This window comes from Streptomyces sp. NPDC056580 (assembly GCF_042793175.1).
Classification (GTDB): domain Bacteria; phylum Actinomycetota; class Actinomycetes; order Streptomycetales; family Streptomycetaceae; genus Streptomyces.
Genome location: NZ_JBHTVE010000006.1, coordinates 109,497 through 224,839, shown reverse-complemented (window position 1 = coordinate 224,839; position 115,343 = coordinate 109,497). Strand labels below are relative to the sequence as shown.

Annotated in this window: 91 protein-coding genes, 9 pseudogenes and 1 riboswitch (1 of these 101 only partly in view); of the genes and pseudogenes, 38 read left to right on the top strand and 62 right to left on the bottom strand. The window is 71.4% G+C overall.

All coding sequences use genetic code 11. The features are described from left to right. A protein-coding gene (locus ACFQ9Z_RS14810) for an NACHT domain-containing protein (protein WP_383016380.1) crosses the window boundary here: on the top strand, nt 1-1,005 show its final stretch. 1,983 nt of this gene lie to the left of the window's left edge; only the last 1,005 of its 2,988 coding nucleotides appear in the window; its start codon lies beyond the left edge, outside the window; its stop codon occupies nt 1,003-1,005. Between the two features lie 104 nt (nt 1,006-1,109). After that, nucleotides 1,110-1,276 (top strand): annotated as a pseudogene (locus tag ACFQ9Z_RS14805) (DUF5925 domain-containing protein); the annotation flags it as partial. A gap of 560 nt (nt 1,277-1,836) precedes the next feature. On the opposite strand, the gene ACFQ9Z_RS14800 reads toward ACFQ9Z_RS14805, so the two are convergent. The 6 genes and pseudogenes from ACFQ9Z_RS14800 to ACFQ9Z_RS14775 all read right to left on the bottom strand — a co-directional run. Next, nucleotides 1,837-2,220, bottom strand: coding sequence for a DUF742 domain-containing protein (locus tag ACFQ9Z_RS14800; RefSeq protein ID WP_383016377.1), 384 nt, complete (start codon nt 2,218-2,220; stop codon nt 1,837-1,839). A 7-nt stretch (nt 2,221-2,227) separates the two neighbouring features. Continuing rightward, the gene (locus tag ACFQ9Z_RS14795) at nt 2,228-2,665 is read right to left on the bottom strand and encodes a roadblock/LC7 domain-containing protein (RefSeq protein ID WP_383016374.1); all 438 of its coding nucleotides are present in this window, start codon (nt 2,663-2,665) and stop codon (nt 2,228-2,230) included. Then, nucleotides 2,655-4,934 carry a nitrate- and nitrite sensing domain-containing protein gene (locus ACFQ9Z_RS14790; RefSeq protein ID WP_383016371.1) on the bottom strand — a complete coding sequence of 760 codons (2,280 nt, stop codon included), beginning with the start codon at nt 4,932-4,934 and terminating at the stop codon, nt 2,655-2,657. The genes ACFQ9Z_RS14795 and ACFQ9Z_RS14790 overlap by 11 nt, the downstream gene beginning before the upstream one ends. 821 nt (nt 4,935-5,755) lie before the next feature. Further along, nucleotides 5,756-5,944, bottom strand: a complete 189-nt coding sequence (locus tag ACFQ9Z_RS14785) for a hypothetical protein (RefSeq protein WP_383016368.1) — start codon at nt 5,942-5,944, stop codon at nt 5,756-5,758. Then, complete coding sequence (locus tag ACFQ9Z_RS14780) at nt 5,941-6,369, bottom strand: hypothetical protein (RefSeq protein ID WP_383016365.1); 429 nt, start codon at nt 6,367-6,369, stop codon at nt 5,941-5,943. The genes ACFQ9Z_RS14785 and ACFQ9Z_RS14780 overlap by 4 nt, the downstream gene beginning before the upstream one ends. A 167-nt stretch (nt 6,370-6,536) precedes the next feature. Further along, nucleotides 6,537-6,704, bottom strand: a pseudogene (locus ACFQ9Z_RS14775) (transposase); the annotation flags it as partial. Between the two features lie 234 nt (nt 6,705-6,938). Here ACFQ9Z_RS14775 and ACFQ9Z_RS14770 point away from each other — a divergent pair. Next, on the top strand, nt 6,939-7,751 hold the full coding sequence (locus ACFQ9Z_RS14770; protein WP_383016362.1) for a tetratricopeptide repeat protein: 813 nt from the start codon (nt 6,939-6,941) through the stop codon (nt 7,749-7,751). Between the two features lie 95 nt (nt 7,752-7,846). Here ACFQ9Z_RS14770 and ACFQ9Z_RS14765 read toward each other — a convergent pair whose 3' ends face one another. From ACFQ9Z_RS14765 to ACFQ9Z_RS14705, 13 genes and pseudogenes are all read right to left on the bottom strand, one after another. Further along, a complete protein-coding gene (locus tag ACFQ9Z_RS14765; protein WP_383016359.1) occupies nt 7,847-8,362 on the bottom strand; it encodes a GNAT family N-acetyltransferase in 516 nt (171 codons plus the stop codon). Nucleotides 8,363-9,170: 808 nt separating this feature from the next. After that, nucleotides 9,171-9,421, bottom strand: a pseudogene (locus tag ACFQ9Z_RS14760) (transposase); the annotation flags it as partial. 579 nt (nt 9,422-10,000) lie between these two features. Next, nucleotides 10,001-10,204, bottom strand: a complete 204-nt coding sequence (locus ACFQ9Z_RS14755; protein WP_020120296.1) for a cold-shock protein — start codon at nt 10,202-10,204, stop codon at nt 10,001-10,003. A gap of 656 nt (nt 10,205-10,860) precedes the next feature. Continuing rightward, a complete protein-coding gene (locus ACFQ9Z_RS14750; RefSeq protein WP_383016354.1) occupies nt 10,861-11,496 on the bottom strand; it encodes an ATP/GTP-binding protein in 636 nt (211 codons plus the stop codon). Beyond that, nucleotides 11,438-11,875, bottom strand: a complete 438-nt coding sequence (locus ACFQ9Z_RS14745) for a DUF742 domain-containing protein (RefSeq protein WP_366912249.1) — start codon at nt 11,873-11,875, stop codon at nt 11,438-11,440. Before ACFQ9Z_RS14745 ends, ACFQ9Z_RS14750 begins: the two co-directional genes overlap by 59 nt. Before the next feature lie 40 nt (nt 11,876-11,915). Continuing rightward, on the bottom strand, nt 11,916-12,392 hold the full coding sequence (locus ACFQ9Z_RS14740; RefSeq protein WP_055495024.1) for a roadblock/LC7 domain-containing protein: 477 nt from the start codon (nt 12,390-12,392) through the stop codon (nt 11,916-11,918). After that, nucleotides 12,389-14,869, bottom strand: coding sequence for an ATP-binding protein (locus tag ACFQ9Z_RS14735; protein WP_383016349.1), 2,481 nt, complete (start codon nt 14,867-14,869; stop codon nt 12,389-12,391). Before ACFQ9Z_RS14735 ends, ACFQ9Z_RS14740 begins: the two co-directional genes overlap by 4 nt. A gap of 312 nt (nt 14,870-15,181) precedes the next feature. Next, a complete protein-coding gene (locus tag ACFQ9Z_RS14730) occupies nt 15,182-16,759 on the bottom strand; it encodes an ABC transporter substrate-binding protein (protein WP_383016346.1) in 1,578 nt (525 codons plus the stop codon). A 306-nt stretch (nt 16,760-17,065) separates the two neighbouring features. Then, nucleotides 17,066-17,294: pseudogene (locus tag ACFQ9Z_RS14725) on the bottom strand (IS5/IS1182 family transposase); the annotation flags it as partial. Between the two features lie 214 nt (nt 17,295-17,508). Further along, nucleotides 17,509-17,649, bottom strand: a pseudogene (locus tag ACFQ9Z_RS14720) (helix-turn-helix domain-containing protein); the annotation flags it as partial. Between the two features lie 244 nt (nt 17,650-17,893). Next, entirely contained in the window at nt 17,894-19,798 is a 1,905-nt protein-coding gene (locus ACFQ9Z_RS14715; protein ID WP_383016343.1) for a hypothetical protein, read from the bottom strand. 848 nt (nt 19,799-20,646) lie between these two features. Beyond that, entirely contained in the window at nt 20,647-20,985 is a 339-nt protein-coding gene (locus tag ACFQ9Z_RS14710) for a hypothetical protein (RefSeq protein ID WP_383016340.1), read from the bottom strand. A gap of 149 nt (nt 20,986-21,134) precedes the next feature. Continuing rightward, complete coding sequence (locus tag ACFQ9Z_RS14705; protein WP_383017157.1) at nt 21,135-21,611, bottom strand: DUF3293 domain-containing protein; 477 nt, start codon at nt 21,609-21,611, stop codon at nt 21,135-21,137. A 309-nt stretch (nt 21,612-21,920) separates the two neighbouring features. Next, nucleotides 21,921-22,030: riboswitch (SAM riboswitch) on the top strand. A gap of 56 nt (nt 22,031-22,086) precedes the next feature. Here ACFQ9Z_RS14705 and ACFQ9Z_RS14700 point away from each other — a divergent pair. The 3 genes from ACFQ9Z_RS14700 (at nt 22,087) to ACFQ9Z_RS14690 (ending at nt 24,772) form a co-directional block, all read left to right on the top strand. Further along, nucleotides 22,087-23,151, top strand: a complete 1,065-nt coding sequence (locus ACFQ9Z_RS14700) for a hypothetical protein (RefSeq protein ID WP_383016337.1) — start codon at nt 22,087-22,089, stop codon at nt 23,149-23,151. A 361-nt stretch (nt 23,152-23,512) separates the two neighbouring features. Further along, a complete protein-coding gene (locus ACFQ9Z_RS14695; RefSeq protein ID WP_383016334.1) occupies nt 23,513-23,752 on the top strand; it encodes a hypothetical protein in 240 nt (79 codons plus the stop codon). A gap of 402 nt (nt 23,753-24,154) precedes the next feature. Continuing rightward, nucleotides 24,155-24,772 (top strand): TIGR03086 family metal-binding protein, encoded by a 618-nt coding sequence (locus ACFQ9Z_RS14690; RefSeq protein WP_383016331.1) that lies wholly within the window; start codon nt 24,155-24,157, stop codon nt 24,770-24,772. Between the two features lie 494 nt (nt 24,773-25,266). Here the strand turns inward: ACFQ9Z_RS14690 and ACFQ9Z_RS14685 are convergent, their stop codons facing one another. Next, nucleotides 25,267-26,496: a DUF4157 domain-containing protein gene (locus tag ACFQ9Z_RS14685; RefSeq protein WP_383016327.1), complete on the bottom strand. Its 1,230-nt coding sequence runs from the start codon at nt 26,494-26,496 to the stop codon at nt 25,267-25,269. A 224-nt stretch (nt 26,497-26,720) separates the two neighbouring features. Between ACFQ9Z_RS14685 and ACFQ9Z_RS14680 the strand changes: the two genes are divergently transcribed. Together ACFQ9Z_RS14680 and ACFQ9Z_RS14675 are read left to right on the top strand one after the other, a co-directional pair. Beyond that, the gene (locus ACFQ9Z_RS14680) at nt 26,721-26,888 is read left to right on the top strand and encodes a hypothetical protein (protein WP_383016324.1); all 168 of its coding nucleotides are present in this window, start codon (nt 26,721-26,723) and stop codon (nt 26,886-26,888) included. Between the two features lie 101 nt (nt 26,889-26,989). Then, a pseudogene (locus ACFQ9Z_RS14675) lies at nt 26,990-27,457 on the top strand (TetR/AcrR family transcriptional regulator); the annotation flags it as partial. Between the two features lie 68 nt (nt 27,458-27,525). Here ACFQ9Z_RS14675 and ACFQ9Z_RS14670 read toward each other — a convergent pair. Further along, nucleotides 27,526-27,918, bottom strand: a pseudogene (locus tag ACFQ9Z_RS14670) (L,D-transpeptidase family protein); the annotation flags it as partial. After that, entirely contained in the window at nt 27,836-28,648 is an 813-nt protein-coding gene (locus tag ACFQ9Z_RS14665; protein WP_383016321.1) for a transposase family protein, read from the bottom strand. The pseudogene ACFQ9Z_RS14670 and the gene ACFQ9Z_RS14665, both read right to left, overlap by 83 nt. 363 nt (nt 28,649-29,011) lie before the next feature. Between ACFQ9Z_RS14665 and ACFQ9Z_RS14660 the strand changes: the two genes are divergently transcribed. Next, a complete protein-coding gene (locus tag ACFQ9Z_RS14660) occupies nt 29,012-29,689 on the top strand; it encodes a hypothetical protein (protein WP_383016318.1) in 678 nt (225 codons plus the stop codon). A gap of 156 nt (nt 29,690-29,845) precedes the next feature. On the opposite strand, the gene ACFQ9Z_RS14655 is transcribed toward ACFQ9Z_RS14660, so the two are convergent. Beyond that, nucleotides 29,846-30,163, bottom strand: coding sequence for a hypothetical protein (locus ACFQ9Z_RS14655; RefSeq protein WP_383016315.1), 318 nt, complete (start codon nt 30,161-30,163; stop codon nt 29,846-29,848). Between the two features lie 352 nt (nt 30,164-30,515). Here ACFQ9Z_RS14655 and ACFQ9Z_RS14650 point away from each other — a divergent pair, with 352 nt between their 5' ends. Then, nucleotides 30,516-30,983, top strand: coding sequence for an SAM-dependent methyltransferase (locus ACFQ9Z_RS14650; protein WP_383016312.1), 468 nt, complete (start codon nt 30,516-30,518; stop codon nt 30,981-30,983). Between the two features lie 57 nt (nt 30,984-31,040). Here the strand turns inward: ACFQ9Z_RS14650 and ACFQ9Z_RS14645 are convergent, their stop codons facing one another. Further along, nucleotides 31,041-34,061, bottom strand: a complete 3,021-nt coding sequence (locus ACFQ9Z_RS14645) for a DEAD/DEAH box helicase (RefSeq protein WP_383016308.1) — start codon at nt 34,059-34,061, stop codon at nt 31,041-31,043. Between the two features lie 100 nt (nt 34,062-34,161). Between ACFQ9Z_RS14645 and ACFQ9Z_RS14640 the strand changes: the two genes are divergently transcribed. Beyond that, nucleotides 34,162-36,780, top strand: a complete 2,619-nt coding sequence (locus ACFQ9Z_RS14640) for a DEAD/DEAH box helicase (RefSeq protein ID WP_383016305.1) — start codon at nt 34,162-34,164, stop codon at nt 36,778-36,780. A 107-nt stretch (nt 36,781-36,887) separates the two neighbouring features. Here the strand turns inward: ACFQ9Z_RS14640 and ACFQ9Z_RS14635 are convergent, their stop codons facing one another. The 19 genes and pseudogenes from ACFQ9Z_RS14635 to ACFQ9Z_RS14545 all read right to left on the bottom strand — a co-directional run bounded on the left by ACFQ9Z_RS14635 (nt 36,888) and on the right by ACFQ9Z_RS14545 (nt 58,869). Beyond that, nucleotides 36,888-37,601 (bottom strand): zinc ribbon domain-containing protein, encoded by a 714-nt coding sequence (locus ACFQ9Z_RS14635; protein ID WP_383017154.1) that lies wholly within the window; start codon nt 37,599-37,601, stop codon nt 36,888-36,890. A gap of 771 nt (nt 37,602-38,372) precedes the next feature. Then, nucleotides 38,373-38,435: pseudogene (locus ACFQ9Z_RS14630) on the bottom strand (zinc ribbon domain-containing protein); the annotation flags it as partial. A gap of 4 nt (nt 38,436-38,439) precedes the next feature. Further along, the gene (locus tag ACFQ9Z_RS14625; protein WP_383016302.1) at nt 38,440-39,003 is read right to left on the bottom strand and encodes a phage tail protein; all 564 of its coding nucleotides are present in this window, start codon (nt 39,001-39,003) and stop codon (nt 38,440-38,442) included. Beyond that, complete coding sequence (locus tag ACFQ9Z_RS14620) at nt 39,000-40,964, bottom strand: putative baseplate assembly protein (RefSeq protein ID WP_383016299.1); 1,965 nt, start codon at nt 40,962-40,964, stop codon at nt 39,000-39,002. The genes ACFQ9Z_RS14625 and ACFQ9Z_RS14620 overlap by 4 nt, the downstream gene beginning before the upstream one ends. After that, complete coding sequence (locus ACFQ9Z_RS14615) at nt 40,964-41,386, bottom strand: GPW/gp25 family protein (RefSeq protein ID WP_020938511.1); 423 nt, start codon at nt 41,384-41,386, stop codon at nt 40,964-40,966. Before ACFQ9Z_RS14615 ends, ACFQ9Z_RS14620 begins: the two co-directional genes overlap by 1 nt. Then, a complete protein-coding gene (locus ACFQ9Z_RS14610; RefSeq protein ID WP_383016295.1) occupies nt 41,386-41,703 on the bottom strand; it encodes a PAAR domain-containing protein in 318 nt (105 codons plus the stop codon). The genes ACFQ9Z_RS14615 and ACFQ9Z_RS14610 overlap by 1 nt, the downstream gene beginning before the upstream one ends. 33 nt (nt 41,704-41,736) lie before the next feature. Then, nucleotides 41,737-43,590, bottom strand: a complete 1,854-nt coding sequence (locus tag ACFQ9Z_RS14605; protein ID WP_383016291.1) for a VgrG-related protein — start codon at nt 43,588-43,590, stop codon at nt 41,737-41,739. After that, nucleotides 43,587-44,309 (bottom strand): LysM peptidoglycan-binding domain-containing protein, encoded by a 723-nt coding sequence (locus ACFQ9Z_RS14600; RefSeq protein ID WP_020938514.1) that lies wholly within the window; start codon nt 44,307-44,309, stop codon nt 43,587-43,589. Before ACFQ9Z_RS14600 ends, ACFQ9Z_RS14605 begins: the two co-directional genes overlap by 4 nt. A 74-nt stretch (nt 44,310-44,383) precedes the next feature. Next, on the bottom strand, nt 44,384-44,809 hold the full coding sequence (locus tag ACFQ9Z_RS14595) for a phage tail protein (RefSeq protein WP_366913364.1): 426 nt from the start codon (nt 44,807-44,809) through the stop codon (nt 44,384-44,386). 39 nt (nt 44,810-44,848) lie between these two features. Then, a complete protein-coding gene (locus ACFQ9Z_RS14590; protein ID WP_383016287.1) occupies nt 44,849-46,933 on the bottom strand; it encodes a hypothetical protein in 2,085 nt (694 codons plus the stop codon). 916 nt (nt 46,934-47,849) lie between these two features. After that, nucleotides 47,850-48,008, bottom strand: a complete 159-nt coding sequence (locus ACFQ9Z_RS14585) for a DUF6760 family protein (RefSeq protein ID WP_358933426.1) — start codon at nt 48,006-48,008, stop codon at nt 47,850-47,852. Next, complete coding sequence (locus ACFQ9Z_RS14580; protein WP_366913367.1) at nt 48,005-48,502, bottom strand: hypothetical protein; 498 nt, start codon at nt 48,500-48,502, stop codon at nt 48,005-48,007. The genes ACFQ9Z_RS14585 and ACFQ9Z_RS14580 overlap by 4 nt, the downstream gene beginning before the upstream one ends. Further along, nucleotides 48,499-48,939 carry a phage tail protein gene (locus tag ACFQ9Z_RS14575; protein ID WP_020938519.1) on the bottom strand — a complete coding sequence of 147 codons (441 nt, stop codon included), beginning with the start codon at nt 48,937-48,939 and terminating at the stop codon, nt 48,499-48,501. Before ACFQ9Z_RS14575 ends, ACFQ9Z_RS14580 begins: the two co-directional genes overlap by 4 nt. Nucleotides 48,940-48,973: 34 nt before the next feature. After that, entirely contained in the window at nt 48,974-50,536 is a 1,563-nt protein-coding gene (locus tag ACFQ9Z_RS14570) for a phage tail sheath family protein (protein ID WP_383016282.1), read from the bottom strand. Nucleotides 50,537-50,656: 120 nt separating this feature from the next. Then, nucleotides 50,657-51,955, bottom strand: a complete 1,299-nt coding sequence (locus tag ACFQ9Z_RS14565; RefSeq protein WP_383016279.1) for a DUF4157 domain-containing protein — start codon at nt 51,953-51,955, stop codon at nt 50,657-50,659. 112 nt (nt 51,956-52,067) lie between these two features. Continuing rightward, nucleotides 52,068-54,101, bottom strand: coding sequence for an AAA family ATPase (locus ACFQ9Z_RS14560; protein WP_383017151.1), 2,034 nt, complete (start codon nt 54,099-54,101; stop codon nt 52,068-52,070). 53 nt (nt 54,102-54,154) lie between these two features. After that, nucleotides 54,155-54,859 carry a DUF4255 domain-containing protein gene (locus ACFQ9Z_RS14555; RefSeq protein ID WP_358933421.1) on the bottom strand — a complete coding sequence of 235 codons (705 nt, stop codon included), beginning with the start codon at nt 54,857-54,859 and terminating at the stop codon, nt 54,155-54,157. Beyond that, a complete protein-coding gene (locus tag ACFQ9Z_RS14550) occupies nt 54,856-58,014 on the bottom strand; it encodes a hypothetical protein (protein ID WP_383016276.1) in 3,159 nt (1,052 codons plus the stop codon). The genes ACFQ9Z_RS14555 and ACFQ9Z_RS14550 overlap by 4 nt, the downstream gene beginning before the upstream one ends. Nucleotides 58,015-58,209: 195 nt before the next feature. Beyond that, the gene (locus ACFQ9Z_RS14545; RefSeq protein ID WP_383016273.1) at nt 58,210-58,869 is read right to left on the bottom strand and encodes a LuxR C-terminal-related transcriptional regulator; all 660 of its coding nucleotides are present in this window, start codon (nt 58,867-58,869) and stop codon (nt 58,210-58,212) included. A gap of 205 nt (nt 58,870-59,074) precedes the next feature. On the opposite strand from ACFQ9Z_RS14545, the gene ACFQ9Z_RS14540 reads away from it, so the two are divergent. Continuing rightward, nucleotides 59,075-60,406 (top strand): hydrolytic protein, encoded by a 1,332-nt coding sequence (locus ACFQ9Z_RS14540; RefSeq protein ID WP_383016270.1) that lies wholly within the window; start codon nt 59,075-59,077, stop codon nt 60,404-60,406. Nucleotides 60,407-60,953: 547 nt separating this feature from the next. On the opposite strand, the pseudogene ACFQ9Z_RS14535 reads toward ACFQ9Z_RS14540, so the two are convergent. The 3 genes and pseudogenes from ACFQ9Z_RS14535 to ACFQ9Z_RS14525 all read right to left on the bottom strand — a co-directional run. After that, a pseudogene (locus ACFQ9Z_RS14535) lies at nt 60,954-61,112 on the bottom strand (pyridine nucleotide-disulfide oxidoreductase); the annotation flags it as partial. Between the two features lie 202 nt (nt 61,113-61,314). Continuing rightward, a complete protein-coding gene (locus tag ACFQ9Z_RS14530) occupies nt 61,315-61,560 on the bottom strand; it encodes a hypothetical protein (RefSeq protein WP_383016267.1) in 246 nt (81 codons plus the stop codon). 323 nt (nt 61,561-61,883) lie between these two features. Continuing rightward, entirely contained in the window at nt 61,884-62,696 is an 813-nt protein-coding gene (locus tag ACFQ9Z_RS14525) for a hypothetical protein (RefSeq protein ID WP_383016264.1), read from the bottom strand. Between the two features lie 248 nt (nt 62,697-62,944). On the opposite strand from ACFQ9Z_RS14525, the gene ACFQ9Z_RS14520 reads away from it, so the two are divergent. Continuing rightward, the gene (locus tag ACFQ9Z_RS14520; protein ID WP_383016260.1) at nt 62,945-63,817 is read left to right on the top strand and encodes a trypsin-like serine protease; all 873 of its coding nucleotides are present in this window, start codon (nt 62,945-62,947) and stop codon (nt 63,815-63,817) included. Nucleotides 63,818-63,902: 85 nt separating this feature from the next. Here ACFQ9Z_RS14520 and ACFQ9Z_RS14515 read toward each other — a convergent pair whose 3' ends face one another. The 4 genes from ACFQ9Z_RS14515 to ACFQ9Z_RS14500 are packed head-to-tail and all read right to left on the bottom strand — an operon-like array spanning nt 63,903 to nt 68,743. Further along, nucleotides 63,903-65,045 (bottom strand): XdhC family protein, encoded by a 1,143-nt coding sequence (locus tag ACFQ9Z_RS14515; protein ID WP_383016257.1) that lies wholly within the window; start codon nt 65,043-65,045, stop codon nt 63,903-63,905. Then, the gene (locus ACFQ9Z_RS14510) at nt 65,038-67,173 is read right to left on the bottom strand and encodes a xanthine dehydrogenase family protein molybdopterin-binding subunit (RefSeq protein ID WP_383016254.1); all 2,136 of its coding nucleotides are present in this window, start codon (nt 67,171-67,173) and stop codon (nt 65,038-65,040) included. The genes ACFQ9Z_RS14515 and ACFQ9Z_RS14510 overlap by 8 nt, the downstream gene beginning before the upstream one ends. Beyond that, entirely contained in the window at nt 67,170-68,162 is a 993-nt protein-coding gene (locus ACFQ9Z_RS14505) for an FAD binding domain-containing protein (protein ID WP_383016251.1), read from the bottom strand. The genes ACFQ9Z_RS14510 and ACFQ9Z_RS14505 overlap by 4 nt, the downstream gene beginning before the upstream one ends. Then, nucleotides 68,159-68,743, bottom strand: coding sequence for a 2Fe-2S iron-sulfur cluster-binding protein (locus tag ACFQ9Z_RS14500; RefSeq protein WP_383016244.1), 585 nt, complete (start codon nt 68,741-68,743; stop codon nt 68,159-68,161). Before ACFQ9Z_RS14500 ends, ACFQ9Z_RS14505 begins: the two co-directional genes overlap by 4 nt. A 269-nt stretch (nt 68,744-69,012) precedes the next feature. On the opposite strand from ACFQ9Z_RS14500, the gene ACFQ9Z_RS14495 reads away from it, so the two are divergent. Together ACFQ9Z_RS14495 and ACFQ9Z_RS14490 are read left to right on the top strand one after the other, a co-directional pair. After that, nucleotides 69,013-69,600, top strand: a complete 588-nt coding sequence (locus ACFQ9Z_RS14495) for a TetR/AcrR family transcriptional regulator (protein WP_383016241.1) — start codon at nt 69,013-69,015, stop codon at nt 69,598-69,600. A 402-nt stretch (nt 69,601-70,002) separates the two neighbouring features. After that, nucleotides 70,003-70,998 carry an asparaginase gene (locus ACFQ9Z_RS14490; RefSeq protein ID WP_383016238.1) on the top strand — a complete coding sequence of 332 codons (996 nt, stop codon included), beginning with the start codon at nt 70,003-70,005 and terminating at the stop codon, nt 70,996-70,998. Nucleotides 70,999-71,049: 51 nt separating this feature from the next. Here ACFQ9Z_RS14490 and ACFQ9Z_RS14485 read toward each other — a convergent pair whose 3' ends face one another. Continuing rightward, the gene (locus ACFQ9Z_RS14485; RefSeq protein WP_383016235.1) at nt 71,050-71,880 is read right to left on the bottom strand and encodes an alpha/beta fold hydrolase; all 831 of its coding nucleotides are present in this window, start codon (nt 71,878-71,880) and stop codon (nt 71,050-71,052) included. Nucleotides 71,881-72,390: 510 nt separating this feature from the next. Here ACFQ9Z_RS14485 and ACFQ9Z_RS14480 point away from each other — a divergent pair. After that, entirely contained in the window at nt 72,391-72,603 is a 213-nt protein-coding gene (locus ACFQ9Z_RS14480) for a hypothetical protein (protein ID WP_383016232.1), read from the top strand. Between the two features lie 310 nt (nt 72,604-72,913). Then, complete coding sequence (locus ACFQ9Z_RS14475; RefSeq protein WP_383016229.1) at nt 72,914-73,303, top strand: VOC family protein; 390 nt, start codon at nt 72,914-72,916, stop codon at nt 73,301-73,303. Nucleotides 73,304-73,474: 171 nt separating this feature from the next. Here the strand turns inward: ACFQ9Z_RS14475 and ACFQ9Z_RS14470 are convergent, their stop codons facing one another. Both ACFQ9Z_RS14470 and msrA read right to left on the bottom strand, forming a co-directional pair. Beyond that, a complete protein-coding gene (locus tag ACFQ9Z_RS14470; protein ID WP_383016226.1) occupies nt 73,475-74,644 on the bottom strand; it encodes a PP2C family protein-serine/threonine phosphatase in 1,170 nt (389 codons plus the stop codon). 532 nt (nt 74,645-75,176) lie between these two features. Further along, on the bottom strand, nt 75,177-75,698 hold the full coding sequence (gene msrA / locus ACFQ9Z_RS14465) for a peptide-methionine (S)-S-oxide reductase MsrA (RefSeq protein WP_383016223.1): 522 nt from the start codon (nt 75,696-75,698) through the stop codon (nt 75,177-75,179). A gap of 312 nt (nt 75,699-76,010) precedes the next feature. Here msrA and ACFQ9Z_RS14460 point away from each other — a divergent pair, with 312 nt between their 5' ends. Continuing rightward, complete coding sequence (locus tag ACFQ9Z_RS14460) at nt 76,011-76,829, top strand: class I SAM-dependent methyltransferase (protein ID WP_383016220.1); 819 nt, start codon at nt 76,011-76,013, stop codon at nt 76,827-76,829. 53 nt (nt 76,830-76,882) lie between these two features. On the opposite strand, the gene ACFQ9Z_RS14455 is transcribed toward ACFQ9Z_RS14460, so the two are convergent. Further along, nucleotides 76,883-77,050, bottom strand: a complete 168-nt coding sequence (locus tag ACFQ9Z_RS14455; RefSeq protein ID WP_365295397.1) for a hypothetical protein — start codon at nt 77,048-77,050, stop codon at nt 76,883-76,885. A 220-nt stretch (nt 77,051-77,270) separates the two neighbouring features. Then, nucleotides 77,271-79,874 carry a PA14 domain-containing protein gene (locus ACFQ9Z_RS14450; protein ID WP_383016216.1) on the bottom strand — a complete coding sequence of 868 codons (2,604 nt, stop codon included), beginning with the start codon at nt 79,872-79,874 and terminating at the stop codon, nt 77,271-77,273. Between the two features lie 159 nt (nt 79,875-80,033). Between ACFQ9Z_RS14450 and ACFQ9Z_RS14445 the strand changes: the two genes are divergently transcribed. The 7 genes from ACFQ9Z_RS14445 to ACFQ9Z_RS14415 all read left to right on the top strand — a co-directional run bounded on the left by ACFQ9Z_RS14445 (nt 80,034) and on the right by ACFQ9Z_RS14415 (nt 88,617). Then, entirely contained in the window at nt 80,034-81,047 is a 1,014-nt protein-coding gene (locus ACFQ9Z_RS14445; RefSeq protein ID WP_383017148.1) for a LacI family DNA-binding transcriptional regulator, read from the top strand. A gap of 170 nt (nt 81,048-81,217) precedes the next feature. Next, on the top strand, nt 81,218-82,315 hold the full coding sequence (locus ACFQ9Z_RS14440) for an ABC transporter substrate-binding protein (protein WP_383016213.1): 1,098 nt from the start codon (nt 81,218-81,220) through the stop codon (nt 82,313-82,315). A 1-nt stretch (nt 82,316) separates the two neighbouring features. Next, nucleotides 82,317-83,834 (top strand): sugar ABC transporter ATP-binding protein, encoded by a 1,518-nt coding sequence (locus ACFQ9Z_RS14435; protein WP_383016210.1) that lies wholly within the window; start codon nt 82,317-82,319, stop codon nt 83,832-83,834. Further along, nucleotides 83,827-84,789, top strand: coding sequence for an ABC transporter permease (locus ACFQ9Z_RS14430; protein WP_383016205.1), 963 nt, complete (start codon nt 83,827-83,829; stop codon nt 84,787-84,789). The genes ACFQ9Z_RS14435 and ACFQ9Z_RS14430 overlap by 8 nt, the downstream gene beginning before the upstream one ends. Before the next feature lie 23 nt (nt 84,790-84,812). Then, the gene (locus ACFQ9Z_RS14425) at nt 84,813-85,820 is read left to right on the top strand and encodes an ABC transporter permease (RefSeq protein WP_383017144.1); all 1,008 of its coding nucleotides are present in this window, start codon (nt 84,813-84,815) and stop codon (nt 85,818-85,820) included. Between the two features lie 304 nt (nt 85,821-86,124). Then, nucleotides 86,125-86,601, top strand: a complete 477-nt coding sequence (locus ACFQ9Z_RS14420) for a WhiB family transcriptional regulator (RefSeq protein ID WP_383016202.1) — start codon at nt 86,125-86,127, stop codon at nt 86,599-86,601. Between the two features lie 819 nt (nt 86,602-87,420). Then, complete coding sequence (locus ACFQ9Z_RS14415) at nt 87,421-88,617, top strand: MFS transporter (RefSeq protein ID WP_383016199.1); 1,197 nt, start codon at nt 87,421-87,423, stop codon at nt 88,615-88,617. 611 nt (nt 88,618-89,228) lie between these two features. Here ACFQ9Z_RS14415 and ACFQ9Z_RS14410 read toward each other — a convergent pair. Continuing rightward, a complete protein-coding gene (locus tag ACFQ9Z_RS14410; protein ID WP_383016196.1) occupies nt 89,229-90,251 on the bottom strand; it encodes a LacI family DNA-binding transcriptional regulator in 1,023 nt (340 codons plus the stop codon). 180 nt (nt 90,252-90,431) lie between these two features. On the opposite strand from ACFQ9Z_RS14410, the gene ACFQ9Z_RS14405 reads away from it, so the two are divergent. From ACFQ9Z_RS14405 to ACFQ9Z_RS14390, 4 genes are all read left to right on the top strand, one after another. Next, nucleotides 90,432-92,258, top strand: coding sequence for a glycoside hydrolase family 2 protein (locus tag ACFQ9Z_RS14405; RefSeq protein ID WP_383016193.1), 1,827 nt, complete (start codon nt 90,432-90,434; stop codon nt 92,256-92,258). Nucleotides 92,259-92,394: 136 nt separating this feature from the next. Next, the gene (locus tag ACFQ9Z_RS14400; protein WP_383016190.1) at nt 92,395-93,738 is read left to right on the top strand and encodes an ABC transporter substrate-binding protein; all 1,344 of its coding nucleotides are present in this window, start codon (nt 92,395-92,397) and stop codon (nt 93,736-93,738) included. A gap of 34 nt (nt 93,739-93,772) precedes the next feature. Beyond that, nucleotides 93,773-94,678: a carbohydrate ABC transporter permease gene (locus ACFQ9Z_RS14395; RefSeq protein WP_383016187.1), complete on the top strand. Its 906-nt coding sequence runs from the start codon at nt 93,773-93,775 to the stop codon at nt 94,676-94,678. A gap of 1 nt (nt 94,679) precedes the next feature. Then, nucleotides 94,680-95,621 (top strand): carbohydrate ABC transporter permease, encoded by a 942-nt coding sequence (locus ACFQ9Z_RS14390; protein WP_383016184.1) that lies wholly within the window; start codon nt 94,680-94,682, stop codon nt 95,619-95,621. A 64-nt stretch (nt 95,622-95,685) separates the two neighbouring features. Here the strand turns inward: ACFQ9Z_RS14390 and ACFQ9Z_RS14385 are convergent, their stop codons facing one another. Then, nucleotides 95,686-96,195 (bottom strand): GNAT family N-acetyltransferase, encoded by a 510-nt coding sequence (locus ACFQ9Z_RS14385; RefSeq protein ID WP_383016181.1) that lies wholly within the window; start codon nt 96,193-96,195, stop codon nt 95,686-95,688. Nucleotides 96,196-96,316: 121 nt separating this feature from the next. Beyond that, on the bottom strand, nt 96,317-97,489 hold the full coding sequence (locus ACFQ9Z_RS14380; protein WP_383016178.1) for a S1 family peptidase: 1,173 nt from the start codon (nt 97,487-97,489) through the stop codon (nt 96,317-96,319). 353 nt (nt 97,490-97,842) lie between these two features. Here ACFQ9Z_RS14380 and ACFQ9Z_RS14375 point away from each other — a divergent pair, with 353 nt between their 5' ends. Continuing rightward, complete coding sequence (locus ACFQ9Z_RS14375; protein ID WP_383016175.1) at nt 97,843-98,652, top strand: SGNH/GDSL hydrolase family protein; 810 nt, start codon at nt 97,843-97,845, stop codon at nt 98,650-98,652. A 43-nt stretch (nt 98,653-98,695) separates the two neighbouring features. Here ACFQ9Z_RS14375 and ACFQ9Z_RS14370 read toward each other — a convergent pair whose 3' ends face one another. Continuing rightward, on the bottom strand, nt 98,696-99,652 hold the full coding sequence (locus ACFQ9Z_RS14370; protein ID WP_383016172.1) for a hypothetical protein: 957 nt from the start codon (nt 99,650-99,652) through the stop codon (nt 98,696-98,698). Nucleotides 99,653-99,753: 101 nt separating this feature from the next. On the opposite strand from ACFQ9Z_RS14370, the gene ACFQ9Z_RS14365 reads away from it, so the two are divergent. The 7 genes from ACFQ9Z_RS14365 to ACFQ9Z_RS14335 all read left to right on the top strand — a co-directional run bounded on the left by ACFQ9Z_RS14365 (nt 99,754) and on the right by ACFQ9Z_RS14335 (nt 111,309). Continuing rightward, entirely contained in the window at nt 99,754-100,290 is a 537-nt protein-coding gene (locus ACFQ9Z_RS14365; protein ID WP_383016169.1) for a cysteine hydrolase family protein, read from the top strand. A gap of 646 nt (nt 100,291-100,936) precedes the next feature. After that, nucleotides 100,937-103,531 (top strand): Pls/PosA family non-ribosomal peptide synthetase, encoded by a 2,595-nt coding sequence (locus tag ACFQ9Z_RS14360; protein ID WP_383016166.1) that lies wholly within the window; start codon nt 100,937-100,939, stop codon nt 103,529-103,531. 13 nt (nt 103,532-103,544) lie between these two features. After that, on the top strand, nt 103,545-106,808 hold the full coding sequence (locus ACFQ9Z_RS14355) for an amino acid adenylation domain-containing protein (RefSeq protein ID WP_383016163.1): 3,264 nt from the start codon (nt 103,545-103,547) through the stop codon (nt 106,806-106,808). Between the two features lie 41 nt (nt 106,809-106,849). Beyond that, entirely contained in the window at nt 106,850-107,854 is a 1,005-nt protein-coding gene (locus tag ACFQ9Z_RS14350) for a TauD/TfdA family dioxygenase (RefSeq protein WP_383016160.1), read from the top strand. Next, nucleotides 107,851-108,921, top strand: coding sequence for a 2,3-diaminopropionate biosynthesis protein SbnB (sbnB, locus tag ACFQ9Z_RS14345; RefSeq protein ID WP_383016157.1), 1,071 nt, complete (start codon nt 107,851-107,853; stop codon nt 108,919-108,921). Before ACFQ9Z_RS14350 ends, sbnB begins: the two co-directional genes overlap by 4 nt. A 33-nt stretch (nt 108,922-108,954) precedes the next feature. Continuing rightward, nucleotides 108,955-109,992 (top strand): 2,3-diaminopropionate biosynthesis protein SbnA, encoded by a 1,038-nt coding sequence (sbnA, locus tag ACFQ9Z_RS14340; RefSeq protein WP_383016154.1) that lies wholly within the window; start codon nt 108,955-108,957, stop codon nt 109,990-109,992. Nucleotides 109,993-110,079: 87 nt separating this feature from the next. Further along, on the top strand, nt 110,080-111,309 hold the full coding sequence (locus tag ACFQ9Z_RS14335; RefSeq protein WP_383016151.1) for an FAD-dependent oxidoreductase: 1,230 nt from the start codon (nt 110,080-110,082) through the stop codon (nt 111,307-111,309). Between the two features lie 44 nt (nt 111,310-111,353). On the opposite strand, the gene ACFQ9Z_RS14330 is transcribed toward ACFQ9Z_RS14335, so the two are convergent. After that, on the bottom strand, nt 111,354-111,785 hold the full coding sequence (locus ACFQ9Z_RS14330; RefSeq protein WP_383016148.1) for a hypothetical protein: 432 nt from the start codon (nt 111,783-111,785) through the stop codon (nt 111,354-111,356). Between the two features lie 104 nt (nt 111,786-111,889). Here ACFQ9Z_RS14330 and ACFQ9Z_RS14325 point away from each other — a divergent pair, with 104 nt between their 5' ends. Next, nucleotides 111,890-112,786 (top strand): FAD-binding oxidoreductase, encoded by an 897-nt coding sequence (locus ACFQ9Z_RS14325; protein ID WP_383016145.1) that lies wholly within the window; start codon nt 111,890-111,892, stop codon nt 112,784-112,786. Nucleotides 112,787-112,835: 49 nt separating this feature from the next. On the opposite strand, the gene glpK is transcribed toward ACFQ9Z_RS14325, so the two are convergent. Both glpK and ACFQ9Z_RS14315 read right to left on the bottom strand, forming a co-directional pair. Then, nucleotides 112,836-114,350, bottom strand: a complete 1,515-nt coding sequence (glpK, locus tag ACFQ9Z_RS14320; protein ID WP_383016142.1) for a glycerol kinase GlpK — start codon at nt 114,348-114,350, stop codon at nt 112,836-112,838. A 45-nt stretch (nt 114,351-114,395) separates the two neighbouring features. Continuing rightward, nucleotides 114,396-115,163, bottom strand: a complete 768-nt coding sequence (locus ACFQ9Z_RS14315) for an IclR family transcriptional regulator (protein ID WP_383016139.1) — start codon at nt 115,161-115,163, stop codon at nt 114,396-114,398. Between the last annotated feature and the right edge of the window lie 180 nt (nt 115,164-115,343).

The window sequence follows — 115,343 nt, the reverse complement described above, 5'->3', positions numbered from 1 at the left end:
CTCGACCCGGCGGTCAGGGCGGAGGTGATGAGCCGCGCAGCCTTCCTCATCCCTCCGGCCACCCGCGAGGAGGCGGAAAACCTGGCGCAGGCGGGCTCGGTGGTCCTCGACGTGCTATCGGGGCCGGCCGACATGACGGAGGAGCAGGCCGTCGCGAGCGTGCGCACGATCGGGCTGATCGGGGGCCCGGCCGCCCTGCAGCGGATGCAGGCGTACAAGGACGCGCCCCAGCGCGGTGTCCGGCAGGAGGTCGTCAACGCGTGGCCGCGGTTCGACACGGTCGAGTTCACCGAGTCCATCCTGGCCAGCTGCCGCTGCGACGACATCGAGATCCCGGTGACGAACGCGGAGCAGGTGGCGTGTCTGCGCCAGCTCCCCGAGGCGCCGAACCTGTCGCTCCCCCAGCCGTCGTTGATCCACGAGCTCTCCGCCGTCCTCGACCGGGACTCCGTGGTGTCCCTCGCGCTGGGTACGGCCGACCACCGCACATCGGAGCTTCCCGCCCTCGGCGGTCTGACTGGGCTGCGGCGCCTGCACGTACGCAATCCGACGTCCACGCTGTCCCTGAAACCGCTCGCGGACAGCGGCATCCGGGAACTCGTGCTCAGCTGCGTGCCAGTCGGCCTGGACCTCTCCGCGCTCAAGGCCGTTCCGCTGCTGACCACGCTGAGCCTCGGCTTCGCCGACGGCATCGCCCTCCCGGAGATCGCCCTGCCCTCGATCACGACCCTGCGGCTCAAGGGGGTAGCGGAAACGGCAAAGTTGCCCGACTTCGCCGCCATCTTCCCCGGCCTCACCCGGCTGCACCTGAATCTTCATCGCAGGCCGCGCCGGGCGCCCCTCGACCTCTCCCGGGTGCGGGGCATCGACTCCGTCACCGTCCGCGTCCGGAACACGACGAAGGTCATCGGCCTCGACGGGCTCGACCTGGGGCGGGTGTCGGTCACCGTGGAGGGCCGCCGCACGGGCGGACTCCTCACGTCGTTCCGCGACCAGCGCCCCTGACCCGGCCGGCTGCCGGGAAAGAACGCACCGCGCGCACTACGGTCGACCCGTCCACCGGCCCGCAGGTATGAAGGGCCCGGGAGCCCTGTGCGCGCGGCGCGGTCGTGCCGGATCATGGCGGCACGTCCGCGAACCCGTACGACGCGCTGCCGATCCGGCTCAACGTCGACGACACGACTCACCCGCCAACGTCATCGACGCGCTTCTCCTCGGCCGCTTCGCGACGGGCGAGCGGCCCCACTCGCACAGTGCCAACATCGACCGGGCGCGTCACAGGCGACCACGAAGAAGCGTGCCGCGAGCTGCCACATCCCGGCCCTCGGCAGACACGGCCCGCACTAGCGACTCAGTCGCACACCTGCAAGGCGGCGTGACCTACCCAGCCGCTCAGGCGTTGAGCACGGTGCGCGTGCACCCCCGATGCACGCGTGCGCGGATGAGGGGCCCGGACCGTGCCCGCCCGGCTGACGGGCCCCTCCCTGCTCCCCGTGCAGCCGCCAAGGCTCTCGCCGGCAGGGGTCCCGAACGCCCTCTGGGAACGTGGCCGCACTCAGAACAGCCGACCGCCTTCTCCTTCAGGCCCCGCCGTTCCCTGCGGCCACCGGAGTTGGTCCCCGGTCTCAGCGGTGCGCGGTACGGACGGATGGGCGCGAAGGATGAGGGCCTGCCCCGGCTTGCTTGTGGCGGGGGCGTGGGTTTGGGGGTGTCAGGATTCCGGGAGCCGGTCGAGACCCGTCCCCGCACAGGGCTACGAAGCGGGAACCCGCCCGGAGCCGCACCCGACAGCGGTGCGGCAGACGGGAATCGCTCTCCTTTAGGTGGGCGAGGATGTCAAAGCTTCTTCAGCCGTTCCACGATCTCCCGCAGCAGCTGCGGATCGGCTGCCGGGCCGGTGGCCTGGACGCGGCGGGGCCGGTCGATGCGGACCAGTCCGGCCTCGGCCAGGTCGCCGAGCAGGACACGGACGACGGTCAGGGGCAGGTCGGCGTCCGCGGCCAGCTCGGCCACGGGGCGTGGGCCGCGGCGGATCCGGTCGAGCAGGGACGCGCGGGCATGGTCGAGCTCCGGCTGTGCCGCGCCGTCCGGCCCCACTGCGGTGACCTGGGACAACAGGTCGACGGCATGCCGGTCCGAGGGCCGGGTGCGGCCCCGGGTCACGGTGTAGGGGCGCACCATCGACCCGGTCTCGTCCTCGTACCAGTGCTCGTCGCTCACCGCGGGATCAGAGGGGCGAGCGGGTGCCGGCGTCCAGGTGGCGGCCGAGGCGGCGGACGAGCAGGGCCATCTCGTGGGCGAGCTGTCCGACGTCGGTCCGCGCCTCGCTCAGTACGGCGAGGCGGCTGCCGTGGCCGGCCGGGGTGATGAAGAGGTAGGCGTCCTCCAGCATGACCATGGTCTGCCGCACCTCTCCCGCCTCGAACCGCTCCCCCGCCGAACGGGCCAGGCCGTGGAAACCGGAGCAGACGGCGGCCAGGTGTTCGATGTCCCGCCGGCGCATGCCCTCCGAGCTGCTCAGCGGGAGGCCGTCGGCGGTGAGCAGCACGGCGTGGCGGACGTGGTCGGTGCGGGCCACGAGGTCGTCCAGCAGCCAGCCGAGGTTCGTGCCGGGCGCGCCGGCGGGTGGGGCGGGGGTCTCGGGGGTGTGTTCGTCACCGTGCATCGTCGGTGTCCGTCCCTTCGTTTGCTTGGGCGTGCGAGCCCTCCGGGGTGCCCGTCACCGGCAGGCCTCTGCGGCCGCGATCCAGGCCCCGCTGGAAGGCGCCGAAGATCGCCCGCACTTCCTCGGGGTCCATTCCTCGGTCCGGTGCCCGGTCAGCGGGCGGCGGCTCCTCCCGCAGCTCCCGCACGAGCGAGGCCTGGCGGGTGCGGGTGGGCAGGGCGGGGGTGTCGTGCGGCTCGGGGGCGGCCTCGGGCGTGCTCCGCCCCCTCGACGGCACCTCCGTCACTGGTGCGACGGTTTCCGAGCGCTGCCTCAGGCGCAGCGCCTCGGCGCCGACCCCGGGACCCGCGGCCGCCGGTTCCACGTCGGCCAGCACCTCCTCCGGGAGCAGCACCACCGCGGTCGTACCGCCGTACGGCGAATCCCGCAGGTTCACCTCGATGCCGTGCCGGGCGGCGAGGCGGCCGACGACGTACAGGCCGAGCCGGTCGTGCCGGGTGGGGTCGAAGGCGTCGGGGTCGGTGAGGGTGCGGTGGGCCTGGGCGCGCTGCTCGGCGTCGAGGCCGAGGCCACGGTCGTCGATCTCCAGTACGAAGCCGTTGCCGACCCGCCCCGGGCGCAGCGTGACCTGGGTGTGCGGCGGCGAGAACATCGTGGCGTTCTCCAGCAGTTCGGCGAGGAGATGCGCGATGTCGGCGACCGCGTCCGCCGCGACGCCGGTCTCGGGCATCGGCGGGACCACCACGCGCGTGTAGTCCTCGATCTCGCTCACCGCCGAGGCGACGACGTCCGCGACCGGCACGGGCCTGCGCCAGCGGCGGCCGGGTGCCGCGCCGGAGAGGATGATGAGGCTCTCGGCGTGCCGGCGCATACGGGTCGTCAGGTGGTCCATGCGGAACAACTGGCGCAGGGCGTCCGGGTCGTCGGTACGCCGCTCCAGGGTGTCGACCAGCTTCAACTGCCGGTGCACCAGTGCCTGGTTGCGCCGGGCGATGTTGAGCAGCACCGCGAACAGCCCCCGGCGCAGGGTGGCCTGCTTGACGGCGGCCTCCACGGCGGCGAGCCGGGCGGTGTTGAACGACCGGCCGACCTGCCCGATCTCGTCGTCCCTGACCTCGTCGGCGGCGAGCGGCGGCGCCTCGGCGAGCGCGTCCACCTCCTCGCCGGCGCTCAAGCGCCGCATGACGTCCGGAAGTTTCCGGGAGGCGAGCACGTCCGCCGCGTCCCGCAGGATCTCCAGGCGGCGTGAGATGCGCCGCGCGCCGCGCACCGCCAACCACAGCGACAGCGCCACCGCGGCCAGCCCGACCGCGCCGACGACGGCGGCCTTGGTCAGTTCGCGGTAGGCGAAGGCACGGCCGCGCACGGCGGAGTTCTCTGCGGAACGGGTGCACAGCTGCATGTAGCGCTTGACGGCCCGGTCGGTGGTGGACCGCCAGGTGTCCGCGGCGACGGCCTTCCCGGCCCGCCCGGCACCGGCCCGCAACAGCGCGTCCTCGCTCCGCGCCAGCGAGCGGTGCAGGTCACCGCGCTGGAACTGCTCGAACAACCCGCGCGAGTCGGCGGGCAGGTCCGGCACGTACGTCCGCTCGAAGACACGCCGGTCCTCGATGGTCGCGGTCAGGGCGTCGTACTGCCGGTCGGTCAGGGTTCCGGCCGCCCGCGCCCCGGCGACCAGGGCGTCCTCCCGGGACACGAACTCCCGTACCCGTACCAGCTCGATGACGACCTGTGCCTCGCGGGCGAGCTGTCCGGCCTGGAGCGCGGTGAGCGTGGACTGCACGTCGAAGCCGGGTTCGACCAGGGCGCTGTACTCGTCCACCGCCCGGTCCCAGGTGATGTCCCTGGACAACACGCGCTCGCGCAGCCCTTCCAGGTTCCCGGTGGCGGTGACCACGGCGTCCAGGGCCTGCCGCTGCCGGCCCGTCAGCCGGCTGCGGTCCCCGTCCCGGACGGCGTGCCGCATGGCGTCGACGGCACGGTCGGTACGGCGCTGCTGTCCGAGCAGGTTGCCGGCGGCGGCCGTGTCGAGGCGGGCACCCAGATAGGCGGCGGACATCCGGCGCTCGATCTGGATCTGCCCGATCGCGGTGTCCACGGGGGTGCCGAAGTCCTCGTACACCCCCTGGAGCCTGATCAGCGCGCGCAGTTCGGCCGTGACCGACACCATGGCGAAGCTCCACAGGGCCATCAGGGCGACGGCCGGGGCAAGGGCGAGCGCCACGATCCGCGCGCGGACGGTGGTGGGACGGCCGACGGGCCAGCGCATGGGATACCTGCCGGTGTTACCAGTCAGTAGAAAGTTTGGCACAACCTACGGCACAGCCACCTGGATCGCAATGGTGACCGGCCGTAACCCAAGGTCACTTCCGGGGCGTCGCTCTCCGGGGCAGGGGCAGCACGAAGGTCGTGACGACCGCCGCGTGGCGGAGGGACGGTCGTGCCCGACACGTCACGCCACGGACGCGGGGTGCCGGTGACGAGAGTCCGCGCGTCCCGCACGGTCAGGCCCGGTGCAGTACGTAGTCGATCCAGTCCTGCGGTTCGGGCCGTCGTGCACAACCTCCGCCGAAGGACCACCCCGTGGCCGAGCGTCCAAGCCATCCAGATCGAGTCTCTCTTCGAGAGTCGGACCCTCGTGATCTACGAAACGGGCGGCCACCGTACCCGCCTGCGGGCACCGATCACCGCGCTCCTCAACTGCGGCGGCAGCTTCGAGGAAAAGTTCCACACCATCGGTAAGTGGTAGCTGGATCACCGCGGGCCGGACCGGGTTCCTGTCCCGCCACCGGGGGCACCGTGGGGAGGCCCACCAGTGTCCAACGGGAACCCCTACGCCCCTCCCGCGTAGTCCGCAGTTGATCCACGCATCATCCGGGCGGCACAGACTTGAAGATCTGGCCTCATCCTTATCAGGTCGATCACCGCGGACCGTCGACGTCGGCCCACCGGTCCTACCCCTCGGCCGATCGTCCACGGAGGTCCGGCGTCGACCGCTGCTGTTCGTGCTTGTTGGTGTCAACCGCTGGTGTCAGCTGCCGCACGCAGTCTTGACAAGCGGCTTTTCTCGGAGACGGCCCCGCGCTGCCGCTACCGCTTCTGGGCTCGGTACTGCTTGAGCAGAGCCGTGATCTTTCGGCTGTCGGCCGCGCCGTTCAGCTCGACCAGTAGAAGATCGGGACACAGCTCGTAAAGATCGCCCCACCATCGGCGCCCTCGGTTGTCCCAGATCCGGTAACCGCCCGGCACGCCTCTGGCTACGTACCGACGCTTACTCATGGCTGCTCCCTAGGCCGTGACAGCCGCAAGGCTTCGTCACGGACTCCCTTCTCCTGGTCGGCGGCGAGTTTCACAAGCTGGTCCACAAACTCGTCCGTCCGGTCGTCGGCGATCATCCAACTCTGGTAGGCGAACACCTCGCTGTCGAGCTGGTCGGCGGTCCACCACTCCTCAGCCCGCGACAGCGCCGCCAGCACCGCGCGCAGACCGACCAGGTCCCTCCGTTCGAGCAAGGCCTGCGCCGTCTCCTGCGTAACTGCGGTGTCATGGGCGTCCAATAGGAGCCGCTCAATGATCGGGCCGACCTCTTCCCGCTCGGCCCACGCCGCAAGCTGTCGGCCGGCCGCGGCTCTTCGAGACCACGATTCCGATTCCGAGTCACGAAGCGCTGCCGTCAATCGGTCCGCCCCCTGGTCTTGGCTCACATAGTCATACTGCCTGGAGCGAGATCGTGCAGGAAGAGACCAAAGCACAGCTCGAGCGCCGGGAGAAGGCTTGAAAACCGTCGTGGCAGCGATGTCACCGTGGGTTCAAATCCCACCGCCTCCGCTCCGCGAGCAGTGAGAACGGCCCCTGACCTGTGTGTTTGGTCGGGGGCCGTCGGTATGTCCACGTACCGTGATTGCCCGGTGTTCAGCGCACAGATCACCGAATAGGGCCAGCCCGGGACAGGCACGTGCTGGTCCTTGCCCCGTCCGTAGGTGTGGCACAGGACCCGCTGCGGTGAGGTGTGGGCGCTGGGCCGCAGCGAGCACGTGAGGCGGCCGGCCCGCCCGGGCGGCCGACGACGAGGCCGCGACTGCCCCGTTCGCTGGAGAACAGCCGACCGTCCTCCACCGTACCGAACTCCTCCAGGTGCTCCCGGAGAAACCGCACCAGCAGAAACGGAATCGGCACGATCCCCACCTCACCGTGGGCGCGCTGCTTGAGGCCGCGCCGAAGTCGGCCCCGCCCCTTGGCCGAACCCCACGCGCAATGTCCATATCCTCGGGCCATGAGACTCTTCCGACTGCGCGCCAAGCGGACGACTGAACCCCCTGTGTCACGGGCCATGGCCCTGTACACGGCCGGGCGCTACGCAGAGGCGGTGACCGAGGCCCGTGCCGTGGCCCGGTCGCTGCCACACGATGACACGTACACACCGCTGGCACTGAGCATCGCCGCAAACGCGACGGGCGCCCAAGGCCGCCACGCCGACGCTCTCGCCATATACGACGAAGTGCTGCCGGCCGTCGGAAAATCTTTCGGAGCTGATCACTGGCAGACCCTGAAACTGCGCTCCGACCGCGCCCAGACGCTGGCCGCGCTCGGTCGGTACGCCGAGTGTGAGGCAGAGTGTGCGGCCGTCGCCCAGACCGCAAGCCGCGGTACAGGGGAGTCGCAAAACGTAGTAAGGGCCGCCAGTAATGGGCTGGTCTTCGCTCTCAGCGCGCAGGAGCGTCACCCGGAAGCCGAGGCACGCGCCCGCGAGACCCTGGCCGCCTATCCTGAACCAGACCGGTTGACTCTGGCATTGCGGCTCGGCCTGGCACGCAGCCTAAACGGCCAAGCCCGCCACGAAGAGGCCCTCGCCGAGGCGGAACGCGCCCGTGAGCTGCGCCGCAGCTTGCCCGAGGGAGAGAGCCGCTCAGAGACCGGCGCCATAGAGTTGGCCGTGGCCACTGCCCTCCTGGGACTACGCCGCGGCACCGAAGCTCGCCTTCAGGCCGTAGCTGCTCACGATGCCTGTCTGGCCTCATTCGGTCCGGACCATCGCCGCACAGTCGAGGCTAAGGCTCTGCTCGACCGAATAGACGGCGCTTCTTGAACAGCACGTCTCAGCCTTGACATCCTCGCCCACCTAAAGGAGGGCGAGGATGTCAACCCACCGTGATCCATCACCCGTGATCGTCGAAGCTGGACCTAGAGCAGGATGCGGAGGTCGAGCACGGGCCCGGTGGCGTCGAGCGGCGTCGCATCCAGTTTCCCCAGGACATGGAGCATCGGCTTGTTGCTCGCCACCACCGCGGCGGTCAGCGTGTGGTGTCCCTCGCGGCGGGCTAAGGTCGCCGCATGTTCGGCCAGCGCGGTGCCGAGCCCCCTGGCCTGCCACGCGTCCTCGACCAGGATCGCGAGTTCCCCCACCCCTTGCTGGCGTGTGCGCATGACGTTCGTCATGGCGATGATGTGGTCCGTACGCTCGGCCGGAGCGGTCACCAGCGTGGTGCCGCGCTCCGGGCTGGACAACTGACCCCATTCGGCAGGTGACAGCCCGGACTTGCCCGCGTGGTACCGCAGGGTTCGGCTGCCCGGCGAGCAGCGGCGGTGCAGTTCCTGGACTGGCACCAGGTCGACGGGGCCCGCCTCGCGGGTCCGCGTGGCGGTGCCGTCGGTCAGCGTGATCGAGTGTGCAGCGTCTCGACGGCTGGCGTCGGGCATCGGCGTTCTCCTCCATTGCGATCGTGACTGCTGTGCCGCGGCTCCCGGGATGCAGGCGCGGCCTTGCTACCGCAGCAGTCTTTTGCAGCCTGCAGGCCGTCTCAAGAGGACTTCGCGCCACGTTGACTGCTCTGCGCATATATTCAACTACGCAGCGAAGCGGAAACATTGAGGAGTCGTGGTCCTCGTCGACGCCGATGCTGGGCATTGCTCGCGTCATCGCTCAAGGATTTACACGGAGGGCCCCCCGACCCTCACCATCAGGACAGGCCGATGAACATCCACACTTCGCATAAGTGACCCACTTCCAAATGGCTGTGCACCACTCAACCCGCTGATGCAGAGAACACGGGCGCCGGCAAGCGGCCAGCACCACTACCTGGCATCCGGCCTCTCTCCAGCGGCGGCCGGCCGCGGCCGTCGGCTGGGGAGAACGGAACGTCATCGCGGAGACGAAGTGAGGCCCGCCAGCCACTTGGGCAGAGGTCGCCCACGGCTAAGCTTGTGGTTTATCCAGCTCTGCCACTTGTGGTGGTTGCCGTGAGGTCCGGTTGGCCTTGTTTTCCGACGGTGCGTTCCTGTGCGCGGTGCTTGCGCCGTCTTCGACCCGTCGGTGGCCGCAGCCATAGCGGCCCAGTTCAGAGAGGACGCCAGTCCCGCCTACCTGGCCCGCTACAGCGAACTGGGCGGCGCGGCGTCGACCGCCGGAGTGGCGGTATTCATGCAGGTCCCATCCCGCGGGCCCCGGCCCCCCGAACGGGACTGCCGGGGCCCGCGGGTTATCTGGCCAGATAGACCGTCTATGTCAGACCAGTCCGGCGGCTGAGGCGAGGTCGCCGGCGTCGGCATAGGCGGTCATGTCGCCTGCGGCGACGACGGATTCGGCTCCGAGGGTGGGTCCCATGCCGGGCAGTGACTCGATGATCTCGACCTGTGGGTGGGTGCGGAAGGCATCCGGATCTGCCGGTCGATGCTCTTGAGTCGGTCCTCCAGGGCCAGGATCTGAGTGGCCAGGTCGGCGACGATCTGTGTGGCGGTGTCCTCGCCGGGCAGTGCGACCAAACCGCCGAGATGTGCACCGGAGATGCCGGTGAAGGCAGGATGAGACGAGGCCGCATGGGCCCACTTATGGGTCACACTCGCCGCCTCACGGTCAGCGGGCGGGACGGAAATCTACCCCCGCCAGGAGGAACGCCAAAACCACCTCCGTGAACGCCTCCGGCGCTGCGTTGTGGATCAGGTGTCCGACCGGGATGGTGACCACTCGCCCGCCGGGGATGCGACGGGCCAGTTCGGACCGTGACTGAGCCGCTACTGCACGACGCGTAGAACGGGGCGCTGTTCCTGGACGTCGAGTAGTTCTCAGACGTGCTTGGGCGTCCAGGCCAACTCGTGCGCCAACGTAGCCACTGACAGATCAGCTTTCTTGCAGGCAAGCTCAAAAGCTCGGCGCAGCGGTGACGGCTGCTCGCCGGAGTAGTTCGAAACCGACTCCGGAATAAAGCCCGGTTGGCCGTCCACAGTGGCTCATGGGGACCCACCCGAGAGGCCGATCGGATCCCGCCCGCTGACCACTCCGCCGAACAGTCAGGCCCGGCGTCCCGAAACCGGGATGCCGGGCCTTACCGAGGCGCGCGATCAGACGGGGCGGATGTTCTCCGCCTGCGGGCCCTTCTGGCCCTGCGTGACGTCGAACTCGACCTTCTGGCCCTCCTGCAGCTCACGGAAACCCTGGGCGGCGATGTTGGAGTAGTGGGCGAAGACGTCGGGGCCGCCACCCTCCTGCTCGATGAAGCCGAAGCCCTTCTCGCTGTTGAACCACTTCACAGTGCCCTTGGCCATGACTGTCTCCTTCGAGGGAAACCGTGCGTGCACCCTGCACGCACGGGAGGTGATCGCCCTGGTCCGGAGAGGCGCTGAACAGCAAGAACGCCCGTGATGGCGATCACGGGCGAACGGAACTTCGGAACCACGACTGCTGATCACAACGCTATAACGGCATGGCGGAAGCCGCTAGCGATAACGCGCCAGCAACTGGCTCGGACGAGGGCAGGATCGCCCGTGAGAAGCGGCGATGGTGATCCCACATTTTTCAGCACCACCGGCACGGTGCCCGTGCCGGGGCCGCCGACGGTCACTGGCCGGCCCTGCAGGACCTGTCACCGCAGGCGCTGCCCCCGTTCCCGAAAGGCTTCTTCTGCACAGGGCGGCGAGGCGTGGCCTCCCCGCCGCGGACTGCACATGGCGGCCTGTGCCACGTGTCCCCGCCGGTTCCGGACGCGCGGTGCAGGCCCTGGCGGCGGACGATCCTGTGGCGCACCACGCCCGCTATCCGCGCCGAAGTGGTGGTCGTGGTGGTCTCCGTACGGCGGCTACGGCGCCGTACGACGCGGTCGCCGCTGGGTGCGGCGGGCGTAGCGGGCAGGCCAGCACGTGCCGCGGTGGAGACGGCCGTCACCGTCGCCGCCGCCGACCCCCTGCGGACGGGCGTGTACCGCCTACGCCTCCGCCCGCTTCAGCGCATGGTTGAGTACCACCAGCAGTGCGTCGAGCACCGAGCCCCGTTCTCGGGCGTCGAAGACGAACAGCGGGACGTGGTCGCTGACGTCCAGCGCCCAGCGCACCTCGTCAAGCTCGTGCGCGACCTCGCCGTCAAAGGCGTTGACGGCCACCGCGAACGGGATGTCCCGGTGCTCGAAGTAGTCGACCGCGGCGAAGCAGTCGTCGAGGCGGCGGGTGTCGACGATCACCAATCCGCCCAGGGCGCCCTCCACCAGGTAGTCCCACATGAAGCCGAAACGCTCCTGGCCGGGCGTCCCGAACAGGTACAGCTTCAGGGTCGGATCGAGGGTGATGCAGCCGAAGTCCATGGCGACCGTGGTGGCGGTCTTGTGAGGGGTGTGGCTGAGATCGTCCACGCCCGCCGCGACCTCGGTGATCGACGCCTCGGTGGTGAGCGGTTCGATCTCCGAGACTGACGCCACCGTCGTGGTCTTGCCGACGCCGAACCCGCCCGCGATCACCATCTTCACGGGAAGGGGCGGCCGTTCGGTCTCGTGTGGGACGCACGGTGCGTCAATCCCGTTGGCTGTCACGGTGTATCCCTTCGGATTCGGCGACGCCGCGGAGACCATCGATCACCCTTTGCAGAACGGAGACGTCGCGGGAGGCATCGGCACTGGGCACGTATACGGCGAGGAGCGCATGGGCGCGCAGGTCGGCCGCGAGCACACGGACGACGTTCAGATGCAGGTGCAGCTTCGCGGCGACCTCGGCCAGCGACTGCGGTCGCCGGCATACGGCGACGATGTCGCGGTGTTCGAAGGCCAGGGTTTCGAGGGTGGCCAAGCCCAACGAGGTGGTCACGACCTGGGTCTCGATGGGGAGCGGCGCTACCGCGTCGCTGCCCGCGACCCTTCCCGCGGTCAGCAGGAACGGCCGGATCGCCGAAGGGCGGCCGGCGGATCCCGAACCGCCGGAGCCCGGGTGGTGCTGACCACCCTCGGACGCCATTCTGGGTCTTTCCTTCCTGCTGCATGTGGTGGCGGACGGTTCACCCGGTGGCCGGGGAACCGACGCTGTTCTTGAGCTCGAGGACCAGCTCGGGGCTGAGGGCCGCGCCCACTCGGTTGGCGAACAGGGTCATCTCGTAGGCGACGTTCCCCAGCTTCGCCTCGTTCGAGGTGACGACGCCGAGCACGGATCCGCTGCCGATCGCGGAGACGAGGAGATGGCCTCCTTCCAGATCAATGATCACCTTGTTGAGAGCGCCGAGGCCGTAGTTGCCCGAAGCACCGGCGGCCAGGCTGGTGATTCCCGAGACGATCGCCGCGAGACGCTCGGAGTCCGCGTGGTCGCACAGCCGCGAGACCGCTATCAGCAGACCGTCGGAGGAGACGGCGATGGCATCCACCACGCCCGCGGTCTCCGTCGCGAATCGGTTGAGCAGCCAGGTGAAGTCCTCTGCGGCGGCACGCAGGTCAACGGGCTCCACTGGGTTGAATTGAGTTCCACCTGTCGACGTGGTCACTGCCCCACTCCTTCCGGTCCCTCCGGGGATTCTGGTGATGCCGGCATCCGAGTCGGCCGTTGTCCCGGCTGCGCGCTCTCGCGCTCGGCCCGGGCCACCGCCTCCTCGAACTCTTCGATCGAGGAGCGGACCGCCTCCGCGTCGAGCGGCCGGCGCGACGTCGGCGTCGGCCGGCGTGCCGCCGCGGCGTTCTCGAGCGTGGCGCCGCGCACGCGGCGCCGTAGCGGCGGCGCGGCCGGTGCCGGGGTAAGTGCCTCGCTATCCGGGTGTTCCTGCGCCTGCCCTGCGGCCCTTTCGGCGGTGTTCGCGGACCGGGTTTCGGGGGGCGGACCGGCCGTGTGCGCGGTCCGCGGGACACGTCGCGGCAACGGTGCGGGCTCCTTCCCGGTGCTGTCCCGCGGTGCGCCATCCGCGGGGGTTCGCCGCGAGGGCTGGGGATGCTGCTGGGGAACGGCGGATGTGACGGCAGGCCCGGTGAGCGCTGGGGGCTTGGCGGCCGTCACGGGCCGACTCCGGGTGGGGAGGACCGACGAGGAAAAGTCCTCGCCCGCGAACACCGTGGGCACGTGGCTCAACGGCATGAGCAGCGTCGAGGGGATGAAGACCCTGCTCGTGACCCCACCGCCCATCGTCGCGGTCAACGTGACCCTGATGCCCCAGCGCCGGGCGATCCGGCCGACCACGAAGAGCCCGAGGACCTTGGTGGGGACAAGGTCGAGCCGCTCGCGGCGCACCAGCCGCTCGTTCTCCTCTTTCAGACGCTCGGCGCTCATGCCGAGCCCGTGGTCGACGACCTCGACCACCGCCGCCTCGCCCTGGGAGCGCACCCGCACCTCGACGGGGCTCTCGGCAGGGGAGAACGCCACCGCGTTCTCCATCAGCTCGGCGAGCATCAGGGTCAGATCGCCGACGATGTCGGGCGCGACGGTGACCTCGTCCAGCACACGCAGGTGGATCCGCTGGTACTCCTCGATCTGGGCGAGCGCGCCCCGTACGACGTTGGTCAGCGCCGTCGGCCGGGCCTCGAGAGCGGTCTCCGCCAGCCCGGCGAGCAGCATCAGACTGTCGGCATTGCGCTGCAGGCGCACCGCCAGGTGGTCGATGTGGTAGAGCTGGTCGAGCAGCGCGGGGTCGGTCTCCTCACGCTCGACCGCATCGATCAGCGCCAGCTGGCGCGCGGTCAGGTTGCCGACGCGCCGCCCGACGTTGCCGAACATCTCCGCCACATTGCGCCGGCTGAGCACCTGGCGCTGCAGCAGGGCGGCGGCCGCCTCCTGTACCTCGTTGAACGCCTCCGCCAGCGTGCCGATCTCGTCGCGTGCCCGCACCGGGACTGCGTTCAGCCTGAGCCGGCCGTCGTCCTCGGCCTCGTCGTCCGCCACCCGCGCGAGCTCCTGCCCGGTCGCCCTGGCCACCTGCTGGGCCGCGGCGGTCAGCATCCGCACGGGCCGCACGACGGAGTGCCGGACCAGGAGGGAGAGCAGCAGCCAGAAGGCGAAGATCAGCACCACCGCGGTCAGCAGCCACCCCACTCGCCACCAGGCCTCGGAAGAGGCCCGGTCGCCGTCGTCCGCGATCTGGTGGATCAGTGACCGGGTGATCTCCAGCCGGGTGGACGCCTGCTTCTCGTACGTCGGATACGCCGCGATGGCCTTGTCGACGGCCGCCCGCACCTCGTCGAGGTCCCTGGCCTCCAGGGAGGAGGGATCGAACTGGAGGGTCGCGAACTCGGACCGGATGGCGTTCTGGTGCGCGTTGCGCTCGATCCGGGCCAGCCGGCCGCTCTGGGCCACCGAGGCGATCCGGCTGAAGCGCTGAGCGTGGTGGTTGTAGAGCTGGAGGCTGCCCACCGCGCCGGTGAATTCCGTGAGCGCGCTGGAGTCGCCGGTCTGGGCGGAGAAGACACCGGTCTCGAACGCGGCATGCGCGGCGTCCGCGCGCAGCAGCGTGTCCAGGACGTTCTCGGGCGACGACACCGCACCGCCCGCGGATCCGCCGAGGCCAAGCCCGTCGATGAGGTTGGACACCATGGAGCCATAGGCCGGGTCGATGCTGTCGGCCGGGAGGTAGGCGCCTTCGACCGTCTTGCGCAGCCCGGTCAGCCCGGCGACGCCCCGCAAAGCCCTGGTCTCCGCCGCGGGAAGGCGGGATCCGAACGCAGAGCGGACCTCGGCGACCTGGCGGTCGACGGCCCACTGGGCCCGGCGGTACTCCCGCGGCGACGGCGCGGGCCCACCGGGCTCCGCGGCCTGGTAGCGCACCGACAGCAGAATCGCCTGCTGATGCTCCCTCTGCAGGTCGTCGACGAGGGAGGCGACCTGCTCGCTGCTGCGGACGAGGGCCGCGGCCCGCGCCGCTGACTGCGCCTGTGCGACCTGGCCCGCGATGACGTAGGCGAGGATAGCGGCGACCACAGCGGCGGGGATGATCACCAGCACATTGAGCTTGCGCTGGAACGGCCAGCGGTCGAGAAACACGTCGGCCCTTCGCCGAACCCGCGCTCCCCGACGTGCCTGTTCCGCTGCTTCCACCTTGTGCGGGGACACCAAGCCTCCGGAACGATGTCGTACGGGCAAGCTGCTCTGTTGCCTGGGTGAGTTGCCGTGCTGATCTGTATCGCTTGTCCGAACGGGCGGAGACTACAGCCTTTCTGCCCGTGGGGTTCAAGCGTCGTGCAGAGAGAACGGTGACGATGGGCGTACCGGCAGGTCCGGGACCGGGCCTTCGAGCACGGCGCTCGGGCGGCAGTCTTTGCCCTGCCGAGCGGCGCCCGTGCACGGCTTCGGCCCTCAGCCGTCGACGGAGAAGTCGCGGAACCGGTAGTCGGACAAGGGGTGGCTGCGGGTCGGGACCAGTCCGCGGACCCCGGCCGCGTACGCGTCGACCTGGTTCTTGAAGCCCCAGACGATGTAGCCGCCGCGCTCGTACTCGATCTTCTGGGCCGCCTTGAGCAGTTCGTTGCGCTTGCCCTCGTCGAACTGGCCGCGGGCCTGGTTGACGAGAGAGACGAACTCCGGGTCCCTCCAGTGCGTTTCGTTGTAAGGGGCGCCCTTGATCGATCCCTGTTCCACCTGCGCCAGGTAGTTCCGCGTGAACCAGTAGTCCATGGCGAACGGCCAGCTCAGGTACTTGTCGCCGTAGAAGGTCGCGGAGTCGGTCTTGCGGACCCGCACCGTCACCCCGGCGCCCCTGGCCTGCTGGGCGAAGAGCTGCGCGGTCTCGACCGCGCCGATGCCGATGCCGTTGGAGGTGACCAGCTCCACGTTGAGCCCCTCGTGCCCGGCGGCTTTCAACAAAAATCTGGCCTTGTCGAGGTCCTGGACGCGCTGCGGCAGATCGTGGTTGTACGCCGGATCGAAGGGTGCGTAGAGGTCGTTGCCGATGCGTCCCTGTCCTCTGAGCACCTGGCGGACCATCTGCGGCCGGTCGACGATCAGCCGCATCGCCTGGCGGACCCGCTCGTCGTCGAAGGGGCCGGTATCCAGGCGCATGGTCAGCGGGGTCCAGGCCCCGGGCTCCGAGATCAGGACCTTGCAGCCCTGGGCCTCGACCAGCTCCATCTGCTCGAGCGGCAGGTTGTCCATGGCGTCGATCTCCCGGCTGAGCAGCGCGTTGACCCTGGCCGTGTCGTCGGGGAAGTCGATGATGTGCAGTTGGTCGACATGGGCCGGGCGACGCCAGTAGTTGTCGAACCTGGTGAAGACGCTCTCGTCCCCGGGAGTGAAGGACTTGTAGACGAACGGGCCGGTGCCGATGGGTTTCCTGAGGTCGAAGTCCGCCGGGACGACAGCCATGACGGTCTGCGCGAGCAGATCCTCCAGCAGGGCGTACGGAGTCTTCAGCGGGATCCGCACGGTCAGGGAGTCGATCCGCTTGAGGTCCGCGACGTCGACCACGGCGAGGCTGCTGGCCCCGGCGGCGGGCGCCTTGGGGTTCGCGATCCGGCGCAGGGAGGCGATGACGTCGTCGGCGTCCAGGGTCTTGCCGTTGTGGAACTCCACCCCGGAACGGAGCCTCAGCGTCCAGACCCTGCCATCCTTGGACGGTTCCATCGCGTCCGCGAGCAGGGGCTTGACGCGGTATCTCTCGTCATGGACGAACAGCCGCTCGAACAGGTTCACCGCCCGTGCGTGGTCGGGCCAGATGACGGGATTGTGAGGGTCGAGGGTGTCCTTGGCGCTGCCGCCGGTACAGCCGACGCGCAGGACGCCGCCCTTCTTCGGGGGCCTGGCTCCCGAGTCGTCGCCGCCGGACCCGGAGCACCCCGGGAGCAGGCCCGCCGCGGCCGTGGCGAGCAGGCCGCCACCACCACGCAGGACGGTTCTTCGCCTCATCGCTCCGCTGGGGTTGTTTCCGTGCTCGCTCATGGGCAGGTGTCGCCTTCACATCAAGGCCGTTCTCATGGCGCGCTGACTGCTCGGATGACGCACAGCACCTCTGCAACGCGGGCAAAGGCCAGTCGGCCGGGCATCGCACACGCCACAGCCGACCGCCTCGCCGACGCGGTCATCGCCCCATTACGGATCGCCAGGAGGTTAGAACACATGCCCATCGAACACCCATCGAACATCGGGAAATGGCGCAAGAGACCGGGCCGGGTCTGCCGGACGGGGGTGGACCGGACCACGGCCGGGGATCTCAGCAGTTCACCACGGCGTCGCGCCGGTCACCGAATCGGTCAGCCCCTCCACGAACCGCGGCACCGGCACCAGCGCCGGCCCGGCAGGCGACCAGGCAGGCCGACCGCGCGCGGGGAAGGGATGCGTGAACTCCTCGTCGCGGAACAGCGGCCCAACTCGCCCAGCAGCCGGAGCGCCAGGCTTCCCCTCAGGAGCGCTGCCGCGCCACCGGCACCGTCTCCGCCGGGACCTCCCCAGGCCCGTGGGCCGCAACGACATCCACTTGCACCCCACACGACGACGTCGGCCTTCAAGACCACAACCAGGTCTCGAAGGCCGAAGAGGTGGAGCTGGTCGGGCTGCTCAGGCTGGTTCGTCGGCCCGGTTCGGCCGCGGCGCGGTCCACTCCGACTCGCCGGCTGGCCTTGACGGTGCCTGCCGCGCGCCGACCGGGAAGGTCAGGTCCCGCCACCGACAAGTCCAGCGCGTATGAGTGGGAACGGCAGCCCCTCGCTGCGAGCGGTCTCCCGGGCCCTGAGAGCGTCGTTGTAGACCACCCGCGCACACCCGAACGCCCTCGGCAACGCCGTGCGCTGAGCAGTGTTCGGGTACAAGCGGAAGCTGTACCGAAGATGCACGCGGGTCACGATACGTACTGGCAGGCGCAACCCCTATGGTCCGGCTCGTACTTCACCGGGTCGGTCGGCGGTGCGCCGCTCAGCATCATGAAGCAGTGTATCGAGCAGCAGAACCGGCCACTCTGACGGCCGAGGTGACCAGTGCGGATCCGAGGTCAGAACAGGCTAAAGATTCGCTTCACCACCGGGCTGAAGCCCGGCGCACTGCGAATAGACCCGGTAGCGGGCCTCTCGGATGGCATGGTCAGCCCTTCAGACGGCCGTTGTCCGGCCGTGCGACCTCGGCGAGGTACTCGTCGATGCGCCTGCGGACCGCCGACTCGTCACCGTAGCGGTCACCAAGTGCACGGAAGAACGTCAGGCCTTCCCCGTCGTCTGGTTCGAAGCCGGCGAATACCGTGACGTGCTCGTAGTTTTCGAGATCCCTCTCGAAAGCGGTCTCGGGAGTTTCATCGAGGCCACCGATCAGTGCGTGGACGATGTTGGCTACGAACCGGGAGCTGCCCGCCTGTTCGACGGCGAAATTGACCAGGTCTCCCCTCGCCAACGTGAGATCCCTGTCCCAGTTCTCCTCGGAGAAGTCCTCCCAGTATGCGTTGAGGCCCGGTCGTACCTCTCCTATGCTCTGGTTTCCTTGGCCGCTGGAGATGCCGCCGCCCTCGAAGTCGTAGAGCACCTCGAGGAAGCTACGGTTCAGCTGGATCTCCTCGTCGTCCGCGGGGATCACCACCCAGTCACCGTCGACCGTGGCGGCAAGGTGCGGTGTGCCGTTGACGTCGAGGCGCAGCGGTATCAGGTCGTCGTGTCGGCGGATGAAGTCCTCGTTCGCGCACTCGTAGTCGTCCCAGTCCTCTCCGTACAGCTCCTCCCAAGTGTTCTTTGCGGGGCTGGCGGTGAAGCGGATGGCGTCGGCCACGGTGTGCGGGGCGGAGGTCGAGATGTCGACGGTGGCCGTGGGCGGGAAGGCAAGAAGGTCCGGGACCGCGGCGAGGGCGAGGGCCATCGGGTCGCTCCCTGGCTCGTAGGTGCCCAGCACGGTCACCGCGTCCTGAGCCGGCCCCTGGTCCTTCAGCAGTTGAAGGGCCCCGTCTCGTACGCAGAGCGCATATTCCGCCTCCTCGCCGTCTACTGGTGACACACAGACCGTCAGGAACGACTCGAGCGGCATGGTGGAGACGGCATGCCGCCAGCCCTTCCGGAAGAGGGCGGGGCCTTCGTAGATGGCCACGAGCCTGTAAGCGTCGTCACCCTCCCCCAAGGTCTGCGGCGGTTGGACGGGAAGGACCCTTGGCCGGGGACCGCCGTAGTGCCGGATGATCAGTTCGCGGGGGTCCGGGCCGGCACCCGCGTAGAAGGCGAGGGCATGTCCTCGTACGAGCAACTGGTCGTACCGACGCAGTTCCGCGGGGTCCCTGTCGTACACGGTTGCCAGGAGGAACTGCCGTGCTCTGCGGGGGTTGAGGCGCTGTACGGGTGGCCAGGAGACATCCGCGTTCGCGTTCAGCGGCAGGATGGCATCCTTGTCCCCGTTTCCATCGGCTCGCTGCGAGGCTCGTCCGTCCTCGTCTTCGAAGGCGTCGTCCGATTCATCGAAGTCGCCCTGCGGCTGATCGACGACGGCCTGCACCGGGCGGGGGTTGGGGAACACCGACACCAGCGTCGCCGATCTGAAGCGGGCGCTGAAGAGCTTGGTGCTGGGCCGCTCGAAGCGGTCGACGGGGCGTGCTAGCAGGCGGCCGTGCATGGTCCGGTAGAAGGCCACGTTGACCTCCTTCTCCAGCCATTCTTCGAGTTCGTAGGTCGAGCCGAGGTCCCCGTCGGGAGTGATTTCGGCCGTTTCGAACAGGGTTTCGACCTCGGTCCGATCGAGCGACTTCAGGCCCTCAACGGCCGCGGCCGCCGCCCTGAGTCGCTCATCCTGCTCCTCGAAGACCCGGTCGGGGATGGCGACGCCGACGAGGTAGCAGCCGTTTTCGGCTCGCCAGTTTGAGGTGAGTTCATAGGAGGCGTCCAGGAGCACCTCCTCGGCGGCGTCGCAGACAAAGTCGTCGATCTCCGGGTCTGCTCCAGGGACACTGCCGGAAGGCAGGTCCGGCAGGTTGAGCGCCTCAAGGGTGTCGGCGTTGCCGGGCTGCTCCGAGATCACCACGATCGAGTAGGTGCCAGAGCTCCCGTTGCGCTAGACACGGGCGTACGAGGAGCCGATGGTGTCTTCGAGGGGCACGGGGTTCTCTTTCTCCTTGTGGGGCGTCGTCTGGCGGGATGGACGGATGCGTACGGCGCTCCTCTTCCGCACCCGCAGATAGGGCAGGACACGCCTGCGCAGAGGATCGGCCGAGGCAGGCCTTCCACGCGGCCAGCGGCCCCCGCAGTCGGGGCAGGCGTACAGCGACGGCTCGGGGCACACCTCGTGGACGATGACGTGCAAGACCCGGCTGGTCACCGGATGCCGCCGGGACTCAGGCGAGGCCCCGACACCCGCCGGTAGTTCGGTTTCGAGTGATGCGGCGCAGTGCGGGCATCGCGAGGGCGGGACCACAGCAGCACTCCTCAAGTCTGTGTGATGGCTCCTCGGCCGATGCCGTGGAGGCGTGTGCTTGCCACTAACGTCGCCAAGCGGTCGAATTTCGTACCGCTACGGTCCGCGAGCCGCGGGCGACCAGCCAGGTTGTCGGTCGGAGGCAGACGCGAGGCCCGGTCTGGCAATAACTGGGGCCGACGAGTCGTTCAGGAGGCCCGTCGGGCGCCGCCCTAAGCGAAGGGGACGACGCCCGTGGCGTGTTTTCTCCGTACTCAGCGCGGCCGCTCTCGCGTCGGAGAAGGTGATCAAGGACGTGACACGCCAGATCTCGCCGAACAGCGGATAGAGGACGCCCTCCAGCGCGGCCTCCGCCGGGCCATCGAACAATTGATCCGACATGCGTCACAACGGGCCCCCGCGGCAAGAGCTGAGGGAGACGGGCGGCGACCTCTGCTCCCCGCCCGGGGGGATGGTCCCTACTTGTGCTCCAGATCCAGGGGGTTGTCGTCGGCGTCGATGTACTGCTCCGTATCGGTGTAGCCCATGTTGAGGCTGTTGCGGCGCCGCCTGCCGATGGAGAGCACGCGTAGTTCCAGGCGCTTCGTCCAGCCCGCCACGTCGGCCGGGGAGACTGGCCCGACCTCGCACTGGGTCAGCCAGAGCACGGGGTCGAAGCGGTCCGAGGTCCCGGTGAGGGCGGCGGCGAGGTTGAAGGCGATGTGTCGGCGGGCGTCGAAGTCCTGGTCGTCGGATTCAGCGATGGCCGCGGAGATGGTTTCGTAGTCGGCGCGGCTCATCTGTCGGTTCGTGGCCATGGGGTTCCTTCTGGCTCGAGGTGGTTGCTTCTCGGGGGTACGCCACGGGTCGCCGGACTCGGATGTCGAGTCGGACGGCCCGCACGCAGGGGGTGCGTATGCATCACGCAGCGATGGACGTGCGCTGTCCTCCGATGGCCGGCCGCTGCTCAGACGGGCGGACTGACCGGCGCTGTCTCTGGCCCGGCGGGCGGCGGTGCTGTAGGAGCTGCGGGAGCCCCTCCAGGCGCCCTTCGCTTGCTCCCCGCACCCGCGGGGATGGCCCCAATAGCGTCACGCACGAGGACGGCGCCTATGTCCGTTGCGCCGCCGTCGCAGGACAGCAGAGACCGGGCGCCGGGGGTCCAGGCGAAGACCGCGTCCTGGCCGGAGCACCGCCCCGGTTCACGCGCCGTCGAGTCGTTCAGGCCGGCGATCGCGACGCTCTGCTGGATGTGGGTGCCGTGCGCATCGCCTCCCGCAGCGGGCGCCAGCCCTCGCCGGTCGAGCTCGTCGAGGAGCCGGGCCTGGGTGCGGGCGTTGTCTTCGGCGAGGGTGGGACGGCCGTGGAGGTCGCACGACGTGACGACGTGGAGGGCGGCGGTGCCGACAGGTCCCAGGAGTTCAGGGAAAGGATCCTGGGCCATGCCCTGCGGACACGGTTCGACCCGTACCGTCCGGTCCGGGAATCGGATATCGACGACCGTCCGCCGGAAGAGTTCCCAGTTCTGGGGTGTGGTCGCAGCGTCAGTGACCTGCATGAGGGCCTCCTGTGAACGAAGGACCCCCTTACCCACCGGCAGGGAGATCGGTGCTCGGTCCCACACGGCTGTGGGAGCCAGTCTTCGGCGCGATCGGCGTCGTGACCGAGCGGAATGTTGCCACACCACCGCTCAAGGGGTAAAGCGTTGTGGATCACATTGTGCAAGATCCAGACGGGTGTTAGCTTCGCGCCCGGTCACGAGTTCCAGCGTCAAGCCCCGGCTTGCTGGACGACATCCCGTTTGCCGCGGATGCCCCGGAGGACGACCAGCCCAGCGCGCGGTGCGTTGGGAAACCGCAGATCACCGGGGTGCGGGTGTGCACTACCGGGGTCCATCGACTCCGGAGGGTTGACCGCCCGTGCCCGTTTCCGACGCGATCCCCGCAGTGCCGACGGGGCGACAGGCCCAGAAGCCTGAGCCGACGCCCGGACCCGCCATGTCCGCAGTCGCAGAGCCGGACCGCGCGGGACTGGTGACCACCGGCCTCGACGCTGCCCGGGCGCTGTTCTGCACGGCTGAGGCGAGCGGCTCCGGTCGGCCTGGAACTGACGAGATCTTCGACGAGTGGCTCGACAGCGGATTCGACATCGCCTTCTACCGCGGCGAGGACCGACCCCTTCAGGTACGTGCTGTCAGTCAGGGGGAGCATGTTCCCGGATCGCTGATCAGCAGCCGTATCGGAAAGGCCCGGTTGGAGTCGGTCTGCCTCAATCCTCACCGGCACGCACCCGTCGGGCCCCGGAACCCGGACCCGGTGTCTGCGGAAGGCGAGGAGGCCGACGGAACAGAGGCCCGAACGGGGGCCGGCATGCCCGGCATTCACCGGGGAGACGCGGACAAGCGGCGGTACGCGAAGGTGGAGTACCAGGAGGACACCGGCTGCGTTCTGACGGTCGTGGACGACTTCGCCGAAGGAACGGGGACGGAGTCGGCCCATCACCTGGGCGGCGACATCACCGCGGGCATCGAAAGAGACTGGTTCGAAACGCTCACCACCCTCACCGAACTCGCCCAGGCGAGGCTGGAAAAGGAGGGGTGGGCCCCGGACGGTCCGTGGCAGATCCAGTGGTGGTGCAGCTCCTGCGACGTCACGGACCCGCCGTACGAAACCCTTGAAGTGTTCGAAGAGTACGGCTTCGATCCAGACGAGATCACGCAGCACTATGTGTCCATCTACAGCCAGGGCAGCAACGGCTTCTACACCGTTGAGTTCAGTGCGGAGCACCGGGGAGAGGACCACGTCATGTACCTCCAGCTGGAACTGGACGCTGGCAGCCAGAAGCTGGGCAGCGGCAGTCTCGACGAACTGCGGAGCCACCTGGAACAGGCGACGGAACGGGTGCGGGAGGCCGGCTACACCCCGCTCGACGGCGACTGGAGCGTCCACTGGACACGCTGCCACGTGCCTCTGACCATGCTGTAACCCCGAGGCCCCGAAACCAGCAGCGTGGCTGAGGCCGTCAGGGCTGCAGCTAGACACACGCGCACCCGATCGGTCGGCGCGCCCGCCGTCGTGGCTGGCTTTCGTCGGCTGAGGCACAGACGACCTCCGGGACGAGGCGCCGCCCTCACGAGTGGAGGGCGGCCGCAGCCTTGACTCGGTCATTGAAACTCCCGGCCAAAGTCGCTACGCCGACCTAGGTGTGCTGTCCGGCGGGTCGCCCCACCGACCCCGCATCCGACAGCTATGTCACCCGAACGGCCCAACGTGACGTGCCACCCACATGGATGAACATCAAGCTGATTAGTGCCCCAATCAAGGCAATCCGTGAAAGGGGAACCGAATGCGCATTCGACGTATCCTCGCCGCTGGCATCGCCACGGCAGCCCTCGCCGGACTCGGCCTCACAGGTGCCGCCACCGCCACCGCCGCCAACCTCACCCCAAGCCAGGGCGCCATCAATGCCCTCACCCCGGGTGAGTGCACCGACGGCGGCGGAACGGTCGATTGGACCCCCAACCCGGCCAACCCCGGCACCGGGACCTGCAGGGGCGGCACGGGCAACGGGCAGGCAGTCGACTAAACGCCACTAGGCGCTAGGAACGCTCCGCAGCCACGCGCTGCGGGGCGTTCCCGCGTCAGCGTAGCCGTGGAGAGTCGCAGGGACCGTGCCGACCCGTCGGGCACGCTAAGTGGCCAACAGTCGTCCAGTCGTCCTTGTCTTAGCCCTCCCGCTCGGGGCCGTCTCTGGGCCGTGCGGGGGTGCTCAACGACGATCAACGCTGACAACCACCGACAGCTAAGTCGCAGGTCGCAGCATTGATCGATTGCACGGCCGCAGGTCAGAGACCCGGCTCTTCGCTTACGGCCCCGTTTCCAGGTGGCGATGCCTGGTAGGCGCTGGGGTGGCGGGTGGACCGAGAGCTCCACCTTGACGTCCGATACCCGCCGGACCCGGCTGCCCGAAGCGAGCATGCTGGGTCACATGGTCAACGTGTTTGAGGGGCTCATCGATCGGTTCCTCGGGTCCAGCGCCGAGTTCGAACAGAAGCTGCGAGCAGTGCGATCCGAGCAGTGGACCTGGCCAACTCCCTGCGCCGAGTGGAACGTGCGGGAGTTGGTCAACCACATGACTCGCGGAAACCTCAACTACGTGAGTCTGCTGCATGGCGGTGGCGCCGCCGCTTTCCTGCGGCTGCGGGACGCCGACGCGCTGGGCACGGATCCGGTTGGCGCGTACGCCCTGTCCGTACGCGAGTGTGCCCATGCGTTCGGGGAGACCGGTGCTCTTCAGCGGGTTCTGGACTATCCCTTGGGCCCGGTGTCCGGCCAGCAGGCACTTGCCCTGAGAGTCACGGACAGCGCTGTCCACACCTGGGACCTCGCACGGGCTGTCAACCTGGACGACGCCCTCGATGGCAGCCTCGTGGCGTGGATCGAAGAAAATCTTGACGCGATCTACGCAGGGTTGCCGGAAACGCCCACCGCTGCAGAAACAACTCATCGGTTCTTTGCCGCTCCCGACGGCGTGCTCGCTAACAACTCCTCCCCCCAAATGCGACTGCTGCACCGAATGGGGAGGACGCCGGCACGAGGTCACTAATCCCGTGTGGTTACGAGCCTCCTCAGGGGCGGCCGACGGTACTCGCCATGTGATCAAGATCCCTGGTAAACCTTCCCGGCCACGCGCAGAAGTGGCTCGATGCGAACTCCGTGGGCCCGACGACCGCGCTCCGCAATGAGGCGACCATCCGTAACCACATCGCTCAGTTATTAAGGGTTGGATTCGCACGCTCCAGGACGCCGAATCCGGAGCAGCCGACACACCAGCAACCTTCACAGCGGCACGCACCACGCCTGCCGTAGCCGCGACGGGTTCGGAAGCACTGGTCGAGTAATCGCGTAGGCACGCGGAGATGCTGGACGCGGAGGGATGATCACCGACTTGACGACAGCCACGGTACCGATGTTCCCCGAGGCCGTGATCCACGACGCGGCCGGAACCGGGCCCGGATGCCTCATCGCCCTCGGTGAGGTCGAGTGTTACCAGCGCGGCCGACCCCGCCCCGGTCGGCGATCGCCCAGCGCCCGCTCGGCTCAGGTCATGGTGACCACCGAGTACCTGTCGCTCGCGGAACTGTCCCACGAGACGTGGACCCGGCAGCGCACTGGCTGGCCGGTGGCGGTGAGTCCGCTGGCCGCGATGGCCCCCGACGGGTCGGACAAGGTGCTGTACAGGCCCCCGGCGGGCGCGGCCCCGCCCCGGGTGAATCCCAGAGTGTCCGGCGCCGCAGTGGTGGGGTAGAACACCGCGTCCCCCGTGATCGTGTAGGTCCCCCGCGTGGTGTCCTTGCGTTTCCTTCCCGGGATGATGGAGGGCAGGCCGAAGGTGTCCTCCGCGCCGTCGGAGACGTTGCCCTGCGCGTCGACCTCCCACAACTCCCAATAGCGGCCGACAGTGGCGTGCACGGTCGAGTTCCTCGCCGTGACGTAGGCGTCGATGTCCGTGCTCGGCAGGGCGGACCACGCCGCCCCGTCCCACTGTTCCACGGCGAAGACCCGGTTGATCTCCTGGATGATCACCCCCTGCTGAGGCGGGTTGACGCTCAACGCCCGCCTGCGTTCGAAGCCGCCGCACTCGCCTTCCAGATCGTCCCCCGCCAGGGGCGTGAAGGCGGCCTGCGTCGCGACCGGTGCAGCAACGGTGGTCGCCGTGTGAGCACGCTGAATCGGCACCCGCGAGTGGTCCTCCGTCCGGGAGCCCCCGAGCGACACCGGGCCGGACCCCGGGAAGGGCCGGGCCACCGGCGCGGGCAGCGGGCGGCGCAGGGCCTCGGTGGCGTTCGCCTCGGCCTCGCGCTCGAAGCGGTCGGAGGGGCTCGATACCCGGAGCCCCGATCCGATCTCGGTGCCGGCCACCGGGCCCCGCCGCTGCTGGATCACGTGAGTCAGTTCGTGAGCGAGGGTGTGGTCGTCCGAGCCGCCGCGGCCGAGCACAACGTGGTCGCCCGAGGTGTAGGCGCGGGCGCCGATCTCGGCCGCAGACCGGGCGGCCGGGGCGTCGTCGTGGACGCGCACGGCACGGAAGTCCTCCCCCAGGCGCGTTTCCATCTCGGTGCGCACCGGTTCGGCCAGCGGCCGGCCCGGGGAGCGCAGGACGTCGTGCACGGCGGAGCGCTGCACCGGTGCGGCCTCGGCCTCCGTGCCGGTCGCGGCATCCCGTCCGCCGCCAGGGGGGCGGTGGGCGTGCCGCTGTTGCTGGATCATCCGGGCGACCGCCGCGTTGCCGACCGTGGTCTGGAGGAACAGAGCCGTCTCCGGAGTCATCGGTGCGTTCGCCCGGAACTTCTGATCCGTGGCGGACGGCCGGGCAGCGGTCCGGCGGCCGGGCGCCGTGCGCGACGTCGTGTCGTTCCGTGGGTCCTTCGTGCGCTCGTGCACAAGCCCTTCCCTTCGCCGCGGCACCCGCGCCACGCGGATGTCCATGGCCACGCCTACCAGGCACCGTTGCGGCGGAGCAGGGCCGCGAGTGCACAACGCGGGCACTCTCCGTGCCCGGCAAGGTCGCCGACTTCCTCCGCACCACCGAGCTGGAGCCCACCGAGCGGACCGCTCTCGACCAGGGGGTGACCCGAGCCCGGCGCTGGCCGAAACACCACGCGCGCGCCGTTGCCGAGCAGCGCCGTGGGGTCGTGGGTAAGGCGTTGACCGCCGCCTGACGGACCTTACGGGCCAGGATGATGCCCAAGCGCGGCGCGTACTTCCTCGGTGATGGCGCGGGCCTCGACGGCATCGGCGGCGGGACGTTCAGGGGAAGAAGAACTACTTCCCCGCCAAGGAGGACCTGTTCTTCGACCGCCCCGCCGGCATGGTCGACCGACTCGCCCGCTGGGTGCGCGGCCGCCCGGCCGGCGAGTCGGCGGTCGCCGCGGTGCTGCGCGAACTGCGCGAGGAGGTCGAGGCCGTGTCCCCGCGGGTGGGCTTCATCCCCGGATACGCGGTGTTCATGAGGGTCATCGAGGAGGCCCCCCTGCGCTCCCGGCTGTGGGGCATCGGCCAGGAGGTCCAGTCCACCCTGGAGCGGGAGCTGCGCGAGGAGACCGGCGCCGCGGACGACGACGACCTGCCGCATCTGATGGCCGGCCAGATCGCTTGGACGCACAGTACGGTCATGGCGGTCATCGGCCGCGAGATGGTCAGGGGGCGCGATCCGCGCGACGTCTCGCGGGAGGTGCTCGCCCTCCTCGACGACATCGAGGACCTGCTGGTCGAGCAGGTCCTCACGTAAGCGGTGCGCCCCGGGGCCTGAGGGCCCTGAAGGTCCTCGGTGACCTGACTCCGGTGGCCCGGCCCGCGTCAGCCGATGGCGATGCGCGGGTGGGCGCCGGGGCGGATCCAGGACATGATGCCGTCCATCGTGGCGCGCGGCACCGACACGCAGCCGGCCGTCGCCCCCGATCCGTTGACGTGCAGGAAGATCCCCGCGCCCCGGCCCGGGGTGGCCGGCCACCGGTTGAAGTTGATGACGAGGGCCTTGGCGTACTGGGTCGGGTAGTTGACCAGGTGCTCGCTGCCCTGGTCCCCGGACTCCGTGAGCGGGAAGTCGGCGCCCGCCTCGCCGTGCATCGAGTTGTAGTACTTCGACTGCGGGTCCTCCACCCACCAGTCATCGGACCCGACCACGTGGTACGGCATGCTCGTGCCACCCGCCTGGACGCCGAACCCCTCGGTGATGGTGTAGGTCCCGGACGGCGTGGTGTACGTGCTCTGCCGCCGGGTCGCCCCGCTCGTCACGCCGTTCGACCCGACCCGCCCGGCACTGGTGCTGAACTGCGCCTTCCAGCCGGAGGCTCCCTTGGCCCTGATCGCGGTTGTGACGACGACGCCAGCCGCGCAGGTTCTTGCCCCGGAACGGGACGCGGACAGCAGGGCCTGCGCCCTGATACGCCCTGTCAGCCCAGCACTTGACGTCGTCAGCGGCGAGAGCGGCGGGTGTGCCGTGGGCCCGGGCCACGGTCAGACCGTGCACGGCTCCGGGTAGCGCGTCCGAGGCCCAGATCAGGCGGCCGGCTGGATCCGCGAGGACCTGCACGTTCATCCCGTGGTGCTTCTTCTTCCCCGAGTAGTACGGGCGGTCGGCGGCGATGCGGTCGATCGGCAGTACGGTGCCGTCGAGAATCACGTACGCCTTCTTCCGCACCGTCGTTATGACCTGTTCCAGCGTGGGCGCGAGAGCGGCCAGGAGATCCACGGCCTCGCGTATGTACCGGTGGACCGTCGCGATTCCGACGCGGAAACCTGCTGCGAGGCGGGCGTAGGTGTCGCCGCATCGCGGGTGGGCCAGGACGAGCACGGCCTGCCGGCCACAGGTCAGGCGGCGCCAGCGGGAGCCGATCCGTCGACGGTGGCCTGCGAGGAGACCGGATAGGGGCTGCAGAGAGCGGCTGGACAGGTCGATACCGGACGGGTAGACAAGCACGCGGAAGCTCCTGAGAGACTGGTGATCTTGGTTGAAAACCCACCTACCAGGGGCATCATCCTGTTGTCAGCCCAACGGCGTACTGCTGATGCAGCTTGAAAAGGCTCAATGTCAGTGCCGTGCTGTTCACTTGGCCGCGTGGACGCCTCAGCTCTGCGCGCCCGTCTGAACGACGCCTGGCGCGCGCCCGAATTGCACTGCCCGCTGCCCATTCATGGGGCAGGGCATGTCTGTGTGCTCAGTGACGCGGAGGATCTGGCCGAGCTGGAGCGCGTCGCTGCGGACGTGGTTGACGGGGCGGGTCGGCCGGTACGTGCCTGGGTCGTCGGGGGTAGGGCAGCAGGGGTGCCCGACGGTCCTCCGGTGGGCGGGGAGGGTGGGCTCCCCATCGGCGGGGAGGGTGGGCTGCTGGAGCTGCGCGGGTGGGTGCTGGCCGAGCACTGGTTCGGATACGGCGTGACGGCCACCGCCGATGGCCCGCGCCGCGTCGTGATCCTCGCCCGGCGCGCGTTCACCCGCCCGCCCGGGGTCGGGTGGGTGGCGTTGCTGCGGGAGGCCACCGGGCGGACGGAGCCCGATCGGTGCGGCGTCGACTGGGCCGCGACGGAGGCAGCGCTGGGCACCGCGCTGCCCGGTGACTACAAGGACATCGTCGACGCCTTCGGCGCGGGCAGCTTCGACGAGTACCTGGACCTGCTGGTGCCGGGTGCGCTGGGCACGGATCTAGTCTCCTGGGGCCAGGACATGGCGCGGTACGCCGACTTGTACCGGCCATACCCGGTCCACCCCGCGCCCGGCGGCGTGCTCATATGGGGGACCTCCGAGCAGGAGCTGACCTTCCACTGGCTGACCGGACCGGCCGATCCCGACGACTGGCCGGTTCTGGTGCAGTACCTGGACGGTGAGTGGCAGCGCTTCGACTGCGGCACCGGCGAGTTCGTGCTGCGCCTGCTCACCGACCGCACCCCGCCGTTCGCCTTCCCGCCCTCCGCCGGCCCGTTCCCCCACTGGTTCGCCTCATGGGAGCTGCCGGAGGGCTAAGCCCCTGCTAACCCGGCTGTCAGCGCCGCTGACCATCCTCGGCGAAGCGTCTGGGCCGCCGGGACAGACTGCGGATCTGCTGGTCACGACCCCGCTACAGATCGGTTCAGTCGTCAGCGGGCCGATGAGCAGTAGAGGGATGAGGTTGGAAAAGACTCAGTGACAAGACAAGGAGGAAGCCACGGCAGACAGCTTGTTCGGGCCGCCGGTCTGTGCGCCACCGGACACGCGCTTGTAGTACCGGTGGGCGACGACGCCGCCATCTTCGGATATCAGTCCGCGACGCCACGAGAGCGGGCACTGCTCGGCGTTGTCCATTCCCGCTGTCTCGCTGCAACTGGGCAGGACAAGAAGGCGATGAAGACGCTGCTTCAGGCCGAAGACGACCTTCGCAGTGCCCATGACGGCATCGAGGAGCCCCGCCAGAACCTTCTTCTTCGGCGAGGCGTCACTGGCCCATGAGACGGCGTGCACCTTGCGCGACCTCAATGACCATAAGGGGGCAATCAGGCAATTTGACCGCAGCGTCTGCACTCGCGGACCTGCATTCAAAAGGACGCACGCCTGACGCTCGGATACCTCGGGGCAACACAGATTGCTACGGGCAATGTGGAAGAGGCGTGTGCAACCTGGTCCAAAGCCCTCGACGCTATGGAGGAAGGCGTCTACTCCGGCCGAGCTCGGCAGCGCGTCGTGGAGATGCGCTCCTTTCTCTCGCCGTACCGGCGGCGCGGCATCCCAGCCGCTGTCGAACTGGAAACCAGGGCAGCTGACTACCCGCGCACCGTAGATTGATCACGTTCGGCAGAGGGACGAGGAGGGGACCATGACTCTGCAGATCGAGCCCATCGGCACCGTTGTCGGTGGACGAACGGAAGTCTCGGACGACAACTGGGGCGGCGTCGAGTGCATCATCCGCCTTGACCCGAAGTTCCCCCTCGAAGTCGTCAAGGGACTGGATAAGTTCTCCCACCTGATCGTCACCTGGCACTTCAGCCAGGCGTCCCCGACTGACGTTGCTCTGCACGCACGCAGCCCCCGGAACAACCCCCGCTGGGAACCATCCGGCACGTTCGCACATCGCAACCACCGACGCCCGAACCAACTCGCCACCAGCTTCCCCAGGCTCCTCAAGGTCGACGGCCTCGACCTCCATGTCACCGATTTGGACGCGGTCGACGGGACTCCCATCTACGATCTCGGCCCCTACTTCCAGGAGATGGGGCCTCAAGGCAAGGTCCGCGAACCGGCCTGGCCCGGTGAGATGCTCAGAGAGTACTGGGCCGAGTCCTAACGGTTGCGATCAAGCGGCAGCCGAGCCGCCGGTCGCCGCGGGCACGCGAGAGCGATCTCACCCGCGGGAGGGTAGATCGGAAGCGCTCAGTACAAGCGCCGCGGTGAGGATCTGTGGCGGCTTCGTCGACATCAGCTGCTGCTGGTCGAGCAGCGCGAGACGCTTTCGAAGCCGTACATCGAGCTCGACAGCCTTGCGGTGGAGGCTCTCGGAGGACTCTTTGGGCTTCTCGCCCCTCCGTTCCTTCTCCGAGGCCACCGCAGCGTCGAGGAGCAGCCGCTCACGCTCGGAGGTCAGGCGCTTGGTCACCAGTTCCCGGGTCTTGATCAACTCTGCCAGGCGTCGCGGCTGGACCTCGGCCAGATACTCGGGGAGCCGGTTGGCGATGATCCAGCTGGTTGCCTTGTCTTCGGCGTCTGCGAGCCAGGAAAGTCCGCATGTGACGTCGGTCGCCGCGCCCTCAGTCGCCGCGGTGCAGTCGAGATAGGGCGCGGGGCCCGCCGGGTGCACGGTGCCGTGGCGGTCGACGTAGGCGTAGGCGAATCGTCGGGCCACCGACTCGCCGGTGGCGTCCGCGACCTCTTCGACAACCCCGACGAGGAGGTGTGGTTCTTCGACGGTGGGCGAGACGAGGACGGTGCCCTGGTTGAGGGCGCCCCCGAGGTTCCGGATGGCTTCCTCCATGACGGCGTCGTGCAGTGGGTGGCCGGGGGCGAGCAGGTCGGCGCGGGCGCGGTCGTCAGGCTGGACGTGGCTGAGATCGAAGGTGACGCGGTCGTACTTGGTGGCAATCGGTCCGTTGCCTGCGGAGCGGACGTGCTGGGGCACGCTGGCTATCTCGTATCGCCCCTGTTCGCGCTTGACGATCCGGCCACCGAGCCGGGTGAAGGCGTCCTTGAAGGTCGATTCGATGCAGTGCGGCTGGAGACGTCGGGCGCGGGCTTCGTCCATCGCCGCGCGCAGGGCGCGAAGATCGGCATCCGAGAGGTGCTCCGAAGCGAGCGCACGCTCGTCCAGGAGGCCTTTGAGGCCGTCTCCGACGGTGCTGTCGATGACGTCGTACATCCTGTGCCTGACATCTGGCTGCTCTCCGTACTGGATGGCATCGAGCAGCAGATCTCGCAGCGGGGTCTCGGCGAACGCCTCCCCGAGAACGTCGAAGACCTTCCCGCCGTACGTCTCGCGCATCTGGTCAAGCTTCTCCAGCAGACGCGTGAAGACCTCGCCCTCGCGGGTGTTGGAGGCGACGAGGTTCCAGAGTCGGCAGACCTCCTCCTGGCCGATGCGGTGGATGCGGCCGAAGCGCTGCTCGATGCGGTTGGGGTTCCAGGGCAGGTCGTAGTTGACCATCAGGTGTGCGGCCTGCAGGTTGAGTCCTTCGCCGGCGGCGTCGGTGGCCAGCAGGATCTGAACGTCGCGGTTCTTGGTGAACTCCTCGGTGATCTGGCGCCGTTCGGGTCGGCGGACGCCGCCGTGAATGGCCTTGACAGCATGAGGCTTGCCGAGGAGCGACCCGATCTTGCCCTGCAGATAGTGGAGGGTGTCGCGATGCTCGGTGAAAATGATCAATTTTCGAGGCCGGCCATCGGCGTCTGTCACCAGTGCGTGATCCCTGAGGAGGGCGGACAGCTCGGTCCACTTGCGGTCCGTCCCTGCCTCTCGGACCCGCTGCGCCGTCTTCACCAACGTCCTCAGTTCGGTGAGTTCGGCGTTGAGCTCCTCGACCGTCTGCGCCGCCGTCGCAGCATCGAGCAGTTCCTCCTCGGCCTCCTCGATCTCTTCGGCATTGAAGGCGTCATTGTCGAAATCGGCGAGGTCGATGGTGGGCATGCTCTCGCGCCAGGAGCCGTTGAGGATCTCCTGCTTCTTGCGCTCCAGGCGCTCGGTACGCCGCACGAGGCTCTTGTAGATCGCCTCGGGGCTGGAGGCCAGGCGGCGCTGCAGAACGGTGAGCGCGAAGCCGACCGTGTTCTTGCGTTTGCCACCGATGCGGTCGGCACGGTTCATCCCCTCGCGGACATAGTGGGTGACGTCCTCGTAAAGGTCGTACTCAAGTGCCGTGAGTGTGTAGGGAACGGTCTCCGCGATGCGCTCGGGGAAGAGCTTCCTGCCCTCGAAGGTGAGCAGGTCTTCCTTGATCATGCGCCGCATGATCCCGCTGACGTCGACGCTTCTCTTCTGCCGGCCCTCGAACCGGTCACGGTCCAGCAGGGTGAGGAAGAGCTGGAAGTCCTCCTCCTTTCCCGAGTGCGGGGTCGCTGTCATCAGGAGCAGGTGGCGAGTGAGCTCGCCGAGCATCTCGCCGAGCTGGAACCGTTTGGTCTTCTCCACCTTGCCACCGAAATAGTGGGCACCCATCCGGTGCGCCTCGTCGACGACGATCAGGTCCCACTCCGTCTCCTGGAGCTGCGCCTTCAGGTGCTCGTTACGAGAGAGCTGGTCCATGCGGGCGATCAGAAGCGGGTTCGTGTCGAAGACGTTGAGGTTGAGCCGGGAGTCGACGAGCTGGTTCGTGAGCAGGTCGAAGCGGAGACCGAACTTGAAGAAGAGCTCGTCCTGCCACTGATCGACCAGGCCTCCGGGAGCCACGATGAGGCACCGCTTGACGTCATCGCGCAGCAGAAGCTCCTTGATGTAGAGCCCAGCCATGATTGTCTTTCCTGCGCCCGGATCGTCGGCGAGCAGGAAGCGCAGCGGTGTACGGGGGATGAGCTCGCCGTACACGGCACGGATCTGGTGCGGGAGCGGCTGAACGTCACTGGTCGCCACGGCGAGCATCGGGTCGAACAGACCGGCCAGTGAGATCCGCTGAGCCTCGGCGACCAGCTTGAAGTCATCCGCGTTCGCGTCGAAGGGACGGCTACCGCTGTGGGCGACGCTCAGCTTGTCCTCGTCCTTCCGGAAGACGACCCGCTGGTCGAGGCCGCCCGCGGCGGTCTTGTAGGTCAGCTCGACCGCGTTCGCACCGTGCCACTGCGCGGCGATGAGAGTGACGACCTCCGCCGGCATGAGTCCGTCGATCCGCAGACCCGGTTTGAGCTCCTCGAGCAACACGTACAGAACCTCCTGGTCGGCCACCTGCGAACGCCACTCAGACGTTCTGGCGGCTTCCGGTCCCGTCGACTTTGTCAACCGGGGTCGCTAATCTTCGCAGAAGTCACACAAGTCGGCGGGGGCAATGGAGCGAGAAGAACGTCAGCACCTGCGTGGTGTGGTGGACGAAGTCAGCGGGTGGCACAGGCTCGCGGCCGGCATCGTCAAGAAGCGTGAGCTCGTCGAGGCGGCGGCGGAAGACGCCACCAGGCAGTTCCTCGGCCGAGTGGAACCTCTCGGGACCGGGACCACCGCATGGCGCGTGCTCCAGGTCTCGCCCTCCGATGTCGGCCTGGTGACCGCCCTGGCCGCCCGTCAGGCTCTTCCGGCGCTGACCACGAATGCCCAGCAGGGCCTCCACCAGTTGACCAACGACGTCGGTCCAGCGCTGACGTCCGTCCGGACGCTGTTCGGCGCCCGCCGGATCTTCTCGGGCAAAAGCCGCAAGGACGAAGCAGGGCAGGCTGCGGCCTACCTCATATCCCTGCACGAGCGGGCTGCGAACACCCGGCTCGTCACCGAGCTGGAAAGCCTGGCAGCCCGGGACAGAAAAAGCACCCCCACAATCGGGCTCCCGGCCATCCTCGATGACACGGTCGGCTTCGCCCACCGCCTCGGCGCCCGAGCCGAGCTCGTCGCGCGGCACGAGCTGAACGCCGCCAAGACCTCGATCAGCGCGATCGACCGGGCCCTGCGGCGCGAGAACGAATTCAGAACAGCAGTCCACGCCGCCGGCAACGCCGTCCGACAGTCCGAAGTACGCAAGCTGGTCGCCGAAATGCCCGTCGAGCGGCTGAAGGACGCAACCAGCGGCCAACTGCGCATCACGGCACTGACCGCCGCTGGAATCAGGAACGTGCAACAGGTCCTCGACCAGAAGTCACGGATCCGATCGCTCCCCGGAGTCGGTCAGACGACGGGCAACCGGATGGTCGGCGCCGCGCAGACCATCTGGCAGACCACGCTGGACGAGATGCCAGTCCGAATCGACATCAAGAACCGATCCCACGCCACCACCAAGCTCCTCACCACAATGCGGGCCTGGGACGCGGCACGCTCGATCCGCAGCGCGACGGCGGACCTCGCCGCCGCCGACGCGGTACGACCACTCCTCCAGAGTCTTGATCCCAAGACCTCCCACGTAGTTCTCCTCCCCCAGGCCCGGACCGTCGCCGACTTGCGAAACGCGCTGGCGGCCGTCGAGCGCCGCGGAGCGGTGCTCAACGGTGGAGACGACGTCGCGGGCGGTGACCCTTGGGAGGATTTCAGCTCCCGACCGGCCGACTACTACGCGATGCTCGCGGAACTCGGATTCCTGGCCGACGACGCCGAGAAGAGCCAAGGCGACCTGCCGGCCGAGATCGTCAAGGCGGTCAGGGAACTCAAGCTCGACACCAGCCATCTGAAGGCGTCCCTGCGCGGATACCAGTCATTCGGTGCCCGCTTCGCGATCGTGCAACGGAAGGTCATCATCGGTGACGAGATGGGCCTGGGAAAGACGGTCGAATCACTCGCCGTGCTCGCCCACTTGCGCGCCAAGGGCTCCTCCCACTTCCTGGTCGTATGCCCAGCCTCCGTCGTGACCAACTGGGTGCGCGAAATCCAGGCCAAGTCCGATCTGCGCGCGTACCGCCTGCACGGGCCCAGTCGCGATGACGCACTGAAGTCCTGGATCCGCAACGGTGGAGTCGCAGTCACCACCTACGACATCCTCGGCTGGCTGGAAGGGCGGCTTCCCGAACGCGCCGAACCCGCATGCCTGGTGTTCGACGAAGCGCACTACATCAAGAATCCGCACGCTCAGCGAACCCGCCGCTCCACGGCCCTGATCCAACGTTCGGATCGAGCGGTCCTCCTCACCGGCACACCGCTGGAGAATCGGATCGAGGAATTCCACAATCTCGTCGGCTACCTGCGACCAGACCTGTCGATCAGCGCATCGGAGATCGCTCCTCGTCAGTTCCGCAAGCAGGTGGCACCGGCCTACCTGCGGCGCAACCAGGAAGACGTCCTCACCGAGCTCCCGGAGCGGTTCGACATCGACGAGTGGATGCCGATGTCCAGCGCCGACGAGCAGCACTACCGAGCGGCTGTCGTCGAGGGCAACTTCATGGCCATGCGCCAGGCCGCGCTACGCGCCGGTACCAAGTCCGAGAAGATGCAGCGCCTCATCGACATCGTCCAGGAGGCAGAGGACAACGAGCGCAAGGTGCTGGTCTTCTCGTACTTCCGTGACGTCCTCGATGAAGTGGCGTCGGTCCTTCCGGGGAAGGTGTTCGGGCCCCTTACGGGCGCCGTTCCCGCCGCGAAGCGACAGAGCATGGTCGACGAGTTCTCCCAGGCCCGCCACGGTGCAGTCCTCATCGCACAGATCGTGGCAGGGGGCGTCGGTCTGAATATTCAGTCGGCATCCGTCGTCGTGATCTGCGAGCCCCAGCTCAAGCCGACGACCGAATGGCAAGCCATCGGCCGGGCCCACAGGATGGGGCAGCTGGAGTCGGTACAAGTACACCGCCTGCTCTCGGAGGAAGGCGTCGACCAACGCATCATCGAGATTCTGGCACGCAAAAACCAACTCTTCGCGGAGTTCGCCCGCGTCTCCGAGACCGCCGACAGCGCCCCGGAAGCGTTCGATATCACGGACGCTGAGCTGGCACGGGAGATCGTGGCAGCCGAGCGCGAGCGTCTACTCGCGGGCGGCTGACGGTCACGAGACACGGAGCGACTGCAGTCGGCGTACCCAAGCGCACTTGTACTCCAGCACGCTTACGACCGCATGGCCGCCGCCGGCCTCACCCTGGAGAACCTCGATCAGGACCGCTGGAAGAACTCCACCTCCGCCAGAGCCAGATGGCGGCCCGGTGCCAGGCCGGTGGCCGAGCGCAGGACCAGGCGTACCGTCTTCACGTCGCTGATTCCGGTGGGGAACGGCTGCGAGCCCGGCTTGTCGCTGAGGGTCAGCTGCTTGTCGTACCGCTCGCCGTCCTGCGCCGTCACCTCAAGGTCGATCTGCAGTGCGCGTCCCTCGCGGGCGTACTCCTCCGGTGCCTTGGATGCGCCGTTGGTGATGAGCAGGTCGACCATCCGGAACGGCTTGTCGAAGGTGTACGTCACCGAGGCGCCCGGCGCGGGCGCGCCCCAGTAGCGGTTGGCCAGCCCGTCCGTGGTGTTCTTCGCCGGGTGCCCGGGGACCTCGGCGCTCGCCCTGGTGCGTGCCGGGGTCACGGGCTTGGGGTCGGACAGCTTGTCCCGGGTGTCCTCGAAGAGGGCGCGTCCGGCCGGCAGCAGCAGGACGGCGCCCGCGCACAGAGCCAGCACCACGGCGAGGATCACCAGGAGCCGCACGCCCCGGCCAGAACTCGCCCGCACCCGGCGGCGGAACGGCCACACGGTCCGCCACCACGGCAGCGGGTCGGCCTTCGCGGTGGGCTTCAGCGGGGCCGCACAGCGCCGGCAGAACCGGCGGTCCGGCTGGTTGGGCGTGCCGCAGAAGGGACAGGGCCTCCCCTCCACTTCCTCCGTCACCGCTGCGGGTCGTACTACGGGGCGTGGAGCCTGCGGCTTCGCGGGCTGTACCGCCACGATGGGCTCCGGCGCCGGTGCCTCGGGGGCGGCCGGGGGCCGGGGGCCTGTCGCTTCCCGGGTGCTCGGAGGGGGTGCGGTGGGGCGGTGCGGGGGTGCGCCCCGGGCCTGCAGGGGTCGTGGTGGTGCAACGGATACGTCGGGAGCGGGCTCATCTCCCCTACGACGTACGGCAGTTGCGGACCCGTCGGCCGTTCGTGAGCGGGCGGACACGGGTGCCGCCGTGGGCGCGGGCCTCGACGGCACGGGTGGCGTGGTGGGGGGAGCTTCTCGGGCTTCGTCGGTGCGGGGGGTCTCGGCGGTCCCGGGGGTCTCCTCGTCGCCGCTCGCCGGGCGGTGTTCGGGGATGGAGGGCTCGGTGCGGGCGTCGGCGGGTCCGGCCTGGGGCGGAGGGCTCGTCGTGTCGTCCTGGCCGGGCCGGGCATCCGGACCCTCGTCGGCGCCGGAATGTGAGGCAGGAGCCTGCGCCGCGCTCGGCCCGCTGGACTCGCTACGGGTCCGGCCGGTCAGTCGGCTGCGCAATGACGAGGTGCGGGGAGGTGCGGCGGACGTGGACGCGTCCGCCGTAGGCGATGCGGGGGCCGGGGCGGGATCCGGGGCGGCCGGGGGCTGCGAGGGTGTGCTCGGGGCCGGTTCCGACCGCTCCGGTTCCGGCGACGTGGCCGTTGGCGTCCTCGCGGCCGGCGGATCGTCCGACCAGCCCAGGTACGCGCCGCAGTTGCCGCAGAAGTCGTCCCCGGGACTGTTGGACGCCCCGCAGGCGGGACATGCGCGCATGGCGTCACCTCCCTTCGTCGGAGGGTGGGCCGGGCAGGACCTCCACCCGGCAGACGGTGTGCACCGGACACATGGCCCGGACGATCTCGCGGACGCGGTGCACGTCCACCTGCGCCTCGCGGTCCGGCCACACCCGGACCAGGGGCTCGCCGGGGGGCTCGGGCGGCAGGTCGGCTCCGGCGGTGTTCGACCACCACGCGCCGCCGTCGTCGGTAACCTCGGCGTGCACGCCGAGCGCGAGGTGCAGGGCTTCGACCAGGCCGCGCCTGGTGCCGCGCCACCGGTGCAGCTCCACCGCGCGGACGACCGCCTCGCGGCGCAGTTCCACGGGCCACTGCGGATCGTCGTCGGCGCCCACCCAGGACGCCAGCCAGGCCAGGAAGTCCGTCGGGGTGACCCGGGGATCGAGGTAGGCGGGCAGGTTGTCGAGGGTCGCGAACACCGGGGCGAGGACGGTGTCGAGGCCGGCGGTGAAGCGCTGCGCGAAGTCGTCGTCGGCGTACAGGGCGGGCAGTTGCCCGCCGATCGGGTGGCGGCTCGGCAGGTCGGGTACGGCGGCCCGGCTCATCCCCCCGCCTCCGGCTCGACGGCCGTGACGACCACCTGGTGCTGGTGGGAGAAGACCAGCGCGCCCGCGGCCACGTCGACGCGGTCCACCGAAGCGCCGCGCCGCCCGGTGATCGGGTCGGCGGGGAAAAGCCGGATCTCCTCGATCAGCGCGTTGCCGGTGGCGCGTTGCAGCACACCGAACACCTCCCCGTACTGCACCGGCCGCCCGAACGGCCATCCGGTGCCGTCCGGTCCGCCGTGCAGCGGGTTGAGATGGCGGAACAGTGCGGCGAGCGCCGCGTCGCGCACTCTGTCGGTGTCGCCCGGTGGCGCCGCGAGCCGGGCCACGACGGTGACGCCCTGGTAGACCGGCGGCTCGACGACGAGGCGGGTGCCGATCAGGCGTCGCTCGTCGAGGCTCGCGGTGATCGCCTGGAGCACCTGGTCGGAGGGGATCAGCTGCTCGAAACGGAGCCGGTCGTCGCCCTCGTCGGCGGCCGCGTCCGGCACCACCAGGACCCGTACCGCACCCGCGCCGCCCTCCGCGGCGGGCAGACAGCGGACCCGGCGCACCGAGGGCGCCGCCTGCCGGCTGATGACCTCGTAGTCCTCGGCGGTCACCGCGCGCTCCTGCATCCGCAGAGCGTCCGGAGCCCGCAGCTTGGCGTTGGCGAGGGTCTCGCCGGCGACGCCGCCGCGCGCCGCCTCCCGGTTGGTGACCTGGGCAATGTACGGAACGGAGCTGAGCAGCACGGAGATCGCGCCGCGCGCGACGTTGCCCGCCGGGCCGCCACCGGTGCGGTAGCGGGCCACCCGGATCTGGGTGCCCTTGGGCGGTACGGCGCCGCACTGCCGCAGCGTGCCGTCGGGCTCGCGCAGCACCGGCGGGAAGCCGAACTCGCCGTTGGTGGCGTCCACGCGGACGTGCCGGTCGTCGGGCCCGGAGCGGCCGAAGTGCTCGACGACCTCCCAGCGTTGCCAGCCTTCGGCCGAGGACACCTCCACCACGGGGGGCTCTCCGTCGAGGAGGACCGGCGGGCGGCCGAGCCGGAACGTCTGCCCGGCGACCCCCTCCGAGGTGCCGAGCAGTACGTCGGTCACGGTCTCGGCGTGTTCGACGGACATGGTGCCGCCCACGGTGAACACCGCCGCCTCGCGCACCGTCGGGGACTCCGAGTAGAACGGCTGGCCCGGTTCCGCCTCGGTGACGCGGCAGCGCAGCCAGCCGGCCCGGGTGCCGCCGATCACCGACGCCGTGTGCCCGGCCGGTACGTAGACGATGACCTCGCCCGGCCGGTTCAGGCCGCCGGTGGTGTCCTCGCCGGTCTCGCACACCCGCCAGCCGCCGCCGTCCCACGCCTCCCACACCAGCGGGGGCTGGCGCGGGTCCACGCCGACGCCCTCGACGCGGCTGTCCAGGTGCACCGCGACGACGCAGCGCGGCACCGCCGTCGGCAGGCCGAACAGCAGCGCGTCGCCCGGCTCCGGTGCCGCCTGGAAGCAGGGCACGTCGCTGCCCTCGTTGATCTCCCTGGTCCGGTCGGTCTGCTCGCCGGTCCGGGGCGCGGTCACCAGACGTGTCAACTCGCTGGGCACGATGTGCAGTTCGTCCGTGGTCGCGAACACCACGGGTTCGTCGCTCTCGCCGCGCACGGTCGTTACCTCGGTGCCCGCGGGCAGCACCACTGTGTCGGGCTGCGGCGCCGACAGCCAGAAGTCGACCTCGGCGCCGGCCGCGGCCGGCGGGAACAGCCGGATGTCCAGCAGGTCGAGGAACGCGGTGTAGTTCTTGTCCGGGACCCGGTTCAGCCGGTACAGCAGCTGGTCCACGAGATAGGCGAACGTCTCGATCAGGGTGACGCCCGGGTCGGAGACGTTGTGGTCGGTCCACTCCGGGGCGCGCTGCTGCACGTACCGCTTCGCCTCGTCGACGAGTTGCTGGAACCGGCGGTCGTCCAGGTTGGGGGAGGGCAGGGCCATCAGTCGGCGACCAATTCCTCGGCCCCCTCCTCGGAGGGGATCGTGTAGAAGGGAAAGACCAGGTTGCGCCGGTCGTTGGTGGAACGCAGGGTGTAGTGCACGTCGATGTAGAGGGTGCCGTCCTCGATCGCGTCGAAGGCGACCACCACGTCGTCCACCGCGATGCGCGGCTCCCACCGCTCCAGGGCCTCGCGCACCTGCTGGGCGATACGTCCGGCGGTGGCGCCGTCGCCGGGGGCGAAGACGTAGTCGTGGATGCCGCAGCCGAACTCGGGGCGCATCGGGCGTTCGCCGGGTGCCGTGCCGAGCACGAGGCGGATCGCCTCCTCGATCTCCTGTTCCCGCTCGACCATGCCGATGCCGCCGGTCGGCCCGACCCGCAGCGGGAAGCCCCAGCCCCGTCCGATGAACCGCTCGCTCATCACACGCCCCCGATCAGGACGTTCATGGCGCCGGTCACGATCTGCGCGCCGCACGACGTCTGGTCGCGTGCGCGTGCGGCCGGCAGCCCGCCGATGAGGACCACGCCCGCGGTGACAGCGGCCGGGTTGGGCATGATCACGTTGCCCGGCCCCAGGGCCAGGTGCGGGGGCATGGCGCAGGTGTGCACGCTGCCCACGACCGCGGCGGGGCGGCCGCCGATCAGCACGGTCGCCACCTTCAGGGCCGCGCCGGGCGGCGGGGTGGCGATCACACCACCGTGGTTGGTGGGGTCACCGGTACGGGCTGCGGCTGGCATGCGGTGCTCCTTGCGGCAGGTAGGGGACTGAGGTCAGTTGATCCGGATGAGCTTGGCCTTGAGGACGCCGAGCAGACCACCGTCGACGGTGACGCCGGTGCGGCCCTTGATGTTCACGTGCTGGCTGCCGTCGATGTCCACGGTGCGGCCGCCGATCTTCACTCCGACCCTGCCGTTGATGTCCACGTTCCGGCCCGACACGCTCACGTCGCCCTGCCGTGCGTCCAGGGTGATGCCGTCCTTGTCGAGCACGACGGAGGAGAGGGGTCTTGTACCGCCCTTCGCGGCGTACACCGTCAGCTCGATCCGGTCGCGCCGGTTGTCGAGGAACACTTCGAGGCGCTCGTCGGCGGACCTGAGCCGGACACCCGACCTGCCCGGAGCCCTCGCGTCCAGCAACTCGACCCGGTGCCCCGAACGCGACACAATGGAGCGGCGGTTGACCTTCCCGGTGGTCTTGTCGATCAGCGGGGTGTCGTGCGGCGACGGCTTGTCCACGCCGTTGTAGAGGCCGCCGATGACGTACGGGCTGTCCAGCAGGCCCTGTTCGAAGCCCACCAGGACCTCGTCGTTGACCTCGGGGCTCACCACTCCCCCGCCGCCCTTGCCGCCCCACTGCACGGTGCGCACCCAGTCGGTGACGTAGGTGTCGTCCAGCCAGGGGAACTTCAGCCGCACCCCGCCGTTCTGAGCGCCGCCCTGCTCGCGTACGTCCGTCACCACGCCGATCGCCAGACCCGGCATGCGCGGGCCGCGGCCCGGCGCGTTGGCACCGGTCACCAGGCCCGTCAGGGAGCGGTCCGGGCTGGCGCTGACCCACACCGTCGTCCGGTATCCGCCGTGCGGCTCCAGGACGTGCTGCACCGCCGTCGCCGTGTACTTGCCGGAGAACGCCTGCCCGACGTTGCCGAGCGCCACGGGCTTGCCCGCCCGCAGCCGGGGGTTGCCCTCGGCCAGCACCTCCAACTCGCCGAACTCCGCGCTGACCTGATCGGCCACGGCGTCGGCGACCGCGGTCGTCTCGGCCTGGGTGCGGTACGGGGTGTCCGTGACGGTCAGCTTCGACGACGTGCCGAACCGGGCGGCGAGCGCCGGGCTCAGCCCCGGCACCACCGTGTCACTGTTCACCGACGGCTTGCGGGCCACCAGCGGCTTCTTGGTGGTGACGTCCCAGCCGCGCACCTCCACCTGCGAGGCCCCGTCCGCGGCCGACAGGGAGGCCCGCAGCGCCAGCAGGTTCCGCCCGTACTCCAGCACCATCGGGTTCCGCGTTGCCGGGGTCGAGGGCGCGGGCGCGCCGGACGCCTTCTCGGGCTTGGTGAACTGCAGCACGCCCTTGTCGTCGACGCGCACCTGCGCGCCGCTCTCGCCCGCCAGGAACTGCAGGAAGTCCCAGTCGGACACGTTCGCCTGCGAGAGCTGCTTGTAGGTGACCGGCGCGGCCTCCACGGTCCCGCAGGTCAGCCCGGCCCCGGCGGCGACCTTGCGGACGATCGCCGACGCCGTCATGTTCCGGTACGCCACCACCTTCCGGCCCCGCTGCAGGCGGTGCGCCTTGGAGTAGGCGCGCACCACGGTGAACGAGCCGGTGCTGTCCCGGTCGACCTCCATGCCGGTCACCTCGCCGTTGAACAGCCGCTCGCGCGCCTGCCCGGACACGGTGACCACCGACACCTTGAGCGGGGTGCCGATGGTGATGCCGGTCGACTGCAGGAACTCGTGGTCGGGGTCGCGGAAGGTGAGCACCGCCGCGTCGGGCAGGCCCACGTTCTCGTCGACCACGCAGCTCACCAGCTGGGCGGCCCAGATCGGCGGAAGTTCGCCGGGCGTCTCCACGACGGGGTCCGCCGCGAACGACCGGCCACCCCGTGCCTCGGGTGTGGTCACCGCTCCTCCTCAGCGCCCGCGTCGCTGAGCCCCGGCACCACCAGTTCGGTGCCGGGTTCGAGCGCCATGGGGTCGTCGATGTCGTTCGCCTCCGCGATGGCCCGCCAGGCCGTCGCGTCGCCGTACTCCCGCCAGGCCAGCAGGGCCAGGCTGTCGCCCGCCACGACGATGTGCGTGCTGCGGGCGGTGCGCGCGCCGGACGTCGGGTTCTGGCCCGGCGGATCGACACTCGCCTCCTCGATGGACAGCGAGCAGGTGGCCCGCAGCGGCTTTCCGTCCACGTCGAACAGCGTGTACGACACCGACAGGCTGGAGAGCACCCCGTCGAAGGAGGTCGTCCGGGCGGTCCCCCATTCGAACCGCACCCAGGGGCTGGCCGGTTTCTTGCGGCCCAGGCTGGCCTTGGTCGGCACGCACCCCTTCATCAGCTTCTCCACCGCCTTCTCCACGGAGTTGTCGTGGGTGGCGGTGGCGTCCAGGAACACCTCAAGGCTCAGCGTGCGCGGGCCGCTGCCGACGAACTCGGGCAGCGCGGACTCCCCCGCCATCCGGGACGGGGTGCGCCGCCACTCGGTGGTCTTGCTCAACTGCAGTGTGGAGGGGTTGAACTGGAGGTTGAGCTGCGTGATCGTCCCGCCGGGCTTCGCGCCGACGGAGGTCGGTGGCTCCTTCAGGGTCAGCTGGGCCCTGGTCCGACTGGAGCGGAGCGCTGCACACATGTCGGGACCTCCTTTCCGGGGGCGTAGGGGTAAGTCTCAGGGGCGGCGGGTGGGAAGCGGGGCGTGACGGTGGGTCAGGACGGGCGCAGCCCCTGGTGGGCGATCTCCAGGGTCTCCACCGCCGCCTCGGAGTTGGCGGGGTCGAAGGAGGGTCCCTGCCAGCGCACCGGAACGATCCCGGACACCTGCCAGCTGACGATCCGGGTCAGGTCCGGTTTCAGCGCCACGATCTCGCCGTCCTTGGGCGTCACCCGCTTCAGCGTCTCGTCGAGCCAGCGGGCGATCTTCGCCGTATCGGCGGTGACCGGCCGGCTCAGCGTGATGTTCGACCAGGTCACGCGGCCGGGCAGTTGCCAGGTGAACCCGTTGTTGCCGCCCTCTGCGTAGCTCTCCATCTCGACCTCGGCGCCCATGCCGGAGCAGGTGTGGAAGGCGCCCAGGTCGTTGCCGCCGATGGCGAGCTTGAAGAACACGCTCGTGGCGAAGATGTTGTCGGTCATGCGTCCGTCATCCGTTCCGTGCGCTCACGTTCCACGCCCTCAGCGGCGTCCGTCGTAGGGGCGGCCCGTGCGTTCCCGGCCGCGCCGCAGCTCGGTGCGGAGCAGCCGGGCCATCGGGTCGAGCAGGCGCCGCGCGAGGTCGTCCAGGTCGGGACCGGGGTCCTTCGGCGCCTCGGCACGCTGCTCTGCGCTCTTGCCGGAGGCGGATGAGGTGGAGGACGAGCGCGAACGGCCGTGCGCCGGGACTTCCTTCGCCGTGTCGCCCATGAGCAGGCCGGCGGCGGACGGCGTGGCGGCCGGTCGCGAACGTTCGCGGGCCCGGTCCCGCTCCGCCTTTGTCGTCGCCCCCAAGAGCAGGCCGGCGCCGGTGGTGTCGGTGCTGTCGCGCTGAACGGGGGTCGCCGTCCGGCCGCTCCCGCCGGTCACCGGAAGAACCACGGGGTCGGGCTGAGCCGATGCCGGGGCGTTCGCCGGGCGGCCCGCGAGCGGCGGCGCCTGCGGGGCGGTGACGGGCAGGGATCGGGCCGGGACGGCGGGGGCCGAGCCGACGGGCCCCTGACCCGGCGGTGCGGGCCGGACGACCGGGACACGCTGGACGGGGCTGGGGAAACCTGCCGGACCTGCCGAGTTGGCGCTTCGTACGCCCGAGTTCTCCCGTCCGGCGGGCGGCGCGGCCACGGCCCGCTGGGCCTGCGGGGTCGCCGGGGCGACCGGGGAGGGCCCTGGCGTCGGACGCCCGGGGTCAGCCTGCGGGGCAGCCGGTACGTCCGGCCAGCGCGCCGCCACCACGGGACGGCCGCCGGAACGGGCGGCGACGGGCGGTGCCGCGCTCTCAGTGGCCCGGGTGCTCAGGGTGAGCGGGCGGGCGGGGAGCAGTTGGAGGGTGCGGGGTGCCGCCGGGCCGGAGGGCACTCCGGAGCGGGTGACGGTGAGCGGGGGCGGCGCACTGTGCGGCTGAGCGCCTCCGGTCGCCCCCGCTACGGCTCGGGTGACGACGACCGGGCTCGGCGAACCGGGGGCCCGGGGCCGCTGCCCGCCGGACGAGGCCTGACCGCCGGACCTCGTACCGGGCAGTCGTACGTCTCCTGCCGGGCTATCCGGGGTTACGGCAGCCGCGGGTGCTGCTGCGGACGGCATCGCCAACGGCGTTGCGGACCCGCTCCCGTGGTCCGCGACGCCCGGCGACGCGGCGCCCCCGGCAAAGGAGTCGTCCGCGGGACGGCGCTGGACTACGTCGCCCGCCCCCAGCAGCGGCGCGTCCGCTCCGGCGGTGGAGGGCGTCCTGTCGCCAACTGTTGCAGACGACACCGGAGTTGGGTGGGACGTGCCGTCCTGCTGCGCCTGAGCACGCTGGACGGCGGGAGCGGGAGCGCGGGATGCGGTGGCGCCGGGCACAGCGCTGGGCGGCAGCGCGGACAGCGGAGCGCCCAGGCCGCCGCGCACCCGGGCGCCGTTCTGGGCGCGGTGGGCCGTTCCCTGGGCGCCGCCGTATTCGTGCGGGCGCGAGGTGCCGACCGTGTCGTCCGTGTGGCGCTGGACAACGGGCATCGCCGCGCCGGGGACGGTGCTTGAAGTGGGGGCGGTGGAGCCGGGCAGCTCGGCGCTGGGCGGCAGCGCGGACAGCGGAGCGCCCAGGCCGCCGCGCACGCGGGCGCCGTCCGGGGCATTCTGCGCGCCGCTGTCGTGCAGGCGCGGCGTGTCGGCCACGTCGTCCGCCTGGCGCTGGACGACGGGCAGCGTCGGACCGGGCGAGGTGCCTGAACCGAGGGCGGTGGCGCCGGGCAGCTCGGCACTCGGCGGCAGCGCGGACAGCGGCGCACCCAGACCACCGCGCACCCGGGCGCCGCCGGAGGCAGCCGGCTCCGTCTCCTGCGCACCGACCACGTCCGAGCCCTCCGCCTGACGCTGGACGACAGGCAACGCCGGGCCGGACGCGGTGTGCGGCGCCGGAGCGTCCTCCGTCAACGGGGCGACTGCGGAGGGCAGTTCGCGCGTCGGGGCGCCGAGGGGCGCGCGGCTCGGCTCGCTCATGGCGGCGCGCTGTACGGCGGCGGTGGTGGTGGCGTTGCCGGCTGCCGGAGTGGCGGGCCGCAGGGCGGTGACGCGGCGTACCGGTCCGGACACGCGCCTGGCGACAGTCAGGGAAGGTGCCACCGGGACGGCCCGGACGGCCGGGCCGGAAGGCGTACGGCCCCCGGAACCGGACGGCGCTTGCGACACGCGCCGGGTCGCTCCACCGCCTGCGGCCGCGCCCGGGAGCACCGACACACGCCGTACCAGAGGAATCGCCGGAGCGGCCGACGTCCGATGGTCCGGGTCGGCGGGCGTCACGACCGGATCGGCACCCGGCAGCGCGGCACGCTGGACGGGCGGCGAAGACGGGGAGAGCGTGGCGGGGGATTCGGCGGACGTAAGGCCACGGGTCTGTGGGGAGTCGCCCGAACTTCGCTTCGCCACCGCACTGCTGCCCCCCGAGCGCGCCACCGCGGGCTTTCGCCCGGATCCTCCGTCCGCCGCTCCAGTACTGCTACGAGAAGTCCGTGGGGCGACGGATGCCGGACTCCCGGCATCCAACGCACCGTCCGCCTCGCCACCCGCCCCCTCCGGGCGCAGCGCCCGGAGCAGCAGTGGACCCCCGCCGACCCGGGTGGCCTGCGGGGTGGCAGGACGGGCGACGCCGCGCACCAGACCGGTCGGGGCGGCGGACAGCACCGCGTGGCCGAGACCCGAGTCGAACGACGGGTTCTGCCAGGAGGCGAGGCCCGCACGGAAGACGAGCCCGTCGCTCACCCCGAGCGGGGAGCGGGCCACGGTGAGCTGCGGCGGCGCGGTGCGACGCCAGCCGCCGTCCCAGTCGCCGGGCACGGAGGAACCCCGGCCGCCGGACTCGCCGCGGTCAGTACCGTCGCCGGATGTGCCCCGGTCCGGTCCGTCGCCGGCCGGACCGTTCTCCGCGGCGCCGGAGCGGCCCGCACCCGGACGGCGTGCGGTGTCCGGCGCGGCGGCCCGGCGACGCAGCCTGTCCCGCCATGCCATGCGTTCAACCACTCTCGTTCACACGGGTGTTGATGCGAGCGATCTCGGCGACCCACTGCCGGCGCTCGTCGTGGGTCAGGTCGAGGATCTCCTCGCGCTGCCAGTGGAAGTGGTAGGCGATGTACGCGATCTCCTCCCGGAGCCGGGGAAGGGCGTACGTCACGATTCCCCCAGGCGCCCACCCGAGAGGTCGACCTCGAAGCCGCCCTCGCAGTGCGGGCAGGTCACCGCCGCGCGGGTGTGGCCCTCGCTGTTGACCCGACGGTAGAAGTCCTGGAGGAACGCGACGTCGGTGGCGTACATCCGCTCCACGACCCCGGCGTGCACATCCGTGATCGAGCCGATCCGGGTGATCACCTGGCTCAGCAGCACCACGCTCAGGTACGCCGGGTTCTCCTTGACCCGCAGGTCGATCTGGGGCCGCAGTTCGTCCCGGGCGGTGGCCAGGCGCATCGAGCCGTGCCGGTGCACCGTGCCGTCGTCGTCGACGTACCCGCGCGGCAGCTCGAACTCGAACTCCGTGCGCAGCCCGTGGTCCTCCCGGCGCGGCGGGGCGGCGGCCGGGGTGGCCGCCGCCTGCTGCTCCGGCGTCTGGGCGGGCGCCGTCGCCTGGAGGATCTCCTCCAGGTTGCCCGCCGTGACCGTACGGCGCCTCATTCGACGACGATCTCCTCGAACGTGATCGTGACGGACTCGGTGGCCGGAGCGGACTCGCCCGCCTTCAGCGACGGGCCCTCCCACTTGGAGGCCCAGCCCTGCATCAGCTGAATGCGGCGGACCGTGTTGCCCTCGGTGTCCTTGATCTCGATGGTGAGGTTCTGCCGCGCGGTGTTGACGGCCCCGTTGTTCAGGGTCTCCTTGATCCACTTGGTGAACTCGCTGCTCTGGTCGAGTCCCCGGGTGATCGTGATCTCACCGGCCTGCCGCGCTCCGGGCTGCTTGCGGATGATCTGCTTGCCCTCGGCGCTGACCTGCTTGACCTCGACGACCTCCTCCTCGACGGTCAGCCCGCTGATCTCCTGGATCGACTCGACCAGGTAGCCACCGAGCTGCACGCCGAAGACGTGGGTGGAAAGAGCATCGCCCGTTGCCATGACTGTCTGTCACCTTTCCTTGCTGACCCGCAGGTCACTCGTCGATGAGGCTGGTGCTGTCGGAGAACTGGGCCAGCCGGAACACCACGAACTCGGCGGGCTTGACCGGCGAGACGCCGATCTCGCACACGACGCGGCCCTGGTCGATGGATTCCTGCGGGTTGTTGTCGCGGTCGCACTTCACGTAGAACGCCTCTTCGGCGGTACGGCCGAACAGGGCTCCCCGGCGCCACTCCTCGGTGAGGAACGCGGTGACGTTGCGCCGGATGCTGGACCACAGCCGGTCGTCGTTCGGCTCGAAGACCACCCACTGGGTGCCCAGGAGGATGGATTCCTCCAGGTAGTTGAACAGGCGGCGCACGTTCAGGTAGCGCCAGGCCGGGTCGGAGGAGAGGGTGCGGGCACCCCAGATCCGGATGCCCCGGCCGGGGAAGGCCCGTACGCAGTTCACGCCGATCGGGTTCAGCAGGTCCTGCTCGCCCTTGCTGAGCCGGACCTCCAGGTCCACCGCGCCGCGGATCACCTCGTTGGCGGGCGCCTTGTGCACGCCGCGTTCGGCGTCGCTGCGCGCCCAGACACCGGCGATGTGACCGCTCGGCGGGACGGTGGTGTTGTGCCCGGCGGCCGGGTCGAAGACCCGTACCCACGGGTAGTAGAGGCTGGCGTAGCGGGAGTCGTAGCCCGCCTCGTCGTTGCGCCAGGCGCGCACCTGCTGGGCGGAGAGCCCGGGCGGGGTGTCCAGGACGGCCACCCGGTCGCCCATCTGCTCGCAGTGCGAGATGACGGCGAGCTGCACGGTGCGTACGCCCTCGGCGTCGATGTCGCCGCGCTGGTGGGCGCTCATCAGGTCCGGCACGGCGACCATGGTGATCTCGTCGATGGTCTCCAGGCCGGCGAACCCGGTGCGGGCCGCGGCGTCGCCGACGTACTCGGCGGGGTCGAGGCGGACCACCTCGCCGGAGCCGTTCGCGGCGGCCCCGCCCGGAGCGTCGGGCAGGACCACGGTCTGGGCGGCGGGCTTGCTCTGGGCGGCGCCCCGCTGCTCGGTGACCTCGATCAGGTTGGAGGCGCGGGCCTGGTTGACCAGGTACCCCCTGACGTTCTTGCGGGTGGAGGCCTCGTAGGTCTCCACCACTTGGTCGCCCTGGCGGACCAGGACCTTGAAGCGGTCCTCCGGCGGGTTCTCGCCGTCCGCGTCGGCGATCTCCACCGACACGCCGGAGACGCCCGGCTTGGCCGCGACCAGGAAGCCGCCGAGCTCCACCGACTCCACGGCCTTGGTGGCCTGACGCCGCTGGCCGCCGCCCGCGGCCGGGGCGGAGGCGTCCTCGGCGGAGCCGCCGACGCGCACCACGTACGCGGCGCCGCCGCCGTTGGCGAAGTAGCCGTAGACCGCGTGGGCAAGGTAGGTGCCCTCGGTGAAACCACCGAACGCCTGGGAGTACTGGTCCCAGCTGGTGACCAGCGTCGGCGCGTGGAAGGGGCCGCGCTCGGCGAACCCTACGAACGCGGCGACGGCGGTGCCGACCCCTTCGATCGGTCGGGCACCGGACTGCACCTCCTCCACGTACACACCCGGGGTGAGGTACGTCGGCATGCTGGCTCCTTCGCGTCCTACGGGTCTGTCAGCTGTGTCCAGGCCGAGTCTGCGCGGCGGTCCGCCGGGGCGACAGGGACGTGCGGACCTCGCCGGGGGCAAGGCCGCTGCCTTTCCCGGCTAACTCACGTTCGTCAGGTCCACCAGCCACGACCTGTTGCCCGCCGCCCGGGCGTCGATCGGCACCGACGCTTCGGGGTTGTCGGGGTCGAAGGCCGAGGTCACTGTGTGCGTGACCTCGGGGCTGGTCCAGGCGGGGAGATTGGTGTTCCAGCGGCCCGTGTTCCGCGCCACCTTCCAGCGGAAGCTCACGCTGTACGACTTCAGCCAGTATCCGGAGCTCATCCGCGCCGACGTACTGAAGCCGGGGTCGTCCGTGAAGGTGATGGCGTCCTGAGCGTCCGTGATGACCGCGTTGGTGTAGTTCGGTCGGTACGGGCCGTCCTGCACCCAGTCCCGTGAGGACGGCACCTCGCGGTGGCCGCCGTCGTTGGCGATGATCTGCACGTTCTGGTCGGTGACCTGCTGCCAGAAGTGGTAGTTGCTGGAGACGCGCTGAGGCGCGTTCGCCGGATTGTGCAGCACGGCGGCCTGGTTGAATCCGATCTCCTGGTCCGCGTCGAGCCGTTGGCTCGCCGGGCCCGTGTAGGAGGAGGTGAATGTCAGGGTCGGATGGTCGAGATCGGCCGCCGGCTTCTGGCTCGCCCGGGTGTTGCGGCGCTGCGGCGGCGGGCTGTCGCCCTTCAGCTCGGCGGCGGTCCTGTCCCGCTTGGCGGGCATCCGCTGGACGGCGCCGGCGGACGCGGGAGCCGCACCGCTCTCCTTGTCCTCGGGCCCCTGCGCGGGGGCGAGTGGTTTCGCGAGGGCGCGGGTGGCGTTCGCCTCCGCCTCCCGTTCGAACCGGTCCGACGGGTCGGAGATCTTCAGCCCGTTGCCGTCATCGGTCCCGGCGACCGGACCCTTGCGCTGCTGGATGACATGGGTGAGTTCGTGGGCCAGGGTGTGCCGGTCCGCCCCGCCCTCTCCGATGACGACATGGCTGCCGGAGGTGTAGGCGCGGGCACCGACCTCGGCGGCGGATGCGCGGGCCGTCGCACCGGTGTGCAGCCGTACGTCGGAGAAGTCCGCGCCGAGGCGGCTCTCCATCTCGTTCCGCACCGGTCCGGTCAGCGGCCGCCCGGCGGAGCGCAGGACGCCGTGCACCGACGAGCGTTGCACCGCGGGCTGCCCGTCCGGCCGTTCCGGGTGCGCTCCGGAGCAGTCTCCATGGGCGTGCCGCTCCTCCTCGACCATACGGGCCACGGCCGCGTTGCCCACCGAGCGCTGCAGAGCCAGCATCCCGGCCGGGGCAGGTGCCGCCGGCCGTGCCTTCGTCCGCCCCAGTCCGTCGGCCTCTTTCGGTTGCTCGTGGGCACGCATCCGCAGTCCTTTCGCAGGGTCGAAACCCGTAGTACCAGACCCTCGGGTCCCCCCGGTGCGGACGTCGCGGGACTCTGCCCCTTCAGGCAACGGCGTTGTCCCGGGCGGCCCCTCAGGCGCCGACGGCCTCCGCCAGATACGGCCCGAACTCGCCCTCCAGCACCAGCCGTCCGAGCTTGCGGTACTCCTGCGCCACCGACGTCACCACCTGCCCCATGGTGAGCGGTTCGCCGGACTCCGCCGCGAGGTAGGCCGCGGTCACCGCGCACGCCCGGATGGAGCCGCCGGCCAGTTCGAAGCGGTCCGCGCAGAAGGCGAGGTCCAGGTCCTCGGCCCGGGGCAGCCGGTCGCCCAGGCACCGTTCCCACAGGGCGAGACGCTGGCCGGCGTCGGGCACCGGGAAGTCCGCCACCACGTCCAGGCGGCGGGTGAAGGCCTCGTCCAGGTTGGCCCGCAGGTTGGTGGTCAGCACCGCGATCCCGTCGAACGACTCCATGCGCTGCAGCAGGTACGCCGACTCGATGTTGGCGTGCCGGTCGTGCGCGTCCTTCACCTCGGAGCGCTTGCCGAAGATCGCGTCGGCCTCGTCGAAGAGCAGCACCGCGTTGACCGCGGACGCCTCGGTGAAGATCCGCTCCAGGTTCTTCTCGGTCTCCCCCACGTACTTGTCGACGACCGTGGACAGGTCCACCACGTACAGGTCCATGCCCAGGTCCGCCGCGACGACCTCGGCGGACATGGTCTTGCCGGTGCCCGACTCGCCGGCGAACAGCGCGATCACCCCGCGCCCCCGGCCGCCGCCGGGCCGCATCCCCCACTGCCCGAGCACCTGCTCGCGATGGCGGGCGCGCAGCGCGAGTTCGCGCAGCCGCCGGTGAGTGGTCGGGGGCAGCACGAGGTCGTCCCAGCCGACTCCCGGCTCCACACGGCGGGCGAGCCGGTCGAGCCCGGCGCCGTTCTGGGCCCGTACGGCGGTGCGCAGGTCGTCGGGGAGGACCGGGCGGCCCGCGAGGGCGGCCGTGCGCACCGCCACGTCGGCGGCGCGGCGCAACTGCCCGGAATCCAGGCGGTGCGCGGCGACCGCGCGGGCGAGCTCATCGGCCTCGCCGGTCCCGGAGCCGTTGCCGACGCCATGGCCAGGGCTGTCGCCGGCGGCCCGGTCCAGGGCGTGCCGCCAGCGCGCGGCCTGCCGCTCGGGAGTGGGCGCCGGCACGGTCAGGACCACGGGGGTGTCAGCAGCCCACAGCGGGTCCCAGCCGAGGGTGCCGTGCGTGAGCAGGGGAATCCCGCGCAGCGCCGAGCACGACGCCCCCAGCGTGCGGGCCCGTTCGGCGGGTTCCCCGGGCAGTGCTTCCAGGGGGCCGAGGACGACCCCGGCACCCGTCAGGCGGGCTTCGAGCGCGGCCACGCGGGCGAGCGCCGGTACATCGCCGGGGCGCCGGGCGAGTGCCGCTGCGTCCAGGACGAGCGGGCGCAGCCCAGCCACGTGCAGGGCTGCTACGGCCAGCCCCTCGGCGTCGCCGCCCCGACTGCGCAGGTGGACGAGGCCGGTGCCGGCCGCGGCCGCGGCCCGGTGGACGTCCGCCGCCTCGGCGGTCGGGTCCTCGCGGGCCTCCCCGAGCACCCCGGCGAGCCGGGCGTCGGGCTGCGCGCTCCCCAGGAGGTGTCCGGTGACCCGGTCGGGAACCACCAACACCCGTGACAGCGGCGGCCGTTCGGGCTCGGTGACCTCCACCAGACCACTCGCGACCAGCGCCGCTTCGGGGGCCAGCCGGAAGCGCGCAGACGCCGCCCCTGCAAGCCCGCACAGCTCCAGGGCGAGCCCGACCGTGGGCCGACGACGCGTCAGGTCGTCGTTGAGGTAGCCGTAGAGCCGTTCGAACCGTGCGTCCAGGTCGGGCGCCACCGCAACGAGCAGCAGGTCCAGATCCAGCGAGGACAGGCCGAATCGCGCGGCGAGACCACCGAGGACGGACCCGGCCGGGGGATCCTGGGGTTCGTGAGCGGGTACGTCGAGGCCGCTCGGTTCGTCCAGGACGCGGGCGACTGCCTCGGGAGTGAGGTACTGGCCACGGTAAGGGTCGTCGGGATCGGGATCGGCGGCGCGCCGGACGGCCACCGCGTGCCGCACCCGTTCCTCGACCATGCGGAGCCGCACCCACAGGTGCTCCACTGCGGCGACCGCCTCGGCATTGTGCGTCACGGCTGGCGGCCCCCCCTGCGGTGGCGACGGGCGGGCGCGGGCGGGCGTTCACGCGGACCGGCGTAGCCGCCGTCCGGACCCGGGTCACTTGTTTCCGTGTAGCGCAGCCTGCGCCCCGGCCCCGCGTCCTCGCTACGGGAGGTGGCGCGCACGACGAGCCCTTCGGTGACCGGCGGTGCGGCGGCCTTGGTGATGCCGGCGAGCGGCGCCCGCACCTGCAGCGAGAGGGAGGCCTTCAGTTCGCCGCCCATGGCCGACCACACGTCGGAGGCGGCCGGTGCGTCGGACCCCGTTCCGGCGGTGTCCAAGCCCACGGTCAAGCCGAGTTCGGCGAGCGTGCCGGTGAGCAGCCGCGCGGGCAGCGTGTCGGTACTCACCAGCGTCGCGAGCACCTGCGACAGCAGCCGGTGTTCGTCCTGCGGGCGGGTCGCCCACGCCGTGACCAGGTACGTCAGCTCGAACCAGCGCGGCGGGGAGCGCCGCGCCACGAGGTGGCCGTCCTCGTCGTACACCTCTCCGGAGCCGCTGCCGCGCCGGACGGCGTCCTCCCGGATGTCGTACAGGAAGACGCAGACCGTCGGGGCGCTGCGGCGCGCGGCCCAGTCCCGGGTGGGGGCGTCGAAGACGACGTCGACGCCCGACGCCTCCAGGCCGGACTCGCCGAGCAGCCGGCGCAGCCCCTCGTCGACCTCGTGGATCACCGGCGGGTCACCTCGTCCGGCGGCTGCACGCTGCCGGTGACCACCAGGAAGTCGGTCGTCACCGGGGAGAACCCGGGGCCCTTGGCGGTGATGATCCGGGGCCCGGTCTCGTCCTTGGCGAGGATGAGCAGCTGGCCGATGAAGGTGCCGTTCGGCAGCGGAATGGTGGGCGCCGCCGCCGCGGTGATCCCCGGCTTCCAGGTGAACCGCACCGGCACGCCCGGCGGGAAGTCCTTGCCGCGCACCGAGGTGACGAAGCCGGGCTTGCCGATCGCCGGCACCGCGATGATGCGCGGCTGGAGGATGCGCAGCCGCTCCCGGGCGCTGTTGTCGCCCTTGTCGGCGTCCGTCCCGGTGGTGGTCAGCTTGCCGGTGGCGTGGGTGGTCAGCGCCTTCTTGGGGCTGAGGACGACCCGCACGACGGTGCTCGCGCCCTGGTCCAGGTCCGGCAGCGCGCACACCCAGTTCTTGTCGCAGCCCGCCGGCTGCCCGTTGTCGGGGATGCTCTTGGGCAGGCCGATGTGCAGCCGCAGTCCGGTCGCCAGCGCGTTGCGGCCGTTGCGCACGGTGTACGTGACCACGACGCGCCCGCCGACGTATCCGGGGTTCGGCTGGGCGGTGAGGCGGAGACCGGGCCCGGCGTCGGGCTCACCCGGAGCCGGGGGCACGGTGGGCGGAGACGTGGGTGTCGGCGTGGGTGTCGGCGTAGGTGTCGGGGGCGTGGCCTGGACGACCGGCACCACGGTGCGGCCCGTGTTGTCGCTGGGCTGCGGATCGAGGACGGTGCCGGTGACCGACCAGTCGATCGGCGCGTTGCCGGGGGTGACCCCGGTGACGGTGACGGTCACCGGCACGGTGCTGCCGGGCTGCACGACACCGACGGTGCACTGGAGGGAGGCGGCGTCGCAAGTGCCCCCGGGAAAAGTCAGCTTGGTGATCTGCACGCCGGTCGGCGGGGCGATCGTCAGCTTGGTGCCGGGGGAGGCAGCGGGGCCGTTGTTGACGACATCGACACGAATGGGGGTGGTGTTGCCGACGGTGACCGCCGGGACGGTGCCGGGCGCGTTCACCGCGAGGTCCACGGACTGCTGGACGCTGGGTTCCTTCTGGCGACCCCCGAGCTCCGCGGTGAGTGGGGTGAGGTCGCCGGACGCGACGTCCAACAAGCGCAGTTTCTCGGGGCTGTTGGCGGCGGCCTCGGCACGGGAGCTGATCACCAGGCCCTTGCCGTCGGCCGTCCAGGCGGCGTCCCGAGGCTGGAACGGACCGGTGGTCGAGGTGTCCGGCAGAGCCGTCCGACAGGCGCCGGGGACGTTGCGCGCGGCGGTGGGCAGCAGAACCTTGCAGTCGTCGCCCGACAGGGACGTAAGGAGGATGCCGTCGCGTTCGTCGACTGCGCCGCCGCCGCTCTTGCGGTTGAAGGCGATGGTGAGGCCGTCCGGGGAGAACGCCGGACTGTCGTCGATGACCTGGCAGTCGCCCGGGCAGATCGTGGCGCTCAGGTCGCGCTGCTGGTCCAGGTGGTTCACCGGCACGGTCCAGATGTGCTTGTTGCCGCCGCTCCCGCCGATCACCTCGTTGCGGGTGAAGGCCAGGATGGTGCCGTCGGAGGACCAGGTGGGCTGGGCGTCCTCGCCCTGCTGCGGCCCGGCCGGCGAGGTGATCCGGCCGGTGATCGCGCCGGTCGCCGCGTCGGCGATGAGGATGTGGCTGGGGCCCGCGGCGTCCCCGACGCCGCCCGGCGACGTCCGGGTGAAGGCGAGGTACTTGCCGTCCGGGGAGAACGCCGGGTCGGTGTCCCAGTCCGTCGCGCCGCGTCCCGCGAGGGGCATGGCCCGCGCGTTGGTGCCGTCGGCGTCCGCGAGCCAGATCCGCTCGATCCGCTGGTTGTCGGCGTTGGTCTCGAAGCGGGTGACGACGATCCGGCGGCCGTCGGGCGTGTAGTTCTGCCGCTCGGTCCACGGGTCGGAGCCGGCGGCGGGCTGGAACAGCGGGTCCTTGGTGGGATCGGTGTTGGTGTCGGCCGCCGGGTCCTCGTTGAGGATCGTCAGGTTCAGGTCGCGTGGGTCGGACCCGTCGATGCGGGCGTCCTGCAGCGTCACCACGTGCGGATCGGCCGCCGAGTCGCGCTCCACCACCACGCCGCCGCCGTTGACCGGTCCCAGCCAGGTGGGTGAGAGGACCTCCCGGTTCTCGTTGAGCACCAGCCCGGGCTCTGTGTCCGCGTGTGCAGTCGACTTGAACACGTGGTCGTAGTCGCCCTCGCACGTGCAGGTGGTCTCGGGGCTGAGGAACACCAACTGGTCCCCGTCGGGCAACCACGATGCCCCGTGGGCACGCCACCCCGCGTAATCGCCCGCGAACAGCGCCTCGTCACTGGTCCCGTTGGTGATCCGCAGCCGGGGCACAGACTGCCCGTTCTCGGTGGTGGTGGAGGTGTAGGCGATCCAGTCCCGGTTCACGTCGTCGTTCACCGGATTCCACACCGGCTCGGAGGCCGTGCCGTTCGCCGGGGAGGTGATCCGGGTGGCGGTGCCGCCGTTCAGGGGCCGTACGTAGATCTGCTCCCCGACCAGCGGATCGCTGTCGCTGCTGTACGCGATGCGCTGCCCGTCGGGGGAGACCGTCGGGCACTCCTCGTTGGCGGAGGTGTCGGTGAGCCGCGTCAGGCCGGTGCCGTCGGTGCGTACCAGCCACACGTCGCGCTGCGTCCCGCCGCCGGTGCCGCCGGGTTCGGCCGAGTCGAACACCACGGACTGCCCGTCCGGCGTCAGCCGGGGGTGCGCCGCGTCCCGGCCGGTGGTCAGACGCCGTACCGAACCGTCCGCGGCCCGCAGGTAGACCTGCGGGTTCTTCTCGTCGCGGCGGCTCGCGAAGACCATCTGGTCACCGAGCGCGGACGGCTGCACATCGTTGTGGACGGGGCCGTCGCCGAACAGCGGTGTGCTGGAGGTGGTCGAGGCCACCGTGCCGAGGCTGCGGTGCCGGGTGCCCGCGTACGCGACGCGGGTGTCCGTGGCGCCGGCCGCGCGCGGGGCGGAGACGGCGCTGCCCTGTCCGGAGGCCGCCGTCACCCCGAGCAGCGGGATCAGCAGCAGCAACGACGTTCCGAGTCTCCCCAGGCGGTACCGGCCGCCGGGGTCAGCCGTTCCCATCACGGTCCCCTTCGCATTCTGGTGCGGCATCCCGATGTGACCATCCGGATCGCCTCCGCCACCCTGTACCGGACGTGCGCGGCGCGGCAGGGCGGCGGGGCCGTACCCGAGGGAAACGCGCGGTGCGCTTTCGGGCAGTGCGGGTTTCCCGTAGGTCTCTCCCGGCTTGTTGCCCCTGCGGCGTCAACGACAGTGTCAGATAAGTCCGTTGCGCAGCGCGTAGCCCACCGCGTGGGCTCGGTTGCGCAGTTGGAGACGCGTGATTATCTCGTGCAGGACGTTCTTGACGGTCCGTTCCGAGTACGAGGTCTTGCGGGCGATCTCCGCGGTGTCCAGGCCCTCCGACACCAGGCGCAGCATGTCCACCTCGCGCGTGGTCAGCGTGGACAGCGACAGACCCCGCGGGTCGACAGCCGAGCGCTGAAGGCTGCTCACATGGCTGAGCAGCTTGCCGAGCAGGTCGCCGGGGAGCACACCCTCCCCGTTGGCTATCGCCTGGACCAGCTGGAGAAGTTGGTCCTGGTGCGCGTCGGAGCGCCGCAGCACCGCCGCGACGCCGCACTCTATGACGCGTTGCAGCGCCCCGGATCCGAGGGTGCCGACCACGAGGCCGGTGCGGGTGGCGGTGTTGATCCGCAGCCGGTCCAGCAGGGCCGCCACGTCGTCGTCCACGGTGTCCACGACCACCAGTGACGCCTGGGCCCGCTCCGCGTCGGCGTCGTCGAGCAGGTCGACCTCGGGGCGCTGGCGCAGCTGGTGGACGACGCCGACGCGCAGGACCGGATCGGCGGCGTACACGGCCACCGTCACCCGGCTCCGGTGTCCGGGCAGGCTCTTGTCTTGTGCACAGGACATGAGGGTTTACCTGTTTCATGAATTCGTGGGGGGTGGGCGCTGGGGCGTGGCGAGCACCGGAGGGCGGCGCGCGGGCTGCGACGGGAAACACCAATGTCCGCTGAGTACATGGGAGTTGCCGGTGACTGTCGGGGCATCGCGACTGCCCGCGTCTTGCCCTCGCGTTCCTCGCGGCACGCACGGACGTGTTTCTACGGTGGTAGGCGTGACGCCTTCCGCAGCCTCTTCCGGCCCTGGTGCGCCCGGCCTCGACATCCCGGCCGTGACCGTGACACCGGGTGACACCACCACGACAACTCTGACCGTCCGCAACGACAGCGACATCGTCGAGGCGTACAGCCTGGAGGTCGTCGGGGACTGCGCCTCCTGGACCACCGTCGAACCCGCCCGGGTCTCGCTCTACCCCGGCACCTCCGAAACGGTGACGCTCCGTCTGGAGCCCCCGCGCTCCCCGGAGATCCGGGCCGGCGAGATGCCGCTGGGTGTGCGGGTCCTGCCGGCCGAGCACCCCGATGCGGTGCAGGTCCTCGAAACCACCGTGCACATCGAGGAGTTCCGCGAGCTGCGCACCGAGCTGGCCCCGCGCCGCCGGCGCGGCTGGCTGCGCGGCCGCTACCGGCTGGCGGTCCAGAACCAGGGCAACACCCCGGCGCAGGTGTGCTTCACCGCCGGCCAGGCGGGCGAGGAGCTGGCGTTCGCCTTCAATCCGGCGAAGCCAAAGCTGGAGCCCGGCGAATCGGCGGAGGTCGGACTGCGCGTCCGCACCGGCAAACCGGTGTGGTTCGGCTCCCCGGTGGTGTGGCAGTTCACCGTCGACACCACCGACGACCGGGACCAGGACGAACAACCCGGCTCGTACGACACTGTTGTCCGGACGCCGCTGGAAGCCGAGTTCGTCCAGATCCCGATCTTCCCCAAGTGGCTGCTCGCACTGCTTGCCGCGCTGCTCGCACTCCTGATCGCCTGGTTCACACTGGTCCGTCCGGCGGTACGCAGCGCAGCCAAGGACGCGGCCGACGAGGCGGTCCGGGCACGGCCCACGCCCGCCGGACAGCAGACTCCCGGCAGCGGCGCCGGTTCGGCCGGTCCCGGCACCCAGGGGTCGGGCGCGTCGGCCGGAGCGGGCGGCGGCAGCTCCGGCGGCGGTGGCGGCGGCACCTCGACCGGCAACGGCAGCGGCCAGCAGAGCTCGCAGACCATCGACGTGCAGACGGCGAGCGGGGAGACCAAGACCGGCACCTACACGGTGCCCAAGGACAGCATCTTCGGGGTCACGGACATCGTCGTCGCCAACTTCCAGGGCGACGAAGGGGTGTTGACGATCTCCTTCGGCGACCGCAAGATCACCACTATCGCAATGGAGACCTTCCGCAACCAGGACTATCACTGGGTCACCCCCATCAAGATCCCCGAGGGCGACGCCGTGTCCATCGAGGTGACCTGCAACAAGCCGGGCACCCCGGCCACCGGCCTTCGGGCGAAGGGCTGTCACGAGGTCCTGAACGTGAGCGGCCTGCTCAGCAGCACCAAGCAATGACTCGAACCTCTCCACTTGTAACCCATTGTCGATCGGTGAAGACGCGATCTGCCAAGCGATGGGTCTTCTTCTACTCGGATCAGTCCTGAAATCGACAGCCCAGGTCTGAAAACCCATACCCGACAACCCCAGGTCAGCGGTCTGGGGGTGCTCTGTTGCACGGGTCGACCGCCGGTCCCGTGCTGCCCTGACATGGTCGACCGGCCGAGGGGCGATGCAGATCCCCACAACCCCGTCCAGGCCCTGATCACCCAACGCACCAGGGAGAGTGGTGGGTGCCGGCACACGGCGCCCACCGACCTGCTGACCGGTGGCTGCCGCGTGGTCCTGAGCGACGGGGACGTGCTCGCCGCGGCGCTGCGACACGGCCGAGCGAAAGGTTCTTCATCACCGCGTCGCTGTTCACCGCGATGTTGACGGAGTACGCCCGGGAGCCAGGGGTGCGGCGCTGTACCAGCCACAGCCGCTGCTGTTCGCTGGTGGCGGGCATCCGCCTCGGCGGACATGAGCGCGTATCGAGCGTCGCAGCCCCACCATCACCTGACCATCACGTGAGCTGTGCGATCGCGCGGGCTGCGTCGCGGGCCGGGTGGCCGACGCCGATGAGGGTGGCCGACGCCGGGCCGGTCCAGTCGCCGTAGCCGAGCAGGTGCAGCCGCGGCTCGCCGAGGGCACGCGTTCCGTCGGTGGGGATGTGGCCGAGCGGACAGGACTGACGCTCACTGTCCGGCCGCCCTGGTGGCAGCCCGGCGGCGGCTTTCCCGTACCGGCCGGGTCCACGCGATTCCGCGTGCCGAGCGAGGCAGCCGGCCTCACCCCATCTGCCCGTGATGGTGCCCCAGGCGACATCCACCACAGGCCGCCGCAGATCTCCGAGGGAACGACCGAGCAGAGAAGGGTCGGTCTTGCTATGCCTGCGGCCCCTCGACATCCCTCCGGCTGGGCACGACGTGCCGCGCGATCGTGGACAAGGCCAGCTCACGACCCTCGTCAACGACAAGCCAACCCTTGCCAAGGAGCGATTGCAGCAGGGGGCGGACCTCTTCGCCCAGTTCCTCCGCCAAGTCGTCATCCGTGAGGGAGAAGCCATCCTGTACACGGCTCGCCACGTGGAACACGACGGCCTCCTCCCCCGCGGTGATGTTGAAGTCCATGACGTGAAGGTATGCGAGCCCCACGGCCGCAGCACGCCGATGGTGTCTGAAGCCGAGGTACCGCAGCGCACAGGCCAGCTGCACCGGCCAGGCCGCCGACGAGACCCCGACCGCGGCCGGATGCCTGCGGCTGATCCGAACGACCTGGTCAGCACACGCCCGTCCGTGGTCGACCACCGCCGGCGACGGCGGCCTGGACACCGCGCGCTTCACCCCGGCGCCGGCCCGCTACGTCCGCGTCACCGGCACGGAGCGCGGCACGCAGTGGGGCTACTCCCTGTACGAGGTCGGTGTACACAGCGGCTGACCGGCGGCCCCGCCGGTCAGGGGTGACCGCCGCCCGGCCCCTCCTTCCCGCCCGGCGCGCCCGCCGGCTCGGGCGGCGGGGGAACCCGGCGGGCGGACCGCGGGACCGCCTCGTCGTCCAGGTCGCCGCGGACGGCCGCGACGGCGAAGGCCACCGTGGAGGCCAGGGCGAGCAGGGCGAGCGGCCCCCAGATCGCCGGGATCGACCACATCGGCCAGTCGTTGGCCGACTGCGCCCAGAGCGTCAGGAGGGCGGCGACGGCCATGCCGGCGCCGTGCCACCGCACCACGGACGCGGCTCTGGCATGCCGCCGGTCGTCCCGCGCGAACAGGGACCACACCGCCCCGACGAGCGCGGCCAGGCCGAACGAGCCGCAGGCGAGCGCACCGCCGAGGCGGTCCTCCGGCCATCCCACGGGACCGTCGGACGTCTGCTGCCGCCGTCCCCCGGCGTCCCGCACCTCGACGACCCGGCCGTGCCAGATCAGGCCGACGACCGTGTCGCCCGGTTCCAACTCGGACGCCACGGGGCCTGTCTGACGGAACGTCACCCGCCACGGTCTGCCGGAGGGCAGCGACAGCCGAGCCTCCGGCGACTCGTTCCGCTCCCCCCGGTGCAGGTCGGCGGTGCGGACGGTGAACGTCTGCCGCCACACGCAGGCCGACGGCCTCACCGGCACCGAGGCGCAGACCGGCGCGACCCGGTAGGCGCGCTCGCGCCGCAGCGCCGAGCGCACCTCGGAGGCCGTCGCCACCCCACCGCCGAGAGCCACCACGGCGATCAGCAGCCACGACACGCCCCGCAGCCCGTTGTGCTCCCCCCGGTCCACCCTGCCTCCCCGCCCCGCCCATGATTTCCGCAGGCGTATTCGAGCACGTCCGCCCTGGGCCGCCCAGGCCTCCCACCGGCAGCGCGCACACCGCCCGGTCTGCCGGGTCACGGCAACGAGCGAGGGCGGCCCGGCCGACGGCGCTCACCGGGTATGGCGCCGTCTTGTGGCGAGCCGTCCCAGCCACTTCAATGCTCCCTACCTCCCCACAGGAGAACACCTGTCCCGACCCAGTGAAGGGGTTCTTCTTGACCGCCATTCGCGCCACCGCCGTCACCGCGGCCACCTGCGCCCTCGTCCTCGCCGCCGCGCTGCCGTCCTCCGCGATCAACTCGTACAACGCCGCACCCGCGCCCGAACGCACCGAGGTCGGCGCCCTGGTGGCCACCTGGGACGACGACGGCGATCCGGCCACCGCCGACCGCACCGACTGGGTGTGCTCCGGCACCATGGTCGACGCGAACACCTTCCTGACCGCGGCGCACTGCACCAGCGACTGGCCGGCCGGGGTCAGGTTCTACGTCTCGCTCGACCAGGACGTCCAGGCGGGGCTCGACGCCGCCGCGAAGCGGTACCCGGGCGACCCGGCCGCCCAGGCGAACGCCGTCGCCGTCGAAGGCGTCGCGCACACGCACCCCGGCTACCCGGGGCCGTCCTCCGACCCGCACGACATCGCGGTGATCGAGCTGCCCGCCGCGAAGGTCGCCTCCCGCTGGTCCTTCACCCCGGCCGCCCTGCCGGGGGCGAACCAGCTGGACAGCCTCACGTCGAAGGAACTGAACTCCACCGACTGGGTCGTCGCCGGGTACGGCACACAGGAGGCGGCGCGGGGACCCGGCGGCCAGACGCATCCGGGCGGAGGGGTCCGCATGAAGGCGCCGGTGAGCTTCGACGCCCTCAACAAGGCATGGGTCCGCCTCGCCATGACGGCGCCCCAGGGCAACGGCGGGGCCTGCTACGGCGACTCCGGCGGCCCCAACTTCGCCGTGCTGGGCGGCAAGCGGGTCCTGACCTCCACGACCATCACCGGCGACGGCCCGTGCTACGCCACGAACGTCACCTACCGCCTCGACACCCCTGGCGCCCGGTCGTTCCTGTCCCCGTTCGTGAAACTGCCGTAGCGCGAGCGCCCGTCCCGCCCGGAGGGCGGCCGCGGTCCCGGCGCGCTGCCGGGGCCGGCGCCCCCGGGCGGGGCGGGGCGCCGGTTCAGGCCGCCGACGCCCCTCCGTGTTCCGCGCGGTCGCGGTGGATCGGCGTGTCCGTGCCGGTCAGGGGAAGGCCCGTGCCGCCCCGCCGGACGGCGACGATCTCCGCGACGATCGACAGGGCCGTCTCCTCCGGCGTCCGGGCGCCGAGGTCGAGGCCGATCGGGGACCGCAGACGGGCCAGTTCCCGCGGGCTCACGCCCTCTTCCCGCAGCCGCCGTTCACGGTCCTCGTGAGTGCGGCGTGAGCCGAGCGCGCCGACGAACGCCACCGGCAGCGCGAGCGCCGCCTTCAGCAGGGGCACGTCGAACTTCGCGTCGTGGGTGAGGACGCACAGCACGGTGCGGGCGTCGGTCCGGGTGCGCCGCAGATAGCGGTGGGGCCAGTCGACGACGACCTCGTCGGCCTCCGGGAAACGGGCCCGGGTGGCGAAGACGGGCCGGGCGTCGCAGACGGTCACGTGGTGGCCGAGGAACTTGCCGGCCCGGACCAGTGCGGCCGCGAAGTCCACCGCACCGAAGACGATCATGCGCGGGGGCGGCACGTTCGACTCGACCAGCAGGGTCAGGCCGCCGGGGCAGTGCGAGCCGTCCTCGGCGATCTCCACCGTGCCGGTGCGCCCCGCCTCCAGCAGCGCCCCGGCCTCGGCCGCCGCCGAGCGGTCCAGTTCCCGGTGACCCCCCAGACCGCCCTCACGCGTGCCGTCGGGCCGTACCAGCAGGGCGCGGCCGAGGAGTTCGGCGGGCCCCCGGACGACCCGGGCGAGGGCGGCCGGCTCGCCGCGGGCGGCCGTCGCCAGGGCCGACGCCAGGGCCGTGCGGGCGGGCGCGGCGGCGCTCACCGGCGTGATCAGGACGTCGATGGTGCCGCCGCAGGTCAGACCTACGGCGAAGGCGTCCTCGTCGCTGTACCCGAACCGCTCCAGGACGCTCTCGCCGGTCTCCAGCGCCTGCCGGCACAGGTCGTACACCGCCCCCTCCACGCATCCGCCGGAGACCGAGCCGATGACGGTGCCCGCGCGGTCGACGGCGAGGGCCGCGCCGGGTCCGCGCGGGGCGCTGCCGGCGACGGCCACCACGGTGGCCACGGCGAACTCCCGGCCCTCCGCCGTCCAGCGGTTCAGTTCCTCCGCCAGGTCAAGCATCCGGCGCTCCTCCGGCGGCCGTGAGGACGCGGTCGGGCCGGATGGGCAGGCTGCGGTGGCGTACGCCGGTCGCGTGCCAGACCGCGTTGGCGATGGCGGCCGCCGCGCCCACGACGCCGATCTCGCCGATGCCCTTGATCCCCACCGGGTCGTTCGGATCGGTGTCCTCGATCCAGTCGGCCTCGATGTGCGGCACGTCGGCGTTGGTGGCCACGTGGTAGCCGGCGAGGTCGGCGCCGACGTGGCCGCCGCTGGCGCGGTCCCGGACGGCCTCCTCGTGCAGGGCCATGGAGATGCCCCAGATCATGCCGCCCAGGAACTGGCCGCGCGCGGTGAGGGGGTTGACGATCCGGCCGGCGGCGAAGATGCCGAGCATGCGGCGCACGCGCACCTCGCCGGTGCCGACGTCCACCGCGACCTCGGCGAACTGGGCGCCGAAGGAGTGCCGTTCGGCGGGCGTGAGGGCGCCGACGGCCGCGGTCGTGTCGGACCGCACGGTGATGCCCTCCGCCGGGATGTCGGTGCTCAGGGCGAGCCGTTCGCGCAGTTCGGCCGCGGCCGTGGTGACCGCCCAGGACCACGAACGGGTGCCCATCGAACCGCCGGCGATCATCGCCGGGCCGAAGTCGCTGTCGCCGATGCGGACCCGGACGCGCCCCGGGGCGACGTCCAGCGCGTCCGCGGCGACCAGGGTGAGCGCGGTGCGGGCCCCGGTGCCGATGTCGGCCGCGGCGATGCGGACGGTGAAGGTGCCGTCGGGGTGGGCGGTCGCGGTGGCCGTGGACGGTGCGGCGCCGGCGCCGAACGAGGCCGCCGCGGTTCCGGTGCCGAGCAGCCAGCGGCCGTCCCGGCGGCGTCCGGGGCGCGGGTCGCGGTCCGCCCAGCCGAACCGGCGGGCGCCCTCGGCGAAGCAGGCGGGCAGGTTGCGGCCGGCGAAGGGCAGCCCGGAGACCGGCCCGCGGTCCGGCTCGTTGCGCAGCCGCAGTTCGATCGGGTCGATCCCGCACTTCTCGGCGAGTTCGTCCAGCGCCGCCTCCAGCGCGAACGAGCCCGGCGCCTCGCCCGGGGCGCGCATCCAGGTCGGGGTCGGCAGGTCGAGCCGCACCACGCGGTTGGCGGTGTGGTGGGCGTCGGCGTCGTACATCACCCGTGCCACGCCCGCGCTCGGCTCGACGAACTCGTGCACGGTCGAGGTGACGTTCAGCGAGGTGTGCTCCAGGGCGCGCAGCCGCCCGGTGGCGTCGGCGCCCAGCCTGACGTGCTGCGTGGTGGGACTGCGGTAGCCGGCCAGCGAGAACATCTGACGGCGGGTCAGCACCACGCGCACGGGGCGCCGCAGGGTGGTCGCGGCCATCACCGCGGCCACCTGGTGGGCGCGCACGCCCTTGCTGCCGAAGCCGCCGCCGACGTGCTCGGAGCGCACCCGCACGGAGGCCGGGTCGAGCGAGAAGAGGTTGGCCAGTTCGCCGACGACCCAGGTGGCGCCCTGGTTGGAGTCGATCACCTCGAGCCGGCCGCCGTCCCAGCGGGCGGTCGCCGCGTGCGGCTCCATCGCGTTGTGGTGCTCTTCAGGCGTGGTGTACTCGGCGTCCACGACATGCGCGGACGCGGCCAGTTCGGCGTCCAGGTCGCCCTTCCCGGTCACCGCCGGCATGTGGCCCTCCGCCGGGTAGGCGTCCGGGCGCCCGCCGTGGAAGTCGATGTCGTGCGGCTCCTGTTCGTAGTGCACGACGAGGGACTCGGCGGCCTCCCTCGCCAGTTCGGACGTCTCGGCGACGACGAGGGCCACCGGCCAGCCCAGGTGCGGCACCCGGTCGTGCTGGAAGACTGCGCAGGTCGGGTCCGGCCTGCCCACCATGCCGGCGTAGTCGGTGTTGACGCGCGGGGCGTTGCGGTGGTCCAGGACCGCTACGACGCCCGGCATGGCCAGGACGGCGTCGGTGTCGAGGGCGCGGACGCGGCCGCGGGCGACCGTGGAGAGCACCAGCCAGCCGTGCGCGAGGTCGGCGAAGGGGATCTCCCCCGAGTAGCGGGCGGCTCCGGTGACCTTGTCCCTGCCCTCCACGCGGGTGTGCGCGGTGCCGACGGAGGCCGACCGCGCCTGGGCGCCGGTGGTGACGGTGGTCATCGGGCGGCCTCCTCGGCGAGTTCGGTCAGCACGGCCACCATGAGGTTGCGCATCAGGGTCACCTTGTATCCGTTGTGGGGCAGCGGCCGGGCCGCCGCCAGTTCGGCGTCGGCGGCGGCGGCGAAGGTCTCGGGGCCCGCGGGCGCACCGGTCAGGACGCGTTCGGCCGCGCGGGCCCGCCAGGGGCGGGAGGCGACCGCGCCCAGGGCCAGGCGGACGTCCCTCACGACGCCGTCCCGGACGTCGAGCGCGGCGGCGACCGAGCCGATGGCGAAGGCGTACGAGGCCCGCTCGCGCACCTTGCGGTAGCGGGAGTGGGCGGCGACCGGTGCGGGCGGCAGCGTGACCCCGGTGATCAGGGCGCCGGACGGCAGGGCGGTCTCGCGGTGCGGGGTGTCGCCGACGGGCAGGTAGAACTCGGCCAGGGGTGACTCCCCCGGCCCCTCCGCGGTCTCGAAGTGGACGACGGCGTCGAGCGCGGTGAGCGCGACGCCCATGTCCGAGGGGTGCACGGCCACGCAGTGGTCGGACGCCCCAAGGACGGCGTGATTGTGGTGCTCACCCTGGACGGCGGGGCAACCGCTGCCGGGAGCACGCTTGTTGCAGGGTTTGGTGACGTCGGTGAAGTAGCCGCAGCGGGTGCGCTGCAGCAGGTTCCCGCCGACGGTGGCCATGTTGCGGAGCTGCCCGGACGCGCCGGCCAGCACCGCCTGCGCGAGCACCGGGTAGTGGCGCCGGACGGCGGGGTGGGCGGCGAGGTCGCCGTTGGTGACGGTCGCGCCGATGCGCAGGCCGCCGTCCGCGGTCGGCTCGATCTCGTCGAGCGGCAGTTCGCGGATGTCGACGAGCCGGGCCGGCCGCTCCACACCGGTTTTCATCAGGTCGACCAGGTTGGTGCCGCCGCCCAGGAAACGCGCCTCGGGATCGGCGCCGAGCACGGCGACGGCGCCGGCCACGTCGGACGCCCGCTGGTATGCGAACTCCCTCATGCCACGGCCTCCTTCGTCTCCGCCTCGAGGCCGGCGGAAGCGGTGGTGTCCGCACCGGCCCCGGCCGCTTGGGCCACGGCCCGGACGATCGACACATAGGCGCCGCAGCGGCACAGGTTGCCGCTCATCCGCTCCCGGATCTCGTCGGCGGTCAGCGGTGGCGGTCCCGCCTCGGGACTGATGTCGCCGGTGACGGCGCTGGGCCAGCCCGCCGCGTGCTCCTGGAGCACACCGATCGCCGAGCAGATCTGACCCGGCGTGCAGTAACCGCACTGGAACCCGTCCAGATCGAGGAAGGCCTGCTGCACGGGGTGCAGACGGTCGCCGTCGGCGAGTCCCTCGACGGTGGTGATCTCGCGGCCCTCGGCCGCCACGGCCAGTTGCAGACAGGCCACGCTCCGGCGCCCGTCCACCAGGACGGTGCAGGCGCCGCACTGGCCCTGGTCGCAGCCCTTCTTGGTGCCGGTGAGATCGAGGCGCTCGCGCAGGGCGTCGAGCAGGGTGGTGCGGTGGTCGACGGGCAGTGTGTACTTCTCGCCGTTGATCTTCAAGGTGATGACACTGGACGTCGATGAGGCCATGAGCAGCTTCTTTCGCATTTCCAGGAAGATGGGGGGTGGCCCGGCAGCGGGTGCCGGACGGGGTGGAGAGTGCGTGGTGCGGGCTGTTGCCGCGGGGGCGAAGCGGGATGAGGAGCGCTTGGACCTGAAGGGCGGACGCGGACTGCCGCAGGTTCGCGGACCCGGCTATCGTGGACGTACCGGACAGCTGTCCGCTACCTGGAAAACCTAACGGACAGCTGTCCGGTTAGCAAGGGCGAGGTTCGGCCACGGACCTGCGAGGAGGACGGGTGCCCACCAAGGACGAACCACCCCGGCGCTCGGACGCGCAGCGCAACCGTGAGCGCATCCTGGAAGTGGCCCTCGTGGAGCTGACGCACTGCGCCGACGCCCCGCTGAGCGTGATCGCCAAGAAGGCGGGCGTCGGACAGGGCACGTTCTACCGGAACTTCCCCAACCGCGAGGCGCTGGTCCTGGAGATCTACCGGCACGAGATCGAGCAGGTCGCCGGCAGCGCGGCCCAGCTGCTCCGGACCCGGCCGCCCGACGAGGCCCTGCGCGCCTGGATGGACCGGCTCGCCGAGTTCGCCATGGCCAAGGCCGGCCTGGCGGACGCGATCCGCCAGGTCACCGGCGCACCGGGCAGCCCCGCCAAGCCCACGCACACTCCGGTGACCTCCGCGGCCGAGGTGCTGCTGCGCGCCGGCGAGGAGGCGGGCACGATCCGGCCGGGCATCACGGCGGAGGACTTCATGCTGGCCATCGCGGGTCTCTGGCAGCTCGACCCGCACGACGACTGGCGCTCGCGCGCCGCCCGGCTCCTCGACCTCGTCATGGACGGCCTGCGCGCGGGAGCGCCCGGAACACGGGGGCGGTGAAGGGCATACGGGCGGGTGAGGGGCGTACGGACGGGTGGACGCCGTACGGGCGGGTGAACGGCGTACGGGCGGCTGAACGGCGTACGGACGGCGAGCCGCCGGTGCGCTTTGGCCGGCCGCGCGGACGGGTGAACGGCGTGCCGCCAGTGCGTTTTGGCCGGCCGCGCGGACGGGTGAACGGCGCACGGACGGCAAGCCGCCGGTGCCCCGTGGCCGGCCGCACGGCAGGCGGGCCCGGCGGGCGAATGTCCCCCGCGCCACCGAGTGCGGTGCGGAGATCACCCGCGGGTACGGTGACGCGTAAGCCAGCTGGACGACCCGCTCGGCCGGCCGGCGGCCCCGGCGATCCCGGCCGGCCGGCCGCCGGGGCCGTCCCGATCCGTCTCCGGGAGGTCACCGCCCATGTCCGAGACCGCTGCCGTCACCGGCACCGCCTGCCCCGCAGCAGCCGGCACCCGCGAGGCGCCCGTCCTCGCCGAGGTCGTCCGGTCCGGGTTCGTCGAGGGCCGGCACCGCGGCAGCCTGGTGCTGCTGGCGGCGGACGGCACGGTGGAGCTGGCTCTCGGCGACGTGACGTCCCCCGTCTTCCCGCGCTCCGCCAACAAGCCGATGCAGGCGGCGGGCATGCTGCGGGCGGGACTGCGGCTCACGGGTGAGCGGCTGGCTGTGGCGGCCGGCAGCCACTCGGGCGAGTCCTTCCACCGCGACCTCGTGCGCACGATGCTCGACGAACATGGCCTGAAACCTGAGCACTTGCAGTGCCCGCCCGCCCTCCCCCTGGACCAGGAGGAGCAGGAGCGCTACCTGGCGGCGGGCGCGCGTCGCGATCCGGTGGCCATGAACTGCTCCGGCAAGCACACGGCGATGCTCGCCGCGTCCGCGCTGCGCGAGTGGCCTCTCGAGTCCTACCTCGGCCCAGGGCACCCGCTGCAGCGGCTCATCCGGACGGCGGTGGAGGAGGCGGCCGGGGAGCAGGTGGCGGCGGTCGGCACCGACGGCTGCGGCGCACCGCTCATGGCGATCGGCCTGACCGGCCTCGCCCGCGCCTTCCGTTCCTACGTCCTCGCCGGGCCCGGCACGCCCGAGCGGCAGGTCGCCGACGCCATGCGCGCCCACCCCGAGTACGTCGCCGGCACCCGCCGCCACGACACCTGGCTGATGCGGGAGTTGCCGGGCACCCTGTCGAAGGTGGGCGCGGAGGCCGTCCAGGCGCTCGCCCTGCCGGACGGGCGCGCCCTGGCACTCAAGATCGAGGACGGCGGCGGCCGGGCCCTCGGACCGGTCCTGGCCCGCGCGCTCCACCTGTCCGGCGTGACGGCACCGGTCGTCGCTCGCGTGGGCCGCACGCCGCTGCTGGGCGGCGGCGTACAGGTGGGAGAGGTCCGGGCGGTGTTCTGAGCCGCGCGGGCGGACGGTTGCCCGAGGACGCGTGCGGAGGGGCCGCGTCGGCTATGACTCAAGGAACTCGAGGATCGCGGGGTTGAGGACGTCCGGGTGGACGGACAACATCCCGTGCGGGTAGCCCTCGTAGGTTTTCAGGGTCGCGTTGCGGAGGATCTCGGCGCTTTTCGGTCCTGCGTCCGCGTAGGGCACGACCTGGTCGTCGGTGCCGTGCATGACCAGTACCGGCACATCGATCTTCTCCAGGTCCTCGGTGAAGTCCGTTTCGGAGAACGCCTTGATGCACTCGTAGTGCGCGTTCGCGGCGCCCATCATCCCCTGCGCCCACCACCGGCCGATGAGCCCCTTGTTCACCTCGGCGCCAGGCCGGTTGAAGCCGTAGAAGGGTCCGGACGCCACGTCGATGTAGAACTGGGCGCGGTTGGCGGCGAGTCCGGCGCGCAACTCGTCGAAGACCTCCACCGGGGTCCCTTCGGGGTTGCTCTCCTTCTTGACCATGACGGGCGGCACCGCCGACACGATCACCGCCTTGGAGACGCGACCGGGCTCGGCCCGCGCGACGTAGTGGACCACTTCACCGCCTCCGGTGGAGTGTCCGATGTGCACCGCGTCCCGCAGGTCCAGCGCGTCGGTCAGGGCGGCCACGTCCGCGGCGTAGGTGTCCATCTCGTGGCCTGACGACGGCTGGCCGGAGCGCCCGTGCCCACGACGGTCGTGCGCGATGACCCGGTAGCCCTTGGAGAGGAAGTACAGCAGCTGGTTGTCCCAGTCGACGTAGCTCAGGGGCCACCCGTGGTGGAAGACGAGCGGTGTCGCGTCCCTCGGCCCCCAATCGACGTAGAAGATGCTCGTGCCGTCCGCGGTGGTGACCGTGCCCATGGGGTGTCCCTTCCGGGTGGTTGTTCATGCGTTTTCCACGTTTCGGCCGTTCGCCCCGCGCTCTGCCGGTCGGCGGGCAGCCGACCGGAGCCGGTCGCCCGCGGGCCCGCACGGCCGGCGGCGGTCTACGGCAATCGTCACTTCCGTGTCGCCGGCGGCACGTTCCGCTGTGCCGACGCCGGCCGCTCCGCACAGCGGCGGCTCTCGCACGGGCCGGCCGTGCCGCACGCCCCTTCCAGGGTGCGTCCGCCCATGAGGGGCGGCAAATCCGCAGGCGGGGCGCGAGCCGCGAGCCGGTGAGACCGCGGACGGGGCGGTCGGTGCAGGCCGGGCTCCGCGCGCACCACCGCGCGATCACCCGCGTGGCCCGGCGCGGGCCACGCGGCGCGGCTTGCCAACACAGAAGCCCGTGTTCACACGTGGACCGAATAGCCCCTCAGCGCTCGCAGATTCCGGGGACTGCCCTGAGGCTGAACTATCACTTCGGCTGAGCCAGGGAGCGAACCTGAGATGATCGTCAAGAAGCTGCACGAGTCCGGCATCCGAGCCGAGCACGCCTACACCGCCGCATTCGTCTCCATCGGTCTGTCCGTCATCTCCTGGGCCGCCTCCCTTCGGGTGGAGAAGAAGGGCGAGGAGCGCGCCGACCGGTGGGGCATCTTCGTCGGGGAATGGGCCCCCACCTTCTTCGGCCTCGGGCTGGCCCTGTCCACCTACGAGTAGGGGGCATGTCCAGGGGGCCGCAGGGGTGGTGGTGGCGCATGAAGCGCGGGCCTCGCCGCCCGCGTCCGGCCGAACTCCACGCCGACAAGGGCTGCGACTGCGACCGCCTGCGCAGGTGGCTACGTGGGAAAAAGGGCATCCGCCACCGGTCGCGAGCACTTCCCTGCCTTCGCCGGTAGAGCCGCAGCCCTCATCGCCTACCGTCGACCCACCGCGTAGCCGACAGGACTAGGATGGACGGCGACATCGCGTGTCGGTCACCGACCGGGTGAGGCATGGAGGTGTCGGGACATGCCGTCGGAGGCATTCCTTGTCAGTCGAGTTGAACCACACGATCGTCCACGCCCGGGACAACCGGGAGTCCGCGGAATTCTTCGCGAACCTGCTGAGCCTGGAGATCACCGCTGAGTGGGGTCCGTTCATCGCAGTCGGCCTGAGCAACGGCGTCACCCTGGACTTCGCCACCGTCCCCGCGGACAGCATCACCCCCCAGCACTACGCCTTCCTGGTCTCCGAGGAGGAGTTCGACGCGGCGTACGCGCAGATCAGGCAGCGCGGCATCGAGCACTACGCCGACCCCCACCGAAAGCAGCCCGGCACCATCAACCACAACGACGGCGGCCGCGGCGTGTACTTCATGGACCCGGCGGGCCACGCCATGGAACTCATCACCGTGCCGTACGGCGGCTGGGCCTCGTAACCACGCGCAGGCGGTCATCGGGAGGGAGCGGCCGGCCCGGCCGGCGGCTTCCTTCCGGGCGCCGGTGAGGTGCGGAGATCGAAGCTGGGGGCGTACCTGCCGGTGAAACGGCTCTGAATCGCTGCCACGGACCGCGACCGACGAGACGCCTGGGCTCGGCACAGTGCCGCGTCACTGGGATTGGGAGCGCCATTCGAAGAGCAGGATGGTCGCGTCGTCCCGCAGCTGGTTGCCCTGGTAGTCGAGGATGGCATGGATGAGCAGCCGCAGTACCTCCGCTGGGCGCTGGCCGGCGGCGTTGGACCGGATGATGAAGTCGGTGAACCGGTCGAGACCGAACTCTCCGCCGCTCGCGTCCCGGGCCTCCACGACGCCGTCGCTGTAGAGCAGGACGCAGTCGTCTGGTTCGAGTTCCGTCTCCTGCACCTGCCGCGTTGCAGGGGCGAGTGGGCCGGCCAGCCCCAACGGCGGTTGCGGAGGACTGTCCAGTGCCCCGGCCGAAACCTTGCCGGCGCGGATCAGCAGCGGTGGTGGGTGACCGCAGTTCACCCAGCGCAGCAGCCCGGTCTCCGCGTCGAACTGGCTCAGCACTCCGGTGCAGAAGTGGTCGGGCAGCCACTGGGCGAGCGCCTGGTCGACGGAGCGGACGACGTCGACCAGGGAAGCGCCGCCGCGGCGGGCGTTGCGCGCCGCGGCCATCGCGACGGACGCGGTCAGGCCGGCGGTCAGGTCGTGGCCCATGGCGTCGAGGATCGCGGTGTGCAGCTTGTTCTTGATCACCGAGTGATCGAAGGCGTCACCGGCTATTTCATACGCCGGTTCGAGAACCGCTGTCGAGACGCATCTGCTGGAGCCGATGGTGCGCGGTGGCATGAAGGCGCGCACCATCTCTGCGGGCAATTGCATGTCCGCGGTACGGACGCGGGCGGCGAGCCAGTCGCTGTAGGCACGCTTCGATGTGATCAGCATGGCGAACAGATAGGCCAACATCCGGCTGCGGCGCATCAGTACGCTGTCGAGCGAGGCGGTTCCCACACCCAGCACGCCGAGCCGTTCCGCGCCGTCGACGAGAGGGATCCAGACCGTCAGACTGTCGCCGGATTCCGCCACCCGCGGGGAGAGTGTGCGGTAGGCCCAGCCGGCCGACGAGTGGTCCACCAGCAGCGGTTCCAGAGCTTCGTCGAGTGGAATGAGCAGCCGTTGCTGCAGGTCTGCCAGGTAGATCTGCGCCGTGTCCAGTCCGACGGCCGAGGCGCATTGGTCGGCCAGCGCAGGCAGCTCGACCGGCAGCGCCGTCTGCGCCGCGTCTATCAGCCCCTCCAGCCGACTCTCGTCCACCACGGGCCCGGAGCGAGCGGACCCGTGCAATGGGTCTGCCACGGGAATCACCCCTTCGCTCCCCCAGTCTCACATTGATCACGTCCGGTCACCCGGCCGCTCCGCCGAACCTGCCCGCCTGGCGTCTGAAGTGGCAACGCGCCGTCCACGTCGTCCCCGGCGACTCGGCCTCGACAGCCGGGCCGCGGCACCACCCGACGCTTCCGACCCGGAAGGCGCTCACGCGCAGAAGCCAGGTCGTAACCCGCCGTGGCCGCCTCCTCGACCAAGTCGGAATCGCCCGTGAGTCTGCCCGACGGACAGGCGCGCATCCCGAGTGCGGACGGACCCCAGCCCTCGGCACGGCACTGCGCGAGGGTCCGGTCCTCGAGCCGGGTCTGCTCGCCGGCCTCGACAAGGGCCACTACTTCGACGCACCGGTCCCTACGGCCTGACCTGTTCCACTGCTCCTGGGCCGCCGGCCGACGCCCGGACGGACGACGGCCGTGAACCGGGCTCACCATCGGTGAACCGGGCTCACGGCCGTGGACTGGACTCAGTTCGCCGTGGACGAGGCCCGGCGCGGCAGCTTCCAGCCGGGGCGCGGGAAGTGGCAGGTGTAGCCGTTCGGGTAGCGCTCCAGGTAGTCCTGGTGCTCGGGCTCGGCCTCCCAGAAGTCGCCGACGGGCTCCACCTCGGTGACCACCTTGCCGGGCCACAGTCCGCTCGCCTCGACGTCGGCGATCGTGTCCACCGCGACGCGGTGCTGCTCCTCGTCCGCGTAGTAGATGGCGGACCGGTAGCTGCGCCCGATGTCGTTGCCCTGACGGTCCCTCGTCGTCGGGTCGTGGATCTGGAAGAAGAACTCCAGGATGTCGCGGTAGCTCGTGGCCGCGGGATCGAAGAGGATCTCGATGGCCTCGGCGTGGTCGCCGTGGTTGCGGTAGGTGGCGTGGGGCGTGTCACCGCCGGAGTAGCCGACGCGCGTCGACACGACGCCGGGCTGCTTGCGGATCAGGTCCTGCATGCCCCAGAAACAACCGCCCGCCAGTACGGCTCGCTGGGTTCCCACTGTCATCGGTCGCTCCCTCGCCCTGCTGCTTGTACGTTTGTCCAGCCTAAGGTCACGACCGGCCGGGATATTCCCGGGGCCGGGCGCCGGCCCGCGCGTGCCGCCGGCTCCGGCCGGTCCCGCCCGGGCCGGCGCGGCGCCACGGCCCTTCGGCGGTACCTCGGGCCCGTCGGCAGGCGTGTCGATTGACAGCCGCGGCATCGTCGCGGACGCTCGCCGCATGCCGCTCGAGACCTCCCCCGCCGGACCACCGGCGCCCGCGCCCCGGGCCCGGGGCATCCCGCGGGTCACCGGCGCGCCCGGGCACCGGCCGGGCCGGTGACGGCCGGTTCGCCCGCGTCCGGCGGTGCGGCCGGCGAGGGGCACTACGGAGAGGAACTCTTCGAGCCGGCGCATCCCGGGGAGGCCGAGCGGATCGACGCGGCCGCACTGGCCTTCGACCCCGTCACCACCGGCCGGCTCCGGGCGCTCGGCGTGGCGCACGGCAGCCGCTGCCTGGACGCGGGAGCCGGCACCGGCACGGTGACCCGCTGGCTGCTCGAGGAGCCAGGGGCGGCGGAGGTCGTCGCACTGGACCGGGACACCGGCGGCCTGGCCGGACTGGTCGATCCCCGGGTCCGGGTGCTGACCGCCGACCTCACGGACGAGAGCCTGGCGCCCGGCACCTTCGACCTGATCCACGCCCGGTTCGTCCTCATGCACCTGCGCGAGCGCCGCGCGATCATCTCCCGGCTCGCCGGATGGCTGAACCCCGGAGGCCTGCTGGTGCTCGCCGACGCCGTCGAGGTGGCGGATCCGCAGGACGCCTCCTCCGCCTACCGTCGGGTCATGGACGCCATGTGGCAGGCCCTGAAGTCGACGATCGGCACCGACACCTCCTCCGTCCCGGCGTACCCGCGCTTCCTGCGGGAGGAGGGCCTGCGCGACGTCGCAGCCGAGCTCTACTGTCCGCCGCTGGTCGCGGGCAGCCCGCTCGCCGCCTTCTGGTCCGAGACGTGGAGCCGGATGCGGCCGGAACTGGAGGACACCGGCCGGGTCGACGGCGCCGTCGTCGACGAGGCGCTCGCCTACCTCGCCTCGCCCCGGTTCGCCGAACTGGGCCCCGGCATGATGATGGCCTGGGGTCGACGGCCCTGAGACGCGGGACCGGCCGGTGACGATGCGTCACCGGCCGGTCCCCGCACGGACGTTCAGCGTCTGCGGGACCAGCCCGAGCCGATGCCCGCCACGTGCAGCGCCAGTGCGGTCAGCCCCAGCAGCATGACGTTGACCGAGGAGAACGTGTCGTTGGTGCTGAGATCCGCCGCGTTGATGAGGAACGCGATGAAGAAAAGTACTGCCGCGCCTATGCCGAGCATGGGTGGATTCCTCTCCTGAGAAGTTCCGTTCCCTGCCCCGTCTGCCCCCTGCGCGCCGAGGCAGACTCACCGAACCGCCGGTTCCTCGGCCCGTGCGTCCCGGGCCCGGTCCGCCCGCCGCCGATGCGGCGTGCGGACCGGGCCGGGGAGGGTCACGGCGGCGACTGCGGGCAGCGGTGCGGCGGTTCGCGGGGAGGCGCCCGCCGCTGCCGCCCGGAGGTCAGGCGCAGCCCGCCACGACAGCCCGCGACGCGTCGTCGATCAGGGCGTCCTGAGCCGCCTTCAGACGCCGCACATCGGGCTTGGTCACCTTGCGGTCGTACGTCATCAGGCCGTTGAGCTCGCCCTCGACGTCCGAGATCTGCGTGTACACGGCGCCGTTGCCGCCCTTGCAGGCCAGCGCGTGGACCTCGCCGAGCTTCTTCAGGTAGTCGTCGGTGTAGGTGCTGGGGTCGACGTCCACGTACGACTGCTGCACCGACCAGGCGTGGCCGGGCACCGCGAGCCCGAGACCGCCGTACTCGCCCGCGACGAGGGCGCGCCGGCCGTCCGGGTGCGGGGGCAGGGCCGGGCTCGGATAGCCGTGCTCGTCCATGATGTCGCCGGCTCCGCCGTCCGCGCCCAGGTTGAGGCCGGACATGTTGTTCACCAGGCGGGTGGGGTCCCATGCCTTGGCCTGGGAGGCGACGCGGCCGATGTCGTACTGGCCCCAGCCCTCGTTGAAGACGACCCACATGACGACCGACGGGCTGTTGATGTGCTCGTCGATCATCTGCTTCATCTCCCGCTCGTACTCGGCGCGGGCGGCGGTCGACGGGTTCACCCCGGCCGTCATGGCCGGCATGTCCTGCCACACCAGCAGGCCGAGCCGGTCGGCCCAGTAGAACCAGCGGTCGGGCTCGACCTTGATGTGCTTGCGGACGGAGTTGAAGCCCATCCGCTTGTGCATCTTCAGGTCGTGGGCCAGGGCCTCGTCGCTGGGCGCGGTGTGCAGGCCGTCTGGCCAGAAGCCCTGGTCGAGGGTAGCCATCATGAAGACCGGTTTGCCGTTGAGGACGGTGCGCGGGACGCCGTTCACCTTCTCCACGGCGATGGAGCGCATACCGAAGTAGCTGCCCACGCGGTCGTCGCCGACTTTCACCTTGAGGTCGTAGAGGAACGGGTCGTCCGGCGACCACAGACGGGCCTTCGGGATCTTCAGGGTGAGCGGCTGCCCGGTGCTGCCGGTGGCCGTGGCCACCTGGCGCTTGCCCTCGTACGCGGTCGCGGTGACCGGTACTCCGTCGCGCACGCCCTGCGGTTCGACGGTGAGTGTGCCGGTGTCCACGTGCGGGGTCAGCTTGAGCTGGTCGACGTGGTCGGCGGCGACGGGCTCCAGCCACACGGTCTGCCAGATGCCGGACGACGGGGTGTACCAGATGCCGCTCGGGTCCAGGCGCTGCTTGCCCAGCGGCGGGTTCTCGCCACCCGAGGCGTCCGTCGGGTCGTAGACGCCGACGATCAGTTCCTGGGTGCGGCCGGGCTTGAGGGCGTCGGTGATGTCGGCGCTGAACTTGTCGTAGCCGCCCTTGTGTTCGGCGACCTCGGTGCCGTTGACGTAGACCTCGGCCTGCCAGTCGACGGCGCCGAAGTTGAGCTGGAGCCGCTTGTGGTCACCGATCTTCCAGCCGGCCGGGACGGTGAAGGTGCGGCGGTACCACATGCGGTCCTCGTGCCGTTCGATGCCTGAGAGCTGGGACTCGACGGGGTACGGGACGAGGATCCGCTCGCCGAGGGTGCGGCCCACCGGCGGCTGCTCGCCCGCCTTGGCCGCGGCGAACTGCCAGCTCCCGTTGAGGTTCTGCCAGGCGTCACGGGTCAACTGCGGCCTGGGGTACTCGCGGTGGGCGTTGGCCGGGGTGACGTCGTCGGCCCACTTGGTGCGCAGCTCGTAGGTGGAGTGGTTGGCGCCACTGCTCCAGAACGCGCTGACAACGTTGCCGTCCTTGCTCGTGAGACCGCCCTCGCCGTCGTAGCGGACGTCCGCGAGGCCGGGCGCGGTGCCGGACTTGTTGCCGACGACCGGTTCCTTCAGGGTGACCAGCAGCGATCTGGGGTCGTCCGGGGCGAGGCGGGCGGTTCCCAGCGGCCAGGTGGCGCCGCCGATGACGGCGTCGAGGTGGCCGGTCAGTGCCGTGGCGGGCTTGGCCAGCGTCTGGGCGAAGTCGAGCCGCAGGGTGCGGCCGTCCTTCAGGACGGTGGTGGCGATGGCGCCGTCGTAGGCGTAGCCCTCCGGCAGCAGGAACGCGGACTGCGGTACGGCGGTCTTGGTGCCGCCGGGCGGCGTCCAGCGCAGGTGGAGGTTGGAGCCCCCGTAGTGCTCGAAGTACTCGACCTTGATGTCGTAGGCCTTCCCGGCGGTCAACTCGACCGGGGCGCCGGTCTGTTCGCGGTCCCAGTCGTCGACCCAGTGGTCGATGACGAGTCTGCCGTCGACCCAGAGGCGGAAACCGTTGTCGCCGATGATCGAGAAGGTGGTGGCGCCGGTCTTCTCGGGCACGATCCGGCCGGTCCAGCGGACGCTGACGTCGTCGGACTGGCCGGTCGCCGAGTTCAGGCGGGACTCCAGGGAGTCGAAGTCGAGCTTCGGGTCGAAGCCGGTGGCCTTGAGCTGGGCGAAGTCGAAGGCTCCGGGGGCGGACTGGGTGTAGTACTCGCCCTTGAGACCGTGGACCTCGACGGGGTCGTCCGCCGCGGTGGCGGTGGGCGCCGCGGTCAGGCCGGCCACGCCGAGGGCGGCCGCCAGGAGGAGTGACAGGCGATGTCGGAGTGATCTGATGCGCACGGATCTCCCTATGGCTGAGGAAGGGTGGCGGCTCATTGCTTCAGTCTGTACAACGTTGGAAGCACGGCAGTTGGCATGAGAGCACGGCTCCCGGCCGCTGTCCAGAGTCATGACATGGCTCCGCCCTTCGGAGCTCCCATCGATGCCGAGGAGATCCCCTTGCGGGTCAGCCTGAAGGACGTGGCCGAGCGGGCCGGCGTCTCGATCAAGACCGTGTCCAACGTCGTGAACAACTATCCGCACGTCACACCGGGTATGCGGGCCCGGGTGCAGGAGGCCATCGACGAGCTCGGCTACCGGCCGAACCTGACCGCGCGGCACCTGCGCAAGGGCCGCACGGGCATCATCGCGCTGGCCGTGCCGGAGCTGGGCAACCCGTACTTCGCCGAACTCGCCGGCGCGGTGATCGACGCGGCGGCGGAGCACGAGTTCACCGTGCTGCTTGACCACACCCGCGGCAGGCGCGAGCAGGAGGTGCTGGTCAGCCAGGGCTTCCGGGCCAGGGTGATCGACGGGCTCATCCTCAGCCCGCTGGAGCTGGAGGCCGAGGACCTGCAGGGGCGGTCCGACGACGTGCCGCTGGTGCTGCTCGGTGAGCGCGAGTACGACGCCCCGCACGACCACATCGCCATCGACAACGTGGCCGCCGCCCGGGCCGCGGTACGCCATCTGCTGGGCCGGGGCCGCACCCGGATCGCCTACCTGGGCGCCCGCACGGACTCCGCGAACCGCCCGGCCCACCTGCGACTCGTCGGCTGGCGGCAGGAGTTGGCGGCGGCCGGGGTGCCGGCGCCGGACGACCTGGTCGTCCCGGTCGGCGGCTGGGACCGGGACGACGGCGCCCGGGCGATGGCCGAACTGCTCGACGCGGGCGTACGGCCGGACGCGGTGTTCGCGTTGAACGACCTGATCGCGATCGGCGCGATGCGGGTGCTGCACGAGCGGGGCCTGCGGGTGCCGTGGGACGTCGCCGTGGTCGGTTTCGACGACATCGCCGAGGGCCGGTTCGGCGCGGTGTCGCTGACCACGATCGCACCGGACAAGCAGGCCATCGCACGGATGGCGGTGGGCTCGCTGCTGCGCAGTCTGGCCGGACGCGAAGAGCCCGGCGGACGCGAACTCACCGCGGATTTCCGGCTGGTGGAGCGGGAGAGCACGCTGGGACGGCGGTGAGACGCAACGCCGGGCGCCCGGCCGGGATTTCGGACGGGAGGGTTTACAGCGCTCTTCCAACGATGTAAAAACCTCCCCTGAAACGACGTGCACGCCGAGTTGACCGCAAGAGCCGTCCTACCCCCGTGAGCGCTTCCGGCGCGCCGGGGCCACGCCGTTTGGGGACTCCCATGAAGCCCACAGCACCACTGCGTCGCGCCTGTACGCGGACCCTGCTCGCCGCCGGTCTCGCCACGAGCCTGGCCCTGATGGCCGGATGCGCCAAGTCGGAGGACGACTCCGGCGGCGACAAGGCCGCCTCGCAGGACAAGGACGCCGGCCAGGTCGTCGCCTCGCCGAGCGGCGGTTCCGGACCGACCTGCGCCATCGACGCCTACGGCGGCAAGAAGCTGGACCTGAAGTCCGCCACCGTCGGGTTCTCCCAGTCCGAGAAGGAGGCCAACCCCTTCCGGATCGCGGAGACCGCCTCCATCAAGGCGGAGGCGCAGAAACGGGGCGTCAAACTGCTCACCGCCAACGCCCAGTCGCAGTTCTCCAAGCAGATCAGCGACGTCCAGGACCTCATCGCCAAGGGCGCCGACCTGCTGGTCATCGCTCCGCTCAACTCGGACGGCTGGGAACCGGTGCTGCGCACCGCGGCCGCCAAGCACATCCCGATCGTCACGGTCGACCGCAAGATCAACGCCACGGCGTGCAAGGACTACGTGAGCTTCATCGGCTCCGACTTCGTCGAGCAGGGCAGGCGGGCGGCCGACCAGATGATCGCGGCGACCGGCGGCAAGGGCGAGATCGCCGTCCTGCTCGGCGCGGCCGGCAACAACGTCACCACCGAGCGCACCAAGGGCTTCGAGGACCGCATCAAGGAGAAGGCCCCCGGCCTGAAGATCGTGTTCCGGCAGACCGCCGAGTTCGCCCGGGAGAAGGGCCAGTCGGTCACCGAGAACCTGATCCAGTCCAAGCCGGGGATCAAGGGCATCTACGCCGAGAACGACGAGATGGGCCTCGGCGCGGTCAACGCCCTCAAGAGCGCCGGCAAGAAGCCCGGTGACGTCAAGATCGTCACCATCGACGGCACGCGCAACGCGGTGCAGGGCATCGTGGACGGCTGGATCTCCGGCGTGATCGAGTCCAACCCGCGCTTCGGGCCGCTGGCGTTCCAGACCCTGGACAGCTTCACCCAGGGCCAGAAGGTGGCCCAGGACATCGTCATCCAGGACAGCTCCTACACCGAGGCCAACGCCAAGTCCGACCTGGGCAAGGCCTTCTGAGATGCTCACGGTCACCGGACTGTGCAAGACCTTCCCCGGCGTACGGGCGCTGTCCGAGGTGGACTTCACCGCCCGCGCCGGGGAGGTGCACGCCCTGGTGGGCGAGAACGGCGCCGGCAAGTCGACCCTGATCAAGGTGCTCACCGGCGTGTACCAGCCCGACTCCGGCGAGATCTCCCACGACGGCGTCCCGGTGCGCTTCGCCACCCCGCTGCAGGCGCAGCAGGCGGGCATCTCCACCATCTACCAGGAGGTCAACCTCGTCCCGCTGATGAGCGTGGCCCGCAACCTGTTCCTCGGCCGTGAGCCACGCGGCCGGCTGGGGCTGATCGACTTCCGTCGTATGCACCGGGAGGCGGAGGACACCCTGCGCGGCCTCGGCATCCGGGTCGACGTCCGCCGCCCGCTGCGCGAACTGGGCGTCGGCGCCCAGCAGATGGTCGCGCTGGCCCGCGCGGTGGCGATCGACGCCCGGGTCGTGATCATGGACGAGCCCACCTCCTCCCTGGAACCCCGCGAGGTCCGCACGCTGTTCGGGATGATCCGCACCCTGCGGGACCGGGGCATCGCGGTGGTCTACGTCAGTCACCGCATGGACGAGCTGTACGAGATCTGCGACACGGTCACCGTGCTGCGGGACGGCCGGGTGGTGCACACCGGCCGGCTCGCCGAGCTGGACCGGCTCCGGCTGGTGGCGCTGATGCTCGGGCGGGAGATCGGCGAGGTGCGTGCGGAGGGGCTCACCAAGTTCTCCGGATCGCACGACGCCGCGGCCCAGCCGGTGCTGGAGGCGCATGGCCTGAGTGTCCGTCATCGGCTGGACGGCGTGTCGGTGTCCTTGCGGCCGGGAGAGGTGGTCGGCCTCGGCGGGCTGCTCGGTTCCGGGCGCAGTGAGACGGCGAAGGCCATCGCGGGCGCCCTGCCCCTCGACGGCGGCCGGGTCGTGGTGGCCGGTGAGCCGGTGCGCGGCGGCTCCACCGCCGCGGCGATCCGGGCCGGCATCAGCCTGCTCCCCGAGGACCGCAAGACCGAGGGCATCGTGCCGGGCCTGTCGGTGCGGGAGAACATCGCGCTCGCCGCGCTGCCGGGGCTGTCCCGGTTCGGCCTGGTCGACGACGCCCGCGTCGACCGGATCGTCGACACGTTCATGAAGCGGCTGCGCATCAAGGCGGCCGGACCCCACCAGAAGGTGGGCGAACTCTCCGGCGGCAACCAGCAGAAGGTGCTGCTCGCCCGGTGGCTCGCCCTGCACCCCAAGGTGCTGCTGCTGGACGAGCCGACCCGGGGCATCGACGTGGGCGCCAAGGCGGAGGTGCAGGCACTCGTCGACGAACTGGCCGACGACGGTCTGGCGGTACTGCTGATCTCCTCCGACACCGAGGAACTGATCGAGGGCAGCGATCGCGTGGTCGTCCTCAAGGACGGGGCGGTGGTGCGCGAGCTGACCGGCGACGCCGTCACCGAGGACGAGTTGATGCGCGCGATCGCCGCCGTACCGGCCGGAGGGCACGATGACTGAACTGAGCCTCGCCCGGGGCGCGGTGGACCGGGACAGGGCGATGCGCCTGCTGCAGGACTACGGCGTCTACGGCGGTGTGGCGGTCCTGCTGCTGTTCAACTTCGCCTTCACCCCGCACTTCGCCTCCGCGGAGAACTTCCGCACCCAGGCCGTGCAGGTGGCGCCCGTGCTGATCGTGGCGCTCGGCATGGCGCTCGCCATCGGCACCGAGGGCGTCGACCTGTCGGTGGGGTCGGTGATGGCGCTGTCCACCTCGCTGCTGTCGCTGTACCTCGGCTACGGGCCCTGGTTCGCCACGCTGATCGCGGTCGTCGGCGGTGTGGTGGCCGGCGCCGCCAGCGGGGCGCTGGTCGCCTTCGTCGGTGTGCAGCCGATCGTCGCCACGCTCGCCCTGATGGTCGCCGCCCGGGGTCTCGCCCTGGTGCTGCTCCCCCAGCTCAAGGACGTCCACGACCCCGGCCTCGCGACCCTGGGCTCCGGGGACGTGCTGGGCGTCCCCTACCTGGTGCTGATAGCGGCCGCGCTGGCCCTGCTCGTGGCCTTCGTCGTGCGGCGCTCCACGTTCGGCCGGCAGTTGCTGGCCGTCGGCGACAGCCGCCCGGCGGCCCGTCTCGCGGGGCTGCCCGTACGCCGGGTGCTGGTCGTGGTGTACGTGTGCTCCGGCGCGCTGGCCGCGATCGCGGGCGTGCTGGCGACCGCCCGGCTCACCGCGAGCGACCCGACCTCGCTGGGCACCCTGATGGAACTGTCCGCCATCACCGCGGTGGTCGTCGGCGGCACCCCGCTCAGCGGCGGCCGGGTCCGCATCGGCGGCACGGTCGCGGGCGCCGTACTGATCCAACTGCTCACCACCACGCTCATCAAGCACGACCTGCCTCCGTCGTGGACGCAGATCGCGCAGGCCGTGGTGATCGTCGGCGCCGTCTACGCGGCGCGCGAACGGGGGAAGCGATGACCACGGACGCCGGGGAAGCCACCATGCGCGAAGACGCCCCCACCGCCCGGACCGGCGACGACCCGCCCGGCGCCGGCCGCTCGGAACGGCTGAGCGCGCTCGCCCAGCAGCACGGCGCGCTGGTCACCCTGGTGATCGCGATGGCCGTGGCGTCGCTGAGCTTCGACACCTTCCTGACCGGCGACAACCTGGAGAACATGGCGCTGTCGTCGGCGTTCCTCGCCGTCGTCGCGCTCGGCATGACCTTCGTGATCGTCACCGGCGGCATCGACCTCTCGGTCGGCTCGCTGTTCGCCCTCGGCGGGGTGCTCGCGGCATGGGGCTCGCAGTACGGCACCGCGGTGGCGCTGCTGCTGCCGCTCGTGGTGTGCGGGCTCGTCGGCCTGCTCAACGGGCTGCTGATCGCGCGCTCGGGGCTGGCCCCGTTCATCGTCACCCTGGCTTCCATGCTCGGTGCGCGCGGTGTCCTGCTGGCGCTGACCGACGAGGGTTCGCGGACGTACCTCGTGGACAAGAGCGCGTTCTTCGCGAAGCTCGGGCAGGGTTCGCTGCTCGGCGTCGGCGTACCGGTGTGGATCACCGTGGCGCTGTTCGTGCTGGGCGCGGTGGTGCTGCGGCGCACGCGCTTCGGCCAGTACGTGTACGCGGTCGGCGGCAACGAGGACGCGGCGGCGCTGATGGGCGCGCCCGTGGCCCGTACCAAGGTCGCCGTCTACACCGTGTCCGGGCTGTGCGCGGGCCTTGCGGGCGCGCTGAACGCGGCGTGGCTGCTGTCGGGGGTGACGATCCTGGGTTCCGGCATGGAACTGGAGGCGATCTCGGCGGTGGTCATCGGCGGCACGCTGCTGACCGGCGGATTCGGGTTCATCAGCGGCTCGCTCGTCGGCGTGGCGCTGCTGAAGGTCATCCAGAACGTCATCAACCAGATCGGCTCCCTGGACTCGGCCTACCAGCAGGTGGTCAGCGGCGCCTTCCTGGCGGTGGTCGTCATCGCCCAGACCTGGCTGGGACGCCGGCGCCGGGTGCTGTGACCCACTGGAGCTGCCCCGCTCCGGCCTCCACCGGTGGTCCCGGCCCCGCCGGACCGCCCGTGGCCCCGCGCGCCTGTGACGGACGACCGGGCTCGCGGGGCCACGATCCGTGGCGGGCCCGGGGGTTCGCGGGCCGTAGCGGGCACCAGCAGGTCGTCAGTTGGTCGTCCGTCGCCGAGGCCCGTCGGCTTCCGGCCTGACCACCGGTCGCGGCCCGCGTCGGTTCCGGCGAACGCCGGCAGCAGGCGCTGTCGTCAGGTCAGCCGCCCGGGGGGGAGCGTTCCATGATGCGCGGCACTCAACTATGGCGAAACCGGTCATAATCTGCTTAATATTCTCCAAACCTCTGCCGGAACTGCGGCGCTGTACGCACCGCGGTGATGATTCGCCGTGCCCGCAGGCAGCCGGGAAGGGGTTCGTAGTGACCTGCACACCAAGCGGAGATCAGGCAAGGTCGGACTGGCGCGATCGCGCGGCCTGCGTCGGAGAAGACCCCGAGATCTTCTTTCCTCTCTCGGATCTCATTGCTCCCGGTGCGGAGGCCTCCCTGGCCCGAGCCATATGCCGCCGCTGCCCTGTGATCACCGACTGCCGCACCTGGGCCCTCGACCACGGTGAGGACGACGGAATCTGGGGCGCCACAACCGCCGCCCAACGCCGCGCGATCCGGCGCGCAATCACGGAACCCGTCCGCACGACCGGGCGCTCCCGCGACGAGCGGGGGGAAGCGGCGAGTCAGCAGTCGACCCCGTGCTACGGCCGCCCCCACCGTGCTGGTTGATCCAGTACGGGCTGAAGCGCGGGAGTCGTCGCGGTCGGAGGATCGGTCGGAGCGTTGTTCTCAGCGAGACGTCGACCCGGTGGCTGAGCCCGCCGGCCCGCGGCACAGTGCTGCCTGGCGATGGCGGTCGAGGCGAGGTACGCGCGCGTGTCCGCGAAAGGGGACCACCGGTATGACCTGGATCGCCCGGTCCTGCGGCGGCGGGCCCGCCTGCGGCGCGGGCGGGAGGACAGCGGCGGGGACGGCCCTGCTCAGTCGTGATCCGCGGCTGACAGCCGGAGAAGCCGACCTGAGGGGGACGGCGGTCGCGGGCTGGCGAGGCGCCGACCGGCTGTTCACAAGGTCATCGCGGTTCTGCTTCTTCGTCCGAGTCGGGCGCTGCCGTCGCAGGCCGTCTGGGGGGCGGGGCCGGTTCGGGATCCGGTGCCTGCGGGCGAAGGCCAGGCGCGCGGGTTGCATCTGTGGCGCCGCGATCGGTACTCACCGCGGTCCGGGCGCCTGGCTCCCGCGGCTTCGGGGCGTGCCCCGTCCTCCCCGCAGGCGGGATCCGCGGAAGTGAAGGTGGCGGAGCGGGTGAAGGTCGCGCGTTGCCGTTGGGCGGCAGACGCGGTCCCTGTGTTTGTTTCCCCGTGCCGTTCCTCTACGCTCGAGGAGGCCATCAACTACCGCATGACATCAGCCCGGTGACGGAGTCGGCGGGGAGTGCGCGTCCCCGCTCCACGCCACCACTGGACGGCTTCAGGCGCAGCTACGGGTCGGCGAATCCGGACGCCGACGACCCCATCGGCGCGTCCCGCCGGGCGGCGAAGGGGACGCGTCGTGCCTTCGGCTTCGGTCAACTACCGCACCCTGCTGCGCACTTCGGGTGCCTGGGCCTTTTTCCTTCCCTCCGCTGTCGGGCGTCTGGGCATCGCCATGACGGGCGTCGGCATCGTCTGGCTGGTGCACGCGCGCACCGGGTCGTATGCCGCCGCGGGTCTCGTCACCGGCGGATTCGCTGTCGCGGACGCCGTCGCCGGGCCTCAGATCGGGCGCCTTGTCGACCGGTTCGGACAGACGCGGGTGCTCCCCTGCACGCTGGGCGCACACTCTGCGGCGGTGGCGCTGCTGCTCACTGGCGTCCTGCCGGACCTCGCCGCCGGAGTGTGCGTCGGGGCAACACTGCCCCAGCTCGGCGCCCTGTCGGCCGCCCGCTGGTCCGCCCTGTTGTCCGACGAACGGGCTGCCGCACTGCCCACCGCCTTCGCCTTGGAGGCACTCGCCAACGGTGTGTCCTACCTCGCCGGCCCCGCCCTCGTGAGCGCCCTCGGTGCGGCAGGCCGCCCGAGCGCCGGGGTGCTGCTCGCCGCCGCGCTCGTCGTCGGCGGCGGGCTCGCCCTCGCCGCCCAGCGCCGCACCACGCCGCCCCTCACCGACCGCGCCGAACGCCATCGCGCCGGACGCGCCCTGCTCCGCTCCGCATTCCTGCGGCAGGCCGCGCTCGGCCTCACGCTCGGGGTGTTCTTCGGCGCCACGCAGGTGTCCGTCACCGCGTACGCCGTCGGACGCGGCACGCCAGACGCCGCCGCACCGCTCTATTTCGCCTCCAACTGCACCAGCCTGGTGGGGAGCTGGGCCTACGGAGCGTGGCGCCACGGCGGCTCACCCCGGCACCACCAGGCCGCAGCCGCCGCCTGCCTCACCCTCACGAGCCTCCCGCTGATCTTCCTCGACACGCCCCTCGCGATCGGCACCACCCTCGCCCTGACCGGACTGGCCGTGCCAGTCCTGCTGATCCTGACCTCCGTCCTCACTCAGTCGTCGGTCCCGCGCGTGGTCCTCACCCAGGCGTTCACCTGGGGCAACTCCGCAAGCGCCGCAGGATCGGCGGCCGCCGCGGCGGTCGCGGGACGGGTGGTCGACGCGAGCGGTGCACACGGCGGCTTCGGCGTCGCGGCAGGGGCCGCGGTGGCGATGACAGTCCTGGCACTCGGCGGTCTGCGGGACTCATCAGCAGCTGAGGGCGAACGACCCTGACACGGGCCGGGGGACGCGGCCGAGCGCCGCCACCCGGAACACGTCCCACGTCAGGGTGGCGGCCGTCGGCACGAGACGCCACACGAATCTCCCCGTGCTCTCCGCGCAGTCGTGGCCGGCGCCCTGACGGTCTGCGGCGTGTTCGCCGCGCTCCCGCGGCAACTCGGACGAACTGTCGCCGAAGATCATCAAGGTCTACGAGGAGGGCCCCGACTGTCCACCCGGTGAACCCTGCCATGCCCAGGAATTCCACCTGTACTGCGTCTTCCAGGACTAGTGGCAGCCGGAACCAGGCCCGCGGTCGCGTCGCTCAGGTCCTGGCTTTCGGTGTGGTGCCTCCGGGGCTTCGGCCAGACGTGGGCGGCTGTCGGTGCCGAGCGTGTTGCCGGTGAAGGTCTCTTCCGGAGCGTTGTGGTCCGGGACGAGCAGGTCGGCCCGGATGTAGGCGACGCTCGTGCTCCGGGGCCTGGTCGCGGATCTCCTCGGCCGCGTGGATGGAGATTCCGCGGGCGCGCACCGACTTCGGCGAGCACTTCCTGGCCGGGCAGGACATCGGTGTCGAAGGTCGCACGGCGCCCGTCCCGCGTGTCCCACGGGGACCGCGGGTCCGGTCAGCCGCCGGTGCTCTCCCGGACGATCACCCGGTACCCCGCGACCATGTCCTCCGGGGCGCCCGACTCCGGGTCCTCCACGCGGTCCAGCAGGAGGGAGACGGCGCTGCGGGCGATCTCCTCCTTGTCGGGGGCGACGGTCGTCAGCGAGGGCACGCTGAAGCGGGAGGCCTCGATGTCGTCAAACCCCATGACGTCGAGGTCTCCGGGCACCGAGCGGCCCGCCTCGTGCAGGGCGCGCAGCGCGCCGAGCGCCAGGTGGTCGTTGAGGCAGAGCAGGGCGTCCGGCGGCTCGGGCCGGTCCAGCAGCGCGGCGGCCGCGCGGGCGCCGTCCTGCCAGTGGTAGGCCCGCACCGGCACCACGAGGTCCTCCGCGAAGGGCAGTCCGGCCGCGGCCAGCGCCTCGCGGTGGCCGTCGGTGCGCAGCCGGTCGGTGCCCTGTCGGCCCCGGACCGAACCGCCGATCACCGCGATGCGGCGGCGCCCACGCGTAAGCAGGTGCTCGGTGGCCTCGCGGGCGGCGCCGATGTTGTCGATCCCCACGTGGTCGGTGGTGCCGGCCGCGGAGCGCTCGCCGAGCAGGACGACGGGCAGCCGCCGGTCGCGGGTGGCGAGGTCGCGCGGCAGCAGGGACAGCGGGCTGAGGACGACACCGTCGGAGAACTGGGCGCCGAAGCCGTGCAGCGCGGCGAGTTCACGCTCCCGCACTCCCCCGGTCTGGTGGAGCAGCACGGTGCGGCCGCGGCGGTCCGCCTCGGCGGTCACGTGCTTGGCCAGCTCGGCGAAGTAGGCGACGTCGAGCTCCGGAACGGCCAGCGTGATCACCCCGGTACGGCCCTGGCGGAGCTGGCGTCCGGCGATGTTGACCCGGTAGCCCAGGGCGTCGATGGCCTCCTGGACGGCGGTCCTGGTCTTGTCCGAGACGTGCTCGAAGTTGTTGATCACATTGGAGACGGTCTTGGGTGAGACCCCGGCGTACTCCGCCACGTCCTTGATCCTCGGTCTGGCTGCCACGCCGATCATCCTCCCGCCTGCCGTGGATCATACCGATCGGCACGGACCGGGTCCGAGTCCGTCCGAGTGGCCGGATCCGGTCCGGACCCGGGCGCCCCCCACGTGCTTCCGTCACGGGTATTTACATCGATGTAAATCTCATGGTGCCATGTGCTCGCACCGAACAGCACCCCGGACGCAAGGAGCACCATGCCCCTCCCGCAGCCCACGGCCCTGCCCCGACCCGAGTACCCCAGGCCGCAGTTCGTCCGTGAGGCATGGCTGAATCTCAACGGCGAGTGGGAGTTCGAGATCGACCGGTCCGACACCGGCCTGGAACGCGGGCTCAGGGACCGCGCGCTCACCGGCCGGATCGTCGTCCCGTTCTGCCCGGAGTCCGAACTCTCGGGCGTCGGTGAGACCGACTTCCTCGAGGCGGTCTGGTACCGGCGCACGGTGACGGTCCCGGACGGCTGGACCGACGCCCGGGTGCTGCTGCACTTCGGCGCCGTCGACCACGACACCACGGTGTGGGTGGACGGCACCGAGGTGGCCCGGCACCGGGGCGGCTTCACCCCGTTCACCGCGGACCTCGGCGACCTGGCGGCCCCGGGCCGGGAGCTGACCGTCGTGGTGCGCGCCCGGGACAGCCGGCACGGCGTCCAGGCCCGCGGCAAGCAGGCCACCTGGTACGCCAACTCCCACTGCCACTACACCCGTACGACCGGCATCTGGCAGACGGTGTGGATGGAGCCGGTGCCCCGCTCGGTCGCCCTCAGGCGCCCGCGCGTCACGCCGGACCTGGCCTCCGGCTCCTTCCACGTGGAACTGCCGCTCACCGCGAACGCGCCCGGCCACCGCGTCCGCGCCACGCTGGGCGACCAGGACGGTCCCGTCGTCACCGCCGAGTCCCGGGCCGACCTCGGCCTCGCCCCCCGCCTCGTGCTGGCCGTGCCGGAGGAGCGGCGCCGGGTGTGGTCGCCCGCCGACCCGCACCTGTACGACCTCGTCCTGCAGGTGCTGGACGCCGGCGGAGACGTCGTCGACACCGTCCGCTCCTACGCCGGTCTGCGCTCGGTCGCGATCCACGGCAAGCGGCTGCTGCTCAACGGCGAACCGGTCTTCCAGCGCCTGGTCCTGGACCAGGGCTACTACCCGGACGGGCTGATGACCGCCCCCAGCGACGCCGACCTGGTGCGCGACATCGAACTGGGGCTGGCGGCGGGCTTCAACGGCGCCCGGCTGCACCAGAAGGTGTTCGAGGAGCGCTACCTTTACCACGCCGACCGCCTCGGCTACCTGGTCTGGGGCGAGTTCGGCGACTGGGGCTGCGAGACCGGTGCGCGCGACGACAACCAGCGCCCGGACGCCGGTTACGTCGCCCAGTGGCTGGAGGCGCTGGAGCGGGACCACTCGCACCCCTCGATCGTCGGCTGGTGCCCGCTGAACGAGACCTACCAGCACCTGCACGACCGCATCACCACGCTCGACGACGTCACCCGGGCGATGTTCCTCGCCACCAAGCTCGCCGACCCCAGCCGGCCGGTCGTCGACGCCTCCGGGTACGCGCACCGGGTGGCCGAGACGGACGTCTACGACTCCCACTGCTACGAGCAGGACCCGGCCGCCTTCGCCAGGACGATGGCCGGGCTGGCGAAGGACCGCCCGTACGTCAACACGGCGCCCGACGGCCGGCCCTGGTCGCTGCCCTACCGCGGTCAGCCGTACTTCTGCAGCGAGTTCGGCGGTGTCTGGTGGGATCCCGAGGCCGCGGCGGGCGCCGCCGGCGACGACACCGGGGCCTCCTGGGGCTACGGCGAACGCCCGCGCACGGCCGAGGAGTTCGTCGAGCGCTTCACGGGGCTGACCGCCGTGCTCCTCGACGACCCGGACATGTTCGGGTACTGCTACACCCAGCTCACCGACGTCTTCCAGGAGCGCAACGGCGTCTACCGCTTCGACCGCTCCGAGAAGGTCGACACCGCGCTGCTGCGCGCCGCCCAGACCCGGCCGGCGGCCTTCGAGAGCACCGGGTGACCTCCCGCCCCGGTCGCGGCCACGGCCGCGCGAGGATCGCGTGACCACGCGATTTACATCGATGCATGTCCATGGGGTGGCACCCGCGGGGCGCAAGGGGCGTCCCACGGGCCGCCGTCCTCAGGAAAGGAGCTGTATGACCGGCACATCCGCACCCGTCGGTCCCCCCGCGCCCTCGCGGCGGCGGGTGCTGACGGCCGCGCTCGCCTCCGGTGCCGCGGTGCTGGGCGCGGGTGCGCTCAGCGGCTGCGGTTCCGCCCAGGCGGCCGACGCCTCGACCGTCCGGCTGTGGGACCTGTTCAGCGGGGCCGACGGCGGGCTGCTCAACGACATGGTGCGCGCGGCGGGCCCCGGCATGCCGGGCACCCGCATCGAGCGCACCGTGCTGGAGTGGGGTACCCCGTACTACACCAAGCTCGCCATGGCCTCGGCCGGCGGGCGCGGCCCCGACGTGGCGATCTCCCACATGTCCCGGCTGGCCGGCTACGCCCCCACCGGGCTGCTGGACCCGTGGGACCTGGACGTCCTGGCGGAGTACGGCATCACCGAGGACGCGTTCAGCCAGGCCGTGTGGTCCCGCACCCAGTTCGAGGGCCGCACCTACGCGATCCCGCTGGACACGCACCCGTTCATCGTCTTCTACCATCCGGAACCCGCCCGCAAGGCCGGCCTGCTCACCGGGGACGGGGCGCTGGACACCGGGGCGTTCTCCTCCCCCGACGGATTCCTGGCGGCGGGCCGCGAACTGGCCAGGGCCTCGGGCGGACAGGGCATCGCCTTCGGGTACGTCACCGACACCGCCCAGGGGTGGCGGCTGTTCTACGGCCTGTACCGGCAGACCGGCGGAGCCTTCCGGCTGCCGCCGGGCGGGCCCGCCGAGGTGGACGTCGACCGGATGGCCGAGGTCATCGCCTTCATGGCGAGGATCGTCGACGGCCGTGTGAACCCCAGGCGGCTCGACTACGCCTCGGCGATCGCCGCCTTCACCAACCGCCGGACGGCGATGATCCTCTCCGGCGAGTGGGAACTGGGCACCTTCCGCGCCGCTGACAAGCACGTGGGAGCCGCTCCGTTCCCGACGGTCTTCGGGACTCCCGCCGTCTACGCCGACTCGCACTCCTTCGTCCTCCCGCACCACCCTGACCCGGACCCGGAACGCCGCCGTCGTACGCACCAGGCGGTCGCGGCGCTGCTGAAGGCCGGCCAGATCTGGGCGACCGCCGGGCACATCCCCGCCTACGGCCCGGTCACGCGTACGCCGGCGTACGCCAGGCTTCAGCCGCAGTCGCACTACGCCGCGGCCCAGGACCATGTGGTGCTCGACCCGTCCGTGTGGTTCGCGGGCGCCGGCTCGGACTTCCAGAACGCCATGTCGCAGGTGCTGCAGCAGGCCCTGCTCGACGGCCTCGCCCCCGACCGCGCGGCGCGCGCGATGGTGCGGCGCCTGAACACCTTCCTCTCCAAGCCCAGCCCGGCCTGACCCGGCCGCGATCCACCGCGCAGGAGGCACAACGATGTCCTCTCCCCACGCCTCGCCCCGCACCGGGGCCCCTTCGGCGCGCCGGCTGCTGCCCCCGGGCCTGCTGTTCGCGCTGCCCTTCCTCGCCCTGTTCGCCCTCTTCATGGTGTGGCCGCTGGTCCAGGGTCTGTGGATGAGCCTGACCGACACCTCGCTGTCGGCCCACACCCCGTCCTTCGTCGGCCTGGACAACTTCGCCGAGGCCCTCGGCGACGCCGAGATGTGGCGCTCCCTCGGCCACACCGTGTGGTTCACCGTCCTGTCCACGGTCCCGCTGGTCGCCGTGGCGCTCGGCATGGCGCTGCTGGTGCACACCGGCCTGCCGGGCCAGTGGGTGTGGCGGCTGGCGTTCTTCGCGCCCTACCTGCTCCCGGTCGGCGTGGTGAGCCTGCTGTGGATCTGGCTGTACCAGCCGGACCTCGGGCTGCTGAACCACCTGCTGGACCTGGCCGGCCTCGGACCGGTGTCCTGGCTGAGCGACGAGTCGGTGGCGATGTGGGCGATCGTGCTGACGACCCTGTGGTGGACCGTCGGTTTCAACTTCCTGCTGTACCTGGCCGCGTTGCAGACGATCCCGGACCACCTGTACGAGGCGGCGGCCATCGACGGGGCGGGGGCCTGGCGGCGGATGTGGTCGATCACGCTGCCGCAGCTCGGCCGGATCACCGGTGTCATCACCGTTCTGCAGGTCCTGGCCTCGCTGAAGGTCTTCGACCAGGTGTACCTGCTGACCAAGGGCGGCCCGAACAACTCGACCCGCCCGGTCATCGAGTACATGTACGACGTCGGCTTCACCGGTTACCGGCTGGGCTACGCCTCGGCGGTCAGCTACGTCTTCTTCGCCCTCGTCCTCATCGCCTCCGCGGCCCAGTACGCCGCCCTCCGCCGCCGGGAGAAGTGACATGACCTCCACCGAACTGCCCGTCCGTCCGGCCGCGCCGGGCGGCGCCGCCCGTGTGTCGAGAGGCCCGGGCCGGCCGCGCCGGGCCGCCCGGCCGAGCGGGAACCTCACCCTGGGCGACAGCCGGCTCGCCCGGGGACTGGCCCTGGCGGTGCTCGCGGTGCTGGCCGTGGCGTGGCTGCTGCCGATGGCCTGGGCGCTGCTCACCGCCTTCAAGTCCGAGCAGGACGCGAGCGATCCGGGTCGGTGGTTCCTGCCCCGGCACGGCTTCACGCTGCACGGGTTCTCCACGGTGTGGGAGCGCGGCGACCTGCCGCTGTGGATGCTGAACAGCTTCCTGGTCTCCGCAGCGGTCACGGTCGTCACGGTGCTGGTGTCCGCCATGGCGGGGTACGCCTTCTCCCGCACGGTGTTCGCCGGACGCCGGTGGCTGTTCGCGCTCACCGTGGCGGCCGTGCTGGTACCGCCACAACTGCTCATCGTGCCCTGGTTCCGGCAGATGCTCACCCTGCACCTGGTCGACACCTACGCGGCGGTCATCCTGCCGCAGACGGTGGCGCCGGTCATGGTGTTCATCCTGAAGAAGCACTTCGACTCGCTGCCGAGGGAGCTGGAGGAGGCCGCCCGCATCGACGGCGCCGGCCACTGGCGCGTCTTCTGGTCCGTGCTGCTGCCGCTGTCGCGGCCCATGCTGGCCGCCGTCGCGATCTTCGTCTTCATCGGGGCCTGGAACAACTTCCTGTGGCCGTTCGTCTCCACCTCGGACCCGGGCCTGATGACCCTGCCGGTGGGCATCACCTCGGTGAAGGACGCCTACGGCATCCAGTACGCGCAGACGATGGCGTCCGCGGTCCTCGCGGCGCTCCCGCTCGTCGTGGTCTTCGTCTTCTTCCAGCGCCACATCGTCAAGTCCGTCGCCACGACGGGACTCGGCGGCCAGTGACGGCGCCGAGTGCCCCGGACGGCGCACCGCGCGGGACGGCAGTGCCCCGCGCGGCCGGGACGCCTCAGATGCCGAACGGCGCGGCGTAGCGCACGGTTCCGGCGGGCAGCGGGCTGCCGGCGTCCAGCGCGAGGGCCATCACCGCCGCGTCGGGTACGTCGATCGTCAGCCGGATGCCGTGGGCGGAGGCGCGGGTGAAGCCGAAGCGCGGGTAGTACGCCGGGTGCCCGAGGACGACGACGTGGCGCTCGCCCAGCGCTCCGGCCGCCCGCAGGGCGGCGCGCACGGCCGCCGATCCGGCGCCGGTGCGCTGGTGTTCGGGACGTACGGCTACGGGGCCCAGGCACAGGGCGGGGACGTCGCCGATGTGGCACCGGGTCAGCAGCGCGTGGCCGACCGGCACGCCGTCCGCCCCGGTGCTGACGAGGGACAGCCCCTCGATCCGGGCGGGGTCGGCCCGCAGGGCGTCCACGAGGTCGGCCTCCAGCGGGGTGGCGAAGGCGGCCAGGTGGATCTCCCGGACGGCCACGGCGTCGGCGGCGGTCTCGGGGCGGGTGGTCCAGGTGTCGGGCATGGCCGGTGTGCTTCCGTTCCGCGCGGGGCCGGCACGCGGACGGTCCCGCTTGCCCGGGCGCGGGCAAGCGGGTGGGGGTTTTGCGCAGGAGGCGCGGTACCCCGGGCGCCGACACGTGCGGTCAGTAGGTGTGCAGGGTCAGACCGTACCGGCCCAGGATCTCGTTGACGGGCTGGAACCAGGTCTCGCCGCCGCTGGAGCAGTTCCCCCAGCCGCCGGAGGTGACGCCCTGTGCCTGGTCCCCGGTGATGAAGGAGCCGCCCGAGTCGCCGGGTTCGGCGCAGGCGCTGGTCTTGGTGAGCTGGTGCACCGCGCCCTGGCTGTAGTTGACGGTCTCGTTCAGGGCCAGCACCGTGCCGCAGTGCCAGTGCGAGGTGGAACCGGAGCGGCAGACCGAGGAGCCCACGGGCGCCACGGCCGAGCCGCGGACGAGCTGGTCGGGCACCGTGCCCCAGCCGAGCACCACCGGCACCGTCCACCAGCCGCTGCCCACGCTGACCCAGGCGTAGTCGTTGTCGGGGAACGAGGAGCCCTGGAAGGCGCCGATGTAGGAGCCGTCCCAGCCGCTGACCCCGGCGCCGGGCTGCCCGCAGTGCCCGGCGGTGACGAAACCGCCGTACACCGAGAAGCCTATGGAGCAGCGGACGTTGCCGGTGTAGTACGGGTCACCGCCCACCGTGCCGGCGGACAGGGTCCGCGGCGCGGCCGAGGTCTCGACGGTGACGGGCCCGGTACGGCGGGCCTGTGACAGGAAGCGCCGGACATCATTGTCGGACCGCTTGCCGCGGACGACCTCGACGACGACGGTGTCGGCCCGCGGATCGACGTGCCAGCTGCTCACGCCCGAGGGCGCGGTCAGCCGGTCGATGCGCGCCTTGGCCGCGTCCAGTTGCCGGGCACTGTGCTCGGCGGTGCGGACGGTGGCCCCGGACCGCTCGATCGCCCTGCGCGTGGCGGCCGGGGCGTCCTTGGTGAGGGCCACGGTCAGGCGTCCGCTGGGGGCGTCGAACCAGGAGCCCGCATATGCGGCGCCGGCCGTGCGGCGGGCGCCGGGGTCGAGGGCGGCGGCGCGCTTCTCGGCCGCGAGCCGGGCCACCGCCTGGGTCCGGGTCAGGCCGAGGTCCCGCTGCATGGCGGTCACGAGCCCGTCGGCGGCGGGCTCGGCGGATCGGGTGGACGTGGCGGGTCCGGCGGCGGAGCCGGTCGCCGACGCAGGGAAGGTGCCGGCCGCGCTCAGTCCGCCGAGGACGAGGAGTGCGGCCAGGGCGGCATGCGCGAGTCCGTTGCGTCTCATGGGGATTGCCCTTCGTCGTTCCAGGGGTGGGGGTGGAACAGCCGATGTCTGAGAGCGCTCTCATGCGTGGCGGGGCAGAGCCTAGCGGCGCGTGGGCGTCAGGTCCATGCCAATGCGCGGTTCGATCCGACGATGTGAAGCCCCGGCCGGCGGACCGCCGGTCGGGTGACGGCCCAACGGGTGAAGTCGGCCGGGGGCCCGGCCCGCCACCGCGCGTCCGCACCGGGTCCCGCGCACCCGCCCTCGCGGGGTGCACCCGCCCCCGCCATGAACGGCGGTGGCCGTCAACTCCACGGCGCCGTACGAGGGTCGGAGGCGGGCGGGGCCGGCCGGACCGGGATAGGAGGAGAGGCATGAGAAAGTCCCGAATAGCGCCCTGGGCGGTCTCCCTCCTCCTCGCGGCCGCCTGCACCCTCGCCGGTCCCGCCGCCACGGCAGCGGCACCCGGAATCGCGGCCACGGGCTACGTGGCCCTCGGCGACTCCTACTCGGCGGGGGTCGGCGCCGGCAGCTACCTCACCGCCGTTCCGCGCTGCCTGCGCAGCAACCTCTCCTTCCCCGCCCTGTGGGCCGCGGCCCACTCCCCCGCGTCGTTCAGCTTCAGCGCCTGCGACGGCGCCAGGACCGGGGACGTGCTGAAGAACCAGCTCGGTCCGCTCGGGCCGCGCACCGGCCTGGTCACCATCACGGCGGGCGGCCGGGACGCGGGCTTCACCAGCGTGATGGCGGTCTGCGTACTGGGCGGCAACGGCATGTGCCGGTCCGCAGTGGCCAAGGCCCGCACCGCCATGGACGCGACGCTGCCGGGCGACCTCGACCGTCTCTACTCGGCCATCCGCGGCAAGGCGCCCGCCGCCCGCGTCGTGGTGCTCGGCTACCCGCGCCTGTACCGGTTGAACGGCAGCTGTTCCGGCGGGCTGCCGGACGCCGAGCGGTCCGCGCTCAACGACGCCTCGGACCATCTCAACGAGATGCTGGCCGCGCGCGCCGCCGCCCACGGGTTCACCTTCGTCGACGTGCGCAGGGCCTTCGACGGCCACGAGATCTGCTCGGCCGAACCCTGGCTGCACAGCGTCGACTGGCTGGACCTCGGCGAGTCCTACCACCCGACGGCGAGCGGGCAGTCCCTGGGCTATCTGCCCCTGCTCACCGCGGCGTTGTGAGGCGTGGCGCCCGCGCCGGCCGCGGTACCGGCACGGGCGGCACTCATATGCCGGCCGTCGCCCTGCGCCGCGCCCGCTCGAACTCCTGGACCGGGTCGCCGCCCGCCTGCCAGGGCCAGGCGGCGACCGTGCCGTCGAGCGCCTCGAAGACCGCACGGGCCTCCGCCCGCCGGTCGGCGGCCAGCAGCGCGTAGGCGAGCAGGTTGAGATCGGCCAGGGCCGCGGCGTGGTTCAGGAACCCCGGCCGCACCCAGTTGTGCGCGACGCGGTCGAGGGCCTGTGCGCCCATCGCCTGGGACCAGTGGTTGCGCGCCACCAGCGCCTCGAACCCGCCCCGGTCGAGCACGGCGTGGTACTGCCGTACCTGGGCGGTGAGTTCCGTCGCCGCGCAGGGGGCGTTCGCGGGCATGCGGGCCTGCAGGGTGTCCACGAACTCCAGCACCTGGACGCGTGATCCGGCCTCCTCCGGGCTGAGGTAGCCCAGCATGCTCAGGTAGGCCACGCGGTTCCAGCGGTCACGCGCGACCACCTCGTTCCACACGCCGAACACCCGTGGCTGCGCCCAGCGTTCCACGCGGGCCACCGCCAGCAGGACGACCCACGGAGTGGGGTCCGGCGGCGCCAGTTCGGCCGCCCGCAGACAGCTCTCCACGACACCGCCCGCGTCCGAGAGGCCCCCTTGCGTGCGGGCGTGGACGACCTCGGTCCAGGCGTGCAGGACGAGCGCGTCGGCGTCGCGCGGCTCACGCGCGGCCCAGGACCGCGCCAGGTGCGAACCCGCCAGGAAGCCGGCCAGCACACCCATGCGGTGCGTCCGGCGGTCCCAGTCGCCCGGCGCCTGGGCCAGCAGCCGGGACAGCTGCGCGACGCACAGGTCCGTCGTCCCGATCGTTCCGGTCCTCGTGGTCGCCAGCAGGGACTTCAGCAGCCGGCCCAGCTCCTGGTCGCCGAGTTCCGGCGCCAGGCGTGCCCCTCTGCGGCGACGCGATAGAAAAGCCATGGCCGGAGGCTAGAGGGGGACGGGGATTACGCAAGGTGTGCGCCGGGATCGTTATCAGTAACCTGCCGGTTGCCCGTCGCGCTGAGTGGAACCCGGTCGGCATGAGCAAGACCGCGCTGATCGTCATCGACATGATCAACACCTATGACCACAAGGACGCCGATCTGCTGCTCCCCTCGGTCACGTCCGTGGTGCCCGTGCTGACCGACCTCCTCGGACGCGCCCGGCGCGACGAGGTGCCGGTGATCTACGTGAACGACAACTTCGGGGAATGGCGCTCCCACCACGGTGAACTGCTGGAGCACGCGCTGGCCGGGCCGCACGCGGAGCTGGTGGAACCGCTGAAGCCCGACCGGAACTCCCTGTTCGTGCTCAAGGCGCGCCACTCGATCTTCTTCGAGACTCCGCTGACGTACCTGCTCCACCAGCAGGGGATCGACCGGCTCGTGCTGTCCGGGCAGGTCACCGAGCAGTGCGTGCTCTACTCCGCGCTGGACGCCCACATCCGCCACCTCGACGTCGTGATCCCCCGGGGCGCGGTGGCGCACATCCACGAGGACCTGGCGGACGCGGCGCTGCGCATGATGGAGCGCAACATGGGGGCCGAGGTGTGCGACAGCGGCAGCCTCTGGGCCTGATCCCTCACGCCGCCCGCCCGCCGCTCGGTGCCGCCGCGGCCGGTCCAGCAGGCCGGAGACCTGCTGCCGTACCGCTTCCCAGGGCGACGGCGGCAGGCCGCCCAGGGCCGTCCGGCGCAGCCCGCCGTGGGTGTCCTCGGCGCGCCGCGCGGTGGCCGGCGGATTCACCGGTCACGTCGTAGCCGGTGCGCACGGCGACGCGCAGGCGCGGTCCCGCCTCCCGATCGGTACGGCCCCCTAGGCGAGGTTCTCCTGCGCTTCGCGCACGGATGCGGGCAGACGCGGCAGCACGGTGGCCGGCCTGCCTTCCCGGGGACGACTCGGCGGAGCGGCTCCCGGTGTTGCACGGGCGCGGACGGCTCGGCGGGGGCGCACCGGGGGCGGCCGGTCGGGTGATCCGTCGCGCGCCCCGGGGCAGCCTCAGGACCGGTGAATTCCGGCATCTCGTTCATTCGCACCACACATCGCGAAGGGTGCGAAGTGGCAGCCTCACCGTGATCGACCGAAACTGAACCTGGCGGTTCGTGATCAGCAATGACACCCCATGAACCTCCGACGGCCCGGTCGGGCCGCGCCGCGGTCCGCTCGGGCCGGGGAGCGGCCGCACCCCGCCGTCGGCCGTCCCAGAAGCCCTGCGGGAGATCGAATGGTGGAGCAGTCCTCCGAGGTCCGGGTAGCGGGACCGGACGAAGGCACGGACACCAGTCGGAGCGACGCGAATCCGGCGGCAGCGGACACCGAACGGGAACTCGCCCTCGCGCTGGCCGACGTCGTGGGCAGCGCGGACGTCCCGGTGGACGGCCACTTCTTCACCGATCTCGGCGCCAACTCGCTGGTGATGGCCCAGTTCTGCGCCCGGGTCAGGAAGAGAACCGACCTGCCCTCGCCGTCCATGAAGGACATCTACCGGTACCCCACGATCCGGAGCCTGACCGCGGCCCTGACACGGACCGCTCCCGAGGCCGCCCCGCCCGAGGGTGCCGCAGCGTCACCGCAGGCGCCCGCCGCGGCGCCGGAACGGGTGCCGCGCACGAGCAGCCGTGATCATGCCCTGTGCGGTTTACTCCAGTTGCTGATTTTCCTGGTGTACTCCCTGGCCGCCGGGCTCGTCACGGACCGCGGGTACCGGTGGGTCGCGGCGGGCTCGGGGCTGGCCGACATCTACGTGCGGTCGCTGCTGTTCGGCGGCATCGGGTTCACCGCCCTGTGCGTGTTCCCCGTCGCCGCCAAGTGGGTTCTGGTGGGCCGCTGGAAACCGGGCGAGTTCCCGGTCTGGGGCCCGCGCTACCTGCGCTTCTGGTTCGTCAAGGCGCTGCTGCACGCGAACCCGATGATCCTCTTCGTCGGCACCCCGTTGTACGTGCTCTACCTGCGGGCCCTGGGCGCGCGCATCGGCAAGGGGGTCACGATCCTCTCCCGCTCCGTCCCGGTCTGCACCGACCTGGTGACGATCGGCGCCGGAACGGTGATCCGCAAGGACTCGTTCCTCCTCGGCTACCGGGCCCACTCGGGGCGGATCCAGACCGGCCGGATCACCCTCGGCCGGAACGTGTACATCGGCGAGAAGACCGTCCTGGACATCGACACGTCGATGGGCGACGGGGCCCAGCTCGGTCACTCGTCGGCCCTGCACCGGGGCCAGGCGGTCCCGGCCGGCGCGCGCTGGCACGGCTCCCCCGCGGAGCCCGGCGGGACCGACTACGTACGGGTCCGACCGGCCCGGTGCGGGACCGCTCGCCGTGCGTGGTTCGGGTTCGTCACACTGGCCCAGCTCTTCCTCCTCTACGTCCCCCTGGCCGTCGGCGGGGGGTACATGCTGTTCAGCGAGGTCCCGGCGCTCGGCAAGCGGCTGGACCCGCGGACGGCCTCGCCGTCGCGGGCGGACCTGCTGCCCGACGCGCTGCTGCTGTCCCTCGTGCTGTTCGGCGGGTTCCTGGTGGGCGGACTGCTGGTGGTCTACACGGTGCCGCGCCTGATGAGTCCCGTGGTCAGGCCCGACCGGGTGTACCCGCTGTACGGCTTCCACTACACGGTCCACCGGGCGACGACCCGGATGACGAACGTCAGGTTCTTCGCCTGGCTCTTCGGTGACAGTTCGTACATCGTGCACTACCTCCGCGGCCTCGGGTACGACCTGTCGCACGTCGAGCAGACGGGTTCCAACTTCGGCACCGAGGTGCAGCACGAGACGCCGTTCCTGGTGACGGTCGGCAGCGGGACGATGGTCGCCGACGGACTCTCCATCGTGAACGCCGACTACTCCAGCACGTCCTTCCGGGTCTCCCGGGCGTCGATCGGGGCGCGCAACTTCCTCGGCAACAACATCGCGTTTCCCGCCGGGGGCCGGACGGGCGAGAACTGCCTGCTGGCGACGAAGGTGATGGTGCCCCTCGACGGGGAGGTCAGGGAGGGCGTCGGGCTGCTCGGCTCGCCGTGCTTCGAGATCCCCCGGACGGTGGAGCGGGACGCGCGGTTCGACGACCTGAGGACCGGCGAGACACTGCGCCGGCGTCTGGCCGCGAAGAACCGCTACAACCTGCGGTCCATGGCCGTGATGCTGGGCGCCCGGTGGCTGCACGTCTTCGGGCTCACCCTGCTCGCCCTCGTCTCGGCGGACCTGTACGACGCGGCGGGACAGGTGGTGTTCGCCCTCTACCTGACGGTCACGCTCGTCTTCACCACCGGCTACCACATCCTGGTGGAGCGCGTGATCATGCGATTCGGCCGGCTGCGCCCGCGGTTGTGCTCCATCTACGACCCCGTGTTCTGGCGGCACGAGCGCCTGTGGAAGGTTCCGGACCGGCACCTGAACATCCTCAACGGCACCCCGTTCAAGAGCCTCGCGTGGCGCCTGATGGGCGTGCGCATCGGCCGCAGGGTGTTCGACGACGGCTGCTACCTCACGGAGCGGACCCTCACCGTCATCGGGGACGACTGCACTCTGAACGCGGGGAGCAAGATCCAGTGCCACTCGCAGGAGGACGGCACCTTCAAGTCCGAGGGGACCACCCTCGGCGACGGCTGCACGCTGGGCGTCGGCTCCCATGTGCACTACGGCGTGACGGTGGGTGACGGCGCCGTGCTGGCCGCCGACTCCTTCCTGATGAAGGGCGAGGAGGTCCCGCCGCACGCACGGTGGGGCGGCAACCCCGCCGTGGACATGCCCGAGGCCGCCGGCCGGCCCGGCGACCCGGCGGCACCGCCGTGTCCGGCCGGCGCCGCTTCGGCGACGGTGAGTTGAGGAAGGCCATTCGATGGGAGCGCGCGTGGATGCGGACCGGGAGTTCTGGAGCCGTGTGCTGACCGCCGGCGGTCTCACCGCGGTGCCGCGGTGGGTCCGGGAGCCGGTGCCGGGGACCGCGGAGCACGAGGCGGCCGTGCCGGACGACGTGGCCGGGGCGCTGCCCGCCCTCGCCGAGCGGTGCGGGGCGCCGGCCGGCGCGGTGCTGCTGGCGGCGCACGCCAAGGTGCTGGCAGCGCTCTCCGGCGAGCAGGAGGTGGTCACGGGCTACGCGGCCGGCGCGCGCGGGGAACCGCTGCCCTGCCGGCTCACCGTTCCGCCGGGGTCCTGGCGGGACCTCGTGGCGGCGGCCCGGCGGGCCGAGGCGGAGGTACGGGAGCACCGGACCTTCCCGGTGGCGGAGCTGCGCCGGGAACTGGGCGTGAGCGAGCCCTCGTACGAGGTGGTGCTCGGGCCCCCGGACGCCGCGGACGGCTTCCCCGACGAGGGTGTGCTCCAGGTGCGCTGGGCCGACCGGGACGGGCGGCCGGTGCTGCGGCTGCGCTACCGCACAGACGTGCTGGACGCCGACTGCGCGAAGCGGATCGCCGGCTACCACCTGACGGCGCTGCGGCTGATGGCGGCCGACGTGGAGGCCGGGCACGCGCGCCGGGGCCTGCTCGGCGACGACGAGGTGCGCGAGCAGCTGGAGGGATTCGCCGGTCCGCACCGGCCGCTGCCGGACGCGCGGGCGCACGAGCTGTTCGAGCGGCGGGCACGGGAGCACCCGGGCGCCGTGGCGGCCGTGCAGGGCGACCGCGAGTGGTCCTACGGCGAGCTCAACGCGCGCGCGAACCGGCTGGCCCGGGCCCTGCTGGCGCGGGGTGTCGGCCGCGAGGACGTCGTCGCCGTGGTCACCGAACGCGATCTGGACTGGCTGGCCGCGACGCTGGCGGTGTTCAAGGCGGGGGCCGTGTACCTGCCGATCGAGCCGCACTTCCCCGCCGGCCGGATCGCGGCGACCCTGTCCCGGGCCGGCTGCCGGCTGGTGCTGACCGAGTCCGGCAGCACCGGCACCCTCGACGAGGCGCTGGCCACGCTCGCGGACACCGGGAAGCTGCTGGTCGAGGAGGCGTACGCGGAACCGCACGCCGACACCGACCCCGGGGTGCGGGTCGACGCCGGGCAACTGGCCTACATCTACTTCACCTCCGGTTCCACCGGTGAGCCGAAGGGGGCGATGTGCGAGCACGCGGGGATGCTCAACCACCTCTTCGCCAAGATCGACGACCTGGGGATCGGCGAGGGCTCGGTGGTGGCGCAGACGGCCCCGCAGTGCTTCGACATCTCGCTGTGGCAACTGGTGTCCGCGCTGCTGGTGGGCGGGCGGACGCTGCTGGTCCCGCAGGACGTGATCGTGGACGTGGACCGGTTCGTCGACACGCTGGCCGAGGGCCGGGTCACCGTGGCACAGCTCGTGCCCTCCTACCTGGAGGTCGTGGTCGCGTATCTGGAGCGGCGCCCCCGTGCCCTTCCCGACCTGCGCTGCGTGTCGGTGACGGGTGAGGCGCTGAAGCGGGAGCTGGTCCAGCGGTGGTTCGCGAACCGGCCGGGGACCGCGCTGGTCAACGCCTACGGCCTGACGGAGACCTCGGACGACACCAACCACGAGGTCATGGACGGGGTGCCCGAGCGGGTGCTGCTGGGCCGCGCGGTCGGCAACGTCCGCGTGCTCGTCGTGGACGAGCGGCTCTCGCTGGTGCCGATGGGGGCCCCGGGCCTGATCGCGTTCTCCGGCGTCTGTGTGGGCCGGGGGTACGTCAACGACCCGGAGCGCACCCGGGAGGCGTACCGCGAGGACCCGTACCGGCCGGGTGAGCGGCTCTATCTGGGAGGCGACTGGGGGCGCTGGCATCCGGACGGCAGGCTGGAGTTCCTGGGCCGCCGGGACAACCAGGTCAAGATCCGCGGCTTCCGGATCGAGATCGGCGAGATCGAGAACACGCTGCTGCGGGTGCCCGGGGTGCGGGACGCGGCGGTGGTCGTCGCCGAGCAGGCCGGCGGGAGCAAGCACCTGATCGCCTACTACACGGGTGAACGGCAGCCCGTGGAGACGCTGCGGGAGTCGCTGGGCGGCGTCCTGCCCGGCTACATGGTGCCCTCGGCCTTCCACTGGCAGCAGGAACTGCCGCTGACCGCGAACGGCAAGACCGACCGCAAGGCGCTCACCGCGCTGGCCGAGCGGGCGCCCGAGCCCGGGGCCGGCGACGCCGCCGCGGGCCGGGACGGTGCCGCGCTCACCCCGGCCGAGCGGAAACTGGCGGCCGCCTGGTCCGAGCTGCTGGGCGTGCCCGAGCACCGGATCGCCCGCACGGACCACTTCTTCGACCTGGGCGGCACCTCCCTGACGGCGGTCCGGCTCACCATCGCCCTCGACCGCGCGGTGTCCCTGAAGGACATCACCCGGCACCCGGTCCTCGCGGACCTCGCGGCCCTGGCCGACGGCGCGGGCCGGCGGCGCACCGAGCTGCTCCAGCCCCTGTCGCGGGCGGACTCCGGCGCCGACACCGCCCTGGTGTGCTTCCCGTACGCCGGCGGCAACGCCGTCAACTACCAGCCGATGGCGGGCGCGCTGGAGGGCAGCGGCCTGGCCGTGCTCGCCGTGGACCTGCCAGGTCACGACCTGTCCGACCGGCCCGAGCCGTTCGCCTCCATCGCGCGGGTGGCGGAGCAGGTCGCCGAAGAGATCGCCGCGCGCGGTCCGTCCCGGGTCATGCTGTGGGGCCACTCGTCCGGGGCGGCGGCGGCTCTGGAGACGGCCAGGCGGCTGGCGGAGCGCGGGGTCGACGTGACCCGGGTGTTCCTCGGCGCCCAGCTGCTCGGCACCGCCGACGGACGGCGGGCCGCCGCCGAGGAGCTGATCGGCCGGAGCGACGCCGAGATCGCCGCGCGGCTGACCTCGGACAGCGGCTACACCGAACTCGCCGAGCTGAACGACCGGCACGCCGGGCACATCGGCGCCGCCTACCGGCACGACTGCGTGTCCGCGCACCGCTACTTCCGCGACGCGCTCCAGAACCCGCCGGCGGCACGGCTGGCCGCGCCGGTCTCGGTGGTCGTCGCCGCCGACGACCCGCACACCGCCGGGCACGCCGACCGGCACCGCGACTGGCTGCTGCTCGCCGAGCACGTGGAGCTGCACGAACTCCCCGACGGCGGCCACTACTTCCCGCGCACGCGGCCGGCCGAGGCGGCGCGGGCCGTCCTGACCGCCACCGCTCCCCTGGCACCTTCCTGAACCTCGCCCAACCCGCAGCCGGGCAACGAAAGGAATCCGAGATGTCCTCCTCACCCCTGGCCACCTCGCTCGACGTGGAGCTGCGGCCGGACAGTCCCGCCGTCGTGCGCGCCGGCTCCCCCGGTGACGCGGCGAGCTGGGCGGCCGAGCACCGTGAGTCGCTGCGCGCGCAGGTCACCGAGCACGGGGCGCTGGTCGTCCGCGGCCTGGAGCTGCGGGACGCGGACCAGGCCGGAGCCGTCATCGCCGGGCTGGCCGGCGGCCTCATGGCGGAGCGGGAGGCGTTCGCTCCCCGGGAACCGCTCGGTTCGGGCCTGTACTCGTCGACGGCGTGGCCGGCCAACCAGCCGATGTGCATGCACCACGAACTGAGTTACGCGCTCGAGGTGCCCGGTCTGATGCTGTTCGCGTGCCTGACGCCGCCCGCCGAGGGCGGCGCGACCGCGGTGGCCGACGCCGAGGAGGTGCTCAAGGCGCTGCCCGCCGGTCTCACGGAGAAGTTCGAGCGCGAGGGCTGGCTGCTGACCCGGAGCTACAACGACGAGATCGGGTCCTCCCTCGCGGAGTCGTTCGGCACCGAGGACCGTGCCGAGATCGAGCGCTACTGCCGTTCCCACGCCATCGACCTCCACTGGCAGCCGGACGGTTCGCTGCGCACCGAGCAGCGCCGCAGCGCCGTGGTGCGGCACCCCCTGACCGGCCGGCGCTGCTGGTTCAACCAGATCGCCTTCCTCAACGAGTGGACGCTCGCCCCCGAGGTGCGCGAGTACCTGGTGGACGAGTACGGCGCGGACGGCCTGCCGTTCAACACCCGCTACGGCGACGGCACCCCGATCGGCGAGGACGTCGTCCAGGCGCTCAACGCGACGTACGAGAAGCACACCAGGCGCGAACCCTGGCAGGCCGGCGACCTGCTGCTGGTGGACAACATCCGCACCGCGCACAGCAGGGAGCCCTTCACCGGTGAGCGGCGGGTGGTGGTCGGCATGGCCGAGCCGCGGCGCCTGGCCGACGGCTCCCCCACCCCGGAGGCGAGTGAGCGATGACCCATCTTCTGTCGACCGGGACCCAGCCGGGCCAGCCGGGCCCGGCCAGTGTGCCGACGTTCGCGGTGGTCTCCGGCGAGCAGGTGCAACAGGCGCTCGGCGGGCGCGAGAAACAGATCGTGGAGCTGGTCGAGGCCACCTACCGGCTGCACGGCGCCGGGGACTCGGTGAACCCGCCGTCGTACTTCCTGCGCTTCCCCGACCGGCCCACCTCCCGGATCATCGCGCTGCCGGCCTCCATCGGCGGTTCGGTGAACGTAGACGGCATGAAGTGGATCTCCAGCTTCCCGGAGAACGTCGGCGCCGGGCTGCCCCGGGCCTCCGCGGTGCTCATCCTCAACGACCACGACACGGGCTATCCGTTCGCCTGCATGGAGAGTTCCATCATCAGCGCCACCAGGACGGCGGCGTCCGCCGCGCTGGCGGCCGACTGGCTCAGCCGCACCCGCGTCCGTCCCACCCGGGTGGGCTTCTTCGGCACCGGCCTGATCGCCCGCTACATCCACACCTACCTGGCCGGCACCGGCTGGGCGTTCGACTCGATCGGCGTGCACGACCTGTCCGCCGACAGCGCCGCCGGTTTCTGCGGCTATCTGCGCGGGACCGGTACCGCGGCGCGGGTCACCGTCCACGACAGCGCCGAGGCGCTCATCCGCTCCAGCGACCTCGTGGTCTTCGCCACCGTCGCCGGCCGGCCGCACGTCACGTCGCCGGCCTGGTTCGACCACAACCCGCTGGTGCTGCACGTGTCGCTGCGCGACCTCGACCCGGAGATCCTGCTCGGCGCGGCGAACTTCGTCGACGACGTCGAGCACTGCCTGAAGGCCGACACCTCCCCGCACCTGGCCGAACAGCGCACCGGCGACCGCGGCTTCCTGAACGGCACCCTCAACGACGTGATGCTCGGGCGGACCGCGCCGCCGCAGGACCAGCCGGTGATCTTCTCGCCCTTCGGCCTCGGCGTCCTCGATCTCGCCGTCGGAAAGTACGTCTACGACGAAGTGGCCCGGGCGGGGAACCTCCGCCTCGTCGACGACTTCTTCCACGACCTGCGCCGGCACGGCTGAGGCCGTCCCCCGGCCGGGACCAGGAGGCCCGCCGTGCCCGTCATTTCCTCTCCCAACGCCTTCAACGAAGGCAACCTCTTCGTCGACCTGGAATCGATCTTCGGGTGTCCCCTCTACCTGAAATGCGAGGGCTTCAACTTCGCCGGCTCCATCAAGCTGAAAGCCGCGAACGAGATGGTGGAGAGCGCCGAGCGGGACGGGGTCCTGAGGCCGGACTCCGTGCTCGTGGAGTCCTCGTCGGGGAACCTGGGCGTGGCCCTCAGCATGATCGCGGCGAGCAAGGGTTACCGCTTCCTGTGCGTCACCGACGCCCGCTGCAACCTGTCGACCAGGCTGCTGATGGAGGCCCTCGGCAGCCAGGTGCACGTGGTCGCCGACCCGGACGCCAACGGCGGCTTCCTCGGCACCCGGCTGGACTACGTGCGTTCGCTGTGCGAGTCCGACGACCGGTACGTGTGGCTCAGCCAGTACACCAATCCGGGCAACTGGCGGGCCCACTACCGGACCACCGGGCCGGAGATCGCCAGTCACTTCCCGCGTCTGGACGTGCTGTTCGTCGGGGCGGGCACCACCGGGACCCTGATGGGCTGCGCGCGCTTCTTCCGCCAGTGGCACCGCCCGGTGCGGATCGTGGCGGTGGACAGCGTGGGCTCGGTGGCCTTCGGCGGGGAGCCGGGCCGCCGGATGATCCCCGGCCTGGGCATGAGCATGCGCCCGCCGCTGCTGGACGAGTCCTTCGTGGACGAGGTGATCCGGGTGGAGGAGGCCGACACCATCCGCACCTGTCACCGCATGGCCAGGCGCGGCTTCCTGTTCGGCGGCTCCACCGGGACGGTGGTCAGCGGGGCGACCGACTGGCTGGCCGAGCACGGCACCAGCGGCATCACCGCGGTGGCCATCGCGCCCGACCTCGGTGAGCGCTACCTCGACACCATCTACCAGACCAACTGGCTGCAGGACCTGTACGGCGAGCACATCCTCGACCAGGTGCGGGATCCGGTCCAGGTGGACGGCGCCTGGCGGGAGGCCGGCTCCGCGACCCGGTCGCCGGAGCGCCGCAGAAGGCGGTAGCCCCGCTTTTCGCCCACGGGGCCGCCTCGGAGGAGTACAGTATTCATCATGCGATGAATTATCGTTCTCCGGAGAGGCGGGGACGTGATGGAGCGGACCACGTGCTGTGTGGTGGGAGGCGGTCCCGCCGGCATGGTGCTCGCCCTGCTGCTGGCACGGACGGGCGTCGACGTGACGGTGCTGGAGAAGCACGGCGACTTCCTCCGCGACTTCCGCGGCGACACCGTGCACCCCTCGACCCTGGCGCTGCTGGACGACCTGGGGCTGGCCGAGCGCTTCGCCCGGCTGCCGCAGCGCAGGGTGCGCACCGTCCAGCTGCCGGTGGGCGACGGGGGCGCACCGGTCACGGTCGCCGACCTCTCGGTGCTGCGCGGCCGCTACGACTACGTGGCGATGGTCCCCCAGTGGGACCTGCTGGACCTGCTGGCGGCCGAGGCCCGGCGCGAGCCCTCCTTCCGCCTGCGGATGAACACCGAGGCGACCGCCCTGCTGACCGAGGGCGGCCGGGTGACCGGGGTGCGCTACCGCACCGGCGACGGCCGCACCGGGGAACTGCGCGCCGCGCTCACCGTCGCCTGCGACGGCCGTGGCTCCCTGGCGCGCGACCGGCCGGAACTGGGGCTGCGCCGCTTCGGCTGCCCGATGGACGCGTGGTGGTTCCGGCTGCCGCGCCGCGAGGGCGACCCCAGCGGGCTGGTCGGCGGCGCCGGGGACCGCCTCCTGGCCGCGATGATCGACCGCGGTCAGTACTGGCAGTGCGCGACCCTCATCCGCAAGGGCACCGACCGGCAGCGCCGGGCGGCCGGCCTCGACCGCTTCCGGGCCGACTTCGCCGCCGCCGTCCCCTGGATCGCCGACCGGACCGGGCAGCTCGGCTCATGGGACGAGGTCCGGCTGCTCGACGTACGCCTGGACCGGCTGCGCCGCTGGCACCGGCCCGGGCTGCTGTGCATCGGCGACGCCGCGCACGCCATGTCCCCGGTCTTCGGCATCGGCATCAACCTCGCCGTCGAGGACGCGGTGGCCGCCGCCCGATACCTGGCCGGGCCGTTGCGGCGCGGGAGCGTGGGGCTGCGCGACCTGCGCCGGGTGCAGCGCAGGCGCCGCCCCACCACGGTCGCCACCCAGGCGCTGCAGCGGGCGGCCCACGCCCGGCTCGTCGCGCCGGTGCTGGACGGGCGGCCGCCGCTCGGCGGCGCGAAACGCGCCCGGCGCCTCGCCGGACTGGTCACACGGTCGCGGCTCGGCCGGCTCCCGGCGTACTTCATCGGCTACGGCGCGCTGCGGGAGCGCCCGCCGGAGGCGGCGGTCAGGTGACCGCCGTCCGCGAGCCCTCCCGCCGCACCGCGGCCGGCCGGACGTCAGATCCGGCCGCCGGTGAACCGGGTGATCGGTCCCAGGGTGCGGCGGCCCGAGCGGCGGCCCGCCGCGTAGGACGCGACGCCCACCGCGGTGACGCCGGCGCTCACGCCCGCGGCGACGATCTTGCGGTGCGCGAGGACCGTCCAGGCCGTCGTGGCCACCGAGGCGACCCGGCCCGAGGCCACGACGGCCGCCCGCCGGCCCGCTTCGACGCCCTTGGCAGCCGCGCTCACCGTGCCGGCCACACCGTCGGCGGCGCGTCCGGTGGCCTTCTTCGCCGCTGACGCCCCGTCAACCGCCTTCGCCTCGGCCTGCTTCGCCGCGCCGGAGACCGGCGCGGTCGCCTTGGCGGCGGTGTGACGGGCCGCCGAGGCGGCCGTGCGCTTCTTGTCCTGCGTCTGCTGGCTGGTGCCCTTATTCGGTTCACTCATGGAATGCGGCTTGCCCCTCAAGGAGCCCGCAAACGTGGCCGGGTGCCCGTCCGGCGCGGGGGTGGGGGCGCGCGCCGGGCGGTAGCCTGCCCGTGAGGACAGTCATGGCCGATGAGGTACGCATCCGGCTCCTCGGTGGTTTCGCCGTGACGGTCGAGGACCGCCCGGTCGCCAGCGGTGGCGGCGGCAACTTCGGCATCGTCACCTCGCTGGAGTTCCGGCTGCACCCGGTCGGGCCCCAGGTGCTGGGCGGGCTGATCTTCTACCCCCTCGCGCAGGCACGGCGGGTGGTCACCGGCTGGCGCGACCTGACCGGCGGCATGCCCGACGAGCTGACGACCATGGTCGCCCTGACGACGGCGCCCCCGCTGCCGTCCCTGCCGCCGGAGGCGCACGGCACCCGCCTCGTGGTGCTGGCCGGCATGTACGCGGGCGACCCGGCCGCGGGCGAGGCGGCCGTGGGCCCGCTGCGCACCCTCGGTACGCCGATCGCCGACCTCATGGGGCCGCTGCCGTACACGGACGTGCAGTCACTGCTCGACCCGCTGTGGACGCCCGGCGCCCACAACTACTTCACCTCGGCGTTCGTCGAGCCGTCCGACGACGCGCTCGACGCGGCGCTGCGGCACCATCTGACCACGCCCACCCCTTTCAGCGAGGTGCATCTGCACCAGCTCGGCGGGGCGTTCGCCCGGGTGCCGGCCGAGGCCACGGCGTTCAGCCGGCGCGCGCCGGGCGTACTGTGCAACGTGATCGCGCGGTCGCCCGGCGCGGCCGGCTTCGACGCGCACGTCGCCTGGGCCCGCGCGGCCCGTGAGGACGTCGCGCGGCACGGTGACGGCTCCATGTACGTGAACTTCACCGGTGACGCCGCCGGGGACCGGGTGCGCGCCGCGTACCCCGGCGCGGTGCACGAGCGGCTGGTCCGGGTGAAGGACGCCCACGACCCGACGAACCTGTTCCGCCTCAACCAGAACGTCCGCCCTTCGGCAGCGGCCTGAGAACGCCGGCCGCGCGCGCGGGGTGCGCGGACCGTCGCCGCCCGCGCAGTCACGTGGAGCGGGGTGGTCTGACCCAGCCCAGGGAGCGTTCGACGGCTCGCTGCCAGTCCTCGTACTCCGCGTCGCGCAGGGCGGGGTCCATGTCGGGCAGCCACTGGGCGGCCCGGTGCCAGTTGCGGCGCAGGACCTCGAGGTCCGGCCAGTAGCCGGCGGCGAGTCCGGCGGCGTAGGCGGCGCCGAGGGAGACGGTCTCGGCGACCATGGGCCGCACCACGGGGACGCCGAGCACGTCGGCGACGATCTGCATCAGCAGGTTGTTGGCGGTCATGCCGCCGTCCACCTTCAGCTCCCGCAGCGCCACCGAGGAATCGGCGTTCATCGCGTCGACCACCTCCCGGGTCTGCCAGGCGGTGGCCTCCAGCACCGCCCGGGCCAGGTGGCCGCTGGTGATGTAGGAGGTGAGACCGACGATCACCCCGCGCGCGTCACTGCGCCAGCGGGGCGCGAACAGGCCGGAGAACGCGGGGACGATGTAGCAGCCGCCGTTGTCCTCGACCGTCCGCGCCAGGGTCTCGATCTCCGGTGCGCTGTTGATCAGCCGCAGCCGGTCGCGGAACCACTGGACCAGTGAGCCGGTGACGGCGATGGAGCCCTCCAGGGCGTACACCGGCGGCCGGTCGCCGATCCGGTAGGCGACGGTGGTGAGGAGCCCGTGCCGGGAGCGGACCGGCTCGGCGCCGGTGTTGAGCAGCAGGAAGCTGCCCGTTCCGTAGGTGCACTTGGCCTCGCCCGGGGAGAAGCAGGTCTGGCCGAACAGGGCCGCCTGCTGGTCGCCGAGCGCGGCCGTGATCCACACCCCCGGCAGCAGGGCGCTGGCCTCGGCGTAGGGCACGGCGGAGGACCGGATCTCCGGCAGCATCGCACGGGGCACGCCGAAGAACTCCAGGAGTTCCTCGTCCCAGGTGAGGGTGCGGATGTTCATCAGCATGGTGCGGCTGGCGTTGGTGGCGTCGGTGATGTGCAGTCCGCCGTCGGCGCCGCCGGTGAGGTTCCAGATCAGCCAGGTCTCCATCGTGCCGAACAGCACCTCGCCGTCCCTGGCGCGCCGCTCCAGGTCCCCGACGTGGTCGAAGAGCCAGCGCAGGCGCAGCGCGGAGAAGTAGGTGGAGGGCGGCAGACCGCACCGGTCGAGGAAGAACTCCCTGCCGGGGTCGCGTCCGAGGGCCTCGACGAGCGGTGCGGTGCGGGTGTCCTGCCAGACGATCGCCCGGTCCAGCGGGACGCCGGTGCGCCGGTCCCACAGCACGGTCGTCTCCCGCTGATTGGCCAGGCCGATGGCGGCGATCCGCCCCGCGTCGACTCCGGCGTCGGACAGCGCCTCGGGCACGATGCGCCGCAGGTTCTGCCAGATCTCGACGGCGTCGTGCTCCACCCAGCCGGGTTTCGGGAAGTGCTGCTCGTGCTCCCGCTGTGCCACGGACACCAGCCGGCCCCGGTGGTCGAACAGGATGCAGCGGGTGGAGTTGGTGCCCTGATCGATGGACATCACGTACCGGTCAACCATGATCGGGTCCACCTTCCGATGCGTCGCGCGGGGAGCGGGAAGGGCCTACCAGCGGGCCGCGCCCAGGTCTTTGGAGATCGCCCGTGCCGCCTCCCGGATCAGGGTGATCAGGTTCGGCCGGGGCCGGCCCTGGTTGTCGCAGACCCGCTCGACCGGTCCGGACAGCCCGATGGCGCCGACGACCAGGCCGCCGTGTCCCCGGATCGGCACGGAGACGCCGGCCTCGCCCATGATCATCTCCTGGATCTCGGCGGCCCACCCCTGCTCCCGCACCTCGGCCAGGGCGCGGTTGAGCCGGTCGGGGTTGACCAGGGTGTGCCGGGTGTAGGTCTCCAGTCCGGACTCCAGGGCCTGCTCGAACGGCGCCGTGCCGAAGGCCAGCAGGACCTTGCCCATCGAGGAGGCGTGCAGCGGCAGCAGCGATCCCACGTCCAGGGTCTGGAGGCTGTCGTCGGGCCGGAAGACGTGGTGCACGACGAGGACCTTGCCCTCCAGCGGGGTGCCGAGCCGCACCGCCTCCCCGCTGCGGGCGGCCAGGGCGTCGGCCCAGTTGATGGAGCGGGACCGCAGTTCGTTGACGTCGAGGTAGCTGGTGCCGAGGTGCAGCAGGGCGGCCCCGAGCTGGTACTTCCCGGTGGCCGAATCCTGCTCCACGAAGTCCACGTGCTGCAGGGTGCGCAGGATGCCGTGGGCGGTTCCCTTCGCGAGCCCGAGCGATGCGGCCACCTCGCCGAGCCCGAGTCGTCGGGGGCCGCCGGCGAGCAGGCGCAGGATCGCCGCCGCCCGTTCGATCGACTGGACCGGACCGGCCATGGACCGAGCCTATTACCGATGCGGGAGATTCGCTTCGCGTGCGCGGCAGACGTACGGTGGCCCCTCGGCAATGGCCCCGTTCGGCAATGCCGACCCCTGTTCATTGACCGGTCGGCCGGCGCTTCCTAGCGTGCCATGCAGACCCGGCACCGGCCGGGGCCGGGCGCCTGGCCCGCAGTG

Coding starts and splice junctions, on each gene's coding strand:
- ACFQ9Z_RS14795 (WP_383016374.1), bottom strand. CDS start 2,665: ATGCACGGTGACGAACACACCCCCGAGACCCCCGCCCCACCCGCCGGC.
- ACFQ9Z_RS14790 (WP_383016371.1), bottom strand. CDS start 4,934: ATGCGCTGGCCCGTCGGCCGTCCCACCACCGTCCGCGCGCGGATCGTG.
- ACFQ9Z_RS14785 (WP_383016368.1), bottom strand. CDS start 5,944: ATGAGTAAGCGTCGGTACGTAGCCAGAGGCGTGCCGGGCGGTTACCGG.
- ACFQ9Z_RS14770 (WP_383016362.1), top strand. CDS start 6,939: ATGAGACTCTTCCGACTGCGCGCCAAGCGGACGACTGAACCCCCTGTG.
- ACFQ9Z_RS14765 (WP_383016359.1), bottom strand. CDS start 8,362: ATGCCCGACGCCAGCCGTCGAGACGCTGCACACTCGATCACGCTGACC.
- ACFQ9Z_RS14755 (WP_020120296.1), bottom strand. CDS start 10,204: ATGGCCAAGGGCACTGTGAAGTGGTTCAACAGCGAGAAGGGCTTCGGC.
- ACFQ9Z_RS14750 (WP_383016354.1), bottom strand. CDS start 11,496: ATGGTCTCCGCGGCGTCGCCGAATCCGAAGGGATACACCGTGACAGCC.
- ACFQ9Z_RS14745 (WP_366912249.1), bottom strand. CDS start 11,875: ATGGCGTCCGAGGGTGGTCAGCACCACCCGGGCTCCGGCGGTTCGGGA.
- ACFQ9Z_RS14730 (WP_383016346.1), bottom strand. CDS start 16,759: ATGAGCGAGCACGGAAACAACCCCAGCGGAGCGATGAGGCGAAGAACC.
- ACFQ9Z_RS14710 (WP_383016340.1), bottom strand. CDS start 20,985: ATGGCCACGAACCGACAGATGAGCCGCGCCGACTACGAAACCATCTCC.
- ACFQ9Z_RS14705 (WP_383017157.1), bottom strand. CDS start 21,611: ATGGCCCAGGATCCTTTCCCTGAACTCCTGGGACCTGTCGGCACCGCC.
- ACFQ9Z_RS14695 (WP_383016334.1), top strand. CDS start 23,513: ATGCGCATTCGACGTATCCTCGCCGCTGGCATCGCCACGGCAGCCCTC.
- ACFQ9Z_RS14690 (WP_383016331.1), top strand. CDS start 24,155: ATGGTCAACGTGTTTGAGGGGCTCATCGATCGGTTCCTCGGGTCCAGC.
- ACFQ9Z_RS14685 (WP_383016327.1), bottom strand. CDS start 26,496: ATGACTCCGGAGACGGCTCTGTTCCTCCAGACCACGGTCGGCAACGCG.
- ACFQ9Z_RS14650 (WP_383016312.1), top strand. CDS start 30,516: ATGACTCTGCAGATCGAGCCCATCGGCACCGTTGTCGGTGGACGAACG.
- ACFQ9Z_RS14640 (WP_383016305.1), top strand. CDS start 34,162: ATGGAGCGAGAAGAACGTCAGCACCTGCGTGGTGTGGTGGACGAAGTC.
- ACFQ9Z_RS14625 (WP_383016302.1), bottom strand. CDS start 39,003: ATGAGCCGGGCCGCCGTACCCGACCTGCCGAGCCGCCACCCGATCGGC.
- ACFQ9Z_RS14620 (WP_383016299.1), bottom strand. CDS start 40,964: ATGGCCCTGCCCTCCCCCAACCTGGACGACCGCCGGTTCCAGCAACTC.
- ACFQ9Z_RS14615 (WP_020938511.1), bottom strand. CDS start 41,386: ATGAGCGAGCGGTTCATCGGACGGGGCTGGGGCTTCCCGCTGCGGGTC.
- ACFQ9Z_RS14610 (WP_383016295.1), bottom strand. CDS start 41,703: ATGCCAGCCGCAGCCCGTACCGGTGACCCCACCAACCACGGTGGTGTG.
- ACFQ9Z_RS14600 (WP_020938514.1), bottom strand. CDS start 44,309: ATGTGTGCAGCGCTCCGCTCCAGTCGGACCAGGGCCCAGCTGACCCTG.
- ACFQ9Z_RS14595 (WP_366913364.1), bottom strand. CDS start 44,809: ATGACCGACAACATCTTCGCCACGAGCGTGTTCTTCAAGCTCGCCATC.
- ACFQ9Z_RS14580 (WP_366913367.1), bottom strand. CDS start 48,502: ATGAGGCGCCGTACGGTCACGGCGGGCAACCTGGAGGAGATCCTCCAG.
- ACFQ9Z_RS14575 (WP_020938519.1), bottom strand. CDS start 48,939: ATGGCAACGGGCGATGCTCTTTCCACCCACGTCTTCGGCGTGCAGCTC.
- ACFQ9Z_RS14570 (WP_383016282.1), bottom strand. CDS start 50,536: ATGCCGACGTACCTCACCCCGGGTGTGTACGTGGAGGAGGTGCAGTCC.
- ACFQ9Z_RS14565 (WP_383016279.1), bottom strand. CDS start 51,955: ATGCGTGCCCACGAGCAACCGAAAGAGGCCGACGGACTGGGGCGGACG.
- ACFQ9Z_RS14560 (WP_383017151.1), bottom strand. CDS start 54,101: ATGGTCGAGGAACGGGTGCGGCACGCGGTGGCCGTCCGGCGCGCCGCC.
- ACFQ9Z_RS14550 (WP_383016276.1), bottom strand. CDS start 58,014: ATGGGAACGGCTGACCCCGGCGGCCGGTACCGCCTGGGGAGACTCGGA.
- ACFQ9Z_RS14545 (WP_383016273.1), bottom strand. CDS start 58,869: ATGTCCTGTGCACAAGACAAGAGCCTGCCCGGACACCGGAGCCGGGTG.
- ACFQ9Z_RS14530 (WP_383016267.1), bottom strand. CDS start 61,560: ATGGACTTCAACATCACCGCGGGGGAGGAGGCCGTCGTGTTCCACGTG.
- ACFQ9Z_RS14515 (WP_383016257.1), bottom strand. CDS start 65,045: ATGCTTGACCTGGCGGAGGAACTGAACCGCTGGACGGCGGAGGGCCGG.
- ACFQ9Z_RS14510 (WP_383016254.1), bottom strand. CDS start 67,173: ATGACCACCGTCACCACCGGCGCCCAGGCGCGGTCGGCCTCCGTCGGC.
- ACFQ9Z_RS14505 (WP_383016251.1), bottom strand. CDS start 68,162: ATGAGGGAGTTCGCATACCAGCGGGCGTCCGACGTGGCCGGCGCCGTC.
- ACFQ9Z_RS14500 (WP_383016244.1), bottom strand. CDS start 68,743: ATGGCCTCATCGACGTCCAGTGTCATCACCTTGAAGATCAACGGCGAG.
- ACFQ9Z_RS14490 (WP_383016238.1), top strand. CDS start 70,003: ATGTCCGAGACCGCTGCCGTCACCGGCACCGCCTGCCCCGCAGCAGCC.
- ACFQ9Z_RS14485 (WP_383016235.1), bottom strand. CDS start 71,880: ATGGGCACGGTCACCACCGCGGACGGCACGAGCATCTTCTACGTCGAT.
- ACFQ9Z_RS14480 (WP_383016232.1), top strand. CDS start 72,391: ATGATCGTCAAGAAGCTGCACGAGTCCGGCATCCGAGCCGAGCACGCC.
- msrA (WP_383016223.1), bottom strand. CDS start 75,698: ATGACAGTGGGAACCCAGCGAGCCGTACTGGCGGGCGGTTGTTTCTGG.
- ACFQ9Z_RS14455 (WP_365295397.1), bottom strand. CDS start 77,050: ATGCTCGGCATAGGCGCGGCAGTACTTTTCTTCATCGCGTTCCTCATC.
- ACFQ9Z_RS14440 (WP_383016213.1), top strand. CDS start 81,218: ATGAAGCCCACAGCACCACTGCGTCGCGCCTGTACGCGGACCCTGCTC.
- ACFQ9Z_RS14435 (WP_383016210.1), top strand. CDS start 82,317: ATGCTCACGGTCACCGGACTGTGCAAGACCTTCCCCGGCGTACGGGCG.
- ACFQ9Z_RS14430 (WP_383016205.1), top strand. CDS start 83,827: ATGACTGAACTGAGCCTCGCCCGGGGCGCGGTGGACCGGGACAGGGCG.
- ACFQ9Z_RS14425 (WP_383017144.1), top strand. CDS start 84,813: ATGCGCGAAGACGCCCCCACCGCCCGGACCGGCGACGACCCGCCCGGC.
- ACFQ9Z_RS14420 (WP_383016202.1), top strand. CDS start 86,125: ATGGCGAAACCGGTCATAATCTGCTTAATATTCTCCAAACCTCTGCCG.
- ACFQ9Z_RS14410 (WP_383016196.1), bottom strand. CDS start 90,251: ATGATCGGCGTGGCAGCCAGACCGAGGATCAAGGACGTGGCGGAGTAC.
- ACFQ9Z_RS14405 (WP_383016193.1), top strand. CDS start 90,432: ATGCCCCTCCCGCAGCCCACGGCCCTGCCCCGACCCGAGTACCCCAGG.
- ACFQ9Z_RS14400 (WP_383016190.1), top strand. CDS start 92,395: ATGACCGGCACATCCGCACCCGTCGGTCCCCCCGCGCCCTCGCGGCGG.
- ACFQ9Z_RS14395 (WP_383016187.1), top strand. CDS start 93,773: ATGTCCTCTCCCCACGCCTCGCCCCGCACCGGGGCCCCTTCGGCGCGC.
- ACFQ9Z_RS14390 (WP_383016184.1), top strand. CDS start 94,680: ATGACCTCCACCGAACTGCCCGTCCGTCCGGCCGCGCCGGGCGGCGCC.
- ACFQ9Z_RS14385 (WP_383016181.1), bottom strand. CDS start 96,195: ATGCCCGACACCTGGACCACCCGCCCCGAGACCGCCGCCGACGCCGTG.
- ACFQ9Z_RS14380 (WP_383016178.1), bottom strand. CDS start 97,489: ATGAGACGCAACGGACTCGCGCATGCCGCCCTGGCCGCACTCCTCGTC.
- ACFQ9Z_RS14375 (WP_383016175.1), top strand. CDS start 97,843: ATGAGAAAGTCCCGAATAGCGCCCTGGGCGGTCTCCCTCCTCCTCGCG.
- ACFQ9Z_RS14370 (WP_383016172.1), bottom strand. CDS start 99,652: ATGGCTTTTCTATCGCGTCGCCGCAGAGGGGCACGCCTGGCGCCGGAA.
- ACFQ9Z_RS14365 (WP_383016169.1), top strand. CDS start 99,754: ATGAGCAAGACCGCGCTGATCGTCATCGACATGATCAACACCTATGAC.
- ACFQ9Z_RS14360 (WP_383016166.1), top strand. CDS start 100,937: ATGGTGGAGCAGTCCTCCGAGGTCCGGGTAGCGGGACCGGACGAAGGC.
- ACFQ9Z_RS14355 (WP_383016163.1), top strand. CDS start 103,545: ATGGGAGCGCGCGTGGATGCGGACCGGGAGTTCTGGAGCCGTGTGCTG.
- ACFQ9Z_RS14350 (WP_383016160.1), top strand. CDS start 106,850: ATGTCCTCCTCACCCCTGGCCACCTCGCTCGACGTGGAGCTGCGGCCG.
- sbnB (WP_383016157.1), top strand. CDS start 107,851: ATGACCCATCTTCTGTCGACCGGGACCCAGCCGGGCCAGCCGGGCCCG.
- ACFQ9Z_RS14335 (WP_383016151.1), top strand. CDS start 110,080: ATGGAGCGGACCACGTGCTGTGTGGTGGGAGGCGGTCCCGCCGGCATG.
- ACFQ9Z_RS14330 (WP_383016148.1), bottom strand. CDS start 111,785: ATGAGTGAACCGAATAAGGGCACCAGCCAGCAGACGCAGGACAAGAAG.
- ACFQ9Z_RS14325 (WP_383016145.1), top strand. CDS start 111,890: ATGGCCGATGAGGTACGCATCCGGCTCCTCGGTGGTTTCGCCGTGACG.
- glpK (WP_383016142.1), bottom strand. CDS start 114,350: ATGGTTGACCGGTACGTGATGTCCATCGATCAGGGCACCAACTCCACC.
- ACFQ9Z_RS14315 (WP_383016139.1), bottom strand. CDS start 115,163: ATGGCCGGTCCGGTCCAGTCGATCGAACGGGCGGCGGCGATCCTGCGC.